This is a genomic window from Clostridium tanneri (genome assembly GCF_033659955.1).
GTDB classification, from domain to species: domain Bacteria; phylum Bacillota; class Clostridia; order Clostridiales; family Clostridiaceae; genus Clostridium_AM; species Clostridium_AM tanneri.
In genome coordinates, this window is sequence record NZ_JARUJP010000004.1 from 57,672 (window position 1) to 173,014 (window position 115,343).

Here is a 115,343-nt window from a genome sequence, read left to right on the forward strand (position 1 = left end):
ATAACAATTTATTTAATAGATCCTAATTTCCTTATATAAATTGCTTTTAAGAAAATCTTAAGAAATCTAGTAACATTATTTTAAGATTTTATAGCTAGAATAAAAATATAAATTAAAAACGAATTAGGGGGATTTTACATTGAAACATTCTAAAAAAATTGCAATATTCTTTTCTTTTATTCCTGGAGCTGGTCACATGTATCTTGGACTTACTAAACATGGTATACAGCTTATGATGTTATTTTTCTTAACTTTTGGTATAAGTGTCTCTACTGAAATAGAACTTATTGCAGCATTTCTGCCTATCATATGGTTCTATAGCGTTTTTGATGTAAGATCAAAAGCTTCCGGTGAAGAGCCGCTAATTGACTCCGATTTAAAAATCTTTTCAAGTATTGGCTACGAAAATAATTTTACTAAAACAAATACGGCCTACAAATACCTAGGATATGGATTCATCTTCTTAGGAATAGCTGCACTAGTTAACAATATAATTTTCCCTATTGTTGGACAATATGTAGATTATCAATTTATAAGATTTACAAGATCAGCCTTTACTTCACTATTCTTTATAGTTATAGGATTTGTTCTTCTAAGGAGTAAAAATAGGGCTATTTTAGAGAAAGGTGATGAGAACTCATGGGGGGAAGACGAGTAGGAACTTTATCTTTAGGGATACTTTTAATAGTAACTGGATTGGTCTACCTCCTAGGTAATTTATATAACCTAGAAGTTAGCCTTCAAATTCTAAAGTGGTGGCCAATTACCTTAATAATGATAGGTTCAGAAATCTTAATCTACAACCAAGCTGCATTAAAAGAAAATAGTAAAGTAGTTTTTGACGGAAAAAGCCTTTTTCTTATCCTTTTAATTTTACTTTTTTCTTTTAGTGCTTGCATTTTTGACAAAATAGGAGGGAACCTTTTATACCATATTTATCCTATGAGCAGTTCTTTAATAATGCAAAGTAGCTCTTTTTAGTAGCTGCTTTGCATTATTACTTTGTTGTCTTTTATAAATTTTCATGCTATTTTAAAGGTCACTGTAAATCGCTGCCTTATCCTTAAAAGAAGGATGCTATATTTATTGCATACCTAGTTAGTCCCGTGATAAAATCTAGTTACTATATAGCTTTTGGAGGAGATAGTGTGAACCTAAAAGAAAAAGTTAAAAGTCTTCCTTCTTCCCCAGGGGTATATCTCATGAAAGATTCTCTTAACAGTGTAATTTATGTGGGTAAATCAAAGAACTTAAAAAATAGAGTTGGCTCTTACTTTCAAAGCTCTAACTCTCGCTCTCCAAAGACTGCTAAATTAGTTAAAAATCTTAAAGACTTTGAGTATATACTTACTGACACAGAGTTTGAAGCCTTTATGCTAGAATGTAAATTGATAAAAGAAATAAAACCTATATATAATCGACTAATGAAAAGTCCTAAAGCTTATTCCTATATAAAAATAAAAGTTAACGACAGGTATCCTGATATCCAAATCTCTAATGAAGCTGATAAGAGTGATGGAAACCTTTATTTTGGTCCATATACAAATAAGAGTACAGTAGAACGGGGACTTCTTGCCATAAAAGAGCACTATAAAATACTATGCAGCAATAACTGGCGAAAAGCCTCATCTTGTTTAAATTATTCTTTAGGCCTGTGCATTGGCATGTGTTTAGATACTGCCCCTAAAAATCAGTATACTGATATTTTGGACAAGATAATAAAGTTACTGAGTGGTACTGATAAGAGTATTATTATGGACATAGAAAGCAAGATGATAAGTGCATCAGAAAAATTTGATTTTGAAAACGCTGCTAAGTATAGAGATTACTCAAGTGCAGTGAGTTATCTAATAAATAAGGCAAAGATTGTTAAATTTACAGAAGGAAATAAAAACATTGCTTTATTGGAGCATTTAAGTGATGATATCCTGAAACTTTTTCTCATTAGAGGAAATAAGGTGCTTTTTACTGAAAAATATGAATTAGAGAATTTTGATTTAACAGAATTAAAAACTATCTTTAAAACTAACATCCTATATTATTTTAATAATGAAACCCTGAAAAATTCAATAGATATAGGAAAAGATGAAATCGATGAAGTTGAAATAATTTATGCCTATTTAAAAAATAAGTCTAACGGCTGCAAGTATACTGTGGTTTCAGATAAATGGCTTACCTGTCCAAATAATACTAGCTTAGATAGGATCATTGACAAGTTACTTCTAAATGCCAAATAGCACCACGGGAATTTTATATATTACTTATCTGAGGTCAGCACTTCTGCTGGCTTCAGATAAGTAAACAGCTTCATTTAGCATCAAAACCTTACTTAATAACTCCATGATGTTTAATAGTATAATTTACCTTAACATTAAACACAGTTTTTTTATAGTTTTCTTTCCACTGGTCTTCCTTCCACTGTGCTCCGTATTTTGCTCTCATCATACTGCCTACACCTATGGGGTCACTACCTACTTCCTGAGTATACTTAAGCACTTTCTCACAAATACCAGTGATTTCATCACCTACAAGCTTCTCTAGTTCACTTTTGTCTTTATTATCCTTTATTCCACCCCATCGATATTCTTGAACATTTCCTCTCATATCAAGAGAGATATCAACCTTGGGAATTCCATTGTCCATTCTTACTTTTATCTTTCTTTTAGTTCTATTTATGGAAAAGGAGCTTGCAGTCTTAGGTCTATTACCTTCTAGAAAAGATCTTGAGGTTTCAAATGAATACACAGACCTTCTCATCTCACCCATCATAGCTAATAATATGGCGGTATCGCGAATATCTATTTCCCCTACAAGTTTATCTCCTGAAAATAATGCGCTTCCCATTACCTTTATTCCTATATTTTCATCACTTTCAAGTTTTATTCTAGGAACAATAGGGTCTATTCCTGGTGCAAAATAGGCTATGCAAAAATTATGGACTCTTGTTTCAGGTATACTAGCCCTTTTAATATTGTTATCTATTAACCTGTTTATATAGAAACCTGGTGCTGGCTTATCTTTCATTTCATTAGCCTTTTTTAAAAGCTCCTTGGTACTTCCATCAACTACTATAACCATAGCTAAAGGTGAACTTTCTGTATCTCTTTCTGATACCTCGATTAAATCTGAAATGCCTATTGAAGCTAACTCTTTAGAAAAAAGAATCTGTTGAAGTTTCCCACCTACTGTAAGATTGTATGAGGTAGCTCTCGACTCTTCTCTGCTTCGCTGTGGTGAATTCACCTCTTCGGTGATAATTTCCGACTTGCTGCTGATTTCTTCTTCATATACTGGTGCTGACCTGGTTATAAGAAGACGTTTTTCCGGTGAAATATCCATTCCCATAGTAAGATCTATCTTCAGGCGTCCTATTGGCTGCTGGTCCCAACAGCCTGTAAATAAATTAGGTAAGAGTAGTAGTATTAATAGTATAATAGTTTTTTTAATCCTTTTCTTTTTCATATGTATCATCACTTTAATCCACTCCGCGCCCTTAATAAACATATAAAATAACTTATTAATGTCAATATAATAACTCCCATCCCAACATAACCAAGAATATTAAGCAGGTTGCGTATTTCTATACTTGTCTTTGGAAGAAGGCTTAAAGGCACAACTAACAGCAAGATACCTATAAAAAGGGCAATTCTACTACTATTTATATCTCTGGTACCTATTGGAATTCTCATCAACTTGCTTAAACCATAGTAAGTACAAAAATAATAGGACAGCATAGTAGTTCCCATGGAAGGCATCCAAAGAGAAACGAATATCAAGTCAAGTCTCTCAAAAACAAATACCCTGTGGGAGCTTGAAAAACTAAAAAGAGGAAAGACCAGTCTTAATAACATCTCTTCACCAAAAAACAGCGTTAATACTAGTACAGTGGCTGTGTAAAATAAGGTTGTAATAAAGTTTCCTAATACTGCATACTTAAGAGCCTTATCTTTATCTTTAATATCAGAATATATAAAAAGTGCAAGCTCCGGACCAAGGTATGACATGGTAGTTGCTAATGTGGTTTTAAGGATGGCAGGGATACCAGCTTCTCCTATGGGCAGTATAAAATCCATTCTATAGTCGTATAGTGAAAATAAATATAGTATTATAGAAGAAAATAATACTATATAAATAACATTTCCAAATCTTGAAATTGCCTTTAATCCATACCAAGCTAAATAAATTTCTGGTATTAGACAGAGCAATACCAAAGCAAAAATCGGTGTTAACTTTAGTATGGTGATTCTAACCATTTCCACGAAAGCGCGGAGGGTAACAATAGTTCCAAAGTAAACGTAAATAATATATATTAAGCTAACAATCAAGGAAAAATACTTACCATATATTACTTTATTAATTTCAATCAATGATTTTCCATCAAATCTTCTTAAAAAAAGCATTATAAGTAGTGTTAGTGTACTAAAAAGCATTCCTGCTAGCAAAACTACAATCCATCCATCATGACCTACATCTTCTGCAAGAGTGGAAGGCAAAGTTAAAATTCCTATACCTATCTGTGAGGACACGATAAATGCTATTAGCTGTTTTGATGTTATGCTGTTCCAATCATTTTCCACCTTTTTTACCTCTTTTCACATCGGAAGGCTTAGCGATATCTGGTCTACTCTTTAAATTTTTCATAGGGATTCTTATAAAGGAATCCTTTAAATCTTTCATTTTAAATGGAGTAATTGGCTGAAAGTACGGCTGACCTAAGGATTCAAGCACCAATAAATGGGCTAAAAATATTGATGAACCAATGATAATACCCATCATTCCAAAAACTCCAGCTAATAACATAAAGGCAAATCTGGTAAGTCTTATCGCTAAAGCCATGTCAGTATTCGGTATTACATAAGAGGCAATGGCAGTAACTGCAACTACAATAAGCAATAGCTGTCCTACTATACCTGCTTCTACTGCAGCCTGACCAATGACAAGCCCTCCTACAACCCCTATAGTGGTTCCTATATAGGTTGGAAGTCTAGTGGCCGCTTCTCTCAAAAGCTCTATTGTAATCTCCATAAATAAAGCTTCCATAATCGGAGTAAAGGGAACTCTTGCTCTTCCTTTAGACAAAGGTACAAGTAAATCTAATGGAATTGCATAATAGTGGAAAGTTACAATAGCTATGTATAAGGCCGGCAAAAAGAGAGCAAGTATCAATGCAAAACCTCTAAGTAATCTTATAAAAAAACCTGCAATCCAACTGGAGTTATAGTCATCCGGCGCTTGAAAAAAAGCTGAGAAGCTAACAGGTACTATGGACACAGTGGGAGTTCCATCTAGCATTATTGCAAGCTTTCCCTCCATAAGAGAAGCAATTACCTTGTCTGTTCTTTCTGTAGATTGGTATTGTGGTAAAGTCGAGTGTGGAAAATCTGTAACAAGCTGTTCTATGTATCCTGTATCAATTAAAGCATCTATATTTATATTTCTTATTCTGTTTAACAGATTATTTAAAACTTCACCATTGGCTATTCCATCAATATATACCACATATACATTTTGTTTTGTAATTTCTCCTACTTCAATCACTTTAAATTTTAACCTTCTGCTTTTAATGTTTCTTCTAAGTAGTGAAATATTTGTTGAAATATCCTCTATAAACCCTTCATGAGGACCTTTAATGCTTTTTTCACCTATAGGTTCGCTAATGTCCCTTTTTACCGGTGTTTTCAACCACACGCCAATTGCCAGGTTCACACTATCTGCTATGAGAATAGTGCCTCCGTGAAATATTTCATCAACTATCTTAGCTACATCATAGTAATAAGTCACCATAGGTATAGGTAATTTATCTACATTGTCTTTATTATTTAAGTCTGCTGAATTTAAAGATAATATAGGGCTTATAAACACTTGAAACATTAGTTCTAGATTTACAAGTCCTTTAAGATATATGACATATCCTTCTTTTCCATCTTTAAAAACTACTCTTTTTTTAATTATATCTGGACTGTCCGTGGTCAATTGATTAATTTGAGTTAGTGCATCGTTATAGGGTGGTAAAGATTTATTGCTAAACTCTGAATTATTGCTCTTTTGCTCTGTATTTTCATTATTGTAACTCATAGTAATATCACCCTTATTAGTATCTGAAAGGTAACGTAATTTATTCACATCAATTTAGGCCACTACTGATAGGCTATATGTAATATTAGGTTCAAAAGAAGCTTTGCTAGTTTCTAATATAAGTATCTACTTTACTAATGTTTATTGATTAGAGTATACTTTTAGTAGGTATGGATAATTTTAATTATTGTTTTTCTTTACCTTTTCTGTGAATGTTTAAAAGTAATTAGCTATACTTATTTTGAGTTTTATCGCTTACATATCAATAATTAAAATCTAAGGGGAGGTGTATTATTTTGTTAGGAACTAAGATTAGAGAAATCAGACTTGAAAAAGGTCTAAAATTAAATGAATTGGCAGAGAAGACTCAGTTAACGTCAAGTTATATTTCGCAAATTGAGCGAAATATTACCGAACCATCTCTTTCATCACTAAAAAAAATTGCAATTTCTTTAGGAGTGCCTATTTATACTTTTTTAAGTACTGAAAAGAAACAGAATGTTTATATCCAATCTACTATGCGAAAAAAGCTTGAGCTTCCAAATTCAAGCATGGTCTATGAGTTTATATCACCTATGGCATCGGATAAAGAGGTAGATATTAAAATGGAAACTATATATTTTCAACTAGAACCTGAGAGTTGGAGCAATGATGAATTTATGCTGCATGCCGCAGATGAATGTATATTCGTTATTGAAGGGAAAATCGAACTGTTCTTAGGAGATGAAAAGTATATTTTAAATAGTGGAGATAGCATTTATATAAAAGAGAACATGCCACATAAATTCTATAATCCAACTTCTGAGAAAGTTACTGGAATTTCTAATATTTGCCCGCCAATATACTAAGTTTCACTATATATTAACAATGATAAATATTTACTTTCTACATAGACTTCACCCTATATTCTTCAATAAAGAATGTAGGGTTTTTAAGTAATACTTATTTTTTTAATTATTACTTAAAATTGGTTGTATTTTCCTGTAACTAGTAGTATTATTAAACTATAGTTAATTTATTAATATATATTTAATAATAGTGGATATTTTATGGGGGTGTTTATTTTGAAAGAAAATACTATCCGTTGTCATAGTGTTGTTGAGCAGGACAGTGAAGTAATTCCATCTGGTTGCAGAGTTCCTTATTATCCTTTAGTTATAAAAAGTGGAAGTGGAGCAATAATGAAGGATGTTGATGGTAATGAATATATTGATATGTTATCTAGTGCAGCAGCACTAAATACCGGACAAGCTCATCCAAAAGTTGTAGATGCTATAATAAAACAGGTAAAAGAATTCATTCACTATACCCCAGCCTATGTTTATCATGAGGCTCTAGTAAAATTAGCTAAGGAACTTACAGAAATTACACCAGGTAACTTTAGCAAAAAGGTTGCCTTCGGCTTAAGTGGCTCTGACTCCAATGATGGGATGATAAAGTTTGCTAGAGCCTATACAGGCAGAAGTAAAATAATTTCCTTTGTTGGTTCCTACCACGGATCCACTTATGGTTCTATTTCCCTTTCTGCTATAAGTTTAAATATGCGTCGTAAAATCGGACCATTATTGCCAGACATTGATCATATAAATTATCCAGATTGTTACCGTTGTAAATTTGATAAAAAGGAAGATTGCTGCAAATTAGAATGTTTAGAAGAGCTAGAGGATAAGTTTAGAAATTACTTGCCTCCAGAAGAAGTGGCAGCAATTGTAATGGAACCTATAGCCGGTGATGGAGGACTAATTGTACCGCCTAAAAAATATGTTCATGCCTTATATAACCTATGTAAGAAAAATGGTATCCTCTTTGTTGTTGATGAAATACAACAAGGCTTTGGAAGAACAGGAAAATGGTTTGCTATAGAAAATTTTGATGTAGAACCAGATATAATAGTAATGGGAAAATCTATAGCATCCGGCATGCCTATGAGTGCCATTGTTGCAAGATCAGAGATCATGGAATCCTTAGATGCCCCTGCACATGTATTTACAACTATGGCTAATCCAGTAAGCTGCAGTGCTGCTCTTGCTACTATAAGTGTAATAAAAGAAGAAGAACTTATGAAGCGTTCTAAAGAATTAGGTGATTATCTTAAAGTACGGTTCAATGAAATGAAAGACAAATATTCAATAATTGGTGACGTTCGTGGTATGGGCTTAAGTATAGGCGTTGACTTAGTTACTGACAGGAATACTAAGGAGCGTGCAAGAGAAGCTGCTGCAAAGATATGCTACCGCTGTTGGGAAAAAGGTGTAATTCTTACCTTCTTTTCTAATAACGTACTTCGTGTTCAACCTCCACTTGTAATAACAAAGGAACAGATTGATAAAGCAGTAGCTATTATAGAAGAGTCAATAAATGAATATCTAAAAGGAGATATTCCTGATGAAGTTTTGCTAGAGGCAAAGGGATGGTAAGGTAATAAGATAGTAAATTTTAAGATAATAATAAATTAAAAGCGGCTGGTTTAACCAATCGCTTTTAATTTATTTCAAATTTCCTCTTAAAATATGCATTTAATAATACTATAATTGAAATAAGCATATATTAAAGATACATAAATGATTATCAGAAGGAGGCTTAATTATGTTAGTTAATTGGTTTTCTAATTTAACTCCAGTAATGCAGGCTTTTTGTGCAACTCTTTTTACCTGGTTTGTAACTGCCTTAGGATCTGCCTTAGTATTTATTTTCAAAACATTAAACAGAAAAATACTAAATGGAATGTTGGGATTTGCTGCTGGAGTTATGATAGCGGCAAGTTTTTGGTCACTATTAGCACCTGCCATAGAAATGGCCGAAGATGCAAATATGGTAGCATGGGTACCGGCTGTAATTGGTTTCTTATCAGGAGGAGCTTTTCTATGGCTGGTAGATAAGGTTTTACCTCACCTTCATATTGGAGCTCCTATAGAAGAAGCTGAAGGTGTAAAGACTAGTTTGCAAAGAAGTGTATTATTAGTTCTAGCAATAACTCTTCATAATATACCAGAAGGTTTAGCAGTAGGAGTAGCCTTTGGAGCTATATCTGCTGATTTGCCATCAGCATCTTTAGCAGGAGCTGTTGCCCTAGCAATAGGAATAGGAATTCAAAACTTTCCAGAAGGTGCTGCAGTTTCAATTCCGCTGAGAAGAGAAGGTTTTTCCAGGACTAAAAGCTTTATATATGGGCAGGCGTCAGGAATTGTAGAGCCAATAGCAGGCGTTATAGGCGCAATAGCTGTAGTAGCTATGAAACCTATGCTCCCCTATGCTCTATCCTTTGCTGCAGGAGCAATGATATATGTAGTAGTAGAGGAATTGATACCAGAGTCTCAGCAAGATACCACTTCAGATGTAGCTACAATTGGTGCTATGATTGGTTTTGCAGTGATGATGATGCTTGATGTAGCTTTAGGCTAGAAATAGCCTTCTTCTGTCTAAGTGTTACTCCGAAAGCAGGATATATAAATTTCGCTCCATTTTCCTTTGCCAATCTTATGATTTGTAAAATATTTTCATTACTATCTTCAATAAAGGGTAGCACAGGCATTAGTAATATCCCTGCAAAAATTCCCTTAGAAGAAAGTTTATTTATTGCTTCAAGTCTCTTAGAGGTTACATCTTTATAAGTTCTAATGCACTTCTAGTGAGCTTATATTTAGATTCAAAGGGGTTATAGGGATCTGACATTGCTCCCGTTCCAATTACCCCTTTTTTACCTTTTGATTTAAGCTCATTATTTAATATTCCAATAGCATCAGCCTTTGCACGAACGGTATCAAAATCTTTAATTTGATAACATTCGCTTCTCGAATCACAATAAATACACCGGTGACAACAATCTTTATATATGTTCATATTATAATTTACTCCAAACCAACTATCATTTTTCTTCCAGGGTGATAATATCTGTTTTGTAGGAATAAAGTCCATTGTTATCAATTCCTTTCACAATCCTTAGGCTCTAGTATTACCTTATATATTCAGTAACTAAATCAGTAAAAAGTATACCCTCTAAATGATCTATTTCATGACAAAAGCATTTTGCTAAATCTCCTGTACCTGTTAAGGTAATTTTCTCGCCATTTTCATTTAGTGCTTCCACTGTTACCTTTGCAGGCCTTTTTAACTTCCCCAAAGTGTTAGGAATACTTAAACATCCTTCTACAACCTCTTGAGTTCCCTCCTTCATAATTATCTTTGGGTTTACTAACTTTATAAGTCCCTGTCCCATGTCTATCACAACTAATCTTTTTAATATACCTACCTGAGGAGCCGCTAAGCCTCCACCATTTTCTGTATTATACATAGTATCAGCCATATCATCTAAAATTTGTCTTATTTTATCATCTACTACTTCAACTGCTCTACTCTTTTTTCTTAATATTTCATCCTCAAAAAGTCTAATTTGTCTTAATGCCATTTAAACTACACCTCTCCTTTGCTGTGCTCTTGATTTTCTTTCACTTTCTTCAAATATAAAAACTTCCTCTATGGTACTATGAAATACTTTGCAAATATCATAAGCCAACCATATAGATGGTTCAAACTTTTCTGTTTCAATAGAGTTGATTGCTTGTCTTGATACTCCTACAAGTTGGCCTAACTGTTCTTGTGTTAACCCCATAGACTCACGTAATTCTTTTAACCTATTCTTCATTATTTACCTCCATGTAATGTTTACCTTACATTATAAATATAGCAATATTTTACTCTTGTGTCAAGTTAACCTTACAATAGATATAAAATAAAGGAGAGATAAGATGTACTTACCTCTCCTACTCAATACTTATTGCATAACTAAAAAAACATTTTTTAAATTACTTTCCAGCAGCATACATTTCTGCTGCAATACAAAGATAGTAGCTAAATCCTATTTGTTGGCTTTCAAGCATATTACGATGAAAATCATCTTCTAAAAAGAATCTTGTCTGCATCGAAAAAGTCTTTGCATCTACTTCTGTACCATTATTATTTAAGAATCTAATATGCTCCTCTAGTATTTTTTGCAGCCTTTCATCACTTGGTTTCCATCCCTCTCTCAAAGCCTCTGCTACCTTTGTCATAAAATTCTGGGCTTCCTTTGCCTTTTCATTCATCTCATCAACTTCAAAGTTATTTTCTTTCATCATATCATAATCATATTTTTCCTTAAGATGCTCACCCTGCTCCTTTAAGGCCTCCTTCCACTCCTCTCTATTAAATCCTTGAAACATTGCTGATTTGTCCATAATTTCTCCTTTCCTTGTTAGAATAATCGAATCATCAAGAGTTTTTAATAAACGCTCCAGTCTCTGCTTGCGCGCAAAAAGCAGTTCCTGTTGTTTTGTTAAACAACTCAATCGACTGGGTTCATCCTCAAGTGCTGTTTTGATATCTTTCAGTGAGAAATCAAGCTCACGATAAAACAATATCTGCTGTAAACGCTCCAATTCATTTATTCCATATAGACGATAGCCAGCTTCACTAATATCACAAGGTTCTAATAGTCCTATCTTATGATAGTGATGAAGAGTTTTTACTGTAACTCCTGTTAGCTTTGCAATGTCCTTAACTGTATATAGCATAATTCCTCACCTCATTTATAATGATAATGGCTCACCTAAGGTAAGAGTCAACTACTTTTAAAATTTTTTATATACTTAAATAAAAAATGCTATCAATTTCCTTGAACTAATAGCATCTTTTTATGTATTCAGTTTTAATTAATTTTATTTCTTACTAATTTTCATTGTCCACTATTAGAAATAAATTTGTCTTCTTTATCTATATTAACCATATTAAATAGCTGAGCTGCCAAAAGCACACCAAAAAAGAATAATACCCCAGATACCGTATACATAGTTACTAGAGAGAGTTTAATCTTTAGCAATCCTGATAAACTCATGGTAACTACCATTGCACCCATAAAAAGAGGATTTAAAACCCCATTTACTCTTCCTACAAATTCTTCCTCTGTAAGTTTAAGAATTAAAGTGTTTGTTCCTATATGAATACAGGGCATGAATAATCCATTAAAAAACTGAAGCCCAAGGGTAATAGCCCAACTTCTAGATATTCCAATGCCTATAACTGATATGCTATTAACAAGCAATCCAAGGGCAAGTAGTTTTTGTGGACTAATCTTTTTTGAAAAACTTAACAGCATGCCGCCGCCTATAAGCATCGCCACACCATTGGTGGCAAGCAACCATTGTAAGTTTTCCTTTGGCAAACCTAATCTCTCCACAATAATAAAAATTCCAAGGGGCTGAATAATCCCTACTGCCAGACCAGCTGCAGCAAAAACCCCACCAAGTATAGTAAGCACTTTTCTCTCCCAAACGTAACGGAAACCATCGCTTAGTTCCCGCCAGAAATTTGACTTTAATTGTTTATCTTTCTCTTTCTCGTCAGCTGGAAGAAATGTCAATACAGCTGCAGACATTAGAAAGGCAACTGCCATTACAGCTATTGCAATATTAATACCAAATCTTTGATATACAAGTGTACCCATCATTGGACCAATAATCATGAAAATTGCCATCAATGTTTGGAACATAGCCATGCCTACTTGTAACTTTTCTACGGGTACATGAATTTTAAATAATTTCATGGAAGAGGGCTGAGAAAATTGTGATAAAATGGCTGATATAAAGGTTACGAAAAATACAGCCTGCCAAGTACCAAAAATTATTGCAAAAAGTACCACTAACACTGAAACAGCACTTAACAAATCACACCATATCATTGTACGTTTAGGTTTCCAACGATCTGCATAAGTTCCACCTATAAAAGAAAAAATAAATATTGGCGCAAATTCTGCAACAGAAATCATCGAAACCGCAAAGGGATTATTCTGTGTTTTCTCCATTACAAATAATAAAATTGCAAAATTACGAACCCATACTCCTATTTGCAGTAAAATACCTGAAATCATAATAACTTGAACAAATCTATTTTGAAAAAGACCTGCATCTGCAGATGACGAACTTTCCATCCCATCACTCCTCAAAACTAATATATAAGTTAAATATTTTCTGTTTGCAGTAGTAATTTTCGACTTTTTTATACCTTACTATTTATACAACCTCAAACTCTCTCCTTGACTGTCAATCCACATCTGTAATAATTCCTTTAAATCCTCTATTTTTTCCTTCTCTGTAGCACCTTCCTTCGCTTTTAGCTTTTCCACCACTTCAAAGGTAAAGGCATTTTCTCCATAAGTGTTCCAATCCTCTTGTAATCTTTTCAACTTAAACATTCTTGCATTTAATCTAAACTTTATTCCCTCAAAAGGCTTATATAAATTTGTACATATATCCACAAGAGAATCTCCTGTAACTGTGTTATGTACTTTAATTATTCCCATTTCTACTTCTTGCTGCTTATATTTATTAATAAGGTCTTTTCTGTCCATTTTTTCCATCATATTCTCCTTATAATTCTTATAGTATTTACTTCCATCCTTTGTTCTCTTTAAATATCCATAATCCACCAAGTATCGTCGTATAGTTGCATCATCTTCGTAAATAGTTTTAATGAGTTTTTTCACTTCTATTTCCGTATATTCTTTATTTGGCTCAAATAAAGCGGCAAACCTTGGCAATAATTCTTTTCTTTTTCCTTCTCTAGCGGGAAAAACACGAAGCTTCGGCGGTGTTAACGTTGATACTTTCCCCTCTGCCAATTCCATAACTGCAAGAAAAGCTCTTGCCTGTCTTGCTCTTTCTCTTAAAGCAAATCTCATGTTTCTCACTGTAGATTCTGTACATCCAAGTTTGGCGGCAATTTCTTTGTCACTATACCTATTTGACACCATTGTCAAAAACTCTTTTTGAATTTCAGTCAACCCAGTATACTTCTTATCTAGTAAGAGCAGCCTTTCAATAGGAGTTCCATGCTTTATGATATGAGCATTGGCATCATTATCACTTTCACTAATTTTCTCACCACATATTAAACAAACGAATTGTGCTTCCCTTATATTCCAAAGATACCCCCTTTTAAAATCATCTATAGTTGCATTACGAATTATATCCTCCATTTTTATCTCCCATCTATTAATTTTATAGATATAATAACATTATCATTTGTTTATGTCAATCCGGTAAGCGCTGAATACATAAACATAATCTTCAAAATACTACGTAAAAACACCACGAATTCAATTTTGAATAACGTGGTGTTTCCGATAAATTACTTTTTAGTTGCTCTATTAAAATTGAATGTTTCAGTCACAAATATAAATAAACATTACACCATTGCCCAACGCTCAGTCGTTCATCTTAAGACCACGTATACATTGAGCTAGCCCTATTATCAAAACAGTTACTTCACCATATCCGCCCATACTGCTTTTTTCACTTATAATGAAAGAGCATCCAATTAAAATTATTGCAATTCCTAACAAAATATGCTTAACTCCATTCAAAAGTTTTCCCTCCAGTAATTATAGAATGATCTTTTGATTACTCTATTGCACTTGCAACACATTCTTCATAACCTCGTACCATTTACTAGTAATTATACCACATTGTTAAATCTAATACATTAAAAGTAATCTAGTGAACAGAAGCATAGTTTATAATTAATTACAACATTATTTCAGTGCATATTAAGAAAATTGTGTACTACATTATGTTTGGAATATATTTTTAATATCTTCTAGGCCCTGGTAAACTTCTTTTCTTGAAAAATTTCCTTTTTCTAATTCTTCATCACTCTTTTCAAGTAACAGGTTATAAAAATTGATTGCAACCTGATAAATTTCCTGTGAATTATTTTTATCTATCGCTTCAAAAAGTATATTCTCTGCCTTATTATATTCTCCGTCAGTGATAAGGCGCTTCAAAATAATATGAAGAATATCACCAGAATTAATACTATTTAGACTTATCTGTATATTACTTTCTTCCTTTTTATTAAGAACCGTTTTTCCTATATTTTTAGCAAGTTCATTAATTAATTTTTCAATATTCATATATTTCACCTTCTTTAAAATCATAATAAATTACTATTTTAACTTAATTAGTGTTAATTATACCATGCTTACACAGTCTTATATGATTATTTTTACAACAAAAGTAAAATCTTTTACCTTCTTAATACTGTATTGTTAAATTTTTAATGATTTTATCGGATTTTTATTATAGTAGATAACTACCCTAGCCTTACGATAGTTATGCAAAATAAGAACATTCCGGCGTAAAGTATTAATCCTCATATGAACTATTGTCACAAAAATTTAAGAGCAAATCCAGAACCAATTAAGGTTTTAGATTTGCTCTTTGGTTTAAAACATTTGATTTTAGTTGCAAAGTTTTTGTTGGAACTTGCAGCTTCATAATATTATAATAAAAATATTTACATAGGAATCTCTAAATTAAAAGTTATAACTTCATCTTTATACTCCGCAGTTAGTTTTCCATGATGAAGCTCTGCTATTGTTTTGCTAATAGCTAATCCTAAACCGGAACTATTTTCATTCTCTGAGCGCGATTTATCTACCATATAAAATCTTTCAAACAAGTTATTTACATCTTCTTCTTCAAGATCAGTACAACTGTTACTTATAGACACAACAACTCTTTTCTCTTCTTTAATAAGCTTCAAATTTACATTAGAAGGCTTTATACTATATTTAATAGCATTTGTAAAAAGATTATCAAAAATCCTAGCAAGCTTGTCTGGATCTCCATTAATTATAATGGATTCACTAATTAGATCTTCCTTGAGTTTAAGATTATTGCTTTCAAATAAGATTATATATTCATCTATAAGCTGTTCAATTAGTTCATTTATGCTAAAGCTGTCCATATTTAGGTTTATACTTCCTGAGGATAATTTTGTATACATAAAAAGGTCATTAGTTAGTTTTTTTAGTACCTCTGCTTTATTTGAAATTATGTCTACATATTTCAGTAATTCATCTTCAGTTTTATAACCTCTTTCCTTTATAATTTCGATGTAGCCTATAATATTTGTAAGAGGAGTTCTCAAATCATGTGCTGCATTAGTTATTAAATCTTGTTTAGATTTTTCTATGTTCTTTTCATTTTTTATTTTTTCTTCTAATTCTTCTGCCATATTATTAATATTAGATGCTATCAGTTGAAGTTCATCATTTCCTTTTTCTATTATTCTATACTTCAAGTTTCCTTCAGATATTTCATTTAAACCACTGCAGATTTTTTTTATATATTTTAATTTTGGTCTAGTTAGAAAAGCTACAATAATTGTAAAAATAGTCATCGCCAGTAAAAATCCTAAATCTCCTTGATGTTTGCGAATAAGATCATATGAATTCATTGGATTTGTACTTCCTTTTACTAGTACATTAAAAATTTCATCATTAACTTTTAGTGCTGAAATTTTTGAGTAATCAACTCCTTTTTCATTGCCATCATATCTTATTTCATCTTGGAGAGCAATTTGTTTATCTATAAATGGTTGTAAATCTATAAATTTTTCACTACTGTTTGTTCCATGATATAAAACAATACCTTTACTATTTACTATATATATTTTAAGATTATTTTTCTTATATGTTTCTTCATAATTTTCTATAAGCTTATTTATTTTATTACTATCAAGTGATATTTTTTTGAAATCTTTAATAAAGTTAATATTTGTATAACTAAGATTGTATGTGTAATTTACAGTATCGTGCATAAGCGATCTTATTATAGTTGTGGAAGTAATCATTGATATAAATGCACATACAAAAAACATAATTACCATTTTAAATCTCAATCCAAATCTAATTTTCAATTTTATAGCCAACCCCCCATACAGTTTTTATATAATTATATTCTTTTCCAATTTTTTCTCTTATTCTTCTTATATGAACTGTAACAGTTCTATCTGAACTCACATAATCTTCTCCCCATACATTTTTATAAATAGAAGCTATACTAAAAACCTGTCCTCTATTTTGGGCAAGCAGTACTAATATTTTAAATTCATAAGGTGTTAACTTGAGATGCTTGTTCTTTAAAAGTACTTCATGGGTCGATATATTTATATGGAGTTCATCAATTTGTATTATTTCCTGTTGAACTGCATTGAAATTATTATTCAGTCGTTTATACCTTCTAAGCTGTGATTTTATCCTTGCTAAAAGTTCCAAGGGATTAAAGGGCTTTCCAACATAATCGTCTGCTCCAATAGTAAGTCCTAATATTTTGTCAGCATCGTCAATTTTAGCAGATAAAATTATTATGGGAACATTAAGCTTTTCTCTTATTTTCATACATGCTTTCATTCCATCCATTTTAGGCATCATAACATCCAATACAATTAAATCAACTTTAATATTTTCTAATATATCTAAAGCTTCTATTCCATTTGCTGCTGTATATACGTTCATATCTTGGTTAGCTAAATATATATTAATCATATCTCTTATATCTTTATCATCATCTACGACTAAAACAGTATCCTTTTCCATTTGTATCCCTCCCTACATAAAATAATTATATATCATATTTTATTAAGCCTTCCATACCACTTGAATTATGAATTTTTCCACTTCTAATACCTTCATTATTACCTCCTCCACTGATAATCATTTAGTCTTAATTCACTTGCTTATCAATTCTTACTCCCCCTTCCATAGATAATTCTAGTACTCTTTGAGTAATTGATTATCACGTTTATTATTGTAGTAAGAAAATATTACAAGTTTGCTCTAAACACTGCTAAGTTTTTATTAAAAATTATTAAGGTTTTGTTAAGGTACTTATATTGATATAAAATGAAGAAGCTAAGGCAGGAAAATAATCAGTTAGAGATAGATATAGAAAATAAAATATTAAGTAAAGAACTAAAATAAATTCTTGAAAAAAACAAAGGTGGATGACTTCAATCATTATTAAAATATAAATTGGTGATTTCCCATTTTCGATGTTTAGCATAACTCAACTCCATCAAAATTAGTTTGAATTAATTTACCAATACCTAACTGTTATGGTTTGACAATAAGTAGACATAATATTTGCTACACGACATAAAAACACTGTAAAATTTAACTTTGAATAATACAGTGTTAACGTAAATTATTTGCTTTTTCAATTGTTATATTTAGCTGAAAAATTACAACCGTTACAAATCCATTCTTAGCCTAACCATATCAACACATTCAATTTCATTTTCAATAATTTTTTCCTTATAATGTATTTTAAAAAAGTCTCTATCTACACCAACCATACGAAATCCACATTTTTGATAAAGTGCTAACTGACTTATACTGGAGTTTCCTGTTCCCACTTCTAAAATTTTTGTATTGTTCTTTCTTGCTATATCTATTGCATTTAATATTAATCTCTTACCAATACCTTTTCCTTGGTACACTTCTTTAACTGCAATATTTACAAGTTCCAAAGTTAAAGGTCTTGTCCTAACCAGCAAAAAAGCTCCAACTATATTGTCGTTAATATATGCAACATAACAATCTCCTCTATATATAATCATTAATTACTTCGATAGATGGATCGGCCAAAAGGAGTAAATCATATGGAATTTCCTTTTTGTTATCCAACTTTCTTATTTCGATTTCATCCATAATTATTCCTCCAAATTTCTTAATACTTTACAGCTGCAATTTAGTTAACATGAAAATTATACCATAAAGCCTATATATTTTTATTGCTAGGGCTTAAAATAAAAGTTTAATTCAAGACAAAAAGAGTGCAAAATGTATTGTTATCAATACCTATTTTGCACTCAATAGTTATTATATTTTCCACCTCTAAAACAAATTGCCTCCTAGTCTCCAAATGCTGACATCATAGCCTTTTTCCGTTATAACCTTCATCCAAGAGTCTAAGGTGACTTTATCTCCATACCATACTTCATGTTTCATATTGTTTTCATCTGTATAAGTAAAAAATAGGCTTTGACTTTCCTTATGCCTCTGTGCTGTAGCCTTATACTGCTTTAGTAAACTTACAGCCTGAGCTTCTGTAACAGAAGTGGTTTTACCGTTAGCTGCCCAGTTAAAGCCTCCTGTAGCAATTGCAAATTCCTTCTTTCCTGGAACTTTACTCATACTCTCTATAGAATTCTCGATAAACTCAGCATTTGCTTTTTCTCCTGGCTCATTAAAACCACCATGTAAGTTGTAGCACATAAGCACATAGGTTGGACCTTCGGTAAAGGTAAGTTTATCAAAAGGTGTGTTAGGTTCTAATACAACCCTTACCTTTAAGCCTCTATTTTGAGCTTTTTCATATAGTTCATTTATAAAGGATATATAGTTATTCCATAGCCCCATGTCTTTTTTTATTTGTTCATAATCAATTTCTATACCGTCAAAACCATGTTTTACTGCTAGATTTATAATTCCCTCAATATGACTGCTTCTGGAATCAGGAGTATCTAATAAAGCTTTTAATAAACTTGTATCCTTTAGTGAGTAGCTGCCGTCAATTTTTACTTTATCATTGACAATTGTAATATACTTATTGTATTTATCATTCTTTGTCTTATTATAATAATTAGTTAAATCTTCCGGCATGGCTAATTTATTATTAGAATCAAAGTTAGCTGCAAAATAAGAAATATTTTTTAACCTCTTATCTAGAGCTTTAATTTCCTTATCGGAGTTTAAATCCCAGTACACCACCCAGGCGGATAGGTTCTTTATATCCTCACCAAAGCTTTTCTTCTCACTTCTCTCTAAATTAGACTCCCTTGAGTTGGCTGTTATATACATAACTGGTGTTAACAATAGAGCCAACACCACTAATCCAATAAAAAACAATCTTTTTCTCATATTTATACTCCTTAGTTATCTTACAAAATATATGAATAAATTTGCAAAAATCTTGTGTTTTTCTATAAATTCTTGATAAACCAATTCACAAGCTTATTAAAGAAATTTTTAATATTATAATTTACAGCTTCCATACCTTTTAGGGATGAATCATATAAAATCTCATCCTTCATGTCAGTAACTTTAAAACCTTTAAATACCCCGTCATAAACATCATCTGCAATGTTTCTTTGGCTGTATCCATAATCTCCCCAGGCGGACTCAAGGAAAACACTTCCTTTTTTTTCGTTGGTTACCTTCAGGTTTTCTAATATGATTTTATTATCTATAGCTAAGGTCAATTTATCTTGTACTAAAGTTATATCAACTTTTCTGTTTCCTAGGTCTTTTATGTCAAATTCCTTATTCTTATCCCCTAAGGATAAAGAGTAAAGCAGCTTTTTATTTCCCTTTAAATTTTCAACTACATTAAGGGTATTGTTAATGAGCTGAACATATATACTGTCACTTCTGTCCTTATTGGCTCTTAAATATACAGCCTGAGAACCTATAACATTACCCTTCAGCATTGTTGATGCCTTGATATCCTTATAACCCTCACTATTTTGCAACTTAATAATTCCCTTTTCCTTCGGCAGGGAGGTTAATATAATTTTATCATCTAAAAACTCTGCTTGTCCTTTTATTTCTTGGAAATCCTTAGCCTTTTCTTCATCACCTACAATAAATTTTACATTTTTTTTAGTATCGTCCCAAATCCTCATTAGTAAATGGTTAGTGCTCCAATAGGCTTGGGGCTGGACTCTGGTTAAATCATAGATGGAACTGTCTGGTAAGTTTAGCGAATAGCCCTCTCTGTTAAAGTTCATATGAAACAACTTTTTAATCCACTGCCCGTTTATATCACTGGTTTTATCATTTGTACCAAACTTTCCTGTATTGGAATGCATAATTGCATATAAACCAGGCACCTCACCGACCTCTCTTTTATATATATTAGCTATGCTCTTATAATCATTGTCCATACGATTTTTCATCTCTTCGTAGTTTTCTAAGGGAATTCCATTTTCATCTCTAATGTAATCCATAAGATAATGATTATAGTCTCTATTGATTTTAGATATTGTCTTTGAGAATTGAACAGAGTCTAAATTTCCTAAGTAATTTGAGTTTTTATCAAAAACATTTATATATTCTAATCTATACCCATTAGTACCTAATTCCCAGTAAGAGCTGTTCTTTAATTTTAATAAATCCTCAGGCATTAAAAACTTAGGATCTTTTTTTTCAAATTTATCTGCATAAGTCATCATTGAAGCTTTATAATTATACTGCTCTAAAATTTTTCCAGAAAATATTGCAGTATCCCTTCTTCCATCCTCAAAAAATAAAAACAAGGATTTTTCTGGCAATGGCTTTCCTTTTTTATAATAATCCAATATATCCTGCTGAGTTATGGTTACATATCCGTTATCCTTTAAGGCTTTTACCTGTTTTTCTAAGGCTTCAGTACTTATCAGCGTATCATCTCCAGTTCTGTCTACACCAAAATAGGATACTGCAATAAAGCCGCTATTTCTGTCTTTGGAAACAGTGTTTGTATTATAAGGCTGATATTCAGAAAAAGTGAGTACAGCCTTTACAATAAGTGCTAGTACTACAATTAAAATTATCCCTTGGAGTATACTTCTTACTAGCTTAATTCTATCTTTCCTTTCAGGAGAAAATTCCTTAGTTTTCATAGGCATTTTCCCCCTTTTTCCCTAATATATTAGATATTCTTCTCTGTTGTTTCTTTCTTTCCGCTTCTATATCACTTGGAGTCATTCTTGTTCCCCAGGTGGATTTCCAAAAGGTTACCCAAGCTATAGGCATTTGCCAAAGTAATATAGCTTCATAATAAATACAAAAGAACATCCCAAAAATCCAAGTGGTACTTCTTCTAAAGAACATCTGTGCAAAACTCATCATTAATGCCATCATCAATAATCCAACAAGGAAGGTGGTAGGAAATATCCTATGAACAATAGGTACATAAAGCAGATTATAGGTTACTATTACCGGTGCAGCAATAGGTACGAATACCCCCATGTAAAAGAATGCAGCCATAAAAGGTTCCTTCTTCCACATAAACTTTCCAGCAATAATTGATTCTCTAAGCCAGGACCTTTTCCACCTCATTTGCTGTTTAAGAAATACCTTATATTTATTAGGTACAATAGTGGCACAAATTGCAGTATCCTGATAGCTTGTTCTATAGCCCTTTAATACAAAATTAGTCATAGCCCTGTCATCACCAAAAGTCGCCTTTTGCCTTAAAAATCTTTGATTTAACCACTCCTCCATATTATCTATAACTATTTGTTTTCTGTAACAGGACAGCGGTCCTGATAGACAGGTAACTGCATCAAAATAGGCTTCTGCTGCCTTCATAATTCTAAAAGCAATATAGTATCTAACAGACTGCATTTTAGTCAAAGCATTAGTATAAGTGTTAGCCACATCCGTTCTGCCAGATACCCCTCCCATTTTAGGATCTTTAAAAGGCTGAACAAGATTTCTTATAGCAAAGGGATCTAAAAAGCTGTCGGAGTCAACAAATACCACCAAATCATGCTTTGCCTCTAAAACTCCTCTGCAAAGGGCATCTCTTTTTCCTAAGTTTTCTTCCTGAACAAAATACTTCACCCTGTTTTGAGTATCAAACCTTTCTGCTTCTTTATTAAGCCTATCTATAGTTTTCTTAATTTGTTCTACAGAATTATCATTAGAGCGATCATCTACAACTATGACCTCCAATTTATCAACAGGATAGTCTTGGTTGATGCAGCTCAAAATTGTATTTTCTATCCATTCCTCCTCATTAAAGCAGGGAATGATAATAGTAACGCCGGGAGTATAATTTACATCCATTGGCAGAGGCTTGTACAAAACACCAAATAGATATCTACTTAATAAAAATACCGCTGCAATAATACTATATAAATACATCCATTTATTAAATTTAAAATATATAATACTTTCTGCACGCATTAGTATGATGAAAGCACTAATAAATAATAATAGTAGACTGGAACCTACCAATATATATCTGTCTTTTTTCCTATTAGAGTACTGGGATAGACTCTCAATAAACTCCATACCACATAGTATCTTTCCCTCTGGAGTAACAGAATTACGAACCTTTTTACTGCTTATGTTAACCTTCATTTCATAGCCCTCTGGCATAGCTCCCGGTAACACCTCAAATTTAAGTTTGACACTATCAGCTTTACTAATTATATTTAGTTGTTCTTCATCCTTTAATTCTAATAAAATTCCTGTAGTAGAAACATCTAAGGATCTAACGGTGAAGCTGCTTCTGACTTTGCCACTTCTACATACTACTTTAACTTCTGTTTGCATTACATATCTTATTCCAGCCTTTTTACTCTTTATAAAGAAGTTAGGATCATCCTCATAATCCTCTAATACTTTTTTTCCTCTTCTGTCAATAGTAGTTCTTATACCTTCCTTATCAGGAACCTCTGATAACAGTCTTCTATCTTTACGAGGCTTTAAAAGAATATCCTGTTCTTCATCCTTCTGTTTTTTTACTATCTTTTGTTTAAGACTCATATCCCAACTCCTACTTACCTTTCTAAATAATCACTGAGCTTTGCAATTTTATATTTTTCTCCATATAAGCCTTTTTCATTATTAGTTAAGAATAAATCTAAAGCTTCTGCAGTATAATAGCTTTGGTCATTCATATGCATTACCACTATATTTCCCTTATTTTTAATTAATCCCTTTTCTATATAGTTAACAATGTCCTGTGCCGAAGTTCTTTCGTAATCATGAGTTGTAATATTTCCACTAACAGAGTATTTATAGCCGCTTTCAAATACTGCTGCTAATCCTTCTTTTGTTGAAAGCAAAGTAGGTGGTCTAAAATATGGTCTTAATGAATCTAAATCTCCTACTACCTTACCCATAACCTCATAGGATTTAACTAAAGACTTCTCAAGCTCCTGCTTATCAGCCTCTAACAGTTCATGGTTATAGTTATGACTTCCAATATCATTGCCATTTAAGGCAATTGTCCTAAGAAGATTTGGATTAGCATTTGATATATTATTGTTAGCATCTGTATACTTTGGTATTACAAAGAAGCTCCCCTTTACCTTATGTTTATTTAGTACATCTAATATTCCATCTATTGCTGGATCTCCCCCCCAGTCATCAAAGGTGAAGAATATAACACTTTCTCCCTTTGTATCAATAGTTCCGCTTTTATCAATGATTATGTTGTCTTCTTTATCAAAATCTATATATTGATTGCCTATATAGTTAGTTTTCATCATAGACAACGCTTCTTCATAGCTTCTTTTCTTTAAAGGCTCAAAGTTTCCTCTAACAGCATATCTGCCAAATTGTGATGAACTCTCTATAGTATTTTGTAAATTACTTAAGGCTACTATGGAATAACCTAATGGTTTTTGAGCTCTCTCATAGGATTTTGATTTTTCATCAAACCTGTTTATATAACCTTTTTCAACATAATTTTCAGTTACTAGCTTTACCACCTCTGCAACTATATCATCAGTTTCAAATAAATTGGAGTCTAACCTAAAGTACACTATTTCCCCCTTTTGAAGGGATGGATAATGCTCTATATTGAAATAATTTTCTACAATATCTTTCGCGCTTATTCCTTTATATTTGTTAACAATAGGTGCCTTTGAGTAAGTAAACAATTCATAATTCTTAAGAGAAGGAATATTAGTTACTGCTGATAAAGCCTCTTGAATTTGAGAATTTATATATCCATAGCCAGCCATGTAAGCCTTTGTAGCTATTCCCTTTTCCTTTAGCAGCTTATCCACTTCATATATTTCTCTACAGATTTCTTCCGTTGACTTACTTAGCAAAGCTACACTAGTTGTTATTCCGCCGTTACCAATTTCATGCCCTTTACTTAGGATTTTGTCTATCCTATCCGGATATTTTAATATTTCATCCTTTGTTACGAAAAAGGTTCCCTTAGCATTAACCTTGTCCAGTGCTAATAATACCTCTTCTAGGCTACCTTCATTACTTAATCCTCTAAAGGTATAAGCTAAAGCCTCTTGGGTGGTATAAAACTTTGAAACAACAGGAGCCTGCTTTTTATTATTTTTTTCTAATAATTCTTTAAAGTTTATGAGGTCTATATTAGTAACTTTTTCATTTTCTTCCTTGCTTTCTAATTCCTTATTCTTATCACCTAATATATTGCTATCCTTTAATAGACCCTTTCCACTTAATGCATTATTTACGTAATAATCACTGCGTAACTTATACTTGTCCTTTTCTAACTTATCCTGTTTTTCAATACCAGGTAGCTCCACTGCTTTAACAACAGTTCTATTTTGTTCACCTATTGCCTTTAGAAGCCACTGTACTGTTTGAGTTATATGAATTTCTTCTTTCTCTTTGTCTTTCCCCTGGTCTATACCAGGCTGTTTATCTACTGCAGGCTTCTCTTCTGCTGTCTTTTTTTCATATTCAGTACTATCTAAAACCCCTTCTAATTTTATTGATATAACTGTTCCTTTATCTAAATTGCTTATATAGCTGTAGGCCTCATCATAACTTTTAAAGCTTTGATAACTTAAATAATGATTGCTGCCAACAACATAGCTGTTTCCTGATGCATATGCCGCTGTTAAAATATTGTCCTGATATACTGTAGAGTTACACTTCAGTAATACAGGGTCTTTTCCTGTTATAGTTTTTAGAATCTTATTAGTTCTAGAGAAATCAGCAACTAATTGAATTGCAGGTAACTTCTCCATATTCTTACTCCAGGAAAGGGTTCCACTTCCTATATCATGCCCATGTTTTTGGATTGTTTTAACCACACTTGGATCTTCAGCAGCTTTAATTCCTGGTATAAAAAAAGTCGCCTTAATCCCCTGTTCATCCAGCATGGCAATTATTTTATTCATAGTATCTCTATCGCTAAGTCCTTCAAAGGATAAGGATACTATGTTAGATGATGAATTGATATTAGTTATAACCTCTGCTTTCTTACCACTATTTAATAAGTTTAATGCTTTTTTTATTTCTTCTGATGCATCATAATTGCTTTTTTTACTTATTACTAGTTTTCCGTTCCTAATATTTCCATCATAATTTCTATATATAAAAATACCTGCAGAACTTATTATTAATAAAGTTACAGCAATAATGACAACCTGTCTTTTCCCCATATTCACCTCATATGTAAAATTGTTTATAAATATTTCGAAAGGGATTCCCTTAATTTCACTGCAAATGTTAATTTAAAGAACAAAAGCTGAGAAAACAGGAGAATCCCTATAAAAAGTATATCATAAAATATTGATGAATAAACAAGAAAATTTGAGCTTTATAGCGAAATTTTTCACACTTTGTCATATAAAATTTCTATCCATGATTAATATAAAAGGACTGTTGCACTAAGTGCAGCAGCCTTTTTTAAAAAACATCCTGTGTACTATTTATTTTGCTTCAAATTCTTTAGCTTACCTAGTATGTCATAGTATTCCTTATCTAGTGCTAGTACGTTATCCTTCTTCGACGGCATAGAGAGTCTTCCTATAACTTCTGAAAGACGATTCTCCAATAGAAAAATCTGTTTTTCTATTTCCTCTTTATCATTGCTTAAATGTATATTTCTACTGTTAGTATATTCTTTGTAGTTTCCCTTAAATGTTTTTATCTTATAGTTTTCTATAGTCATTATACTATCTGCCACAGAATCTACAAACCTTCTATCATGGGATACAAACAATAAGGTCATACTGTATTCTTTCAGTACTTTCTCTACCACTTCAAGAGAGTTTATATCCATATAATTGGTAGGCTCATCTAATATAAGTAGGTTTATGTCCTGTACTAATATCTTTGCAAAGGATACCTTAACCCGTTCTCCTCCACTTAATGCACTTACTTTTTTATAGATATCTTCTCCTTTAATCAACAGCCTTGCCAATAAAACTCTAACGAAAGTTTCGTTATATATACTACTTTCCATTATATTTTCTATTATAGTTAGCTTTTCCTCTAAAATACTCATATCTTGACTAAAGTATCCTATCCTTGCTCCCTGAGCAACCTTTATGCAGTTATCATTATTCATTATCATTTTAATCAAGGTACTTTTTCCACATCCATTAGGACCAATCAATGCTATTTTGGATTCATTATATATGCTAAATTCTGCATTATTAAATATAATTTTTCCATTGAATGCTCTATTTATATTCCTACCCTCTATAATTATTTTACTATGGAGCCTATTTGAATCTGTTATATCTAATTTAATGTCCTCATATTTCTTAGGTTTCTCTTTAACTTCAAGATGCTCTATTCTTTTCTCAATGTTTTTTGCTGCTCTTTCGAGATTTGCCTTTGCCTTTTGATCTCCCATCTTATGAAGTCTAGCTTCGGAATTACCCATTCGTTTAGGAGCTTTTTTCATGCTCTTTACCTTTTGCTTAGTATCTGTAATCACTGCCTGAAGTCGCTTCTTCTCTTTTATATATTCCTCATATTCAAATTCAGCTCTTTCTCTCTCTTTAGTTTTTTGAGTAACATAATTACTATAACTACCATTATATATTTTTATTTTGCCATCTTCTATTTCTAATATTTTGTTGCACAACTTATCTAAAAAGCTTCTGTCGTGAGATATAAGGATAAGAGCACCTTTGTATTCTGCAAATTTTTTTTCCATTAGTTCAATGCCCTCTATATCAACATTACTGGTAGGTTCATCTGCAAATATCAATACACTGTTACATCCTAAACCGTCAGCAAGCTTAAATCTTGTCTTTTCTCCTCCACTCATATTCTCATCCCAGGTATTTGCAACACCAAACTTTGAGGCCATTTCATCTGTAATTATTTTATTGTCTGGTTTTTCTAGTTGCGATATATATGAATATTTTCCGTATAACTTAACCCACCCTTCATCAGACTTAAGTCTTTCACTAAGTATATTAATGAAGGTGGTCTTACCTACCCCATTTGCACCTACAATACCTATTCTATCCTCAGAATAAACTTTTAAGTTATCTACATCTAATACTAGTCTATCACCAAAATATTTTTTAATATTGCTGCATTCCATTAACAACATAAAAAATCCCCTCCTTGTAACCTGGAGAGGATAGCGTCATAACTTATATAATAATCCTAATACTTCTTAAGTAAGTCTCAAACTATAAAAAATAAAACTCTAAATCAATATAGAGTGAGACCCAAATAACTAATTAAGATTAATAACAGATTATTTGAACAAACTATCACCAGTTACAAAAACACTATCCACTCGTAAAGTTAAATAAAACGCATGATAATAAAGCCCTCTTAGGCCATTATTTTAATTTTCATTTTATTAAACAAATAAAAAGTGAATTACATTCTCATTTCTGCCAATACCTTGCCCTTTCTTAAAGTTAAATTTATTAATATCAACATTATTATATAGATAACTGCTATGGATGTCAATCTTTGAACTATTGCAAAGATATAAATAAGCTATATATTTCAACTTTAAACAAGGCATCTGTAAAAACAGATGCCTTATATCAGTTATCTTCTTCTATTCTTGTTTTTAATAAATTTTTTAGTTTCTTTTATGCCTGCCATACCACCAAACATCTCATTTATTTTTTCCTTCTCAATTTGTTTGGAATTAAGCTCGCTATATTTTAACTCTCTTTGAAGCTTTTTATAATTTTCAAATCGTTCTGCGTCAAGCAACCCATTTTCTATGGCTTCTCTTACAGCACATTTAGGTTCATCTTCATGACGACAATCGGAAAATTTACACCTTTGCGCCATCTCGTCTATATCACTGAAGGATTTATTTAAGTCAGCACTTACTATTCCCAATTCCCTCATTCCTGGAGTATCTATAACAACACCGCCTTCATGAATTAAAAATAATTCTCGATGAGTGGTTGTATGTCTTCCTTTATCATCATTTCCTATACTCTTTGTCTCTAGAACTTCATCTTCTAAAAGCTTGTTTACAAGGGTAGACTTTCCTACTCCTGAGGAACCAATAAAGGCTATAGTTTTTCCTTTACCAATATACTTCTTAATAGTCAAATATCCATCTTCAGATACACTACTTGTAACTAATACATCTATACCAATGGCAGCAGACTCAACTTGAAAGACCTTGTCTTCAATATCATTACACAAATCTGATTTAGTGAGCACTATTACAGGTGTTGCACTGCTATCCCAAGCAATTGAAATATATCGCTCTAATCTACGAATATTAAAATCATTATTCAGCGACATACATATGAAGATTATATCAATATTAGCGGCAACTATTTGACTATCAACTCTAGTTCCTGCTACCTTTCTTTCAAAACAACTCCTTCTTGAAAGAATGTGATGAATAATTGCATTTCCATTTTCATTAGTAGTTCTATCTACTAAAACCCAATCCCCAACTGCTGGATAATCAATAGCAGATTTTGATGTGTAATTTAATTTACCAGAAACCTCTGCAAAAATCTCTCCTTCTTCAGTAATAACCTTATAAATATTTCTATGCTGAACAGAAACTCTTCCAATATATAAGTCTTCCTCATACATTGAAGCCTCTTGAATATATCTTTCACTTAAACCTAAATCATATAAATTTATTTTTTTCAATTTTTATTCCTCCCATAGTAAACAGTAAGTCTTTTGACCTTTTGGGAGGCGCTAAATATTATTCTACATGCACCTCCCCGCTTACTACAATGCTCATTTCATAATATTTATTTGTACTTGTCACAAAACATCATTCCTTTCTACATATAATACCTAAATATTATATCATAAATTAAAGGGAGTAGCACAAAAACTCTCCCTTTAATTTTACAATATTATCTTAACCATGGTCATTAAAAACATCTATTTTTTCATTCCTGTATAGATAAGAATTGCATCTCTTAAAAAAGCTGCTGTTCCTGGTTGATCTTTATCATAGTAAGCTGTGAATCTTTCATCATCAACATACATCTGAGCAAGACCAGCGTGTGCTTCCTTACTATAATTACTCCAAGAATAAGTGAGCCACTTCTTATGCAACTCAGCTGCTTCTTGGGCTATATCACTGGCTGGATCACCAGTTTTAAAGGCTTCAGCCAAAGTAGTTATAACTTGTTCAGCTAACTTTGTAACCTCTTCATATTGCTCTTCTGTCATATTCATAAGCTTTGCATTTGATTTTTCAATTGTATCATTGCCATACTTCTTTCGGATTTCCTCTCCATATTTCTTTTCATTATCATCAACCATCTTTTTCTTAAATCCCTCGAACTTTTCTTTATTTGACATTTTAATTCTCCCTTCTGTTAAAGCTATACTTTTATCTACATTAGTTATTAATAGATCCAATTGTTCTCTTTTTTTAAGAAGTTTTTCACGATGTTCTTTAAGTGCCTTTGTTTTCTCAAAGGAAGGTGAAGTCACAATGTCTTTTATATCTTCTAAACTTACACCTAGTTCTCTATAGAACAGTATTTGCTGAAGTCTATCAACTTCCTCTTGCCCATAAATTCGATATCCAGATGAATTAATTCTTGCCGGCTTAAGAATATCTATTTCATCATAATATCTTAATGTTCTAGTGCTAACACCTGCCAGGTTAGCTAGCTTTTGTACTGTATATTCCATGGGCTCACCTCCTTACAACACTAATTTACACCTTTACGCAGCGTTAATGTCAATAACTTTATTAAATATTTTCTAATCAAATTTTAATCTTTTACTAATTTTACTCTAATAATTATCTTCTATTATATAAATATAGACAGAGAAAATAAAAAATAAATTGGAGGAATAAAAAATGACAATTACCCTTGAACAAATTGATTTATTAAGAAAAAGAGCTAATGTAGGTTATAAGGAAGCAAAGGAAGCCCTTGAAAAATGTAACGGAGATATAGTTGAAGCTCTTTCTTATCTTGAAGAGCAGAGCAAGATTAAGCCTGATAAAGAATCCTTTAAGGATTCAACCTTTGTAAAAAAGATGAAAAACCTAATATCAAAAGCTAATAAAATAAAGCTTGTAATATCAAAAAATGAAAAAACCATTTTAAATTTACCATCCACCGTAGCTGCAGTTTTCACTTTAGTTGCAATGCCATTGGCAGCAGCGGCAATAATACTGGCTGTAGTTACAAAATGCAAAATAAGGTTCTCTAGAGAAAATGGCGAAGATTACAGCATCAATAGTAAAATAGATAAGGTTACTAATGTAGTTAATAATGTAGCAGATAAAATAACAGAAGAATTTAAGAATGCTTAAAATGGAGCCTGCTTATGATATTTCATAAAGCAGGCTTAACTTTTTATGTGTTTTGTAATAATATTAAAGTACTAATACTTGAATTAGATTTAATGGTATATCAAATGGAGGGTATAAGATGGCTGGTGAAAAGATTCTTATTATTGAAGACGAAGTGAAAATAGCTAGATTTATTCAATTGGAACTTCAACATGAAGGCTATATAGTTGAACAAGCCAATGATGGTAGAGTGGGCTTAGAAAAAGCTTTAAAAGAAAGCTATAATCTAATAATACTTGATGTGATGCTCCCTTCCCTTAATGGAATGGAAGTGCTTAGAAGATTAAGACAAAACTCAGATACCCCTGTAATTATGCTTACTGCAAAGGATGAAGTTACAGATAAGGTAATGGGTCTGGATATAGGCGCAGAGGATTACATGACAAAGCCCTTTGCGATAGAGGAGCTTCTTGCTAGAATTAGAGTTGTCTTTAAGCATAAAAGCAGTCCTGCCGTTATTTCTAACACTATTACTATAGGCAAATTAAAACTAGATATAGATAAGCATACCGTTACCTACGATGACAATATAATAGATTTAACAAAAAAAGAATTTGATTTGCTTAATTATCTTATGATAAATAAAAATATAGCCCTTTCTAGAGAGAGTATTTTAGAAAAGGTTTGGGGATATGACTACCTTGGTGATACTAATGTAGTAGATGTTTATATCCGTTACTTAAGAAGTAAAATTGATGATAAATTCAACGAAAAATTTATTCACACCATTCGTGGAGTGGGATACGGATTTAAATATGAGTAAAATCAGATATATTTTTAATACATTGTTAAAAGCTATAAAATTTTCTCTCTTTGCAATAAAATTTCTGTGTAAAATAATTAGTAAAATTTTTGAAAGCATTTTGGAAAAACTTAGGTTTTCTATAACTTTTAAAATTACCGTCGCTTATGTACTTACCTTTTTAACTGTTTTTTTCCTGATGAGTGGGACTATATTAATTAGTTTTAAGTATTATATTGATAACGGTATTAATGGTGACTATCTATCTATTCTAGGTACCATTTTAATTGTCTGTAATATCACTGGGTTAGTTATCATTGCTGTAATCGGTGCAAGAGCTAGTAAAAAGTTTTTGTCACCAGTTGATACAATGACTAAAACAGTAAAGGAAATATCCATTAATGCCCTTGATAAAAGGCTTGATGTAAAAGGTTCTAAGAATGAATTAAAGGATTTAGCAAAGACCTTTAATGAGATGCTTGATAGAATTGAAATTTCTGTAGAACAGCAAAATCAGTTTGTTTCCGATGCGTCCCACGAACTTAGAACTCCTATTTCTGTAATCCAAGGGTATGCGAATCTTTTAGACCGCTGGGGAAAGGATGACAAAGAGGTGCTTCAAGAGTCCATTTCTTCTATTAAAAGCGAAGCAGAAAATATGAAAGAGCTAGTAGAAAAGCTTTTATTTCTTGCTCGAAGCGACAAGCATACTCAAAAGATTGAAAAACAACCTTTTATGATGGATGAATTAATTGAAGAAATACTAAGGGAAACGAAACTAATAGATATTAGTCACCATATAGAAAGTGATTATAATGAAAAATTTACCCTTTTTGCTGATAGAAAGCTTGTAAAGGAAGCTTTAAGAATATTTATTGATAACAGTATTAAATATACCCCTGAGGAAGGAACTATAAAAGTAGACTCCTACGTAAAAAGTACTACTGCTGTAGTAACCATTGGAGATACTGGTATTGGTATTTCAGAAAATGATCTTCCTAATATATTTAATAGATTTTATAGAGCAGATAAATCTAGAACAAAATCTAGTGGCGGCACAGGCTTAGGTCTTTCTATTGCTAAATGGATAATAGAAAATCATAATGGTAAAATAGATGTATGGAGTAAAATAGATATTGGAACAGTAATAAGGATAGAACTACCCTTGAGATAAAAACTAATGTTAGATTACTAGCATTAGTTTTTATTTTCTCAAGGTACATAGGTGTTCCTTTTGTTCTACTAATAATAAACCTTACTGTATAATAAACTTATTTTTTTATTTTTTTCATATTTTTATATTCATAAAATTCCCCATGAGTATTATCAATTCCATACTCAGGACAATATAGATAGTCTCCCACTATACTTATAGATTCCGCTGCACAGTCTGCAAGCTTAGTTTTGTTATTTCCGTTAACATCCACTTTGTAAATTGCCTGATCATACCAATCTTTATAATAAATCCAATTTCCTTCTACATTTAAACAGCTGGCATCTCCCCATTGGTGAAGTCCTCCTGGAAAGCCATCAGTAAGTTTTTGATCCTCTGCTCCATCTATCTTAACCTTCCGTATTTCATTAATTCGTCCGTTAGTACCATAATAAATCCAATCTCCAACTACATTGAAGGTTAGTGCATTTTGGGCTAATCTGGTGAATTGTTCACTGCCATCTAAACTAAATTTATATATAATGTCTTTATTACCATATTCGTTAACCAAACAGTATCCGTAATTTGCCACAACGTTAAAATATGCCTGGGAAGAGTTTCTTGGAAATCTATATACTTCTCCTAAACTATCGCCATTAATATTTAATGCATTAACAGAGTAATACCAGTTATTAGCCTCTGAATTACTGCCTTGACCAAGGTAATAAATTTTATCTTTATATACATTCAAAAATCTTAAATAGCTTTGCGCTGAAAACAAAGTAACTCTACTGCTTCCATCAATTTTTATTTTATTGATATATGATTTGTTCTTTTGATATGTTACATAATAAATCCAGTCTCCAACTACATTTATAAACTCAGCGTTATCCTCTGAAAGCTTGATACTTTCTGTTCCATCTGTTTTCATCTTATATAATTTGTTTCCATCATCAAAATTGCTATAATAAGCCCACTTCTCTTGAACAGCGTATCTGCCATAGTTAACGGTGTTTCCAGAAGTGTTTCCTACAGTATTGACTATGTTTTTAGATTGCTTATCAGATACGAGACCTTTTAAAATTTCTTTATCAGTTTCGGTGTAAAGGATTTGATGCCTGTCAGTTCCCCATAATCTTTTTACCTGTAGCGGTGCTGCATGAGTATCACAAACAGTAAAAAAGATTATTGATGCTGTAAATATTGCAAATGATAACCTCTTTTTTAACATTACAGTATCTCCCTAAAAAATTATAATATCTGTTAATATTATTCACCAAATTTACATATTATTAATAAACTTTAGAAACAAATTTTTGTGATAATTCATCATTATCACAGTTTTAAAATACATATTTTTATGACTAAAAATATTGATAATAGCAAACCGTCCCTACCAAATTACCTAGGTTGGATGGTATAATATGCCTATAAGTTTATCATAATAAAATTATAATTATTCACGGAGGTAATCTAATGCAAAAAGCAATAGAAATTCAAAATAACGGGCTAACTTTGAGAGGAATGTTACATATTCCAGAGATTATTAAAGAGAAAATTCCTATAGTTTGCATTTTTCATGGTTTTACTGATAATAAGGTAGGTCCTCATTTCATTTTTGTAAAACTGTCAAGGATGTTAGAGGCTAAAGGCATTGCCAGCATCCGTTTTGATTTTAGTGGAAGTGGAGAAAGTGATGGGGAGTTTGTAAATATGACCATCTCTAAAGAGCTTGATGATGCCAAAGCAATTCTTAATTATGCTAAATCTCTAGATTTTGTAGATACAAATAATATAGGCCTTCTAGGTTTTAGTATGGGTGGGGCTGTTGCAAGCATGCTTGCAGGACAACATAAAAAGGATATTCAAAGTCTTTGTCTATGGGGAGCTGCTGGAAATATAAAAGAACTAATCGCTCTAGGTACAAAAGAGGAAGAACTTGAAGAAGCACGTAAAGCTGGTTTTTGGGACGCTGGAGGCTTATTAGTAGGCGAAGATTTCTTAAAGGATGCTCTAAACCTTGATGTTTTTTCTCAAGCATCTCAGTATGATAGAAACGTTATGTTACTACATGGCTCTAAAGATCAGACTGTCCCTCCAAGTACCGCTGATAAGTATCTTGATATTTATGAAACTAAGGCAGTACTACATATAATTGATGATGCAAATCATAGTTTTAGTAATAAGTCCTGGGAAGATGAGGTTCTAGATTATTCTATTGGTTTCTTGGAAGGAGAGCTAAAGAACAGATAAGTAAATTGTACTAAAACTTAGTATGCTAATATGTACATGTGATGTAAATATACAAAATATTTTACTGTTAAAAGGTAATAGAAATTAGTCAAATAACCTTTTAACAGTAAAGTATTGCAGTATACATTTTATTTATATATACCTACCTTTAAAATATTTATATAATCATTAAACTCTTCCATAATCTTCTCTGCATCATTAAAAACCTCATCTGCAGGTTTATTTCTATATTTTTGAAGATACTTATTAGCAATTCCATCCATGAATATCATTATTAATTCTACTGCTTTTTGGGAATCTATATCCTTTCTAAATTTTGAAGTATCTATGTCTCCCATAATCAAAGGCATATGCTTAGCAAAAAGATTTTTATATTTTTCTGTAAGCTCCTCTGATAACTCCTTTGGCATATTGGAAACTGCTGAGAAAACCAACCTGCTCATGAGAGGTTCCTGATGCATTGTCTTTATTTTTAATACACTAAACCACATAAATCTCTCAAAAATGTCCTTTGGCTCTTCTTTTTTCATTAAATAGTATCTACTAGTCAAATCATTGACACAATAATCAAATACATATAAGAAAAGGCTTTTTTTACTTCCAAAGTAATGAAATAACAACCCTTTTGAAATTTCAGCTTTTTTTACTATAGAATTGGTAGATGCTTTATCATATCCATTTATTGCAAATTCCTCAATTGAGGCATCTAATATCCTTTTCTTTTTTTCTTCAGGTAAACTTTCAAACTTCTCTTTCAATTACATTCTCTCCTAATTTTTATTATTTAATTTTCATCCCTTCTGTAATATTATTATCCGGTTTAACTAATATTCTATCTCCTAGCTTTAATCCTTCTACTACTTCTACAGTTTTCTCACTCTCCAACCCCTTTTTTATCTTTCTTAAGGCAGCCTTCCCATTATCTGCAACAAATACTGAGGCAGTTCCTTTATAGTCAAATACAGCACTATCTGGTATTACTAAAGTTTCCTTTTTACTTTCTGTTATAATTTTAATATCTAAGTCATATCCAGGTTTTATCACTCCTATATCCCCAACAATTTCAATAGTAACAGCTACTCTTTTTTGATTTACTCCTAAGGATGAAGTTATAGTCCTAGCTTCCGGTGCTATCTCTACAACCTTTCCCTTTATAACTGAGTCACCTATTGGCTTTCCACTTATTACAACCTCATTACCTATTTTAACCTTATAAACGTCATCGGACAATATATTAGCTTCAAGTTGTAAAGCTTTAACGTCACCAATAACAAAGGCTGCTGTGCCAGCTGTACTCTGTGAGTTTTCTTCTACAAGTTTCTCAAGAACAACCCCATCAACCGTTGAAATAACTTTCTGCTTTTGTATTTCTCTTGTTACAGCATCCTTTGCTATTACTGCCTGCTGAAGCTGGGAGGAATACTGACTTTTAACATAATCCGGTGTTCCTTCTTTAACCTCCTCTAATGTAAAACTTGCAGACTTTAAAGCTAATTCTGTAGTTTTATACTCATCTTCAGCATTATTCAATTCCTGTTTACTTATACTTCCTGAGTTATAAAGTGCCTTTGCACTATTCAAATTTCTAGCTGCAGCTTCATATTTAACCTTAGCTTCATCTACAACAGTTTGTGAAATCTCAATTTTATTAGCATTATTTAGATTCTCGCTGCCTTGAAGTTGAGCCTTTGCAGCATCAATCTTGGCATTTGCTTCTTTAAGCTTCAGTTCTAAGCCTTCCTCATCAATTGTTAGTAATATATCACCTTTTTTTACTCTATCGCCTATATCTACTTTTATTCCATTTACCTTTCCTGAACCTTCAATATAAATTGTTTGCTTGCTACTACTTTTAGCAGTGGCAGTATCTTCAACATACTGCTTAATTTCTCCTTTTCCTACAACAGCAGTTTCTGCTGCTTGTCCTTTCTGAGCCTTTAGATATACTAATGAACTAACTAAGCATATTCCAATAGGTACAACTATCCAAAATAACCTTTTTCTTTTCATGTATTATTCACCCCTCTGAAAATATAGGATAGACTTATTAAAAGTGTTTTTAACTAGCAAAAATTAATAATGTTCTAGGATATAGCTACTCTCTATTCTTTAAAACCTCTATCATATCTATTGATTTAACTTTTTTCATTAAAACAAAATTGGTAAAGGTAGTAAAAAGAAGAGTAAGAATTACTGTAATAACATAAGTTTTAAGGTTAACTATATAAGGAATACTATAAGAATCTGTACTACTTGCTTCCATGATATATCCACCAAGCCATCTTCCTAGTGGTAATCCTATAACTATTCCAAGTATAGTAATTATATAATTCTCATTAAAAACTAGCTTCTTAATTTCTTTATTCTTAAATCCCAATACCTTTAAGGTAGCCAATTCTCTCTGTCTTTCAAAGATATTTATAGTAGCAATATTATATACAACAGCAATAAGTAAAGATGCTGACAGTATAATTAATACTGCTATAGAGGACTTCATAGCTGCCATGTTTTTCATCAGTGAATTTTCAGAATCAGCCTTTGATTCTACAAAACTTACAGCAGGCATGTCTTTTAGTTTTCCCTTAACTTCTTCTTCAAAAACCTTATTATCTAATCTTAGCACGGCTGAGTTGGCAATTCTTCCTTCTCCTAACAGAACATTTAAATTATCCATAAAACTATAGGTGCTTGAGCCAACATATTGGACTACAGTACCTTTTATTATTACTTCTTTTTTTTCCTTTCCTGGAAAAAAGAATTTTATATATACACTCTCCCCTTGCCTTGCACCAATAATATCCGCCATCCTTTCCGGTATAAGCAATCCTCTCTCCGGTATAGTTACAGGTTTACCGCTTTTATCTTGTACCTTGTATATTTCTGGTTCTTTAATAAGTGCAGTAAATAAAACATTTTTACTTTTCCATCCATTAGATAGTTCTATTCCCGTTTGGAAAATTGGCTCCATATATTTTATATGGGGAATGTTCTTAATTTTATTTAACTCATCAGTATTTATCAGTTTTGAAAAGTTAACCTTGATATCGTAATTTTGTATATTACTGTATTGCTGGTTTATCATAAAGTCTATAGAATCCTTCATTCCTAGAGAGATTAAAAGTATTGCAGAGGAAAATATTATTCCTAAGGAGGTTAGCAATGCTCTTCTTTTATATCTTAATAAATTCCTTAATATTATTTTCCATAGGTAGCCTATATTTTCCCATAATATTTTGATTTTCTCTATAACTATCTTTTTTCCTATTTCCGGCGATTTTTCTCTCATAGCTTCACTAGGCATAATTTTAAAGGCCTTTTTACAGGAATTATATCCTGCTAGTAAACAGAAAAATAAGGTAGCTATAGAAGATGGGATTACAAGCCCTAAATAAATCTTTGCATTTGCTAAGGGTAAATGGAAATATTGATTAATGAGTTTTGTAAAGCCTATTCCCATATAGGTTCCAAGTATAGAACCTATAACACTACCGACAACTGCAATAATGGCAGAATAACAAATATAGTAAAGAAGTACTTGTATATCTGTAAAACCCAGAGCCTTTAGTACTCCTATTTGTACCCTTTGATTTTCTACCATCCTTCCCATCATAATATAAATAATAACCGCTGCAACAATGAAGAATATAATTGGAAAACTGCTTCCCATGGCTTGCAGCTTCTCAATTTCTTCATTTAGCATCATAGTACTCAGATGCTGCTTCCTATCAATAACACTTTTCACGCCAAAGTCTTTCAAACTTTTTTCAATATCCTCTTTTACAGTTTCTATGTCACTATCCTTAGATAATGAAATAGAGAGACTATTTACATAACCTTTATATCCTAAAAGAGCCTCTCCTAAGGATTGTTTGATATATATAATTCCAAACTTTTTGCTATCTGGCATTAATTCACTAGCATCCCTCAAGGTATAAACAAATTCTGGACTTGTCACTGTACCTATAACCTTTATCTTTACCTTGTTTCCATTTATCACTGGGTAAATATAATCTCCAATATTCAAGTTGTGTGCTTTAAAAAACTCTTCTTGTAAAAGACATTGATTACTTTCTTCTTGAGAAAAATATCTTCCGGATTTCAATACTATATCATTTACAATATCCTTCTTCACATCAGGAAGAGTAACAAATCTTAAGGTTGCATTTTCTTCCGAAATATTTATACTGTAATCCTGAATGATTCTACCTGTTACATTCTTTATGTTAGGCAACTTTCTAACCTTTTCTTCAATATTTAAAGGTGCTTTGTATAAATCCACCCAAATATCTGCTAGCCTGTACTCTTTATAGTACCTTTCACTGGAACTAGAAAGATTTCTAAACATTGCATTTATACTGGTATAAAACATAACTCCCAAAACTACAATAATTAGGATGGAGATGAATTGTCCTTTGGACTTTTTAATATCTCTAAGTAAGTTTTTGAATAATATGTTCATTACCATTCAATCCTTTCAGGTGGTTCTGGATTATCATTAACAATTACCTCTTCTACAGTACCACTTCTAACTTTGATAACCTTATCCGCCATAGCTGCAATGGAAGCATTGTGTGTAATAACTATTATTGTCTTATTGGTGGTTTTATTAATATCATAAAGTAGCTTTAAAATTAATTTTCCTGTGCTGTAATCTAAAGCCCCTGTAGGCTCATCACATAAAAGCAATAATGGATTTTTTACAAGAGCTCTCCCTATTGCCACCCTCTGCTGCTCTCCCCCTGAAAGCTGTGCTGGAAAATTTGATGACCTTTCATTTAATCCTATCTTTTCGATAATTTCTCTTGGATTCAAAGGATTATCACTAAGTCCCGTAACTAACTCAATATTCTCCAATGCCGTGAGGTTAGCCATCAAGTTATAAAATTGAAATACAAACCCTATATTTTTTCTTCTATACATAGTCAGTTCATTATCTGAATACTTTGTTATATCTTTTCCCTCTACATAGACCTCACCTGAGGTAGGTCTATCCATTCCGCCAATGATGTTTAACACCGTGCTTTTTCCAGACCCACTTGGCCCAAGTACTACAACAAATTCTCCTCTTAGTATCTCAAAATTTATTCCATCTGACGCCTTTACTACTATTTCCCCCATGGTATATTCTTTTATAACATCCTTAACTACAACTATAGGATCTCCCATTCTATATCACCCCCATATGAATTTTGACCCCATGGTCAATGATTGATAATATTATGCGCTATTTTGACCAGGTAGTCAAGAGTTAAGGAGATAGTTTATTATTTTTCTTTAAAATGCGAGGGACGTTTCACTACTATACTAATGTAACCGCAATAGTTGACTAAAACTTTTGTTGCCAATTGCATACAACCAAGTAGTAAACCATCCCTTAAAACTAATAAGTAATGACCCTCTCCAAAGTATTAATTTACTGATAGCATAAGCTGTGCTAGCTTCATCATTAGACTTAGTTATATCTTCCACGTTACTATATATTCTTCATTGTTCATATGGCTTTTAGTTTCTAATTCTTCAACAATCCAATTTCCACTTAAGCCCAACTCCTTGGCTGTCAACTCAAAATGACACATAGCAATACCCATATCTATCCTTTGTATATCAAAGCCCAAAGCTCTTCCATATCCTTTGGTAGGCGAAAGATAGAAGCGAAATTTATTCCCATCCTTTATTATTCTCCAGGGCTGCTTATTAGAAGCTGATGGAGCAAGACGAAGCATTTCAAGCGGCATAAAATAATCTCCTGCACATTCTTTGCTTAATGGATTATTAAAGCTTTCATTGTAGAAAAGCTCCTTCCAAGACTTTCTATTTTTTGAACCAGAAGCAAATTTAAGCACAGAATCTACAAAACTGCTTTTCTCACTAGCATATCCTATTGGTGTTACTATTGGGAGAAGTTCTTCTTCCGCCAGTGCTATGGCCTTAGCAAACTCACCTTTCTTAAAGGTACCACCTAACCAACAGGTTCCTAGACCTAGAGAAGTAGCATATAGTATGAATTTTTCAAATTCATATCCAAGCTCTTCCATAGCTCTGTCTCCTTTTTCTACTGCTGCTGCCACGAAAAGTGAAGCTCCCTTTATAACTCCATAGGTGCCAAGTTTGATATTAGAGTTAGTAGAAATAGTTTTGCTATTTATTAATTTAAACCTAACCTTTCTGCTAAAAGGACCTCTTAAATTATCAATGAATGTAATCAGCTCCTCTTCCATTTCTTTTGCAATAGACTTGCTTATATATGTTCTAACAGAGGTTCTCTGCCTTATAATATCATAAATTGGCCTGCTAAATATCTGATCTTGTTTTTCTCTCATAATATTTCTCCTTTCATAAATTTGCATTCTACTTTGCATCTTCCCACTCTTTCCATACATCCGGTTGATATCCTACGGTAGCCTCCTTTCCATTCCGAACTATAGGTGTTTTATATAGCTTAGGATTTTTAAATAATAGTTCTTCCTTTACACTGCTGGTTCTGATATTTTCTAAATTTAATATTTTATATTCCTTTGCTTTATTATTTATAAGATTATTTAGACCTACTGAAGATTTTACACTTTCAAATTCTCCCTTGCTTAGGCTTTTTTCATTTAAATCTACAAGTTGATATTTGATTTTTCTTTCTTTGAAATATCTTTCAGCTTTTTTAGTATCAAAACATTTCTTTGCACCAAATATTTGAATATTCATTTATACACACTCCCAACTATATCCTAACTAAGCTAACATCAGTCTTATATTTATACTTATATAATAGATACATATAATCAATAGTTATAGTGAACTCTCCCCCACTTTAGAAGTGGAGACTTCATAAGACTTAAAAATCTATGCAATCCTTATTCTTATAGGCGTATCCACTTCGCCACTACTGTATAGGACTTGTGAGTCCACAACGCTACTTTTCTTTAATATGTTTAATGCTCCATTAACATCAGCATTTAGGTAATATCCATTTTTAGTTTTATACAATCCTCTTTTTATTCTGTTACCACTAAAAATTATATCTGTTGGATTATCTGCATTGTATTTAGGTATAGTATCATTGTCAAAAAAACTTTCCCTTGAAGTATAGCTTTCTTCTTGTTTTACAAAGTTAACTCCATATAGCCTACAAAGGTATTCTAACTTTTCTTTTATATCTCCAACTGGTATATTAACAAAGTTCTGATTATTAATTTTACCTAAATTACTATCCTTTTGAAGTGTTTCATTATATCCAATTACTAGGTTTCCTATATTGTTTCCTAAGCAATAATTAATGATATATCTACAAGTCTTATTAATATAATCATTTACTTTATTATTTCTGTTGTTTCTTAATATAGACTGTTTTTTAGTAGTTCCCTTAGTTCCTTGTAAGTCCTTTATGCTTTGTAATCTACTATTTTCTTTATTAAACCATTGATTAATAGACTTTAACTTTCTTCCATCTATGATAAATGTTTTTCCTTCACTTGTTACACAAGTAGCAAGATTATTAATACCTATATCTATTGCAAGTGCTTTTGTTTTATCTAAATCCCTTTGAGTTTCAACTACTTCATAGGTATATTGAATTTCAAAGAACCTTGCATTATCTTTAGGTATTATTCTAATCTCTTTTATTTTTTTATCTAAAAGTATGGGCGGTATTTTAATTTTAATAGGCTTATGAGTCTTTTTATAATTGTTTGAATAAGGAATAATTAGTTCATTATCCTTTACCCTTACAAAACCTATTACAAGAGTTGCAAAACCATCTTTTTTAAGATATTTAGGTAGTTTAATTGCTCTAAAATCATATGTACCCTTTTTTGCAAGTTTAATTAGTCCAAAAAATGACTTAAATACTCCATCTACTTCTTTTAGAATTTGTTGAGCCATGTTACTGTTTAGTAATTTATAATTTTCATTACTTTTACAAATAGCATAGTTCTTTTCATAATTAAGATATTCCTTTTGTTCAAGGTAATATTGTCTTACATTATACAAACCATAGTTATATAGATTTTTAGCAATATGAGATAACTCTCTAATATTTTCATAGTTTTCTTTAGATAGTTTTTTCAACTGTTGTTTTACACATAGATACATCTTTACTCACCTCGCTTTCTATTTATATTATGCCATATTTTTACTATTAATTGTAGTATTTAGTAAAATATAATATCACGATATACACGCAGGCTTACATCCTCCACCTGTAGAGGATGGGGTGTTACGCCTTATTAGATAAAACTTTTCTCTGCAAAAATAAATACCTAATTTTAACAAAAAGGGGCTGTCGCACTAAAATAATTAATGCGACAGCCCCTTAAAATCAACCCATATGATAAGAACTATGTTATCAAGTTTAAGATTAACTCATTTCCAAGATGCTTAACAAAAATCTAAATACTTTGCTTATATACCTTCATAGTAATTATGCAGTTATTTTACTTTATTAAATTTTTATATCTTATAGCGTAAATACCTGTTGATGTATTTTTATTCTTTAAATTTTCATAAATGTTCCAATACTCCTATAATACATCAATATAATTTCTGCTATCACTCCTACTATTAATACATTTGCTATGATAAAAAATATTATTTTTATTCTATTTGTTGAATACTGGGAATGCTTTTTACTTCTTTTAATATCACTATATAATACATAATCAACTAATAATAACGTTATAAATAATATAAATATGAGCAATATCACCCAACTAGGATTCATAATACATCTCCTTAATAATTTATCATATACCAATCTTTATTGATTTAGATTGGATATCTACTTATACATGTATGTCAAGCTGAAATTTTTGTAGTATTTTGAATTGTATGATTAATCATAACACCTATATGAGTTTTTTTCAATATATTACACTAAATTCCACAAGGGTATTACTTACAGTACAAACAAATCTTAACTATACTACAATATTTATTTGTATGATGTTTCATCATAGCTAATATAGCCCCTCCTAATAAATCTTTCTATTATTTCTTTATAAGTAATAATAGTGTATTTACTTTTGTTTTCCAATTCCATTTTCTAGCCATAAAAAATGACACCTCCAATATATTTTAATATTGAAAGTGTCATATATCTGTTTATTAAAAATTCATAATTACATATTTCTAGAGAATATCCTCAAAGCCTTGATATTACTACCTTTAATTGTTGTAGTAAAGACTTTCTGAGGAATACTCAGGATCACTTGTTATATCTATACCAAGCTTTCCAAAAGTCTGATCATCACTAGTGCTTAAAATAGTAGTTGAATGCGCTTGGCAGCCTCTAAGAAGAGAAAGTTTCTCCAATGCCACCTGTGCCATCGGATTTGTTGCAGCACATATGCTAAGTGCTATTAATACTTCCTCACAGTTTAATGCAGTATTTCTGCTACCTAAAGTTTTTGACTTTAGATTCATAATTGGTTCAAGTATTACAGGAGAAATAAGATGGATTTCATCAGAAATATTTGCAAGATGCTTAACAGCATTTAAAATCGCAGCAGCAGTTGCATCTAATAGATCTGAACTTTTACCTGTTAGTATGGTTCCGTCATTAAGTTCTATTGCAACCGCAGAGCAAATTTCATTTCTATCATTGCATTCCTTTAACTTTGCTTCGCGCACTCTTGCAGGTATAACAACCTTTCTATCTTCTGGCTTTAAGTTTAACTCTTCCATAATAAGTTTTACTCTTTGAAGTGTTTCCTTATTTACATATCCTTTTTTATACTCACAACCTGTTTTAAAATATCTTCTGATTATCTCCTGTCTTGAAGCTTCTTTAACTGCTTCATCATCAGTAATTCCAAAGCCTACTCTGTTAACTCCCATATCTGTCGGTGACTTATACACAGATTCTTCTCCGGTTATTTTTTCTATTATTCTCTTAAGCACAGGAAAAGTTTCAATGTCACGATTATAATTTACGGATATTTTGTTATAAGCATCAAAGTGGAATGAGTCAATCATATTTACATCTTCAAGATCTGCTGTTGCAGCTTCATAAGCAATATTTAATGGGTGTTTTAATGGAACATTCCATACTGGGAAGGTTTCGAATTTTGAATAACCTGCTGCTTTTCCTCTTCTATATTCGTGGTAAAGTTGGCTAAGACAAGTTGCTAGCTTTCCACTTCCTGGACCTGGGGCTGTTACAACAACGATAGGTTTTGTAGTCTCTATATAAGGATTTTTACCATACCCTTCATCACTAACGATTGTATCTACATCAGTAGGGTATCCCTTAGTTGCTCGGTGAGTATATACTTTTATACCTCTGCGCTCAAGCTTATTCATAAAAACAGTTGCTGATGGCTGCTCATCATATCTAGTAATTACAACACTATTTACATCAAGCTCGTAGGCTCTTAAATCGTCAATTAGTCTTAAAACGTCCATGTCATAAGTTATACCGAAGTCTCCTCTAATTTTGTTTCTTTCGATATCTCCTGCATAAACACAGATAATAACTTCAACTTTTTCTTTTAATTTATGTAATAACTTGATTTTTGCATTCTCATCAAATCCCGGTAAAACTCTTTTAGCATGAAGATCAAATAAAAGTTTTCCTCCAAATTCTAAGTACAGCTTATCATAATTATTTACTCTTTCTAAAATATACTTTGACTGCTCTTCTAAATACTTCTTGTGATCAAATCCTATCTTCATCTTTAACTCCTTTTACTATAAAATTTTTATATTTAACATATTATTACAATGATTAATATTTAACACTTATTTACGACTCTTTATTATTGCATAATTTTATGAAAAAGTAAATATTTTTTATAAAATTATTTTAGATCTAAAAAAACCAAGGACGATTCACTATTATTTTAATAATAGTAAATCGTCCTCTAGACATTATTCTGCCTGAGTTAAAAGTCTCTTCATAATATCTCTTAATTTTAGCTCCCCAAGACCCTCATGAGCTATTACCGCAATTAACTTTATATCTCCATACGATTCATCCAGTTTATAAGCTCTAATATCTAAAATAGCCTCTTCTGGTATATATTCTTCAATATCCGTTGCAAGATCTTCTGCTAATGTAAGGTATTCTTCAAATAGATCATCCTCATTACTTTGATCTACATTGTAGTCTTCTTCGTAATCTTCCTCCATCATATCTTTTAAAACATCTACACCAACACTTAGATTAAAAGCCAATATATCTTCTCTTTTTGACCCTTTACTCATATCCTTAATTACTTTAAATTCTGTATTTTCTTCAATAGTTTCTTTAATCTCTTTACTATCTATAACTTGATTTCCAAATGCTATGTACATTTTTAGCCTCCTCTATTTTATTTCTACAGTAACCCTCTTCATTTTTTGATCAGTTAAAGGCTTATCTTTTTCATCTCTTTTTGCATTAACTATTTTATCAACTTCATCCATACCTTCAATTACCTTTCCAAAAGCTGCATAGTCTCCATCCAAATGAGGACTATCCTTAACCATAATAAAGAATTGAGAACCAGCAGAATCTGGATCTTGGCTTCTAGCCATAGAAAGGACTCCCTTGCTATGTTTTAAATCGTTGTTAAAACCATTATTTTTGAACTCTCCCGGAATTGTGTATCCTGGTCCACCAGTACCAGTTCCTGTTGGATCCCCTCCCTGTATCATAAACTCTGGAATTACTCTATGAAATATTAATCCATCGTAAAAACCCTTTTGTACCAAGGCTATAAAGTTATCTACAGTCTTAGGAGCTGTATCCGGGTATAATTCTGCTTTAATTATTGCTCCATTCTCCATTTGAATACTAACAACTGGTTTTTTACCGCTATACTGGCTTTTATAATTACTGTTTTCTTTCTTATCACTTGTACCTGTGTTAGGAGCTTTTGAACACCCAGCTATTGATATAGCAAGTATAATCATGATAAGAGTGGTTAACTTTTTCTTTAGATTTACGAATTTCATACTCTGCATCCTCCTTAAATTACGCATTAATAAATCTATAAGTATGTTACCAAAATATGTTTTCAAGTTCAATATATCTCATAACATATTCTTTCAATCTATAAATTATATTTTGCTACCACTTCTCTATTAGTTTATATATATATGTTAATTTTTATGAAGGTATAAAAACTCATAATAGTCATATATTAAACTTAATTGTCAGTTACTAGTTGATGATTTCAACTTATCTATTATATAATTGAAAGGAAAGGATGTAATATAATGCAATTTTTTATTACTGCCTACGATGCAACAGATAACGGTGCACTAGATAGACGTCTAGCAGCTCGTGATGAACATCTAAAGCTCACTGACAAATTATTTAGGGAAGGTAAACACTTATATGCTGCTGCTATACTAGATGATAATGAAAAAATGATTGGATCAGTAATTATATCTGAGTTTGCCTCAAGAACTGAGCTGGATGAATACTTAAAAATAGAACCCTATGTTAAACAGAATGTTTGGGAGAAAATTGATATTAAGACTTGCAAGGTTGGTCCAATGTTTATGGAACTATATAAAAAAAATTAACAGCACCTTCAACTTTGGGCTAAATTATAATATCCGTTGACCTGTCCCCTTAGCAATTATATAATAACCTCTCTATCTTTAATCTTTGACGGAGAGGCTATTATTGCAATTGGTAAATTTGTAAAAAATCCATCTTCTAAATATTATTTCATTTAATTCTTCTAAAATCACTTTTTACGAAAATATAACAAAATTCTGCACTGTAAAGCACCCTTTAGTATGAATCTTTATAGCCTATGGATTAAATTAGAAGGATGAGATCAAATATTTCAGAATTGTTCTCTAGAGATTTGTCTACTTTCTAATTTCATATAATTTAAATATAGCTTTTGCTATTACTATTACTTTTTGCTTTAATGTCTGAACGTGAAGTCATCTCTTTCACAATATCTAGATAAGATTGAGATACTTCTGGACATACGCCTAATATAGTATCTACAACATAATCAATGTTAGTATCATCTACTTTTTTGGCATTTACTCCCTCATCCATTGTCGTAGTCTCATTTCCTAGGGAACTATATATAGTACTTACAACTGGTGCCTGCATTACATAATCATTTTCCATAGCTTTTTCTGAAAAATATAACACTCCGTCGTCAACTATTAACTGCCCATAAGAGTATTCTTTTTGTTCCTTATCTTCATTAGAACCATACATTGTATGTTCTACATGTTTGATATCTACCTTATTATAATCTTCTTTTCTTGTTAAAACGGATCTTAAGTTTAAATCTAATAATCTTTCCTTCATATGTTCAGAGAAGTCTTCTCCTAATTCAGAAATAAACTGTTTTACAGATATTGTTTTTTTCATTTTATAAATTTTTCTTACCACAACTATTCTCCTTTTAAATTATTTGAAACAAGGTTATATAAAATTATATTTATAATCTTATAATTAGATAAAAAACCACCTTTGTTAAGGTGGCAAAACATTTGATGTCTATAATATCTATATATTAAAATATTAAAGATTACTTTTATAGTTTTACTACATTAGATGCTTGAGGGCCTCTAGGACCTTTCTCTACATCAAATTGAACCTTTTGACCTTCTTCAAGGTTTTTTCTTCCTTCGTTTCCTTGTATAGCTGAGAAATGAACAAAAACATCATCTTCTCCTTCTACTTCAATAAATCCAAATCCTTTTTCTGAATTAAACCATTTTACTGTTCCTGTCTTCATTGTATTTCCTCCTAAAATAAAATATTCACTGATATCTCTTCTTATGTTAACAGTGTTTTCTTCTAATGTTAACTAGTATAACACAATAATGTAAAGTTAACAAAATTTTTTAAAAAATAATTTATTATTGTGCGTCGTAAACTACGTTGTAAATCTATTGTTTGCATTAATGAAAAATTTAATACTATAAAAATACAAAAATTTATTTTTTGCTCATAAAAAGATGGAGATTGTCTCTCAGCTAAGTGGTAAATTCTTTAGTCAGCATATAGTCACATAGGTTCCTGTTATCTTACTATTATATTATCATAATTTATAAAACCAAGTGGATTTAATCTTAATCCTAAAATACCTTTTCTGTGGCCTACTGCAACTTTAGGATGGTATAGAAAAATCCAAGGCATGTCTTTTATTATAATTTGCTGAATCTCTCTGTAAAGTTGAAGTTTTTTATTAGGATTTATTAAGGCTTTAGCTTCCTCAAGTTTTTCTATTACTAAAGGATTATTATATCTAGAGAGATTAGCTACATTTGCTGGATTAAATATCGGTTGAAGGAAATTATCCGGATCTCCTGAATCTGCTATCCATCTTCCTATGCACAAATCGCATTTCTTAATACTTTCCGGATTTAGATATTCTGAAACCGGAACTTTAATAAGCTTACAGGAAATTCCTAGAGCAGCTAAGTCTTCAATAATATAATTAGTTATTTTATTAAAAAGTATATCCTCACTAGTATCTCTATACAAAATGCTAATAGTATTACCTTGGGCATTGTTTTTTCTCAATAATTCCTCTGCAAGACCAGGATTATAAGAAATTTCGGTAAGATATGAGTTATCTATGATTGAAGGTGGAATCGGCCCTTTAGCCTCCTCTCCCATATCTCCAAGGAGCTCAGTTATTATTCTCTTTTTATTTACAGCTAAATTTAAGGCTTTTCTTAGTTCAACATTAGATGCAAATATTGATCTTGAGTCCAAATTAAATCCAGCATAATAGGTTCCCATTACTACCTTTGTATTCATGCATAACATATCTTGATTTTTTATCTTGTCAATATCCTCTTTACTATCTATAAGAGCAAAGTCATAATCTCCATCTATAATGCGCTCTGCAAGTTTTTCCTTACTGAATTTAATAACTATTTTATCTATGTAAGGTGCTCCGTTAAAGTAGTCCTTAAAAGCTGTTAATACACACTCCTCTTCATCTCTCTTTGCTAAAATAAAAGCTCCACAGCCTACTATATTTCCTTTTTTCAATTCCTCTTTGTCCATAACAGCACAAAAACTCTGTCCAAGATTTAGAAGAAATCCACTGTAAGGCTTTGATAACTTTATAGAAATACAGTAATTATTTAAAATTTTTATACCACTTACAGAAGAGCAACTGCCATTTCTAAACTCTCTTGCTCCCTCAATATCCTCCAGTGTCCAACTATTAGGTGAATTAAGTTCAGGGCTCAATAGTCTTTCATAGCAGTACTTAACATCTTCTGCTAATATCTCTTTACCATTATGGAATCTTGCCCCTTTACGTAAATTAAATACCCATGTAAGATTATCGTCCTCCACATACCAGCTCTTAGCAATTCCAGGTGAAATATCACCAGATTCACCTATAAGAAGAATTCCTGAATGTAAATTTGAAAATAAATGTATCAATTCAGAATCATAGGATATAGATGGATCGTATCTATCTGGCTGTGAACCTATACAAGTTCTAAGCACTATATCTTCCTGTATCTGTGCATCCATACTGTTTAATAGATCCTTAGTAGTAACTTTTAAGTCCTCTGATACATTATATAATGATGCCAGTGAAGTTTTAGTGTACTGGGTGCTAAGAGAAGCACTTTCAACTACAAACATCAATTTCTCAGAGGTATTATTCATGTCATCAGTAGAATCTATTACTCCTTCAAGGCTTTTAGTTTGAGTAGCAACTGCTGAAGCAATTTCTTCCATTACATTGTTGCCCTCGTTTACTGCTTCTGTTATTTTTCCAAAAACCTCTAGAGTATTGCCTGCTATATCAGATCCTTTTTTTACTTTTTCTATAGTCTCATCCATTGCTGTTATAGTGCTTTTTATACTGTCATTAATTTCACTAATAGTGTTGGATATATAAGTAACTGATTCCATACTTCTTTGAGCTAATTTTTTAACCTCTGAAGCTACAACAGCAAAGCCTCTCCCAGCTTCTCCAGCTCTTGCGGCCTCAATAGATGCATTTAATGCTAACAAATTTGTATTATTAGCAATGTCTTTTATGACATCTAACATGCTGTGTATATCAGTAGCTTTATTGCTAAGAGTATTTACTACAGTTTTTGAGTAAGTAACCGAGCTCTGTATATCTTCCATCGCACCTATAGATTCATTTACAGCGTCACTTCCTTTTCTTGATACCTCTAGGGTTTGGGAGTAAAGCTGTTTTGAACTATCTATGCTCGCAGAAACTTCCTCTGCTAAAGCAGAATAAGTGTTGATTTGGTCTATAACTTTGTTTATAGAGCCAAACTGGACTTCAATATATTGTGAAATACTATTAATAGTTAATATAAGGTTTTCTACTACAAAACTAGTTTCGTTAATTTTATTACTAATTTTGTCTACGATGCACTCTTCATTACGCACTAGTAGTCCAAGGTTATTATTATATATTTCTTCTTTATCCTTAGTTTCTTCTATTGCTTTTGTTTTTCTAAATGTAAACATAGAACATCCCCCACAGTTAGTCATATAATCTAATAATCTAAATATTATTATGCCATGTAAATTTTGTAAAAAAACCTGTTGTCAAAATAACTTTGTCAACAGGTCAGAATAAATTATAAAAAGACTACAGTGAATTCACAGTATCAAGTGCAACTTCAATCATCTTTGTGAAAGTTGTTTGTCTTTCTTCTGCTGTAGTAATTTCTCCAGTTACTATGTGGTCACTTACTGTAAGTATAGTAAGTGCATCAACTCCATACTTAGCTGCCAAAGTATAAAGTCCAGCAGCTTCCATTTCAACTGCTAAACATCCAAAATTAGCCCACTGTTTCCAGTCCTCAGGATTGTCATGGTAGAAAGTATCCGAGCTAAAAATATTACCTACTTTTGGATCAAAGCCTTTTTCTACTGCTATATCGTAAGCTTTTTTTAATAATTTAAAGCTTGCCGTAGGAGCAAAATCTCTTCCGTTAAATCTTATTTTATTTATATTAGAATCAGTAGATGCTGCTGATCCTATAACTATATCCCTAACCTTAACAGATTCTTGGAAGGAACCACAAGTTCCAACTCTTATAAGGTTTTTAACTCCATAACTTTGAATTAACTCATTAACATAAATAGATATAGATGGTATTCCCATACCAGTTCCTTGAACTGAAACTCTTTTACCTTTATAAGTTCCTGTAAATCCATACATTCCTCTTACTTCGTTATAACATATAACATCTTCAAGAAAGTTTTCTGCTATAAACTTAGCTCTTAGTGGATCTCCTGGCAGTAATATACTCTCTGCTATTTGATTTTCTTTTGCATTAATGTGAACACTCATTTTGTTACCTCCTGTTATTTTAATTAGTTAAGTCTCTGCTTTTCCAAAAAGATAAATCTTCTTTTTGCAGTAAATATACTATAAAAAATATTACTACTGCTAATGAAGCAGTAATAAGGTATAGCACATAAAAGGTTTCTGAATAACTATGTCCTAAGTTTCTGTAAACTTCTATAAATTTCCCCCAGGTAAAGGATAGGAAAAATCCTGCTGCAAACCTTACTGAGGTATATAAGGACATTTTTTGTGATGCATTTGATACTACAGCCCTAGATAGATAAATATTTAATGTTGTAAAACCTATTCCCACAAATAATGTTATAATAAGTAAGCTTATTACAGATATACCGAAAGAAATTTGCATAGCTAATAAAACAGAACCTAGTAAAAATACCACTAACAATATGTTTCTTATATCTATAAAAGAAAGTCTTTTAAGAAGTATTACCGGTACAATTGTCCCTACTGCGATTAAGATTTGCTCTAGAGATATTAAAAATCCAGTTCTATTTACTGCTGCAAATATCTCCATATAATAAGCTAAAAACACTTGAGAAGATGCAAATACCATTTGAGTTCCGAAAATCATAAATAACAAGCTTATATACGCTTTTTTACTCTCTCCTGCCCCAGTTGTCACTAAATCTTCCCTTTCTTCTAAAACTACTTCTTTAATCTTTAGTAAAACAAATATCCACACCATAACTCCTAAAGCTATTGGTATAAGTAAGAATACTTGAGGTGAATTTAGAAAATATCCTGCAAGAATTGCTGCAATCAGCCCTCCTATAGCAGAACCTGTTTCAATAAGACTTGCTCCTATTTTACTATCCTTTTCTTCCTTCATCACAGCTTTATTAATAGATAAAAGAATAGGAAAAAAAGTAGCTTCTCCTATGCCCTCTATAAATCTACCAAAGACAAATAAGCCATAGCTCAATATCTTAATAGCTAAAAGCTCTATACATATCCCAGCTACCCACAAAAACAAACAAAATAGCAAAAGTTTTTTTGCCCCTATTTTTTTTATTACCTTTCCCACTAGAGGAGAAAATAATATCATGGTTAAATATCCTATATTAGGTAGCCAAGCTATTTTAGAAACAGTTACTCCAAAAGTTTCCTGAAGATTAGGAAACATCGGTAGAAACATAACAACACCAAATACTACTAAAAAGGCTACAAAAAATTCTACCACAAAATAATCTTTTTTGCTACTTAATTCCATAAATACCTCCAAAATTTCTATAAAATTCGCATAGTATATACTATTTTTAAAGAGTTCTTAATTTTATATTACTTTACTTATTCCTACACTATCTTTTGTATAAATTGTCGATATAATTCCTTTTCTTCAAAAATATATCGGAATAATTATAGCACAATTTAATTTTCTTTGTGTATGATAGTTATATGCTTATCTTTTTTTAATTTTCTCACATACAAGTACTTATTTTGTTTTAATTTTCACTAGGACTATACATAAAATTAAGATGGTTTACTTTAATTTAGGTAAATCATTAAGTTTTCACAATATTTTACTTACAGTTAACATTTTACAAAAGAAATGGTTATTTTTTAACAAATCATAGATATCAACGCTTTTTCTAATAATAAAATGCTGAAAAAAGAAAAACGATTTTTATATAATTATCAAAAAACTTACTAGAATTTTCTGATAATTCATGTTAACATATTAACATAATAGTTGTTAAATATAATACAAAGCTGTTAATTATTTATTTAATATAAATTTGACTTAATAAATAATGTATTTATTTAGATAAAAGAAAAACTTACTTTCCATTATGTTATTAATTATATAAGGAGTGTGTATGTATGAAGGAGAATAACGTTTTGCTAAAGGAAACAATTTCTGTTGATATTAAACCTGGCGAATTTTTAATGATCATAAATAATAAAAAGAAATTATCTATTAACAGCAAAGTTACTTTCAAAGGTGAAAATATAATAACAATAGCAACAAATCATTCTAAGAAGGTGAATAATACCTTCATGTCTTTAATAAAGGCATATTTGACTTCCTTAAACCCTATACGCTCTATTGGAAAGCAATGCCTTGAGGTTATTTCTCAGCATAGCGGGTTGTCCCTAAATGAATCTGAGGTGAAGCTGAAAGAAATATTAGGCAATTTACTTTGTCCTAATACTGAGATTCTACTAAAAAGCTTGCCATATAAGTTAGAAGCTTATGAAAAGCAAAGACTTATGCTCGCATTAGCCTTTTTAATCAAACCACAACTCATAGTTTTAGATGATAGTATTTTTGATGCAGAACCAAAAGCAAAAAACTATATATTAGAACAAATAGAAGAGCTAAAAAAGGAAAATTGCAGCTTTATATTAATATCAAAGAAACTCCAATCTGTAGTTAGCTGTGTGGAGAACATCGCTATTATGTATAAAGGAACTATTGTTGAATACGGTAAAAAAGACTTAATTTTATCTGACCCTATGCATCCTCATACTAGATGTTTCTTAAATTACAGGAGTTTTCTTAGCCTCTCAGAAAAATCAGCAGAGGTTACTCATTATGTAAAAGGTATCAATAACCTACCTAGAACTGGCTGCTCTTTCTGTCTAAAATGTAAGGAAGCATCCTATGACTGTATATATATCTCCCCTAAAATAAAAACTATAGGTAACGAAAGACAGGTAATTTGTGCTCTCGGAAACTAATAATAAAAAATATGTAGACAAATTTTATCTTGTCTACATATTTTTATTAAAAATTATATTTCTAAGCATTACTTTTATTTTACCTTTGAAATAGAAGAATATACCTTTCCATTTTTAACGCTCACACTCAATTTAACAGGGTAACTATTGGTATTTTTAAACTTTAAATCCTTGTACCCATAGCTAACTGCTGCATCTCTACCTCTGGGAACATAAGAAACTTCTCCACTATGAGAATGTCTTTCTATAATTTCTAAACCTGATTTTTCAGCTGCGTTATACAAGGTGCTACTTAATTGGCATATGCCACCACCTACACCTTCATCTCCCTTTCCATTTACTAAAATTCTGGACTTTTTATATCCATTTTCATAATTTCTCTTCCCTACTGCCTCATTAAATGAAAAGGTTTCTCCCGGCTTAAGTATATACCCATTAATTTTTTGAGCTGCAAGTCTTATGTTACTAACTCTATTACTTTCACTATCTAGTATAGTTGTGTTGAAACTTGCTAAAACTCTACTTTCTTCCGTTATCTTTTTAGGTGATTCTTTTTTTGGCGCTGGTTTTGGTGCTTCCTTTGGTGTTTCCTTCGGTTCTGTTTTAGGTGCTGGAGGCTGCTGTGAAGATGGAGGCTCAGTCTTTGTCTGTGCCTGCTGTTTACTTTCCCTTATTGGTGTATTATTTTTATTTTCTAATTGCCCTTGAGGAGTAACCGACTGATTATTTTTACACCCAGATAAAGATACAAGAAAAAATAAAGTTAAAAGTATTGTATTAAATTTATTATTACGCAAATATTATCACCTCCATAGATAATATTTGCGTATTTGTTTGATATAATACTTAATATTAATGAATAAATACTATTTTACTAATTTTATTATATTACATAATATCAAAATTCTTTTTAATATCTATTATTCTCCATTTACCTTCCTCTTCACTAATTAGTAAAGTTGCATTCCAGGTGTAAACTTCATCTTGCGAAGTTACAGCCTTAAAAACTATATTATATTCCCAGGTTGATTCATTTACTTTTTTTTCTTTTACCTCATAGCTATCAACCCAAGGACTTGAAGTTCCAGTTACCCAGCTTCCTTTGTTTTCTGCTGCAGCCTTAAATTTTTCTTTTAGTGGCTTATTTAATGCAGCATACTGAAATACTCCATTTCTTTTTTTAACTCCCTCAGCCCAAAGAAAAGCAGCAGATTTAGAAGTTTCTGGAGAACAATACTGTGCAAATTCTTCAAATAACTTAACTCTTTCTTCAAGAGAGATCTTTCTAGTATCATATAAATCCACCTTATTTTGATCCTTGTTATAAAATATATTAAAGTAAAAATCTCTCTTTAGTCCATCTTCGGATACATATATTTTATTTCTATCCATAATATATTCTCCATTATTTTCTACTTCTCTATCTTCAACAGTTACGCTAAGAGTATTTTTGGCATAAACAAAACCCACAGTAAATGACAGCATAAAGCAGATAAGTGATAATACTATTTTTTTCATATTAGCACCCCTTTTAAAATATAGGTTATTTTTTATATTTTGCCACATATATGAAAATTTAGTAGTATTAATTTGTATATTTACTGTAAATTTTTAAATTATTTAAATAAAATTTTATTAATATATTTTAATTGCACTATTCCTCTTTTTTAATTTTACGCCTTTCCCATAAACCGCTAAAATTAATACTGCCCCTAGCTTATCTTTTCTAACCTTCCTGTAATATTTCTATACTCCTCGTCGTTTAGTATTTTATTTGTATTTTTATAAATCTCCTCGCCTACAAGGTTTTTCTTGATAACTATTTCCTGCATTATGTTAGATTTACATCTTTCGCAATACCCAACTCCAACAAATCTCCATTTTAAAACTCTTAGTGGATACTCAAAATTCACTTCCCTTTTGCATCTTGGACAGCGAAATTCTGTCTTACCCTCTTCTAACTTAAAATTTTCATCTATTCTAAGAACTACTGCAGGCATTTGATTAATGTCTTCAACTATATAATTCTTAACAGCTCTACTATTAAAGCATCTTCTAAAAACCTCTGCAGTATATACGGAATCATTTAAAGCGTCGTGAAGCTTATTTTCGTCCACCTTTACCCTAAACCTATCTAATGCTCTTCTTAAGCTAATAGAGTTATTCAAAGCCAATACTTTAGTACAGTACTCCTGAATATCTAAATAAGAGCTAATCCATTCTATGCTTCCATATTTATAATAGTTTGCATTTCTTATAAGTTCCACTACGTCATCCTTAGCCCAAGAGCAAAGAATACTATCTTCTCCTATAAAACTACGAAGCTTGTCTATTGCTTCTAAAAAAGGAATTCCTTCCTTCAAATCTTCTTCACCTATACCTGTAATTTCTTTTACTTTGGGATTAATTATAGGAAATATAGTTGGTTTAATATATAATTTTAAGGTTTCTAATGTTCTAAGCTGCCCATCTAATTTTACCGCTCCAATTTCTATAATTTCATTAGGACACTCTTCTGCTTTATCCAAAATCTTACCATACTCAGTGTAAAAATTAGGATAACACTCTTCTATGTCTCTTAAGTTATTGAATTCCATATCAACAATAATATACTGCATCGCCTTTACTCTTCCCCTCTAACTTTTCGCTTAATTTTTCTTTATTACTATATTGTATCAGATTTGTGTTCCTATTTTTAGTATAAAGAAAATAAAATTAAAATTAAATTAGAAAAGTAAATTAAAATGACTTTTTTAAGTACAATTCTTCAAATTTATACTTAAAAAAGTCATCTTAAATACTAAGAATGCCTGAACTTACAATGTTAAGAAGGAATTTCTTCCATATAATAACCTATCTACCTTCCATACAATTTGGTAATTTTGTTTATCTTTTTAGCCAAACTATCATTTAAAACATCTTTCTTTACTCTCCACTGCCAATTTCCTTCCAGAGTTGATGGAGTGTTCATTCTAGCCTCACTACCCAAGCCTAAGTAATCCTGCATCTGTATTATTGCAAGATTGCCAGTGGAACTTAAAGCACCTCTTATAAATCCCCAATGATAGCCTTCCTTTTTGTTCAATTTCAAATATCTTCTAGCAAAATCTACATGACTTTTTTGTGCACTATCAAACCAACCTATAACAGTTTCATTATCATGGGTTCCAGTATAAACTACACAGTTCTTATCATAATTATGAGGAAGATGTTCATTTTTCTCACTATCGTCAAAGGCAAATTCCAGCACCTTCATTCCTGGATATCCTAAAACTATTCTAAAATCTATAACTTCCTTAGTTAAATATCCTAAATCTTCAACTATTATATCCATTTCCCCTAAAACCTGTTTCATTGCATAAAAAAGATTTATTCCCGGTCCCTTCACCCATTTTCCATTTACGGCAGTGTCATCACCATATGGAATCTGCCAAAAGGATTCAAAACCTCTAAAGTGGTCTATTCTAGTTACATCATAGAGTTTAGTATTACCTTTCATCCTTCCTATCCACCACTTATAATTAGTTTCTTCAAGGTATCTCCAATTGTATATAGGGTTTCCCCATAATTGTCCTGTAGCTGAAAAAGCATCTGGCGGGCAACCTGCAACTGCAATTGGCATCTTATCTTCATCTAAAAGAAATACTTCATTATTTGCCCAAGTATCTACACTATCTTCTGCTACATATATTGGAATATCTCCAATTATTTTAACATTCTTTTCATTGGCATAATTTTTTAAAGCCATCCACTGTTTAAAAAACTGGTATTGTAAAAATATCCAGTAATCTATTTCTTCTTTTAATTCTTTCTTATACCGTACCAATGCCTGTTCTTTTCTTAGCTTAATATCTTCATCCCATTGTTGCCATGGCTTTGAATCAAAGTTCTCTTTTACAGCCATGTAAAGAGCATAATCTTCTAACCACTCCTTATTCTCACCTCTAAATTTTGCTATTTGATTTTCATATTTTCCTTTACTATTTTCGAAGGCAAGCCTTAAAATAGGCATCTTATTTTTAAATATTTTCTTATAGTCTACTCTGTCCTCATTATCTCCAAAGTCTATCTTTTCATAGTCCTCTTTTTTAAGTAATTCATCTTCCTTCAATAAATTTAGATCTATAAAATATGGATTGCCTGCAAAGGTTGAGAAGGATTGGTAAGGTGAATGTCCCGCCCCTGTTGGACCTAAAGGCAATACCTGCCAGTATCCTTGTCCTGATTTTACTAGGAAATCTACAAATTTATATGCTTCTTTCCCAAAGGTTCCTATGCCGTATGGACTTGATAAAGATGTAATATGCATTAAAATCCCGCTACTTCTTGTAAGCATCTTCCTTCTTCTCCTTTATTCTTGCTTTACATGAATTGACTTCTGGCTAATGGCTTAGTCCTATATCATCCCCAGTAATTCTAAGCTGAACCTTAATATATCTTCTATCTATCCTAGTGACAACTACACTATAATAATACTCTGTCATTATGTGCTCTATGACCTCACTATATTTTTCTTCGAAAAGATATAGTGGTTCCTTGTTTTTATTTATTAATTCATATCGCCCATTTATCTTTTTTATCAGTAAGTTATCCCATTCCCTTACCTTAAAATTTTTATTAGGTATATTAAACAATAGTCCTCTTAATTTTAAAACTTCTATCAATGAATTGTATACTTCATCATATTTGTTATTTTCTTCTTTAAATTTTTCTCTAGTTTTTATCAGTTCATCGAATTTTAATGATTCCTTTTTTATCTTCAAGGATAAATCTTTTATTTTATTTTCTACTTTGGCTATTCCTTGTTTCTTAAAATTATTATACTTGTTCATAAACTTTGATAGAACTTTTTCTCTTTTTTTCATAGTTTTCTCCTTGTATTAGATAACATAATCATTATAAAATAATGTTATAGGGGTTGTTAAATATGAATAATTTATATGAATTGATATTAAAGTATACAAAAATACTAAAAAAATTTACATTGTCTGCTATAGATTATATTAAAATCTTTTTTAAAAGTAAAAAATACATAGATGATACCTATTGTGAAGTAGAGCAAAATAAATTAAACCAAATTCACCAGCTAGAACTACAGCTTAAAATTATAAGAAGTAAAAATTTAAAGTTAGAAAAGGAGCTTTCCAATATGACACACTCTATAAATAAGAAAAGGAAACTGATTGAAGGTCTTCAGGATTTAATTACAAGAAGGACAGAATAATTCTTAGACTCTGCCCTCTTTTTTTACATTAGTTCTCCTTCTTCCTTCAAACATTTTTTTAAAGCTTACATTGTGAGCCAGCTTTCTATTTTTATCTTTTGTTCTCACTCTTCTTTATGTTCATGTCTATGGTGAACGTCTGGAGTATGTTCATGACAATGAGATATTTCGTTATGTGTATGTACATGAGAATGCCACTTACTACGATTTAATTCCTCCATTGGATGACTATGATTATGATGCTCATCACTATGACAGTGTCTGTGCTCATGAGTTTCAAAGCTGTGAAAATGTTCATGAATGTGACTTTCTTTTAATAACAATATAGTTCCTAATATCATTATTGAAAATCCTATTATAAAATTATACTCTATGTTCTCTTTGAACACTATAAAGGATAAGATAGTGCCTATAAAAGGTGCTGTTGCAAAAAAAGCACTTGTTCTAGCACTACCGAGACCTCTAAGCGCTAATACAAATAACACAATGCTAAAGCCATAACTGAAACAACCGAGGATCATAGCTAGAAATATAGTTTTGAAGCTAGGCATAGGATTTTTCAATAAAAGGGCAAGAAAAAGTGAGAATATACCTGCTGAAAAACCCTTTATAGTAACTATAGAAAAAGGATTCTTTAGAGATATCTTACCTGTAAAATTATTGTCCATTCCCCAACAAAAACAAGCAGCTACTATTCCTAATGAACCTGGGGAAATTCCCCATTGATTACTAAAATCCCACGATAACACTATGCTAGATAGCGTTATTATAAGGATTGCTGTCCATATTCTTTTTCCTATGCTCTCCTTAAATAATGCTGCTGCAATCAGTGTAGTGGCAACCCCCTCAAAGTTTAGTAGAAGGGAAGCAGTAGACGCAGGTGTTGATTGAAGACTGTTCATAAGTATTATGGGAGCAAATACTCCTCCAAAAGACACTGCGCCCAAAAGCCAAGGTATATCTTTTTTTCTTAAAGGTGCCTCCTGTTCACTTCTTTTGTTTAAAACACCTTCAATTTGTTTAAATATAAAAATCCCCAGACCACTACCAATATATAGAAAAGCTGCCATAGGAATTGGCTCTATTTTACCTAAAAGCAGCTTAGAAATTGGCGCGCTAGAACCAAATAACGCTGCTGCTAAAAGTATCTGAATTACTGATTTTTGCCTATCCATTTATATCACCCCATCATAATTCCTTTTTAGTTATATAATACCAAATATACTGAAATCCTTCACTATTTTTATAAGGTTTTACAGAATTTAAAGATATAGAAATTATTTACTACTATAAAAAACTCAGATAAAGGCTAAATATAGTTATTATTTAACCTTTATCTGAGTTTTTAAGTGTCAAGAATTATCTTTCTCTATCTACCTTTTCTAATTAGGTATCCTCTGTAAACTTACTTTAATCCACTTTCTATTATGTCATGTAAAATTTCTGCTAAGTTCTTTTTGTCTTCTTCAGAAAGATTTTCTAAATAAATAGGCTTATGAATCATCATTTTAACGGAATGTCCTCTTACCTGATTTCCTACTTCTAATACTCTATAAGTTCCGTCAATTGTTATTGGAACTATAGGCACCTTTGCTTTAAGTGCTAATTTCATACTACCCTTCTTAAACTCACCCATTTCAGACTTTAAACTTCTTGTTCCCTCTGGAAAAATAATCATGGACCATCCTTTTTTTAAATTTTCTACTCCCTGGTTAATAGCCTTCATTCCTTCTCTAATATTCTGTCTGTCAATATACACAGAATCTATTTGCTTTAGCCAACTTCCAATCAGAGGAATTTTTTCAATCTCTTTTTTTGCAATAAACCCTGACAACTTGTCTATGCCTGCAAGTAAAAGAAAAGCATCAAAAATAGCTTGATGGTTGCTGACAAAAAGACAAGGTCCTTCCGGAATATTTTCTTTTCCTTCTATTAACGTAGTTGTTTTAGATTTTTTCAAAACATGATTTGATATGCTTTGTAACTTTCTATAGGCATATTCCTTTGCTAGTTCCGGTGATTTCTTTCTGATAAAAAATAATTTAGTTCTACCTACTATAGTAGTTAATAGTAGGTAGATTGAAAAATAAGTATACCAAAATAGTTTAATCATTTTCTATTCTCCTTTTTAATATAATTTCTGATAAGCTTTCCTTAGTATTTAATTCAGGCCTTTCTAGAATCTTTTCCAGAAGCATATTTAAAGTAGTTCCTACCTCTTTCCCCTCTTTTATTCCTAAATTCATTAAATCACCACCATTAACCGCCAAATCCTTTATAGTTAAAGGCTGTTTTTCATTAAGTATTATCTCGCACTTTTCCCTAAGATCTAGGATTTTACTGGTATCTTGAGATCTTTTTGCAGAACCTTTTACATCCGCTATTTGAAGCTGAAACAAATCCTCCAAATTTTCCTCTCCAACTCTATTTATAAATCTCTTAATTGCGGGAAGCTTTATCTTATCAAATTTACTCATATGTTCAAATACAAGCAAAGAAACCTTATTGATAGTTTTGTTATCAAACCTCAATCTTTTAAGTACTTTCCTGCTAATTTGAGCACTTACTTCATTGTGACCATAAAAATGTCCCTGCTTATCTTCTCCTATAGTAAAACATTTAGGCTTTCCTATATCATGAAGCAATGCCGCTAGTCTTAGTTCTAACTTATTAGGAACATTATCTAGTACCGCTAAAGTATGATTAAACACATCCTTATCATGGTGTTTATTGTGCTGCTCAAAGTCTATAGTAGGATTTAATTCTGGTATAATGTACTGCAGCAGTCCACTTTCCTTTAAAGCTATTATCCCATCAACTGGTTCATCAGAGACTAAAATTTTAGAAAGTTCCTCTCTAATTCGTTCCTGACTTATATTTTTTATAAGCTCTGCGTTTCTCTTAATGCTAATAAACAAATCTTTAGTATCTAGTTGGAAACCTAGTTGTGAGGAAAATCTAACAGCCCTTAACATTCTCAATGCATCTTCGTTAAATCTGTCTTCAGCCTTTCCAACAGTTTTAATTATTTTGTTATTTAAATCCTCAGTGCCGCCAAAGTAATCAATTAATCCACTATCCTCGTTATAAGCCATTGCATTGACTGTGAAATCTCTTCTTGATAAATCCTCCTTTATGGAGGTAGTATAGCTTACATAATCAGGATGTCTATTATCAGAATAGCCACCCTCAATTCTAAAGGTTGTCACTTCATAACCAATTTTATTTATAACAATTGTTACTGTTCCATGCTTTAATCCTGTTTCTACAACCCTAAAGCCCCTAGCTTTAAATATTTCCATGGTCTTTTCCGGAAGTGAATCTGTAGTTATGTCCCAGTCCTTGGGATGTTTTTTTAGTAAACTATCTCTTACACATCCACCTACAATGTAGCCTTTATAACCTTCCCCTTTTAGTGTGTCTATTATAATTTTTACACCCTGCGGCATCAAAATATTAATCTTCTCCATTTACATTTTACTCTCCTTTTTATACTAGCTTATTCTATAAATATGGGCTAAACATTCTTTTATTTAGAGAAAAAATTTTTTCCTTATTGATATATCTCCATATTATCACCTAACTTAACATAAAAAAACAGACTTTAAGCCTGTTTTTAAAGTTTCCTTTAGTGTATTATTAAACACTATATCTTCCCCTTGTTCCATATAGAATAATTATATCACAGAGTAATGAAAAATATTATACCTATCCTTCCTTATTTGAATAATAGCATTTTATTACAAATTTACCCTTAATATGATATAATAAATACTGTGGAATAATATATTTTTCTTTGCCTTTAAAAGACATACAAAAGAGGTGTGAAAAATGAAAAGTATTTACTATTTGCTGTCCCTGCTTTCAGGCTTAGCTATAGCAACACAGGTAGCAATTAACGGCAAACTTCGTTCTAATCTTGGCGATCCTATGCTGACTTCTTTTATTAGTTTTTCAATAGGTGCCATAGCTCTTGCCATAGGCTTTTTTCTTTCCTTAACCTATGGAATAGGAGCAAAACCAACCTTAGCTAGCATTAAAAGTACAAGTTGGTGGATGTGGACAGGAGGAATATTCGGTGCCTTTTATGTGTTTACTACTATAATAGCTCCTCCAAAAATAGGTTTTGCCAATATGATAAGCTTAGTGATAGGTGGACAGATATTTCTTACTGTAGTTTTTGACCATTTTGGTGCCTTTGGCACTGCGATACACCATATAAGTCCCTTAAGGGCTTTAGGGATTGTCTTATTAGTAGCAGGGGTATACATTATACAAACTCATTAATAAGATTTAATTTAAATCTCCCCCACCAGTTTTATGCCGGTGGGGACTTCTTATTATTACAATCTCCTCTTTTTCACAATGATCAAACACATTTAGACAATAATATTTCAAGTTCTTTTTCCTGGATAACTTCACTATTTAAAAGTTCTTTAGCTACTAATTCAAGTTTTTTTCTATTTACTAGTATATAATTTAAGGTATCCTTATAAATACTATCAAGGATTTCCTTAGTTTCATTTAGTATAATTTCATTTTGTAAAGTTATTTCTCTATCATCAAAGCTAACCAATCCTAGTTTATCGCTCATTCCATACTTTGTTATAAGCGTTAACGCCATCCTTGTTGCTCTCTGTAAATCATTTGAGGCCCCGCCAGTTACACTGTCTTTGCCAAATATTATTTCCTCCGCTGCTCTTCCGCCTAACAATCCACTTATTTTATTTAGAAGTTCTTCCTTTGTTTGAAACATTCTTTCTTCCGGATTTATAATGGTATATCCAGCAGCTCCTTTAGTAGTTGGTATTATGGAAACTTTAGGAACGCTTTCATTATTTAACATTTTAGCTATCAGTGCGTGACCTGCTTCATGATAAGCAGTTATTTTCTTTTCTAGTTGTGTTATATTGGATCTATCCTTTTTCTCATCTCCTGCAATAATCTTATTTATTCCCCTATCTATATGTTTTAAGTTTATCTCATTACAGTTTTCTTTAATAGCATATATGGCAGCTTCATTCATTACTCCAGCTAAATCTGCCCCACTCATGTAAACAGTCTGTTTAGCTACCTGAAATAAATCTACTTCCTTTGATAAAGGCTTGTTTTTACCATGAACTTTTAGTATTTCATACCTTGCATTTAAATCAGGTAGATCTACCATCACATGTCTGTCAAACCTTCCAACCCGCAGCAACGCATCATCTAAAATATCTAGCCTGTTTGTGGCAGCTACTACAATAATATTTTCATCACTCTTAAAACCGTCCATTTCTACAAGAAGCTGATTTAAGGTTTTAAAATCTTCGCTTGTTCCTTCTATCCCTCTTTTACCACCTACAGCGTCTATTTCATCAATAAAAATTATTGCTGGAGCTTTTTCTCTAGCCCCATTAAATAAAGCTCTAATTCTAGATGCCCCTACTCCTACATATTTTTCAACGAAATTTGCACCACTGGTAGAAATAAAGGAAGCTCCTGTTTCTCCCGCTAATGCTTTTGCTAGAAGAGTCTTTCCTGTACCTGGAGGCCCATAAAGGATTATACCCTTAGGAATTTTAACTCCAAATTTTTTAAATTTCTCTGGATCTTTTAGAAATTGGATTATATCCATCATATTTTCCTTGGCTTCTTCATTTCCTGCCACATCACTGAACCTCACATTACTAGAAGGTGATTGATTAAATTCTTCGGGAAGCTTAGCTTTAGTTGATGCAGTATAAGCCTTTTTTTTCTCATTAATTGCAGAAACTTTAATGATAATCAATATAATTAAAGTAAACATTATCAAAGTAACTGCTACTGAAAGTAAACTAGCACTCTTTTCAATTTCTACTTTATGCTGTAATAGATATACCATAAACTGCATATCTCTAGGGTTCTCAAAAGTTATCCTTCTACCTGTTACTTCCTCAGCATCAAGAACAGTATCAGTTCTATTATAGTAAACTTTTTTTATCCTTCCCTTTTCCACCAAACCTTTAAATTTCTCTGTATTCATGTCTGCTTTTCCCAAATTTAATCCTAAACTGCTTTGAAACTGTGTGAAGATATCTTCAGCAGATACACTAGGATTTCTTAAAAATACAAAAGGGGAAATTACTATAGGTAGCAATATAATAGCGTATAAAAAATATGTTCCTAATTTGTTAAATTTCATTTTTTCTCTCCTTTTATAAATATGAAAAATTAATTTTTTATAGTTAAAAGAGAGAAGTATTAGCTTCTCTCTTTTATTGTTCCTATTTAATTAAAAAATCATTACATTTAATGTAAAAGTTTTTCAATTTCTATCCTATTATATTTTTAGCTTCCCTATTTACTTATTCTGAAGCCTCTGTTAGCTCACAAATAATGCTAGATAACTCCTAAGCAACCTTTCCTTATTGTTTTCCTACTGATGCAGTTTCATAGTTCTAAATAATATTTAAAAATTATACAATAAAATATTTTTATAGTAACTAACTGTATGTATAATTTTTTTTTATAATTCAACAAATTTCATAATAAAATTGTTAATATATAAACAATTAAAATTTGTTACTTTGGAGGTTTTTTATGATAATTGACACTCATATTCATGAAAGTAAATATTCCTTAGATAGTGAAATATCTCTGAAAGACATTGTAAAAAGAGCAAAAGAAATTGGACTAGATGGGGTTTGCATAACAGACCATGAAAGTAACGAAATTATGGAAGAAGCTCATGAATACTCAAAATCCACAGGTTTTTTAATTTTAGTTGGAGCGGAAATACTAACTTATCAAGGCGATATATTAGTATTTGGATTAAAAGATTTACCTAAAAAAATGCTTCCTGCTAAAGAACTAATAGAGTTAGTCCACAAAAATAAGGGGGTAGCTATAAGTGCTCATCCTTATCGAAATAACAATAGAGGCATGGGGGATTATATAAAAGTAGCTAAGTCTTTAGGCTTAAATGGCGTAGAATCTTTTAATGGCAGCACTGAGCCCCACCAGAATCTTCATGCATATTCCCTAGCTACAGAGTTAAATATACCTTCCATAGGTTCTAGCGATGCTCACGTTATTGAGAATATAGGTAAGTATGCTACTGTATTTCCTAATGGAATAAGAGATGAAAGAGACCTTATAGATGCTATAAAAGCTGGAAATGTATGTCCTGCTATGTTTAAAAATGGCCACTACAAACATATAGATATGTATAAGGAAGTTGAAAATAATTTAAAGGATAAAATTTACAGGGTTGTTTAGTGAAGATAGGCATACTGTTTCATTTTCTAAAATTAATACTATTATTACTAAAGCATTTCCATAACCGAAAAGTATACTCAATGCTTCTCGGTTATTTAATACTAGTTCGTAGGAAACTATATTATCTAGCTTACTTAAAAGTAAAAAGCCTCTCTATATCTTCAAATGCGCTTTTCCAAGACTTTTTACCAATAGCTTCCTTAAGGGTACTGTTCATAGTTAGTTTATTTTCTATTTGTTTTTTTATAGCTTTACTTAAATTATTCTCAAAAGTCGGTATGTCCTCCTCCAGTGGGCTATCTACATCTTTTAGTCTTGGCAGAGGTATATACTCTATAATGCCACTATTATTTATAGTGCTTCCCATCCATTCCTTAACCCCAGGCAGATCTGTAACTACTATTTTTAAACCGCAGGCCATAGCTTCTATTAATACTAAAGGAAGTCCTTCATAAAGGGATGGCAGTACTAATATATCACATTGCCTAAAAAGTTCTCCTAATTCCTTTTGGGGAAGAGCACCTAATATATGTATGTTAACCTCCTCTGAATTTCTTTTACATTCTTCAGTAATCTCTTTAGCTTCCTGTCCGATTCCGGAACCTGCTAAGTATAGCTCTATGTTGCAGTACTGTTGCTTTAGGAGTTTTATTGCATTAATCAGATGAGGTACACCTTTTGAATAGCTTAGCTTTCCTGCATAAATTATCTTTATCCTATCTTCCTTTTCTTTATCTTCACCTGTATAAAAGATCTCTGGGTTAAAACCTGTGCCAGCAATTCTTATATTCTTTTCCTCTATACCATACTCTTTAATTACAAGCTCCTTTTCATCTCTTTGAGAAACAATTACCCTTTCAATATTTTTACAATGATCTGTTACATATTTAATAATTTCTTTAGAGAACTTATTATCCATAGTCTTAAAAATTTCTAACTGTCTTAAGTCTGTTCCATGACAAAAGGCTATTATCCTAGTATCAGGATATTTCTCCTTAACTAGTGCTGTTAAAATCCATAAATGGTGACAGATTATTATATCTGGTTCAAAATCATAAATAGCCTTGCTTATAGCGTCAGAAAAAGCCTTTTTCCACTTTTTAAGCATATCTATATCTAAATCCCTGTATCTAGTGCTTTTATACGGCATTACATCACTCATCCCTACCACAGGAAAAGGTAATTCCTCTCTTTCAAAAACCACTGGATAAAAATTAACATTATTATTTGTATGAAAGGAATACTCTCCATCTTCTGCTGATATACCGGCAACTATAGCTTGATGATAATTTTTTCTATCCCCTTCCTTCACTAAAGACCGTAAATATATTCCACTTCCCGTTTCCCCAGGCTTCTGTGCTATTATATTTAGTATTTTTTTCATATAACTCCTCCACGCAAAAAACTTTATGTTATTTTATAGTACACTAAAGTGGATATTTTTTCTACAGTAATATTATTAAGCAAAACCTTTCCTATATATTCATTAGTGGACGTAAAAGTATGATGGGACACAAAGAGGGACTTAGAAATTAGACTTAGTATCCTATGTATGTTGGTAGTTATGTAATAAAACCTTTGGGTGCACTAAAAACAGGTGTGTAGGTAGAGGTATACTGCGTAGAAAGCTTCGAATAAGAGCTAGAAGGTCTTATGCTGGCGATTTTGAAAATGTTAACTCAAACTCAGCTTTTGAAGAAAGCATTGAGCTTGAGTTCATTTTCAAAGTTGAGCCAGCATTAGACCTTCTTCTCGAAATAAGGGCTTTCAAGCAGTGTACCTCTACTTTAACACACCGGTGTTCAGTGCACCTAAACTTTTGTTACACAATAATTTCCAAAATAGATGAGACTTCAATTGCAAGCTATTCTTTAAAGTAAGCCTTCACAAAATCCGGTGCATTATCCTCTGTGAAGACTCCAAAATCAATATTTTGTTTACTATGATTATAAAAGCCTATAAGATATTTTGCCCCTCCATCTTTTCTGTGATAATTATAAGTTCTAAGGCAAGTTTCAACCTTATCTTTATCAGTAATCTCCAGCCTCTTTACACCGCTGCTCATTATATCTGTTCTCATTTTTAACTTTCCTTCTAATTGTTTTTCATTTTGAACTTTTTCCACTGCAGCATATCCAATATCCTTTGGAAGAATTCTTGAATTCTCCAAATGCCCTTTTTTCCTTAACCATTCCTCAAATAAAACGTAGGATTTTTTCCAAGATAAATGAGCTTGCTTATCATCTCCACGGTACTTACTATCAGTAAGTCTTGGATATTTCTTCAACTTACCCTCAGCTATCATAAAGGTCATTTCTGACCAAGCTGGCTTATCATCCTTCATTTGTTCGTAGGTTTCATTATTAATATCCTGCCTTAATATTTCTATAGCTTCCTTTATATCCTCTGGTTTTAGTATAACGGTTCCTTTTCCGATGCCGCTGTCTCCAATTGGTCGAAGAGTAATCTTTTCCACATCAGCTGAATCTAAACTAAAGATATCATATTTCATATTTTTAAATTCTTTTGATTCATAAATAGGCTTAAAATATTTAACATAATCATCGTAAGATATGTTATACAATCTTTGAACTTTATTTCCGTTATTTAGCCTGTATTCAAAAACTACAGATCTTGTACTTTGCCTATTTAAATTCTTATTTTTATGCTTGTCTTCTATAAGTTTTTTATGAAAGCTTTCTATATTTTGAAGGTTTTTTTCATCACTATATAGGTCGATACTATACTTATCAGAATAGAAATTATAGTATTCATTAAAATATATACTTTCAACGTTATCTAAAGCTGGTACCCTATTTTCATATCCAGTTATATCAAATCTTATTCCCATAGAAACTATTATCATTACAGCTATATAAATTCCATATCCTTTTATACTTCTGAAAACCCAAAGAGATTTTTTCACTATCATCTCTGCAACAAAATATCCTATAAGAGAACCAATAAAAAATCCAAAGAATATCCATCTGTCACTATTTTGTACTGCTTGGAAATAAGCCCCTCCCACCAGCATAGCACAAAAAGTAACTCCATATTTAAAAACATATTGAAGACTTTTAAAGGCAATTGGGTTAGAGGCTGCTTCTAGTTTTCTTATGTTGTACACAAACTGTGAAATAAAATATAGAATAATGCATAGTAGTATATATAGTGTTACTTCAGTTAGAGTAAGGTTTTTATTATTAAAATCAAAATTTCCAAAGCCATCAAAAATTCTTACTATAGGTGAAAGCTTATTGCTTATTTCATTGACGTTATAAGCAAAACCATATATAAATAGCTTAAGTGTTTCACTAATCAATAAAGTTAAGCCAAAAGGTAAAAACATAAATATATAAGTTAATACTCCTTGCAGTACAGAGCTGCCTGTAATCATTCCCATAAATACAGCTACAAAGAAAGATACTAAAGGAAAAAGAATCATAATTCTCGACCACTGAATTGCATCATAAGCACCATAATACTGTCCTAGACCTAAAACTTTATTTAAAACTATTATTATAAGAGCATTAATTATAACTGGAGCTACTAGCGATACTACAGCAAAAGCAATATGACTTCTGTATAAGGTGTTTCTCTTAATAGGCAAACTGTGAATCATGTCCACAGAAATTTTTACTTGAATATATCTAAAAATAAATATTGCTAGTAGTACTGGTACTATTAAAGCAAAAATTCCCTGCAGTCCTCCGCCTCTAAAATAGAGTAGATCTTTTATCATATTAATGTTAGTAACATTATTAATTCTTTCATTAGTGCACAACATAAATATTTTAAGCGGAAGTAAAAATATAAGCACCATTGTGTATGCAGCACTTATCCACCCAAACCTTCTTATATCATCAAGAATTATACCTTTATTAAAAAATGATATTTTTGATTTCATATCCTACATCCCCCATCTCATAAATGAAAATTTCTTCTAAGGTTAAAGGTAAAATATCTAGGATAACCGGCTCCTCTTTCATAATATCCTTTAAAATCTCTTCTTTCTTACCTCTTACTATAAAGAGCATTATGCTTCCTCTTTTTTCTTTATATAGGACATGGCAATCTTCTAAAATTTCTGAGGTTACTTCCCTTTTAAAAGCAACTTGAATTTTATGCACATCTGATTTTAAATCATCTAAATCCTTTTCTAGTATTAAGGAACCTTTATGTAGTATTCCAATATGATCACATAAATCCTCCAGCTCCCTTAAATTATGAGAAGATATTAAAACTGTCATCTGTCTTTCCGCTACATCTTGTACTATAAGATTTTTTACCTTTTGTCTCATAACAGGATCTAGTCCATCTAAAGGTTCATCAAGAATCAACACCTCTGGCATAGCTGATAACCCAAGCCAGAAGGCAGCTTGTCTCTGCATTCCCTTAGAGAGCCTGTGTAACTTCTTATTTTCATCAATGTTAAAGACCTCTTTTAACTTTTTATATCTTTCTTCATTAAAATTGGGATACACTCTCTTGTAAAATCTAGCCATATCCTTTATGCTGTACTGGGTAAAAAAATACAGAGTATCTGGAATAAATACTAATTTTGATTTAATATCTACATTTTCAAAGACTTCTTCACCAGCTACGAAAACCCCTCCTTCATCCTGTCTATAGATACCAACTAAAGTTTTTATTAAGGTTGTCTTTCCTGCTCCATTAGAACCAACTAGTCCATAGATAGAGCCTTTGTTTACATTGATGCTTACGTTCTTTAATGCTTCTAAGTCTTCAAAAGTTTTGCTTACCTTTTTTACTTCTAGCACCTTACTTTCCCCCTTGTATCATCTCATCTATTTCTGAGACAATTTTTAAAATTTCTTCTTTTTTCATACCTAGATACATAGCCTCCGATAGAATCTTCACTAATTCTTCTTTTAACTTAGATAACTTTTCAATATTCCCGCTCTGCAACACTGCTGCCACAAAATTCCCCTTTCCTGGTACTGAATAAATGTAGCCTTGATGCTCAAGTTCCCTATATGCCTTTTGAATAGTATTAGGATTAACTGTAAGTTCATTTGCAAGACTTCTTACTGAAGGAAGTTTTTCATCCCTTTTTAAAATTTCAGTTATAATCAATTCTTTGAATTTCTCTACTAATTGTTCGTAAATAGGCAATCGACTTCTTAAATCTAATTCAAACATTTTTTCCCTCCCTCACTATTAACTATATTTACCTAACTATGTCATATACCGTATTAACTGTATTATTATTTATAGTACAGTTTTATTATATGCTACTTATTTCCTGTTGTAAATATCTATTATAGGTTTTTATCAATATAAAAGTACCTGTAGTATTGTATTTACAGGTACTTTTCACTTAAATTATAGTTTAAGCTTTTTACTATTTAAAGACTTTTCTAGGGTTAAAGTTCCAAATTCATCGAAAACCAAGATATAACATTCCTTATCTATATTAAATCTTACTCCTACTAGGTTAAACTCTAACTTCTCTTCTACATAGTCCTTAAATCCATAAAAATCATCTGGTAATTCCTTTTTAGCATTAAAGCTATACCCCAAAAAATTACACACTATTACATATTTATAACTTTTAAATGTTAACCTCCTATAGCAGTCTATCTTTGCTATATCCACACCTTCAAAATACATTTCTTTAATTTTCTGGGGTATTAATTTTGTAAAAATAACTTGTTCATTCTTATCACTTATCTGTTCTTCTACGTTGCTATGAACAATTAGGTGGAATTCATAGCTAATCACAAAATTCATCCCCTTATTTTGATTTGTAAATATTGGTACATTTTGAATGGGTATGTAATATTAATACAGTGTAAATGTACCTAGAGAAAATTTGCTATTAAAAAAGTTCCACCTAATTATATAGTATTTTAATTGTTGTTCTTGGTTACAAAAATATTAATAATGAACCCGTACTAACCAAAACTTTATTTTTTTATCGCTCCATCCAAGATCCCAAGGAGCTTTATTTCTATCTGTGTTGTGGCAGGTAACTAAGGAATAGCCTCTAGAGTCAGCTCCTGTTACAACAGAAATATGAGTGATATCTCCTTTTTTTTCATAAGCTACAAAATCACCGGGCAGGAGCTTGTAGGAAGCTTTATATACCTTATCATAATTACCATAGGCAATAATCGATGCTCTTCCACTGTAAATCATATAATTCTTAAAGGCATCAGCATTTAACCATGCACCTGTAGCATCTTTATCATCATAATTCCATGAAGAATTTTTCCTAAACTTGCCTCCCTCAAATAAAATTTGAGATGCAAAGTTTGCACAATCTCCTCCCTGTGGATTATAATCTCTATATTTTTTATTATACTTAAATCCATACTGTTCCTCACTGGCAGCTCCACAATATTGTTCTGCATATTCTATAGCCTTTTTTCTTCTTTCATTTATATTGGAAACATCTCTAAAACTCTGTGATAAAATATATTGTTTTATGGAATCTGCTTTTATGTTCTCTAGGTTTAAAGCATCTGCGAAAGGATCTTTGTACCATTCCTTCGTAATTACCCATACTCCATCTTTTTTAGCAATTTGCATTGAATGGTGAGTTCCAATTCTAGATACGTTAACCACATCTGGTGAGTCTTCATATACATACTTATATTCTGTTGAACATATTAGATAAGCAGAATATCTGTCTCCAGTGCCCTTAAGACTTCTAATTACCACCTTTGGAGTAATGCTCGTAAACTTTACCCCCTGCTTCTCCTCCCAATTATGAATGTAGTCCATTTTCTTTTTTTCGTGTTCATAGGCCCAGGTTCCATACTTAGTATCTTTGTCGTAAATAGACTCTATTAACTCTAAATCTCTGTTTACTATTGCCTTATTTCTATTGCATATTATTTCTTCTATAGCTTGAGCTATTTGCTCCTTGGAGCTTTCTTCCTCAGCTAACACCTTATTAGGGCAAAATATCTGAATTAGCAATAAGGCAAATAATATCGTTAGCTTTACTAAGATTATTTCACTTTTTTTCCTTTGAGAAAGCTTCATAATTCAATACTCCTTTACCTTGCGAAATGTTGTTAATAAAATTTCATACTTTTATTATGCCCCCAATGCTTATAAAATCGAACTATCAGTTTTATCCAAAATTTCAATTTAACTTTAAAAAACCACTCCGACTATGTCACAACTTATATTATATATCTTGGTAAAAAAACTGCTTATTTAAAGCAGCTTATACCTCCTAAGAATACTAAATTACTCTAATGATTTATTAATTTTTTCAACACAAGATTTCACGTTAACATCCTCTAAAGGCACCCCGTTATACCACAGTCTATCAAAGTCTCTTTTTACTCCAAAATATTTAGCTTTTAAGATAATTTCTGGTCTATATTCAAAATGTAGAATATCGAAATGGCCCCATTTTCCTCCCCATATAAAATTATTCCTTTCAAATATTTCTACAACCTCCCTTGGGTAACTATCTAGTCTCTTTTGGCCTTGTTCTTCATTGGCCCACTTCCAATAATCTCTTCTATCTCTAGCTAAATCAATAGCAATTCCAAAGGAATGAGGACTTAGCCTATTTGTTCCTGATATTAATCGATAATTAAAGGTTCCACTACAAGGAACTACTGCAGCCCTAATAGCTGAATTTCTTTCTATCAAAGGTGTAAGATCTTTCATGGCATTTTCTAGTGATTTTGCTGCTTTATTTTTTTCATTAAATTGAAGTATTGTATATCCGAAGTTTACCCTTACTAAATTAGATTGTATTTGCTGCTGAGAACTCCCATAGACTTCATTTAATATTCCGTATGCCCTACAGCGACCTGGATCAAAGTTTTTATCCACTAGCTTCAAATCAGTAGAAAGTGGATAAACCTGCTCCATGGTGTCTTGCAAATCCGGATTCCCTAACTTTTGTTCGTAAGTTTTTATTTTTTTATCATCATAAAGTATCCTTTTTCCTGACTTCATTACTAGATAAACAAGACCATTGTCTTCCTTAACTATATCGGAAACATATCCTGGATAAGCCATCATTAGAGAGAGGATATCCTGTTTCATATTTACTTCATAGCTATTAATGCTTGTGTATGTAGATTTATTATTGATTTGTGAAGCCTCTATTGGATAGCTTGTATTAATACACAAATAAAATAATAATATTATGCAAAGAGCTATTTTTTTCATTTCACTGCCACCACCTTAGTCTTTATAATCTATTAATTTTATTTTATATACTTACCAATACAATTCTATTGTATGTATGCATTAATGATAAAAAATAAAAGCAGCTTACCCTATTGGCAAACTACTTTTTCTTCATGTAACTATATTCAATATTTATAAACAACTTAAAAAATCGATAAAATCTTTATATCACTATTTTTTGATAAATCTATATAATTTGAGTTTACCTCAACTATTGGCTCTGTGATGTTAAAAGGCGGTATATATACAATTTGTCCTATATCCCCTGAACTTAACATAACCTTAAATCCAATATATAATGCTGATATATGGCTTAGAAATTCCTTCATTATAATTAAGTCAAAATACCTTATACCTGATATCTGAAAAAATTGAAATGCTTCAAAAGGAGTACTCCTTTTTTTATAAACTCTATCAGAAGTAATAGCATCATAAACATCTGCTATGGAAATTATTTTTGCGAATCTATTTATCTTGTCGCCCTTGGCACCAAAAGGATATCCAGAACCATCTTCTTTTTCATGGTGCATTAGTACCGCTAGTCTCTCATCCTTCGATATGTTTTTCAAAGGTTTTAGAATCTCATACCCGTATACTGTGTGTTTTTTTATTATTTCAAACTCATCTGGAGTCAATTTTCCTTTCTTATTCAATACTGTACTTTCAATCTTAATTTTTCCTATATCATGAAGAAGTGCTGCTTCTATAACCCTTAATATTTCTGTCTCTGATAAGCCTAGCCATTTACAAATAAGCATTGAATAAAAGGCAACATTTATACTGTGACTATAGGTGTATTCATCAGCATCTTTTATGCTATTTAAGCATTTAATTATATTTATATCTTCCTGTACTTCCGCGTATATTGTTTTGGACACACTATTTATTATGTCTAGGTTAACCTCTTCCCCTTTTAGCATGTTTATTAGCGACTTTTTTAAAGCAGCTATACTTCCCTTGTAATTTACTTCAAGTCTTTCCCTGGAGTCGTATTCATCTAATTTACCAGTGATCTTAGTTTCATATATCCAAAGTCCCTCTATTTTAAATTTTATAAGCTTTTTTATTATATAGTCATTTAAAGTGGTATTTTTTATTATCAATGTAGCTCCATGGTTGGTAATTACATCAAAAGCTATGACATCCCCACTTTTACAGGATGAAGTTGGTATATATATGTAATCCATAACATCCCCCTTATAGTTTTGATATAAAAATATCAAACTAAGTTTAATTCTCTCATTGTGCTTGTTAACTTATTTATCTCTATAGGTTTCTCTATGTAAGTTGCATCCTCTGTTTCTAAAGCCTTAGAAATATATTCAGTTTTTCCAAGGGCTGTAAGCATAATAATTTTAGCTTTCCTAGATTCCTCAATTTTATAATGACTTTCCATTTTTCTTATTGTTTTCAGTACTTCTATACCATCAACCTTTGGCATCATTATATCTAGACAAACTAAATCATAAGTTTCCTGTAATTCTAAGGCTAAAGAAAAGGCTTCCAGGACCTCAATTCCATCAACAGTAGTATCACATTTTCCATACTTGGAAAAAAATTTAAACATAAACTTTCTACTTGCTAAGTCATCTTCTGCTACTAAAATCTTCATCAAAATTCCTCCTGCTGACGCACCGTTAACATTTTTTATTTATTATTAATCAATAAGTTTCCTCTAGCTTCTTTAAAAACTTCTTTCCTTCTTCTAGATCCCTCCGTCTTACTGCAAGTTCAATGGCAAAAGCCAACATTTTTATATTTTTTATACCAGCACAGCTGCTTATATTTTTAATTTGCTTTGCAGCCTTTTCAGCCTTTAAAAAGTTCCCTTCTTCCAAAGCTTCTTTGATTTCCTTAACATAACCTTTAGTAAATTCTAAAAGCTGGTTATTATCACTAATAGGTTTATTATTCTTACATTTGTCTTTCATTGATGAAGCAAACTCATAACTATATGAATTCGCTTTTTCATTTTTATGGTATTTTCCACTTAAAAATTTTACACTATTTTCGAAATTTTTGTCAATCTCTTCATTGTAAAATAGCTTTGACTCATTGTTGTAATTGACATTAACCTTTGGTTGAGCTGCTTTTACAGAAGTTCGTTGAACTTTAACAGTAAAATAAAAAGTACTGCCTTTATCCTTTTGGCTTTCTACTCCTATAATTCCACCCATTATTTTTATAAGACCTTTAGAAATTATTAAACCTAAACCTGTACCACCATATCTTCTAGTTATGGATCCGTCTACCTGGCTAAATTCCTTAAATAGTTTAATCCTATCTTCTTCTGCAATCCCAATGCCTGTATCTGTTATAGCAAATACTATCTCTACAAAGTCTTCTACATTTTCAATGACTTTTACACTAAGGATAACTCGCCCTTCTTCTGTAAACTTTATAGCATTTCCAAGTATATTATTTATTACCTGCTCTAATTTATTAGCATCACCAATTATCTCTTCCGGTACGTTTGCATCCATATTCCACGTTAATATTAAATTCTTATCTTTTACGTTAACCTGGTGCATCTTTATAGAACTTTCAATCAAGTTTCTTAAATTGAATGGAGTTCTATCTACTGTCATTTTGCCAGCCTCAATTTTTGAAAAATCTAAAATATCGTTTATTATAAGTAGCAGAGAATTTGCACTGTGTTTCACAGTCTCTAAGCTATCTCTTTGATCTTCTGTTAAATTTGTTAACAGGGTTAAATCTACTAATCCTATAATGCTATTTAAAGGTGTCCTTATTTCATGACTTACGTTTGCTAAAAATGTACTTTTGGCATTACTAGCTGCCTCCGCTGCTTCCTTTGCTTCTCTTAATTCCTCTGCATTTTTCTTCTGTTCCGTTATATCACTGAAAATACAAGCAAAGCAATCCTCTTCGGGACTGTATATATATACTTGGCACCACTTATTAATATTGCCTCCTATAAAAAACTCTTTAGATTCAAATGGTTGACTTTCAATTACAGCATTAGCTACTATTTGTAAATAAAATTCTTTATAATTTTTTAAATCGAAAAATGTTTGAAAAAAGCTTTTTCCTATTAGTTCTTCTCTCTTTGTATCCACTAGTTTCTCATAGGCATTATTTACTTCCAAATATATAAAATCTATAATGTTTTTATTTCTGTCATATACTACCTTAAAATATCCAAAGGCATTATGCATATTTTTAAATAGGTTCTTATACTTAGCTTCACTTTTTTTCAGTGCCTCTTCAGATTCTCTTATAGCCCTTAAGTCTCTTACAATAGACGCCATTACATACCTTCCTTGAAGATAAAATTTAATTGCCGTTATTTCTACAGGTATATAGGTTCCATCTTTAGCTATAGTTATACGCTGAAAAGTACACTTTCCTTTTTGAAAAAACTCCTCTATTACATGAGGTAATTCTATTGAAGACTCTGGATCTTCAATGTCCCTAGGAGTCATCTTTAGAAATTCTTCTCTGCTATATCCCCAAAGCTTGCAGGCAGTGTCGTTTATTTCAATGTACTGACCTGGTTCCTCAGTTCTTCCTATTTCCTGAACAAAAATTGCAGCATCACTGTTATTAAACAATGTGCGAAACTTTTCTTCACTATCTTTTAAGGCCTTTTCTGTTGCTTTACTCATTTTCACTCACCTTTTACAAAACATATTTTAAATATGAATCATAATCTGTTCATAAATATAAGATAGTGGTACCTGCGTGTCTGCATAACCTCCTTCAAAGACAACCTTAGGCATACCGTAAACAACACAAGATTCCTCTGCCTCTGCAATTACATGACCTTCATAATGCTTCACTAACTTACAACCTTCTAATCCGTCATTTCCCATACCAGTAAGAATTACAGATAATAGCTTATCTTTATAAATAGGAGCCAAGGACTTAAGGGTTACATTTATAGATGGTTTATATAATATATCTTTAACTAACTTATCACTTACATTAAAAATAGCAGTTCCGTCTTGTCTTCTATTTATTGTTGTCTGAAATCCAGAAGGTGCTATATAAATATTTCCTGCCTCTATTATCTCACCATCTTCTATTTCTTTAACATTAAGATTACACAGAGTATTAAACCTCTCAGCTAGAGATTTTGTAAAACCAGGAGGCATGTGCTGCATTACAATAATAGGAACGTTAAAATCCTTTGGGAATCTAGGAAGTATAGCCTGCAAGGCAGAGGGACCTCCCGTAGAACAGCCTATAGCTACTAAATCTACTTTATGCATTGGAAGGGATTTAGTAGTTCTATTTTCCTCTTCTACCTTTTTACCAATACTTTCTTTTGCTATATTACTTTTCTTCTCTGCAATAGTCCTTATTCTATATAAAAAATCCTTTTCTATCTCATTCGTTATATCTTCACCTATTAAATCCTCTTTTAGAAAGAAGTCTGCAGCACCTAATTCTAAGGCTTTAATAGTAGATTCTGTCTCTTTATCTGTATGCTTACTTATCATTACAACAGGTACAGGATAATTCTTCATTATAATCTCTAGTGCAGCTAAGCCATCCATCTCTGGCATTTCTATATCCATGGTCACAAGATCTGGCTTTAGTCGCTGTACCTTTTCTATAGCATCTGCACCATTTCTAGCAATACCTAGGATGAAAAACTGGCAATCTTTCTCAATTAATTTACTTACACATCTTCTCATAAAGGAAGAGTCATCCACCACTAACACTCCAAATTTTTTCATAAGAGTTATCCCTCCTTTCTATAATAAAAAGTAGAATCAGTATAAATAGCTTTAAATCCAGTATTCATACCAGTTATAGTTTCAGCGTGGCCTAATAGTAAGTAACCACCAGGCTTTAATATATTATAAAAGGAATGAATTATCTTCTTAATAGTTTCTTGGTCAAAATATATTAGTACATTTCTACAGAATACAATATCCATCTCTTCCATTTTTTCAACAAGATTTGAATCAAGAAGGTTTATATTTTTAAATTCTACTTTATCTTTAATAATATCTTTTACGGCATATTCTTCCTCTAAATGTAAAAAATATTTATCTAACATTTCTTGAGGCATCTTACGAAAGGAAAAGGATTTTTTGTTATATACCCCTTTTTTTGCTTTGCTAAGCACCTTTTTATCTATATCTGATGCAATAATTTTTACTGTATTAGCTCCAAAGACTTTACTTTCCTCACAGAGCATGGACAAGGTATATGGTTCTTCTCCAGTGGAGCAGGCTGCGCTCCAAATACGAAGTGGGTTACTTAAAGAATATTCTTTAAACCGAGGCAGAATACTATCCTTAAACTCTTTTAAAAGGTTCTCTTCACGGAAAAAGTAAGTTTCATTAATAGTGATCAGTTGTATAAGATTATCCCATTCCCCCTTCTCCATCTTTAGAAATCCGCAATATTCCCAAGGTGATAGAGCTAACTCTACCAACCTGTTTGCTATTTTGGATTGAAGAAGGGAAATATTATTTAAAAAATTGATTCCACAATAATTGTATATTTCTTTAGCTAACTGCTGTAGTCCTATGTCATTACTCATCAGAGTAACCTCCTTGCCTTTTGTAATAAAATAATTGACAGTGGATAGTTAACCTAGTTTCCTTATCCACTGTCAATTTCATAAATTTGCTGCTTCTGTTATAGTACTATTTCAAAGGATACTACCTAAAAATTAAAAAATATTCTGTAATTCTTCTAAGGTTTCACTAATTTCTTTTGCACTTGAAACTAAGTCCAAGGCTACTGTTTCTGTTCTATTTAGCTCTTCATTATGTAAATTTACAATTTTTGAAATCTCACTAGTGTGTTTTACGATATTTTGTACCTCTGATGCCTGTACATTTGTGGCAGCAGCTACTTCATTAGCCTGTTCAGCTATATCCTTCACAGTATTTTTAATCTTATCAGCACCTGTTGCCTGTTCTTTTATAATTTCATTAATTTGTCTCATTTGCTCTCTTGCATTTACCGTTCCCTTGATAACTTCTTCTACACCTATTGCCTGTTCCTTGGCTGCCTTTGCTACCTGTGTTATTTGAGCTGCCAAATTCTCTGTTGCTACAGTTATATTTTGTCCCTGAGCAGCCTGTTCTTTTACTGCTGCTGTAATTTGTCTTACCTGTTCTCTTGCATTTTCTACACCCTTTATAACTTGCTCTACTGCTAAGGCTTGCTCTTTTCCTGCTGTAGCCACTTGTATTGTTTGTTCTGATACATTTTCTACTGCTGCAACTATATTTTGTCCCTGTTTAGCCTGCTCCTTTACAGCTACTGTAATTTGTCTTACCTGTTCCCTTGCATTTACTACCCCTCTTATAACTTCTTCTGCTACCTCTGCCTGTTCCTTTGTTGCCGAAGTTACTTGTGCTGCTTGCTCTGTTACACTTTCTACTGCAGCAACAATATTTTGACTCTGCTGTGCCTGCTCTTTTACAGCTGAAGTGATCTGTCTCACTTGTTCTCTTGCATTAGCTACTCCATTTATAACTTCTTCTACAGTTATTGCTTGCTCCTTTGCAGCGGCAGCCACTTGTATTGTTTGTTCTGATACATTTTCTATAGCTATGACTATATTTTCCCCCTGCTTAGCCTGCTCTTTTACAGCCACTGTAATCTGTCTTACCTGCTCTCTTGCATTTACTATTCCTTTAATAATTTCTTCTACCCCTGCTGCTTGTTCCTTAGTTGCTTGAGTTACCATAATAGACTGATTTGTGACATTTTTCACTGCTTCTAAAACACTTTTGCTATCACTAGTTTGGGCCTCTGTAGCCGTTGTAACTTCTACTATCTCACTATTTACTCTTTCAATACCAGCTACTATTTTATCTATAGCTTTCCCAGCTTCGTCTCCTAAACGGGTGCCGTATTCCACCTTTTCCGTCCCTACTCCTATAGCTTTAATAGCATTTGCAGCTTCTTCTTGAATTCCTTTAATTAAGGAGGCTATTTCCTTAGTAGCTGCTGCTGAACGCTCAGCAAGCTTTCTAACTTCATCTGCAACTACAGCAAAACCCTTTCCATGATCTCCAGCTCTTGCTGCCTCAATAGCTGCATTTAAAGCAAGAAGATTTGTTTGGTCAGCAATATCATCAATTACCTCAATAATGCTGCCTATCTTCTCTGAACTTTTACCTAGTCCATCCATTACTTTTTCAGCTTGATGTATTACCTGAGAAATTTCCTTTATAGCAACTACTGACTCCCCTATAGCATTTTGTCCTTCTCTTGCATCTTCCTGAACTTTATCGCTAAGTTTATTTATATTTTGAGCATTCTTAGCCACCTGTTCTATAGATGCTACCATTACCTCTACTGTATTATGAGCTTCCACAGCAGATTGCTGAAGCATTTCTGAGTTATCAGCTACTCCTTTTATAGATTGGCCCATCTCTTCTATAGATGCTGATATTTGTTCTACTGAACTTGCAGTACTTTCACTGTTACCTGCTACCTGTTCTATAGAGGCTACAATTTCCTGTACCGCTGCGGAGGTTTCTTCTACTGAACCTTTTAAACTGTCCGAATTACCTGCTACTCCCTTAATAGACTTTCCCATCTGCTCTATAGATGCTGATATTTCCTCTACTGAGCTTGCAGTACTTTCACTATTGCCTGCTACTTGCTCTATAGAAGCTGCCATTTCCTGTACTGCTGCAGCAGTCTCTTCTGCTGATCCTTTAAGGCTCTCTGCATTACCTGCTACTCCCTTAATAGACTTTCCCATTTGCTCAATAGACACAGATATCTCTTCTACTGATTTCGCAGTGCTTTCACTGTTACCTGCTACCTGTTCTATAGATGCTACAGTCTCTTGCACTGCTGCGGAAGTTTCCTCTACTGATCCCTTTAAACTCTCTGCATTACCTGCTACTCCTTTTATGGACTTTCCTATCTGCTCTATAGATGCAGATATTTCCTCTACTGATCCTGTAGTACTTTCGCTGTTTCCTGCTACCTGCTCTATAGAAGCAGCCAATTCCTGTATTGCACTAGTAGTTTCTTTTGCTGATTCTTTTAAACTATCTGCATTACCTGCTACACCTTTTATTGACTTTCCCATCTGCTCAATAGACACAGATATTTCTTCTATAGAACCAGCTGTACTTCTACTGTTTTCTGATGCACTTTTCATTCCTACTGTCATTTCTTCAATATATTCCGTTGAGTTTGTAGCTAACTCCTTAAGACGTTCAGAATTCTTTACCACACCAGTAATGGATTGAGAAAGTTCCTTTGTCATTGTGCTAGTAGACTCTGTTGATGCAGCCTGCTCTTTTGTCCCTTTGTTAATTTGCTTTACAACAGAGGATAAATCCTTCAACTGTTCCTGCAATGTTGTTGTATTATTAGCTGCCTTGTTTAGTTTTTTGTTAACTCCATAGCCTTCCATGTACTTAATAGCCATTTTCTTTGTAAATGAGTTCATAATTTTCCTCCTGATCTACTATTTATTAGTTAATTATAAGTTTCTTCTACTAGCTACCATTTTGGCAATTCCCACTACATCCAGGATACAGGCAACACTGCCATCTCCTAATATAGTTGCTCCCGAAAAACCATCGACCTTTCCTATGTAGCCTCCAAAAGACTTTACAACAATTTCTTGATTCCCTATTAGCTCGTCTACAACTATTCCAATTTGTTTTTCTGCTACTCCAATAATTACCACAAAAACATTTTTTCTCTCTGTAGTTCTCGAAATGTTAAAATAATCATGTAGCCAAACCAGTGGAATAATCTTACCTCTTACCATAACAATTGGTTGTCCCTTAACATTTTCTATTTCACTTTTTTCTTTTCTTACAATTTCTATTACATTACTCATTGGAAGTGCATAGATTACATCTCTAAGTTTTATTAAAAGTCCCCTTAATATAGCTAATGTTAAAGGTAACTTAATTTTAAACTTCGTGCCCTGTCCTTCTTCTGTTTCTGTTTCTATGATGCCATTTAACTTATCAATATGATTTCTTACTATATCCATACCAACTCCACGACCGGATACATCACTTACGGTTTTTGATGTAGAGAAACCACTTTTAAATATTAAGTTTATGATATCCTCTCTAGACATAGTTTCTGCTTCTTGTGGAGCTATTAGTTTTTTTTCTATAGCAGACTCTTTTATCTTCTCTAAGTTTATTCCTGCTCCATCATCTTCAACGGTTATAATTACATGATTCTCCTGGTGACATGCTGTAACTTTTAATGTGCCCTTTTCTGCCTTTCCTGCACTTTTACGAAGTTCTGATTTCTCAATTCCATGGTCTACAGAATTACGAATTAGATGAATAAGTGGATCACTTATTTCTTCTATGATAGTCTTGTCCATTTCTGTATCTTCACCTTCTAGAATCAAATTGACCTCTTTTTCTAGTGCAGCTGACAGATCCCTAACTATTCTAGGAAGTCTATTGAACAACTGCTTAACAGGGACCATCCTAGTTTTCATAACTCCCTCTTGCAGCTCACTAACTACTCTGGTTATATGATTAGAAATTCCTAAAAGTTCTTCCACAGAGTTGTCTTGGGAATAACGATTATATAAATCACTTCCAACCTTGGCCATTCTAGTCTGTTCAATTACTAATTCCCCTATTAAATTCATTATCTTTTCCAACCGTTCTACATCTACCCGTAGAGTTTGTAGTACTTTTTTATCACTATTAGGCTTGTCTTTATCTGTAGCAGCACTTTTTTCTTCTATAGTCTCTTCGTCTTTACAATTTTCTATCTGATTACACTGTACTTCGTTAAAGTTATGTATTTCAACTTTATCTACATCCATCAACTGTTCTTCTGCATTCTTTTGAAGTTCTATTTTGTCATAATTACTAATAAGTAAATAACTTACCTTACCTACAGAAGATTCATCAGATAAATTCATTAAATCCGGTATAGTCTTTACTACAGTTCCAAGTTCATTAAAATGGTTCATGATAAGACAGGCTCTAGTTAACTTCATAAAACTTTCTTCTGAAATATGAATTTCACAAAGTAAAGTATTAAGTCCCATTTCCCTTGCTTGAACAACTTGCATTTTCACATCTTCATCCCGGAAAAGTTCCTTTGATAGACTTTCTAAATCAACTTCTCCACTGGGCACATTTTGTTCTAGTATTAGGTTCAGTTCCGAAATTATTTCATTAATTTCTGTAGTTATATTTGTTTTATCTACTACAAATTCATCTATTAATAACTTTAAATGGTCTAAACACTTAAATAAAATATCAATAACAGTTTTATTTAAAAAAAGTATTCCATTCCGGATTTTATCCAATACGTTCTCCATTTCATGGGTCAGTATCTTCATTTTCTCAAATCCCATAGAAGAAGATGATCCCTTCAAGGTATGAGCTACTCGAAATATTTTTTGTATAAGCTCAGGACTTTCGCCACTTTGCTCCAATTCTAAAATACCTTGTTCTAATAACTGCAGCTGTTCTTCCACTTCATCCACAAAGGCTCTAATTATTTCAGAACGTTCAAATACTCCAGACATAGTTTTCAGCTCCTTTATTCATGGTAGAGAATCTTATCAATCTTCAAGATACCAGCAATTCCTTCTTCTATAATCCCAATTCCAAGAAAATAACTGCTGTCTAATTCACCTAACATATCAGGTGCTTGTTGAATTTCTTTAAAACGAAGAACTTGACTTACTTCATCTACTATCATTCCTATTATTTCATCTCTACTTTCAACCACAATAATTCTTGTGGACTTAGTGGCAGAATAATTTTTTATTCCAAATCTCTTATGTATATTCACTACTGGAACAACCTTCCCACGGAGGTTAATAATCCCCTCTAGAAAAGCTCTGCTGTTAGGTACAGCGGTAATCTTTTGCATCTTAATTATTTCAAAAATATCATTAATTTTTAAAGCACACTTATCATCAGCTAACTTAAAGATAACGTATTGACTATCTAGTAAATCATCCATAAAAATTCAACCTCTGTTCATAATAATATTAGAGCTTATTAAGGGTTTGTACTACGTAATCTTCTTTATAAGGCTTTACAATGAATCCTTTCGCTCCTGCCATAACTGCTTCTCTAACAAAGGTTTCTTGTCCCATGGCAGAAATCATAACAACCTTCGCATTAGGATCTATCTTTCTAATTTCCCTTAAGGCATTTACTCCATCCATTTCAGGCATAGTTATATCCATTGTAACTACATCAGGGCAAAGTGATTTAAATTTTGTCACTCCATCTAAACCGTTTACTGCTTCACCTACAACTTCAAAGCCATTACTCTCTAAGATTGTCTTAAGGGATACCCTCATAAAGGCCGCGTCATCTACTATTAAAACCTTTTTCATTACCATCATCTCCCTAATCATTTATTTATATTATATAGATACTCTTTTTTTGTTTCATTCTTTAGTATCCAAAATATTACACTAGTTTAAAAACCATTTCCAAAGTTGAACTAACCTTTTCCTGTAAAGAGAATTTGCATTCATTCATTCTCCATTTCATTACCGTTTCTCTAAATAAACCTAAAATTACAGCCGAAAGCATTTCACCATCTAATTCAATAGAAAACTCTCCGGATTTTTTTCCTTCTTCTACAAGCTCAGCAATAAAATTACTTCTTGAATTAGAAATGGATTTAATTTTTTCGAATGCATCGTTATTTTGTCTGAAAAACTCGTATGAGTTATATATAGCTGTTATGGCAGGATAATTTTCATAGTACTGGGCAAAGGATTGTATAAAAAATCTTATGGCCTCTTTTGACTTTAATTCTTTTATTTTTATAGTTTCTATAATCACATCATCATAATGGCTATAGTATTCTATAACAGCTAAGATAATTTCATCTTTGCTTTTAAAATGCTTATATAAAGCGCCTTCCGTTACACCTTGGTTTTTCGCAAGCTCCTTGGTAGACAGACCCTGCAAACCTAATCTATCAATTATTTCTACAGCACCTAAAATTATTCTTTCTCTTCTTGATATAAACAGATTCTTCATTTCTCCTCCTAGGTAAGTAAGTACTTACTTTCCACTATTAATTCCATTATATAAAAATTAGCATAATTTTGTCAATATGTAGGTTTTTTTAAGCTAAATTGTAGAATTTAGTATAATATTAACTTTTTGCCTTTTAATAGAGTCAAAGTAAAGAGAAAAAAATACTGTCTAGTTCTAGAAATTACCTTCTATCCCTTAGACAGCTACTAAAATATTTTCTATCTTAAATCACTTAAAGTATTTTTATAGATCTGTATTATCTCCCTTACCAATTCATCATTATTAAAGTTTCTTTCACACCAGCTTTTTCCCCAGTCTCCTATTTTTTTACGTGCTTCTGGGTTTAATATTAGGTGTTTTATATCTCTGGCTATTCTAGCAGCATTAGGTTTCTCTAAAGCATCATGATCTCCAAAATACATCTTCCATTGAATATCTCTGGTTCTTTCAGTTATAGGTCCCGCGTAACCTTGATTTCCTACAGCAATTATTGGTTTGCTGCATAACATTCCTTCCAAGGCGACTCTTCCAGTACCTATTATTATCTCACTTTCTTTATAATAAGGTATTACATCTACCTTAGCACCTACTACATGAACGACCTTTTCATTTACCATTTCATTGATAACCTGTGCTTCCTTTTCTATACCCTCCTTTCCTGGACCATCTCCTACTATAACTGCGTGTAGATTATGGAACTGTCCTAGAAGTTGAGAATAGCTAAATAAAAATACACGGGCTGCGTCGGTCTTGTTCCAATCTAATCTACTACAGTAACACAGAATTCCTGCATTTCTTGGAATGCTAAGTTCTCTTCTTATGTCTGCAGACCTAGAAGAATCTTTAAGCATATCTGTACTGACTCCATTTTGAATTACAACAACTTTGCCCTTAATCTTATCTTCAAGTTTTGCCTCCAGCATTTCTTTTACTGGTTCGCTTACTGCAATGACCTTAGATGCCATTATACAGCTAGAGTATAAAACACTATTAGGATAAAATAGCCCATGAACGGTAACGACATAAGGTATCTTATACATTCTATAAAGTTCACTGGCAAGCTGCATACTTGCAAAGAGATGACAGTGAACTAAGTTTATTTTCTCTTCGTCAATAATGTTCTTTACCAGCTTTAGCATACCAAACTTTTTCTTATTAGATATATAATCTGTATCCATAGGAATTTTAATTACTTTTATCCCATAGGAATGTAGTATTGCTTCTGTAGGTCCACCGGAAGTCCCTACTACCACATAAACTCCCCTTTGAATTAACTTTCTTGTAAGATTAACCACATGTGTTTCTGTTCCACCAACATTTAATGCATCTATAAGCATCAATACTCGTATATTACTTTTCTCATTTACTTGTATTTTGTTCTCAATAACCTTTAACTCCTTATAAAAATCGTTATATTGAAGATGATTTTTAACAGAAGGGTCTTTAAGAAGTTTAGATACTTGCTTATTATATTCCTTTTCGTTTTGCATATGGTATGCATCCTTATGTCTTCTATAAGAATATAGAATAGCCTCTACTTTTCTTACTTTGCCCATTTTAATAAGCTCTAGTAACAGCTCTACATGGTCGTCAAGCTCCAGAGTCTTATTTTCAAAATTCACTTTATCCATAAGTTCTTTACGAATCATTAAGGTAGGAAATAGAATAGGGATGAAGCCTCCAATAATGGCCTTTTGAATATCTTCATAAGTAACATAATGATTTTGAATTCTTTCCACAAAAGTACAGTCCTTTGCCAAGGATTGGTCTCTTGTAAAGCAAGAAATAAGACAGGATACCATACCATCCTGTGGATTTTCCAACAAGTATTTTAACTGTAATTCTAAGCGGTTAGGTGCACTTATGTCATCACCGTCATGCCTTATGACAAAATCTCCCTTCGCAAGCTTGTATCCCTCTAAAAAGGCATAAGTAAGTCCTTGATGCTGCTTTAGGTTTACTAAACGAATTCTAACGTCCTTTATTCCAGATATTTTTTCTTCTGTTTTATCCTCCGAACCATCATTTACAATTATCAATTCCCAGTTCCTATAGGTCTGCTCTAGTATACTTCTAATACTCTCTTCCATAAAAGCTTCACAGTTATATACCGGCATAATAATGCTAATTAGTGGTCTCATAAAATCAACCCCTTTGCTCAAAGTACAAAACATCTCTTAAATTTTGTACTTTATACCCATTGTTTAGTAGTCTGTAGATGAATTCGAAATCTGCTGCACCCTGCATTAAATTACTAAAACCAGCAGTTCTATGGATATGCTCATATCTTACCATTAGGGTATTAATATTAATACAACTTAATCCTTCTGAAATATAAGAGTACTCAAGTTTATCATCATATCTTATTCTTGAGCCCCCTGGTTCACAATTTGTGCCGATAGCTCCATACATAAAATTATTCTTTAAAAAGTCTACTTGTTTTTCTATTCTTTTAGGATGACTTATACCTTTATCATTATGAAAGGCAATGTATTCTCCCCTAGATAAATAAGCTCCCATATTGTAAGTCCAAGGCACCCCAACTTCCTTAGGAGGTTTAAAATATAATAATTCCTTAACAGCTTTTTTACCGGAAGAATTTCTATACTTTTTATACCAGTTATTTATTATTTTTTCAGAGTCATCAGTAGAGTTATCATCTACCACAATGATTTCAATGTTAGGATAAGTTTGCTCAGCTATACTATTTAGTGCCTTTAAAATAGTACTCTGACTATTTTTGATAGGTAATACTACTGTGACGAGATTTTCAGTAACTTTCCTTTTTTGTAATACCTTTATATCTTTTTTATGCCTTAAATCACTACTCATAGAACCGGTATGTTTTCTTACATAGTGTAGTTCTTCCTTTATATTTTCAACAACAAAATCATGATTTACAATGTTATTCACAAAAAACATATCATTACCAACAGGAATAGCTTTGAAACATCCAATAATTTCTTCTAGCATAGCAGCTCTAAACATCAAGGTACCATAAGCAACACAGTGCCTGAAATGTTTTTTATAGTTTCTTTCAATACTTTCTGGTTTAAAACTTAACCAACCACTTCCTGCCTTACTTTTGGAAATACTATCTGTAAAAGTCCTAAAGCCTGTGCCTACCATAGCTGTATTAGGATGTTCTTCTAACAATTTAACCTGCTTTTCTATTTTTTCTGGATAGCTGACATCATCTGCATCATGGATTACAATATATTCACCTAGCGAAATTTGAAATCCAATATTGTAAGCCCAGCCGGCACCACAATTTCTTGGTAGTTTTAAATAGATAAAGTTTGAAAGTTTAGTTCCATATTTTCCATACCAAGACTTTACAAGTTCTTCTGTGTTATCCTCTGAATCATCGTCCATTACAATTAGCTCTATATTAGGATAGGTTTGGCTTTTAATGCCATCGAGAGCATCTACAATAAATTTGCCATAGTTATAGGTAGCAATGACGATAGTCACAAGTCCTGGCTTTCTATCGTACAATTTTGTCATCATAAGTCCCCCCTTTTTTCCAGTGTTTCTATTTATAATATATGTAAATTACTACATCCTGTGAGCAATTATAAAGCAATTTATTACCAGCCCTTGTTATAAACATAAGCTATCTCTTGATAAATCATCAATATTATCAAAGAGTCATTACCTCTCACTATATCACTATTCATCCTGGAACCTTATCTTGTTGAACCACATATACTATATTACTAACTAATAAGCGAGGGATGAGAATGTGGTTAAGCAATAAAAACATTTTAATAACTGGTGGCACTGGTACAATTGGAAAGGCACTGCTGAATAGATTACTAAACTATGATGTAAAGCATATTTATATATTCAGCAGAGATGAACAAAAACAAGAAGCAGAACTTTATAATTTAAAATATAATCCTAAGGTTAGCTTCATAATTGGAGATATAAGAAACTACCATAGCATAAATACTGCTTTAAGAGGTATAGATATAGTTTTTCATACTGCAGCTATGAAGATTGTATCCATATGTGAAAATAACCCTAAGGAAGCCTTTATTACAAATATTATCGGCACTGACAACATTATAAGGAGTTCAACATTAAATGGAGTGGAAAAGGTTGTATTTACTAGTAGTGATAAAGCAGCCAATCCTACTACCGTAATGGGTGTTGGGAAGCTCTATAGCGAAAGACTTATGACCCATGGAAACTTTATAAATGAAAACAACACAATTTTTTCCACTGTACGTTTTGGAAATGTTCTAGGTTCAAGAGGTTGTGTTCTAGACTTATTTAAAGAACAAATAAAAAACCAAGATTATGTAACGGTTACTGACCCGGGGATGACACGGTTTATATGCACCATTGATGATGCCGTTGATTTGATGTTAAAAGGTGCCGAAAAAGCTGTTGGTGGAGAAATATTTATAAAAAAGATGCCAAGTATCCGCATAGAAGACTTAGCTGAAGCTTTAATCAATTATTTAGCACCAGCTTTCTTTAAAGACCCCAAAAGTATAAAAGTACAGTTTATTGGAAAACAACCTTCTGAAAAATTATTTGAGGAACTAATCACAACTCATGAGGCAGAAAGATCCTTAGAGTTTGATGATTATTATTGCATACTTCCTACTATTTTAAAAGGTAGCAAGAATATATATCCTATAAAAAACTGCAAAGCAGTATCTGGCGAAATATCATCCCATACTAATAGACTTCTTACAAAGGAGGAAATTATAAATTTTCTTCTAGCTAATAAATTACTATGATGGTCAATAACAGAATTTTTACAGTATAGAGGAGGAAGTGAGATATGAATATATTAGTAACTGGTGGTACAGGCTTTATTGGAAGATGGGTAGTAAAAAGACTTATAGAGGATAATCATAATGTCTGGATACTAGATAATCTTTCAAATAGTTCAATGGATAATATAAAAGAGTTTCAGGTTAACTATCCTAAAATCTTTTTTATAAAGGGCAGTATAACAAATCTCCCCCTTTTAGAAACTCTTTTTACAAATAAATTTGATATTTGCTATCACTTAGCAGCTTCAATCAATGTTCAAGATAGTATTGACAATCCTAAAACTACTTTTGAAAATGATGTGATAGGAACCTTCAATCTTCTGGAGCAGTGTAGGCATAGTAATACAAAATTTGTTTATATGAGCACCTGCATGGTTTATAGTAGAGCTTTAGATGAAGAAGGAATTTCGGAAAATCATAGTACCTGTCCTACATCCCCTTATGCTGCTGCTAAATTGGCAGGTGAACAACTAGCTTTATCTTTTTATTATGCTTACGGTCTTCCTGTGACTATTCTTCGCCCCTTCAACACCTATGGTCCTTACCAAAAGCAGAATAGCGAAGGTGGAGTTATTTCTATTTTTATAAATAAAAAACTTATGAACAAGCCACTAAAAGTCTACGGTAGCGGAAAACAAACTAGAGACTTTTTATATGTTACCGATTGTGCAAACTTTGTAGTTGCTGCAGGATACAGTAGCCGCACAGAGGGAAAAGTGTTGAATGCAGGCAGTGGTAGCGATATATCTATTACCGACTTAGCTAAAATGATTGCCGGTGAAGATGGAAGTATTAAATATATACCTCATATTCACCCTCAAAGTGAGATAAAAAAATTACTATGCAATTCAAAACTAGCTGAAAAAACACTTTGCTGGAAACCAGAGGTTTCTCTGGCTGAAGGTATAACTAAAACAGAAGAATTTTTAAAAAACAAACTATTATTGGAGGGGATATAGATGAAATCTTCCTTTCGTATTGTACTAATGGGTGATTGCAGTAAGCATACTATAGCCTTTAACTCCGAAATGCTTCACAACCTCCTCTCTAATATTAAAAAGTTATCTCCTCAACCAGATTTTATATTTTTTTTAGGAGACATGGTTTATGGTGGTTCCAATGTCAGTGAACAATTAGATAAGTGGAAACAATTTGTAAATAATTATTATCCAATTAATATGTTTTATACTCTTTTAGGAAACCATGAAAACAATGAAACTGCCTTTAGTAACGCTTTTTCCCATCTCCCAAATGAGCAATTAGAAAAATATCAAAGAACTGTATACTATTTTGATCATTTAAATACCCGTTTTATTTTTCTAAACTCCAACCGCTGGGGTAAGGGAGGAGGTTATGCTCTTGATCCAAAACAATTAACTTGGTTAGAAAACACTTTAGAAAGCAGCACTAGAAAATATAATTTTGTTATGTTTCACCTACCAGCTTTCCCTACAGGACATCATTATAGCGAAAGCCTAGATAGTAGTAAATGCGAACGAGATGCGCTCTGGTCAATTATTGATCGGTACAATGTAACAGCAGTTTTTGTAGGCCATGAGCACAACTACTGCAGACGTATTATTGATAAGTCTTTTAATACCAAAGGACTTATTATAAAAAACCCTATTTATCATATTACCACTGGTGGAGCAGGTTCTTCACTAAATGGACATATAAAAGATATAAAAAATGTTGTAGTTGGTCCATTAGCGATTTATCACTATGTTGTTTTAGACATCACGAGCCAAGGAGTTACTCTACATGCCTACGATAATAATACTACTCTTATAGATAGCTGTAGCCTTACATCCTTTAGCAATAAGATTAAAGATAACAATGTTTCTGATATTTTAATTCCTCTTAGTTCAACTTGGAGATACTTAGACAACGGCTCCAACCAAGGAACCCAGTGGAAGGAACTGAATTTTGATGACTCTAAATGGTCTTCTGGTTTGGCAGAATTTGGATATGGTGATGGTGGTGAAGCTACTGTTGTAAGTTACGGACCTAATGTTTACAAAAAATATATTACAACCTATTTTAGAAAGCATTTTACTATAGATGTGCCATCTCAGTATAGTGATTTAACTCTTCGAATTCAGCGAGATGATGGAGCAGTTGTATATTTGAATGGAACAGAAATATATAGAACTAATATGCCTTCTGGTAAAATTCATTATAATACTTTAGCAGTAAAAGCTTTGAGTGGCGCAGATGAAACTTCTTACCAAAAGGTTACAATAAGCACAAGTCTTCTTAGAAAGGGTGATAATGTAATAGCAGTTGAAATCCATCAAGCCAGTGCATCTAGTTCTGATATAAGCTTTAATTTTCAGCTTTTAGGTCACAAGGAAAATATAAAAATGGAGAATTGATTTTTTTTCAATTCTCCTTTGGTTTTTACTATGGAATAATTTTTCGAACTAATTCGAAGGCTTCTGCATAGTTACAGCCTATAACTGTACCCCACCTTCTTGCAGCAGTTTCCAACCCTTCTATGGAGCGGGGATGAGGGAATTGCCTCAATTCAGATTTATAGCATTTTATTGCTTGAAGCTTATCTTTTAAGGTAGTTTCTATATTTACAAAATAGTTAGGAACAAATTTATCTTTGTCTATAAAGCTCCACTCTGTGGCAGAAAAGGTTTCAAAGCAATATAATTCTTTCACTGGGCAGTTAACCATAGGCCTTGATGCCGTTTGAACTGCTTGAAAAGTTCTCTGGTGATCAATATTTAAATCCCCATAATGATGAGTAAATATAATAGATGGCTTTAAGAGAACTATATATTTTTCTATAGCTTTTACTATTTCTAAAAGGGTGTCTTTATCAAAGCTATTATCAACAAACTGACAGAAAAATAGTTCCTTATACCCAATAATTTTAGCTGCAGCTTGGCTTTGCTTAAGCCTATTTTTAATCTCTTCTAATACTACTTCCGTTAAGTTACCATGCCTAGAAGTAGTGCCATCAGATAAAATCAATGAATAGGCTTCATTGCCTTCATCTATAAGACGCTTAATAGTTCCACCACAGCCTAAAATCTCATCATCAGGATGAGCTGCAATGACTAATATCTTTTCCATATAAAGTCCTCCTAATATAAGATATAAGTCTAAGTAATATTAATATCTATAACATTAAGCTATGCAAAGTTAATTTATTAAGTTACATATAACAATAATATATCGCATATTTATATATAGGACTATTCATCATAAAGGAAGGATTTATCATGAAACAATATAAGGCTTTAGTTACTTCTATTGGAGGTGATTTAGGTCAGGCAGTTTGTAAAGCTCTCTGTCGTTCTAACTACAATATAAAGATCTTTGGAACTGACTGTAGAAACTACGAGCCTCATCCTCTATTTTGTAACCTTTTTCAAACCATACCTAAAGCAAAGGATTCAACCTATCCCGAATTTATAAATAGATTTATTACTGAAAATTCAATAGACTTGGTTTATATTTGCAGCGAGCAGGAGCTCTTATATATTTCTGATCATTTCTTGGAGATTGATGAGGAGATTCGCCCTCGTATTGTTATGCCTTCACCTGGGATAATTAATATATGCAGAGATAAATTAAAAACAGTTCAGTTTTTGAAAAATAACCATTTTCCTTATCCTCATTCAATCCTATATAACAGTTCAGTATCTGTTGATATGTTGCTGAAAGATTTCAATTATCCCTTTATAGTAAAGAAGCTTTCTAGTAGTGGCTCAAAGGATTTTTATATGGTTAGAGATATTTTAGACTTTAAATCTATAAAAAATCTAGACAGCAGTTATATGCTTCAAGAGTATATTACTGGACTTGAATATACCAACGGAGTTTATAGAGATCCTTTTAACAATGAAACATACGTAATTACCCTTGAAAGGACTTTGAAGGATGGGGTAAGCAGTGAAGTTAAAGTTGTTTTCGACAAAGATATAGAAGAATTGTGTAAATCAGTAGCAAGAATTCTAAATTTATCCGGTTCTATTAATATTCAGTTGCGAAAACAAAAGGATAGTGCTCCTGTAATCTTCGAAATTAATCCGAGATATTCTAGTACTGCTTTTATAAGGTCAAACTTTGGTTTCAATGATGTAATATATGCCTTTGAAAATGTTATCCTTAAAAAGGCTATTGATAAACCTAATATAAAATCTGGTAAGGCATTCCGTTATTTAGAGGAATACTATAAATTTGATTAAGAGGTGTAAAGTATGGATTATCAAATAAACCGATTTGTTATCGAAATTCCCGACAGTGATGAAAAAACAAGTACAGACCAATTAGATATGGATTTTTTTCTGCAAAAGGATTATAGAAAAGTTATACTAGGTACAGTTCGTTTTCCAGATGGTGAACCAGCACCTTGCTCTGTAGTAAAAATCTTTAAATTAAAACACCCTCACTGTGATGCTGAAATCACATCAGAGCTTGAGCCTATTGGCCATGCAATAACTGATGATAATGGTCAATTTCTTTTAGGACCTTTATATCCCGGTGATAAAATAGTATTAAAAATACTGTATCTAAATGGTCTAGTATATGAGCCTTCCTCTAAATCTGTGAAAAGTACCTGTGAACCAATGGATACTGAGTATGAGGAAGAAGAATAATTCATGGGTGACCTAGGAAAAAGAGATTCAGCTATTATAATTCCATGTAAAAATGAAGGAATCTATCTTAAGCAAACTATAGACTTTATGTTAAAAACTGAAGCTAAAAAGCTATCAGATATTTTTGTTATAGATGACAATTCTAACGATAGCTGTTGTGAATTTTTAAAGAGTGCTTCTAAACGTTATCCTAACGTATCGCTAATTCAAACAAAGGGAATAGGTCCATCACAGGCTAGAAACTTAGGAGCAGCTCTAGCATCTGATGCGAGATTTCTAATCTTTTGTGATGCACATCTCACTATGAGGGAAGGCTGGCTTAATACTATGCTAGAAGCTTTTAATAATAGGGAAGTTAGCGTAATTTGTCCAGGTATTGGACATTTTCACCCTAACAGTGCTGTAGGCTATGGTCAAAACTGGAATGAAAATCTAGAAACCTATTGGCTGGAGAGGCCTAACAGTATAGGAGAAATCCCATTGGCTCCTGGTGCCTGTATGATTATTAAAAGAGATGTATTTCATGCTGTAGGAGGTTTTGATCCCTTATTTACTAGCTGGGGTTATGAGGATGTGGAATTATCACTTAAACTCTGGCTTTTTGGATATAAAATTTTCGTACACCCTGCTGTTAAGGTTGGTCATAAATTTAGAAAAGTTCAGCCTTATAATGTAAATATAGTAGATTTTCATTATAATAAGTTAAGAATAGCCATTATCCATTTTAATAAGGCTAGGGTTAAAAAATTAATAAAATTAATGAATGATTATCCTCATTTTGAAAAAATAATAGAAAAAATAAAGATAAGTAATAGTCATGAACATCGCAAAAACTATTTTAGGCGACGTATATATGATGACAACTGGTTTTTCAATAAATTTAACATACCCTTTTAACATTAATATATAGAGGTGATCTACTTGAAACATTCACTAGAGGATATTAATAATAAAAAAAATTTGAAAGTTTCCGTTGAAGCAGTTATAGAGAAGATGTATAAATTAAATGGTACTGAAAGACAGGAAATTGATTGTAATCAGTTAGTATTAGAGGAAGAAGCCCCTAACTTAATAGAGTTAGATATTATTATAAGCCCACCGCAACACTAGCATTGATCAAATACTTTACTATTGATGATAAATTTAAATTAATTCCTAGCTTAAGATAAGTGGGCGAGGGATTAATTTAAATTTATATAAAGAATTTCCTAAGGAGGGTGTCTATGTTAGAAATGCTTTCCTTTATTCAGCAGCTTATAATTTTATATAGTATTGCTTTAGTTGGTTACGCAGCTAAAAAATTTGGTATTATTGATGACACTGCTGATAAAGCTCTTACCAACATAATTCTCTATATTACTTTGCCGGCATTAATTGTCTTTTCTATGGATTTCCCTTTTTCCTTTTCTTTTTTAAAGAATTTCTACACTTTAATATTCCTATCAATATATATTCTTGTTTTAGCTTGTATATTAGCATTCTTTATGGCAAGACAGAACAACCTTCCAGAAGATAAAGGAGGCGTTTATCAAAGCTTAATAATCTTTGGTAATCAAGGCTTTCTTGGCTATGCTCTTTGTTTTTCTTTATTTTCAAAGGAAGGAGTTATGTATGCTTCCGTATTCAACCTTTTTTTCTTATTCTTGATTTGGACCTACGGAGTATATTTAATCGCAAAAGAACAACTAACTTTTTCTTGGAGGATACTAATACTAAATCCTGGTGTCCTTGCTACTTCTTTTGGCTTATTACTCTTTCTTATGCCTTTTAAGCTTCCTTTGACTATATCAAAATTCCTTGAAAACCTTGGCACACCTACAACTCCTCTTTCCATGCTTCTTATTGGTAGCCTTATTGGTAATTTAAAAAAAGATGTACTTTTGAAACTATGCAAAGACAAGCATCTTTGGCAAGCAGTTTTTGCTAAACTAATAATTGTACCTTTACTTCCTTTTATGCTGATTTTTTTTAATATAAAATTTACTCTGCTAGCCATAGCAGTAATTTTAACTGCTATGCCCTCTGCTCCTACCACTGCCATATTTGCAAAAAAATATGGCAGTGATACCTACTTTGGATCTATAGGCATATGTGTATCCACCTTACTATCCCTGCTATCTCTGCCACTACTATATTGGCTGTTGAATATTTTGGCTAAGTAGACTACATTGTCGGCATTTAATATATTCTAAAAATCATTGTTATGTTTACTTATATCTTAAATAGAGTTATTAGGTGGATTATAAAACTACCTACACAATTTATTATAGCGTAAGTAGTTTTATAATCAGCTTTTATCTAGTTTCTGCGACTAACTTGTCTACAGCTAAGTTTACCTCATTAGAAGCTTTAACCTGTAATTGGGAAAGTTCATTAAGCTTATTTGTTGAACTCTTAATATTCTTTATTTCATCTGAAAGCTGGCCTAAAATTTACCCCCTAACTTTGTAGTTAGGAGGTGTAACTGTTAATTACTATTAATATTAATTTTTTATAAAGTGATTCCTTCAATCAACAATGCCCTTGTTGGCGCAGCTTCTGCACCCTTTATTTTTAAAGGTGGAGCACAAAGTACATAACTTCCTTCACTAATATCTTTCAGCCTAAGTCCCTCTACTATGGTAATTCCCGCTTCCATTAGGATTTTATGTGTCTCATGGTTTGGCTGACTTCTTTCTATTCCTAATCCATCAGTTCCAACGCCCTTTACCTCCTTTTCCTTTAGGTACTCTGCTCCACTCTTCTCTAGATAAACAAAGTCAAAATCAAATTCTTCTGTATTAGAATTTCTTGTCTTTAATATTATAAAGTCTCCCTTTTGTATATCTTTTTTTATCAGATCTTCCCTCATTATTGTATTATGAACATTAGTTAAATCCAAAACCTTACATTTAGTTATAACAGTATTTAAATCAAGAGTTTCAATAGTGCTGCCTTCTTCAATCATATGAAGAGGTGCATCAACATGAGTTCCTGTGTGCATATCCATTGAAATTCTAGATTCATAAGCACTGCTGTTAATAAAGTTCTGAACATTATTTAAAACGGGTCTCTTCTCTTCCTTATTCTTATATACCATCATATCATGGTGTATATTCATTGAAATATCATAAATTTTCATTTATTTCTCCTTTAAACCAATAGACTAAATTTAGAACTCTTATTTTCTTGCACAAAAACTGTTAGACTCTATATTCCACCATTTTCTGTTATCTCTAGATAACAGCAGTTCCGCTTCTCTAGGACCATTGCTGCCTGCCTCATAGTTAGGAAAACTGTTTTCTTCACTTTTCCATGCCTCTAAGATACTGTCAACAAATTTCCATGAGTACTCAACCTCATCCCATCTTGTAAAGAGAGTAGGATCACCTTTCATAACATCATAAAGCAATCTCTCATAAGCTTCTGGTGTATTGCTCTCAAATTCGCAATTTTGACAAAAATCCATCTGAAGGGGAAGAATATTATTCCTTGAACCTGGCTCCTTGCCATTAAACTGAAATACTACCCCTTCCATTGGGTTAACTTTTATAGTAAGCAAATTAGGCTGCAGTTCCTTATTTTCTTTAAAGTATAAAATATTAGGAAGTTCCTTAAATTGTACAGTTATTTCAGTAGATTTCCTATCAAGTCTCTTGCCACTTCTTATATAAAAGGGTACTCCAGCCCATCTAAAGTTCTGTACATGCATCTTTAACGCCGCAAAGGTTTCAACTTTTGACTCCGGTGATACATTAGCTTCGTTTCTATAGGCAGGCACAACTTTACCTTCAATTGAACCTGCTCCATATTGTCCTCTAACTACATTACTTTTAATAAATTCCGGTGTTAACTTTTCAAGAGACTGAAGTACCTTAACTTTCTCGTCTCTAATATGCTCAGTCTTAAGGCTTGGTGGTGGTTCCATGGCTGTTAAGGTAAGAAGTTGAAGCATATGGTTTTGAACCATATCTCTAAGGGCTCCTGCCTTTTCATAGTATCCTCCCCTATTTTCCACACCTACAGTTTCAATAGCAGTAATTTGAATGTTATCTATATATTTATTATTCCATATAGGCTCAAATATTGAGTTTGCAAACCTTATAATCATGATATTCTGTATCATTTCTTTACCAAGGTAATGGTCAATTCTATAAGTGTTATCTTCTGAGAACACTTCGGTAATCTTTTTATTCAAGTATTGAGCAGATTTCAAATCTCTTCCAAAGGGTTTTTCAATAACTACTCTTTTAAAGCCTTCTCTAGTATCAACCATATTGTGATTATTTAACTTATCTACTATTACTTCAAAATATTCTGGTGCTACAGCAAGATAGTACATCCTATTTCCGTTAGTATGATACTCTTTGTCTAAAGCCTTCAAAAATTCATTTAGTTTGCTATAGCCTAAGTTATCATCAAAACTAAACTTACTATAGTATATTTTATTTCTAAGAACATTCCATAGATCATTATCAATTTTAAGTCTAGAAAATTTTTGTATTGATTGATATATACTATCTCTATACTCTTCATGAGATAGGTCTCTTCTTCCAACAGCTACCACCGCAAAGTTTTCTGGCAGCATATTCTCATGAAGTAAGTTATATATAGCAGGTATAAGTTTTCTATGAGCAAGATCCCCTGTACCTCCGAAAATAGTCATAACACAGGATAAGTCTTTAGTTATTTCCACTTAAATCACCATCTTCCAAAATATAATGTCCTGTTTACTTCTTAGCAACTGCATGGCCGCCAAATTCATTCCTTAGTGCAGCTACAACCTTACCAGTAAAAGTATCTTCTTGTTCAGAACGATATCTCATAAATAAAGACTCGGTGATTATTGGTGCAGGAACCTTAAGCTCTAAAGCCTCTTGTACTGTCCATAACCCCTCTCCTGATGAGTACATTATACCCTTAATTCCATCTAAATTAGCATCCTTTCTAAAGGCACTTTCCGCAAGCTCCATGAGCCACCCACGAATAACAGAGCCATTGTTCCAAACCCTAGCTACTTCCTTATAATTTAAATCAAATTGGCTTTTTTCAAGTATTTCAAACCCTTCTCCCATAGCTTGCATCATTCCGTATTCAATACCATTGTGGACCATTTTAACAAAATGTCCAGAACCGTTTTTACCTGTATGCAAATATCCCTTTTCTACACTTATATCCTTAATAAGTGGCTCTATGTGCTTAAAAACATCCTCTTCAGCACCTACCATTGTACAAGCGCCATTTCTAGCTCCTTCTATTCCACCGCTTGTTCCCACATCTACAAAATCTATTTCTTTCTCCTTTAATTCTCTATATCTCCTAAGAGTATCTTTATAATTTGAATTTCCTCCATCAATAATTATGTCCCTCTTATTTAATAATCGTACAAGCTTCTCTACCATATCGTCTACTGTGTTTCCTGCAGGCACCATAAGCCAAATAATTTTTCTTCCAGTTAACTTATTTACTAACTCCTCTATGCTATAGGCTCCTGTAATACCTTCCTTTTCTGCTTCCTTCACCTTTTCCGCCGTTCTATTAAAAGCCACTACCTTATGACCTTTATCTCTCATATTTAGTGCAAGGTTAAAGCCCATTCTTCCCAAACCAATTAAACCTATTTCCATTATTGTAGTCCTCCTTAAAGATTATAAACAATAGCTTATAACATAGTATTATTTATAATTAACTAAATTTATACTTTTATATTTCTCAGTTATAGTAACAGGTATACCAAATTTATATAATAAAAGCAGAAAATTATTATTCTACATTTTTGGCTGTAATTTTATTAACATTATACCATATTTTTAATACCAATCAATAATAATTATTACTTAACACTTCATACTAATATGGTATAATTTTTCTTATATTTTGTGCATAACTCTTTTTTAATCATAAAAAGGGCATAAAAGTAAAAAACTTACTTTTACGCCCTTTTGGATATGCTATATATCTTTAATATGTTATCTTATTTCCTTAAGCTTATTTTTTATTAAAGAAATAATGTATTCCCTGTCCCTTTCATTATGTACATAATCAAGATTGTCTACCTCTACTACAAGTAGTGGTGATATATTATATTCACTAAAATAATCTTCATATTCCTTATTTAATTGCTCCCAGTATTCCCTTTCAACAACCTGTTCATAATCTCTTCCCCTTAACTTTATCTTTCTAATGATATCATCTGTGCTGCTCTTAAGATAAATCATTAGCTTAGGTGGCTCCACATGCTCAAGCATATTAGCTAAAAGGTCCTTATATAGGGCATATTCTTCTGACTCCATTTCCTGATTATCTGCTAAAAGCTTAGCAAATATTACATCCCCATATATACTTCTATCCATTACAGTACCATCAATTTTAGCTGCTTCCTTAAGCATAGCAAACCTTTTATTTAAAAAGAATATCTGTAGTGGAAAAGAATATCGCTTTCTATTATAGTAAAACTTATCTAATAGAGGATTGTCTGTTACAGGCTCTAAAAAAGGAGTATATCTAAATTCCTCTTCTATAATATTCATAAGACTTGTCTTACCTGCTGCTACACAACCATCTATTATAATTGAATTCATTATTTTATCTTCCTTTCTGGCACTTTTTAATAACTTAAAAAACTCTATGTATTCATTCATTAATTTGCCTCCTAGCACATCTACTAAATAGAATCCTATATTAATATAACCAACATATTATATATTAAATAGTTCCAGAAAGACAAGCCTTAAAGGAGACCTTTAAGGCTTATTTATATTTAGGTACACTCAATTTTTATATTATATCTTTTCATAGTCTCTTCGCTTAGAGTTCCAAGCTCTCTAAATTCTATTTCTATCATCAAAATTATATCCTCAGGTAACTCTTCATTATCTACTTTAAAGATAATGGACTCAGTTTTAAAAATTAACATATAATCAACCCTCATTAAATTATTATTTCTTCAAAAAGTTTTATTTAGAAGGTATTATTCCTATATATATTTATTACATTTTTTTTATTTATAGTACTAATCTTTTTTCTGAATTATTTTTTTATATATTCTTATTCTAATGATGGTTAATAGGTGATTACAAAAGTAATCTTTTAAAAACTCCCCTATACCTTTCTCTAAAGTATACAATTTAAAAACCTCTAACCTTTCAAAATAAAAGATTAGAGGTCTTTATTTAAACTTCTATATTGGCAAATAGTTCTGCTCCCTTAGTAACAGTGATTTGGTAGAGTATATAATCGATAATAACAAATAATATACATAGAGATATACTTACAGTGACACCGTATTCTTGAAGTCTTATAGCTAAGAATGCAACTAAAGCTCCTCCAATCATACCTAGTACTAGATTTATAATTACATTAAAGTTCTGTTTTACTGCTTTTACTTCATTATCCCAAGTTAATTTTGGAAAGTTTAAATCAATTAATATTCCTACTAATGATGAAAATATAATACCTGGTAAAGAAGATACTAATACTACAAAAGGCAAGTATAACGGTATTCTAATAAGTAATACTGCTGCTAAAATCATAATTATTACAGATATAGTTCCCATAATTATCCCAGATAATAGTTTTGCAGTAATTTGGGTTTTATAACTAGTGGGAAGATACTTACTAATAAATATATTTTGCCCTTCTCTTGATATGGCCGTAGAGGTTATACCATTAGTAGAAGCGAGAAATATACTAGCAGCTAAAGATATCCCTATAACCATAGATATTATACTTGGATCCTTAATGAACTCTGAAGTATTTCTTAGTTCTACTAACATTTCAGGTTGGGTAAAAGCTGGAATTAGCATAAAAACTGGCCACAAGAAATTCATTAGTATACAATTCATAAAATAAACTGGCGTTCTAAATAGAAGTCTAAGTTCCTTCTTTGTTAAAGCATTAAGAGATGTCTTTTTCACAATTTGCTTTGCTAGCTCTTTAGAGGACAACTCTCTTCTTTTTGAAGAGGTTTCTGAAATTCCAACTACCCCTCTAAAATACAGTTTTTCTCCTAACATTACAAACAATAAAATTACAACTAAAGTAATCCCTGCAAATAGAAACATATTTACGAGTCCCTGTAAACTACTGTTATAAATTAATGCCTTGGTCACTATAGCTGTTCCTGGAAACATCTTGTTTGAAGCTTCAAGTAGAGAATTATTCCCAGCAGTTATCATTTGAAGCATCTTCTCTGGATCCCTTGAAGAAACGCCTATTCTTTGCATACCAATATTTAACCCTATGGCAAAAAACATGGCTATAATCCCGCCTAATATTTTAAGTTTATCTCTGTGTCTGCCTATATTTGTAAAGCTCATAAGTATCATATTTAACACTGAGGAAATAGTTAAAGGCATTATAGGCAGTAGTAAAAATATTATCGCTGAATTAAGATAATATACTATTCCGGCATCACTTTTTATTCCATAAACAATTAATAGAGGAAGCAGCAAAATTAACTCTGTTAAATATTCATAAAATAGTGCTACTGTAAACTTTGCACCTAAAATTTCAGAAGGTTTAAAAGGTAGCGGCAGTAAATTCTCTATATCATTTCCAAAGTAAAGCACATTTAAAGAATAAAAAATACCAAAGAAAAATATAAATATACTTACAAAAGAAACACCTAGCCCAAGTATTAGTCCCTGCTGATTTATCTTTAGCAAAACGTCATAGGCAGATCCGATAAACTGTATAATAAGCAAAATTGTAGGTGCAAAAGCTAATGCCAAAAGCCCCCACATTGCTAGCGTTTTATTTCTCTTCTTTTTATCTTGTCTTAAAGGGCTTCCTCCATTTTTCAAAAGTACCTTTGTCAAGGCTATATACCTACTCATTTTCAGTCATCTCCAAAAATATATTTTCTAAGGATTTATTCTCTTTGAATTGTTCTTTTAATTCTTCAAAAGTACCAGAAAATAATATTTTTCCCTTATTTATAATAGCAATTCTATCGCATATTTTTTCTGCAACCTCAAGAACATGAGTAGAAAAAAACACTGTATTTCCCTTATCTGCATGCTCCCTCATCATCTCCTTCAGCATATATGCTGATTTAGGATCTAAACCTGTCATAGGCTCATCTAGTATCCATACTGATGGGTTATGCACAAGGGCTCCCGTTAAAATAATTTTTTGTCTCATTCCATGAGAATAACTTTGAATTTGATCACCTAAAGCTTTAGTCATCTCAAATCTTTCTGATAACTTTCTTATTCTATCTTCTCTTTCTTCACTTTCTACACCATATATGTCTGACATAAAGTTTAAATATTCAATTCCTTTAAGTCTTAAAAACATATCCGGACTATCTGGCACAAAACCAAATTGTTTTTTTGCCTCTATAGGATTATCCTTTATATTTACTCCATTTATAGTTATATTTCCTGCATCAGAATTTATAATCCCAGTAAGCATCTTAATAGTAGTGGTTTTTCCTGCTCCATTAGGTCCTAAAAAACCAAATATTACTCCATTTGGTATTGAGAGATTTAGGTTATCTACTGCTTTTTGTTTTCCGTTATAACTTTTACTTATATTGACTAATTCTACCATTCTTATTCCCCCAAGTTATATTTATTATAGCTATTATATTTGTTATACATAATATAGGGCAAATATAATAACTCTGCAAGTAATTTTCATAATAAAAAATTTAGGATTAAAATTTAACCCTAAATTTTTTATTATATTCTAGTAAATATTAAACCATGTATCTATAAATCTTTTAATCCTTTTAATACTGCCAGCTTTGACATGCTGTATATAGAATTATTTTCTTTTCTTATTACTATTTCTTCATTAATACTCTTTCCATCCTCGCTTATATTAAATAAGGAAATGACATTTTTCTTGAAGGAGTATTCTACTAAATTATTTAAAATATCTTTGGCACTTTCCCTTTCCTTCAATATCTTATACAGGTAGTTTGCAGTTTGTTGTGCTTTCTCTACGTTTCTGTCCTTTAAAAAGTTCTTCTCAATAGCCCTTTCTAGAGCAAGAATTGCCATTTTTCCAATTCTGTTTTGTAAAATAGCACTTCCATTTATACAATTATTGTAAATAAATTCTACAGATTTATTTAATTGATTGAAGTATATATCAATATCTTCTTCACCAATACCAAAGGCTAAAAGTGCCATAGCAGTGGTCTCAACCTTATCTTCAATATTGCTGTCTTCATAATCTACAAAAGCACCATCTGCAAGTTGATTTTTAGCAATTAACCTGAGAAGTTCTTCTCTTGGATAAACTTTATCTAAATATTGATTGTGATCTATGTCTTCTTCCTCATCTCCACTATAGGATTTGTATAAAAAGCCTAATTGTTCATTTTCTTTAAAGTCTTCCATATCTATTTCATCAGCTAATGTACCTTCTTGTACCTTTATAGGAATTATATCCCTAAGTTCAATACCTAGCACAGGTTCATATCTAAGTTCCATAAATATGAAGGTGGTTTCAGGACTTATGATTCCATTATTTTTAGATAGCTCTACTACCTTTCTTCTCATAGCTTCCCTTGTTTCGCCACGCTCGGATATCATATTTAATTCTATAGACTTTATTCTCTTTCTTGCCCAAACTTTTTTAAGAAGATTAGCATTTTCTTCTGTATTGAAGTTATCTAGGTTTATTGTCTTAATGTATTCCTTCCCATCTACCATTCCTTTTATAGTTATTTCTCCACTTACTTCTCCCACTACATCCGCAAATATTGAAAATGGTTCTCTATCATACATATAATCTATAGTTCTTGGATAAGTGCTTGCAACCTTCAATGTTCCCCAATCAATCTTAATATCGTCTACTTCTGGATTTTGTATTCTAGTAAACTGCCTTAAAACAACATCTTCAATTCTCTTTCCTTTATTTATAAACTCTGCCTTTCCGTAACTTTCATGAGCAAGCTTATTTAGGAAATAATTATTAGTAGCAGAATCAATACCAAAGGAGAATATTCTATTATCACCGATATTCTCTCTTACATAAGATAATATTTCCTCTTCCTCTTCTACCTGATCATCAGTAAAAATTAGTATGGTGTTATGACCAACTTCATTTTCAAGACTGTATTTAATAGCTCCAAATATATCTGCATCTTCCTCTGTCTCTAAATCATCTATCCACTTTGATGCTTTTCTCAAGTTATCTGCATTAAATTCTGCCATGCCTTCATCAACGAAATACTTTAATGTATCCCCTACAGCAATTATGTCAAAAGTATCACCTTCCGATAAGTTTCTTATACACAATTGCAGTGCATTCTTTGCCTGCTTTAACTTATTGCCTTTCATGGTTTCGGAAATATCTATTAGAAAAACATAGCTTTCTTTTACTTCTTCCTCAAAGAAATCTAGTCTTGGCACCATTCTTAAATAGACTATACCTTTTTCCTGCTCTCCTTCTTTATATTCATAAATCATTCCATCAGCCTCTAGTGGATTTTGCTCCTTCATGAGAAGTATAAAATCCCTATCCATAGTGTTATAGTCATCCTGAAGATTAATCCTAGCTACTGTATCTCCTTCTCTTTCTACATCTATTTTATGATAGGTGGATTTAAATTCTAGCCTACAGAGAGATTCTACAAGTATGTTTGTTTTAAATTCAAAATCACTTTCATTTTCTTCTTTGATAAACTTCCTTTTTATACTATTCTTTATACTATTAATTGGTGATTCTTCATCTATTCTCTTTGGCTCAAAAACTGCTGGAATCTTAAGTTTAAAGGTATTATCCTTATACTCCAGTTCATCAATATAGGATAACCTTATTTTAACAATTTCTCCGGATATAATTTTTCCTATACTTATTTTAAATACATTAGGTTTGAATTCCTCTAGTAAGAAGGACTCTTTTTCCCTATTCTTTATATTTTCGTAAATTTTTATTGCTTTTTCTCTTTCTTCAACTATTGCTCTTAAAGTTCTTCCTCCTATTTCCGCTTCGAAACCAGAGATTATAGCAGTCCTAGGAATCGGAAACATGTAAACTCCCTCGATGTCATCCTTTCCTTTGTTTTCATAATCATGGCTTATAGTTATTTCTGCATAACTACCGCATACATTACCGCTTATGCTAATCCTTTTTAAAACCATTCCTTTGGCATCACCTTTAATTTCTTTTATACCATACACCATATCATACCCACCTTTTATTTCCATTTACTTAATTATACCAAATATTCCTTATTAATAGTGTTAACATAAATTCAATATTTATTTTTTACAATTATCTTTTTCACTATTATAAAGATAAAATTTTTTATTTAACTTATAAAAAAACCTCCATGTAGAACATAGAGGTTTTTTTACCTTAAACTATTTTGTTGCTTTTTTAAATCTATCATTTACTGTATTCCAGTTTACAATATTCCACCAAGCATCAACAAATGCAGCTCTTTTATTTTGATATTTTAGATAATAAGCGTGCTCCCATAGATCTAAGATAAGCAAAGGTTTTACACCCCATTGAGTTAAGTTTTGATGCTTTTCTGCCTGTAAAATTTCTAACTTATTAAACATGCAATTCCAGCAAAGTATAGTCCATCCGGAGCCTTCCACTGCTACCGCTGCAGCTGAGAATTGCTTCTTAAAGGCTTCATAGCTTCCAAAGTCCTTAGTAATTTGATCTCCAATTTCTCCAGAAGCATCTCCTCCTGCATTTGGGCCCATGTTCTCCCAAAACAGTGTATGTAAAATATGTCCTGAACCATGGAAAGCTAATTCTCTTTCCCAATGTTTTATTAGTGCAAAATCACCATTTTTTCTTGCTTCCTCTAATTTTGACTCTGCATTATTTAATCCATCTACATAAGATTTATGGTGGGCATCATGATGCAACCTTACTGTTTGCTCATCATAGTGTGGTTCTAAAGCATTGTAATCGTAAGGAAGTGTTGGTAAAGTGTGTGTCATATTCATTCACCTCGTGTTTATTATTGTTTTTAACATTAATATTATGGTAATAAAATTTTTCTTTTATTCATCAAGCGGTATAGTAAAAATGATATTTTTCCGAAACACTATTTTTAATACAAATCTCTATTTAAAGTTTTTTAGTTATAGAACCGGAAATTATGTTATAATTAGGTAAATAATAAATATAATATTACTATGGGGGAGATTCTAATATGAATAAAGAATTATGGACAAAGTGTGTACAGTTCCACGGACATGAATGTCCTGGACTTGCCATAGGCTATAAAGTCAGTGAAGCGGCAAAAGAAAAGTTAGGACTTAGCTTTTCAAAAGACGAAGAAATAGTCTGCATAGCTGAAAATGATGCCTGTTGTGTAGATGCAGTTCAGGTTTTAACTGGCTGTTCTGTAGGTAAAGGAAATTTATTATTTAAGGACTCAGGAAAAATGGCCTTTACATTCTTTAGTAGAACAGATAAAGAAGGCGTTAGAATTGTGGTTAAATCCCGTAAGAAAAGCGAGAATAGACAGAGGGAAATGGAATACATATTAAACGCTTCCTACGATGAACTTTTTGAATTTAAAAAACCTAGTTTTCAACTTCCAGAAAGAGCTAGAATTTTTACAAGTGTAGTATGTGAAGAATGTGGAGAAGCCTCTGCTGAACACAAGATAAGGTTTATGAATGGTAAAAAAGTATGTGGTGATTGCTTTAAAGATTATTCAAGAAGTCTTTAGCAGTTATACGTAGTGTATTTTCTGTTTTTTTAAAGTATAACTTAACCCCATACTTTAAAAGGTATGGGGTTAAGTGCCTTAGCCTGTAAAAGAGAAGTAACATCTCATATTGCATTTTCATGCATTATGGACAGTCCCTTATTATATAATATATGTTATTTTTTCTTCTTTATTCTTATTATATAGTGCTAAATGAATCCAATAACTTCTTACCCTATTGATGAAGATTTTAGTCCCTTAGAGTTGCTCTTATTCTATCCACCTTTAAAATCATAGAGAAAACATCTTTTATATCCTTTACAACTATATGTGAATTTATAAGAGCTTCCGTAGAGCAGCCTTCCTCTCCTATTATTGCTATTGATAACTCTGCTGCTTTAAACATTTCTATATCATTTAACCCATTTCCCACGGCCACAGTATTTTCTGCTCCAAGTTTTTCTACAAATTCTCTTTTATAAACAGTAGCATTACCCTTTGGAAAGGTTTGCACCTTAACCGATAGTTCTGAACACTGACTCCTTACATTACCATAGGTATCCGCTGTTATTATGTATACATTCAATCTCTTTGCTAGTTCAATGAGTGCTTCCTTAACATCCTCAGGTAAATTGCCATCTACAGCCAAGGTTCCATTATAATCAAAAACTATGTTTTCCATTACTAAATTTTTTCTTCCTGGTATATCAATTTGAATCATAGCTTAATTCCTTTCTATATTGTAGAATTTTTGTATTTTTTCTTAATATTTATCCAAAAAGTCCTCCAATATACTCCCTTGTACTTTCTTTAGCAGGATTATTAAAAACTTTATCCGTCTCTCCATACTCCACTAGTTCTCCATTAAGCATAAAAGAAGTATAGTGTGATATTCTTTTAGCCTGTGCTAAATTATGGGTTACAATTATAATAGTATAATTTTTACATAAATTCTTTAATGTTTCCTCTATTTTCATAGTATTCTTCAAATCTAGTGCAGAACAAGGCTCGTCCATTAAAATTACTTCTGGTTCAATAGTAAGAGTTCTCCCTATACAAAGTCTTTGCTGCTGCCCTCCTGAAAGCTTTAATGCAGACATATTTAAATTTTCCTTTACCTCATCATAAAGACCTACTAACTTCAGCTTCTCTTCTAATATATTATTTAATTTTTTTCTATCTGTTATACCATAATATTTAAGGGCATAAACCATGTTCTTATATATTGAAAAAGGAAAAGGAGTAGGGTTTTGAAAAACACAACCTATAGACTTTCTTAAAAGTCCCCTATCTATATCTTTAATGTTTTCCCCTTTTAAAAAAACCTGTCCCTCTACTTTGCAGCTTTTTTCTTCTTCTAGTATACGATTTATAGTTTTTAACAGGGTAGATTTTCCACATCCGGAGGGCCCTATTATTGAAGTTATTTTATTTTTTCTAACGGGAAGGCTTATATTTTTGAGAATTTGTTTGCCTTCTAAGTATACATTTATGTTTTTAATCTCTAGTATATTATTCATAATCTATACCTTCCTCCTTTTTGTAAGAATAGCTGCTGCAAAATTTATAACTATAAGTAATATTACAAGCACCAGTGATGTTCCATAGGCTTTTTCCATAGAAATACCTTGACTTACTAATATATATAGGTGATAGGGCAGTGCCATTACTGGTGAAAGCAGTGAATCAGGATTAGGTGCAGATACTACTGCAGATGTAAGCATAACTGGAGCTGCTGCTCCCATGGCAAAGCCTCCGGACATTATGGTCCCGGATATTATATCTGAAGCACAACTTGGAAGAATTATACGAAAAAAGGTATAAGACTTACTTACTCCTAAACTATAGGAACAAACAATCAAACTTTTATCAACTTCCATAATAGATTTCTCCGTTACCACCTCTACATAAGGAAATATCATTATTCCAAGAGTAATTCCCCCTGCTATAAGACTAATTCCAAGATCACAAAAATAAACTAAAAAAGAGTAACCAAAAAGACCTAGCACAATAGATGGAATTCCAGAAATAGAACTTATCACAAGGTGCATTAGCTCTTTAATCACGCTATGGGTACAGTAAAGGCTTAAGTACACAGCAGTTGCTACCCCTAAAATAGATGCACTTATACAAGCTATTGCGGTTAACGCTAAGCTTCCTATTATAGCTGGCAATATTCCTCCTTCTATTCCAAGAGGTGTACCTTTAGGAGCTTGCAATATGAAATTCAAGTTTATAACTGATAAGCCTTTTATAAGGATATAGGCAAAAATAGATATAATAACCCCGATTACAATAAGACTACTTAAAAAATACCATAGTGCTAATAACACATTTTTTAAAACCTTAATCATAAATCTTCCTTCTTTTCATAGTTTCTAAACAATTATTCTCTTGCTTATGCTGTAAAATATAGTGTTTATAATCAAAAGTAATACCATAAGTACAAATCCTGAGGCGAATAAGGCATGATAATGAATACTTCCAATTTGAGCAGAGCCCATTTCTAGTGCTATAAGAGCTGGAATAGTTTCTCCCTTACCAAAAAGCTTAGGCATAATAGGGCTATTACCGATAACCATCATCACCGCCATAGTTTCCCCCATAGCTCTACCCGTAGAAAGTATAACAGAGACTAATATACTTCTTCCGCAAGAGGGGATTATTAGATTATTTATCATATACCACTTAGATATTCCAAGTGACTTAGAATATATACTGTATTTTCCGTAAACCTTGCTCATAGTTTCATCACAGGTAGAAACTATATAAGGTAGTATCATAACTGCAAGTACTATTCCACCAGCAAATATAGATTCACCGGTAGAAAAATTTAGATGGCCTTCAAAAAACTTTACAACTACTGAAAGTCCGATAAAGCCATATATTACAGACGGAATACCTGCCAGCATATTTACGAAAGCCTTTAATATTTTATGAATACTTTCTGGTACAATGATTGATATAAAAATAGCAAAGGCTACTCCCATTGGTACTGCAAATATTACTGCTAAAAGAGATACGTATATAGTAGCTGCTAAAAATGGAATTACAGATACCTGTGGCTTTAGTTCTAAGGGCTGCCACTCTACTCCTGATATTAATGACCAAAAAGGTACTTTATGGACTAATCCTAAGCTTTCCTTTAATATAAATATTAATATTAAACATAAAATACTAAAGGATATGAAGGCTAATGTTTTTATAAAAATAGAAAAGAGTATTTCTAGCTTTTTATACATTTAATCACCTTATCAATTTTAAAAATTTGAATACTTACAAAAGAACTCGTTAGACTATAGGTCTAGCGAGTTTTAATAATTTATATACTTACTAAAATTATTTTTCAGATTTCACAGGAACAAACCCCAGTTCTTTCACTACCTTTAGCCCTTCTTCAGAAGTAATATAGTTTATAAAGGACTTTTCTTCTGCAGTTAAATCACCATTTTTAATCACTAAAAGAGGTCTTGCTATCTTATATTTACCCTCTATGATGTTTTCAGCAGTAGGAGTTACTCCATCTACATCCATTGCAACAATCTTCCCTGCATTTTTTTCAACTATACCTACTGACGCATATCCTATAGCATCTTTATTTTCCATAATTTTTTGCCCTAAGGCTCCCATAGAAGGTGCTTGCACGGCTTCTTTACTTACCTTCTTATCTCCCATTATGCTCTTTTCAAATACTTCTCCAGCACCGCCGCCAGCATCTCTTACCACAATTACTATTTTATTTTTAGGTAAAGCTGGATCAACATCACTCCAAAGCTTTGCTTCTCCAGAAAATATCTTTTGAATCTCCTCTTTAGTTAGTCCTTTTTTCTTCGATAGAATAGAATTTTGAGGGTTAACAGATATAGTTAACGCATCCATACCTATTTTAAACTCTTTATACTTGTCCATCTTTTCTTTTTCATCCTTTGAAACTTCTCTGGAAACCAATCCAAAATTACTTGTCTTTTCCAAAGCAGCCTTTACTCCTGTTCCCGAACCTGCAGAAGAAACAGCTATTTGTATAGGTTTCTCTGGCATACTTCCCTCTACTTTATTCCAAGTTTTATTTTTTTCCGTAAAGGTATCCGCTATTTTAGATATAATCGGAGCCATAGTTGAAGAACCGCTGAACATTATTTTGCTTTCCGATGACGCTTTTTCATTTGATGAAGTGCTAACTGATTTTTGATTTCCACAACCGGTTAGTACAATACCTACAGTTAAGGCCAAACTTAAGATAAGACCTAATCTTTTTTTCATATACTGAATCTCCTTCCATAAATGTTTATTACTGTAACAAAACACATTTTAGCTCCATTTTATCATACAGCCTACATTTATGTTTGGAATATTCCTTTTCTATATAATTAGCAACTTATCTATCATGTTTACTTATAATATTAATTCATAAAGAATTTAATG

General features: G+C 31.9%; 103 protein-coding genes and 1 pseudogene. 24 read left to right on the forward strand and 80 right to left on the reverse strand.

The window, feature by feature from the left end; translation table 11 throughout:
- Nucleotides 1-139 precede the first annotated feature (139 nt).
- The 3 genes from P8V03_RS04765 to P8V03_RS04770 all read left to right on the forward strand — a co-directional run bounded on the left by P8V03_RS04765 (nt 140) and on the right by P8V03_RS04770 (nt 2,237).
- Nucleotides 140-658, forward strand: coding sequence for a hypothetical protein (locus P8V03_RS04765; RefSeq protein WP_261673193.1), 519 nt, complete (start codon nt 140-142; stop codon nt 656-658).
- On the forward strand, nt 640-981 hold the full coding sequence (locus P8V03_RS19180; RefSeq protein ID WP_261673194.1) for a LiaF transmembrane domain-containing protein: 342 nt from the start codon (nt 640-642) through the stop codon (nt 979-981). The genes P8V03_RS04765 and P8V03_RS19180 overlap by 19 nt, the downstream gene beginning before the upstream one ends.
- A gap of 167 nt (nt 982-1,148) precedes the next feature.
- Nucleotides 1,149-2,237 carry a GIY-YIG nuclease family protein gene (locus tag P8V03_RS04770; protein ID WP_318796974.1) on the forward strand — a complete coding sequence of 363 codons (1,089 nt, stop codon included), beginning with the start codon at nt 1,149-1,151 and terminating at the stop codon, nt 2,235-2,237.
- Between the two features lie 88 nt (nt 2,238-2,325).
- Here the strand turns inward: P8V03_RS04770 and P8V03_RS04775 are convergent, their stop codons facing one another.
- Genes P8V03_RS04775 through P8V03_RS04785 form a run of 3 tightly spaced genes read right to left on the reverse strand, consistent with a single transcriptional unit; the run spans nt 2,326 to nt 6,075 of the window.
- Nucleotides 2,326-3,471 (reverse strand): Ger(x)C family spore germination protein, encoded by a 1,146-nt coding sequence (locus tag P8V03_RS04775; RefSeq protein ID WP_318797104.1) that lies wholly within the window; start codon nt 3,469-3,471, stop codon nt 2,326-2,328.
- Nucleotides 3,471-4,577: a GerAB/ArcD/ProY family transporter gene (locus P8V03_RS04780; protein ID WP_261673196.1), complete on the reverse strand. Its 1,107-nt coding sequence runs from the start codon at nt 4,575-4,577 to the stop codon at nt 3,471-3,473. The genes P8V03_RS04775 and P8V03_RS04780 overlap by 1 nt, the downstream gene beginning before the upstream one ends.
- Nucleotides 4,567-6,075 (reverse strand): spore germination protein, encoded by a 1,509-nt coding sequence (locus P8V03_RS04785; RefSeq protein WP_318796975.1) that lies wholly within the window; start codon nt 6,073-6,075, stop codon nt 4,567-4,569. Before P8V03_RS04785 ends, P8V03_RS04780 begins: the two co-directional genes overlap by 11 nt.
- A gap of 296 nt (nt 6,076-6,371) precedes the next feature.
- Here P8V03_RS04785 and P8V03_RS04790 point away from each other — a divergent pair, with 296 nt between their 5' ends.
- The 3 genes from P8V03_RS04790 (at nt 6,372) to P8V03_RS04800 (ending at nt 9,477) form a co-directional block, all read left to right on the forward strand.
- Entirely contained in the window at nt 6,372-6,923 is a 552-nt protein-coding gene (locus P8V03_RS04790; RefSeq protein WP_261673198.1) for a helix-turn-helix domain-containing protein, read from the forward strand.
- A 216-nt stretch (nt 6,924-7,139) separates the two neighbouring features.
- Complete coding sequence (locus tag P8V03_RS04795; protein ID WP_261673199.1) at nt 7,140-8,492, forward strand: aspartate aminotransferase family protein; 1,353 nt, start codon at nt 7,140-7,142, stop codon at nt 8,490-8,492.
- Nucleotides 8,493-8,661: 169 nt separating this feature from the next.
- Nucleotides 8,662-9,477 (forward strand): ZIP family metal transporter, encoded by an 816-nt coding sequence (locus tag P8V03_RS04800; protein ID WP_318796977.1) that lies wholly within the window; start codon nt 8,662-8,664, stop codon nt 9,475-9,477.
- A gap of 7 nt (nt 9,478-9,484) precedes the next feature.
- Here P8V03_RS04800 and P8V03_RS04805 read toward each other — a convergent pair.
- The 18 genes and pseudogenes from P8V03_RS04805 to P8V03_RS04890 all read right to left on the reverse strand — a co-directional run.
- Nucleotides 9,485-9,990, reverse strand: a pseudogene (locus P8V03_RS04805) (SPL family radical SAM protein); the annotation flags it as partial.
- Nucleotides 9,991-10,027: 37 nt separating this feature from the next.
- Nucleotides 10,028-10,480 (reverse strand): peptide deformylase, encoded by a 453-nt coding sequence (gene def / locus P8V03_RS04810; protein ID WP_318796979.1) that lies wholly within the window; start codon nt 10,478-10,480, stop codon nt 10,028-10,030.
- Nucleotides 10,481-10,717: a helix-turn-helix transcriptional regulator gene (locus P8V03_RS04815; RefSeq protein ID WP_261673202.1), complete on the reverse strand. Its 237-nt coding sequence runs from the start codon at nt 10,715-10,717 to the stop codon at nt 10,481-10,483. It lies immediately after the preceding gene.
- Nucleotides 10,718-10,877: 160 nt separating this feature from the next.
- Nucleotides 10,878-11,624 carry a MerR family transcriptional regulator gene (locus P8V03_RS04820; protein WP_318796980.1) on the reverse strand — a complete coding sequence of 249 codons (747 nt, stop codon included), beginning with the start codon at nt 11,622-11,624 and terminating at the stop codon, nt 10,878-10,880.
- Between the two features lie 161 nt (nt 11,625-11,785).
- Entirely contained in the window at nt 11,786-13,036 is a 1,251-nt protein-coding gene (locus P8V03_RS04825; RefSeq protein ID WP_318796981.1) for an MFS transporter, read from the reverse strand.
- A 78-nt stretch (nt 13,037-13,114) separates the two neighbouring features.
- Nucleotides 13,115-14,083 (reverse strand): DUF2087 domain-containing protein, encoded by a 969-nt coding sequence (locus tag P8V03_RS04830; RefSeq protein ID WP_318796982.1) that lies wholly within the window; start codon nt 14,081-14,083, stop codon nt 13,115-13,117.
- Nucleotides 14,084-14,311: 228 nt separating this feature from the next.
- Nucleotides 14,312-14,470 carry a hypothetical protein gene (locus P8V03_RS04835; RefSeq protein WP_261673206.1) on the reverse strand — a complete coding sequence of 53 codons (159 nt, stop codon included), beginning with the start codon at nt 14,468-14,470 and terminating at the stop codon, nt 14,312-14,314.
- Nucleotides 14,471-14,674: 204 nt separating this feature from the next.
- Complete coding sequence (locus P8V03_RS04840; protein ID WP_261673461.1) at nt 14,675-15,019, reverse strand: DUF6483 family protein; 345 nt, start codon at nt 15,017-15,019, stop codon at nt 14,675-14,677.
- A 383-nt stretch (nt 15,020-15,402) separates the two neighbouring features.
- A complete protein-coding gene (locus tag P8V03_RS04845; RefSeq protein ID WP_318796983.1) occupies nt 15,403-16,809 on the reverse strand; it encodes a sensor histidine kinase in 1,407 nt (468 codons plus the stop codon).
- Nucleotides 16,799-17,488 carry a response regulator transcription factor gene (locus P8V03_RS04850; protein ID WP_318796984.1) on the reverse strand — a complete coding sequence of 230 codons (690 nt, stop codon included), beginning with the start codon at nt 17,486-17,488 and terminating at the stop codon, nt 16,799-16,801. The genes P8V03_RS04845 and P8V03_RS04850 overlap by 11 nt, the downstream gene beginning before the upstream one ends.
- Before the next feature lie 653 nt (nt 17,489-18,141).
- Nucleotides 18,142-18,510: a GNAT family N-acetyltransferase gene (locus P8V03_RS04855; RefSeq protein ID WP_318796985.1), complete on the reverse strand. Its 369-nt coding sequence runs from the start codon at nt 18,508-18,510 to the stop codon at nt 18,142-18,144.
- A 277-nt stretch (nt 18,511-18,787) separates the two neighbouring features.
- Nucleotides 18,788-19,813: a glycosyl hydrolase family 18 protein gene (locus tag P8V03_RS04860; protein WP_318796986.1), complete on the reverse strand. Its 1,026-nt coding sequence runs from the start codon at nt 19,811-19,813 to the stop codon at nt 18,788-18,790.
- Between the two features lie 62 nt (nt 19,814-19,875).
- Nucleotides 19,876-21,555 carry a polysaccharide deacetylase family protein gene (locus tag P8V03_RS04865; protein ID WP_318796987.1) on the reverse strand — a complete coding sequence of 560 codons (1,680 nt, stop codon included), beginning with the start codon at nt 21,553-21,555 and terminating at the stop codon, nt 19,876-19,878.
- Nucleotides 21,545-23,431 carry a glycosyltransferase family 2 protein gene (locus P8V03_RS04870; protein ID WP_261673468.1) on the reverse strand — a complete coding sequence of 629 codons (1,887 nt, stop codon included), beginning with the start codon at nt 23,429-23,431 and terminating at the stop codon, nt 21,545-21,547. The genes P8V03_RS04865 and P8V03_RS04870 overlap by 11 nt, the downstream gene beginning before the upstream one ends.
- A 14-nt stretch (nt 23,432-23,445) precedes the next feature.
- On the reverse strand, nt 23,446-26,049 hold the full coding sequence (locus tag P8V03_RS04875; protein ID WP_318796988.1) for a polysaccharide deacetylase family protein: 2,604 nt from the start codon (nt 26,047-26,049) through the stop codon (nt 23,446-23,448).
- A 266-nt stretch (nt 26,050-26,315) separates the two neighbouring features.
- Nucleotides 26,316-27,962: a ribosomal protection-like ABC-F family protein gene (abc-f, locus tag P8V03_RS04880; protein WP_318796989.1), complete on the reverse strand. Its 1,647-nt coding sequence runs from the start codon at nt 27,960-27,962 to the stop codon at nt 26,316-26,318.
- Between the two features lie 455 nt (nt 27,963-28,417).
- Complete coding sequence (gene rsgA, locus P8V03_RS04885; protein WP_318796990.1) at nt 28,418-29,500, reverse strand: ribosome small subunit-dependent GTPase A; 1,083 nt, start codon at nt 29,498-29,500, stop codon at nt 28,418-28,420.
- A 243-nt stretch (nt 29,501-29,743) separates the two neighbouring features.
- The gene (locus P8V03_RS04890) at nt 29,744-30,508 is read right to left on the reverse strand and encodes a MerR family transcriptional regulator (RefSeq protein ID WP_261673472.1); all 765 of its coding nucleotides are present in this window, start codon (nt 30,506-30,508) and stop codon (nt 29,744-29,746) included.
- 172 nt (nt 30,509-30,680) lie between these two features.
- Between P8V03_RS04890 and P8V03_RS04895 the strand changes: the two genes are divergently transcribed.
- From P8V03_RS04895 to P8V03_RS04905, 3 genes are all read left to right on the forward strand, one after another.
- Nucleotides 30,681-31,142 carry a DUF4342 domain-containing protein gene (locus P8V03_RS04895; RefSeq protein WP_318796991.1) on the forward strand — a complete coding sequence of 154 codons (462 nt, stop codon included), beginning with the start codon at nt 30,681-30,683 and terminating at the stop codon, nt 31,140-31,142.
- A 118-nt stretch (nt 31,143-31,260) separates the two neighbouring features.
- Nucleotides 31,261-31,944, forward strand: coding sequence for a response regulator transcription factor (locus P8V03_RS04900; protein ID WP_318796992.1), 684 nt, complete (start codon nt 31,261-31,263; stop codon nt 31,942-31,944).
- Entirely contained in the window at nt 31,937-33,097 is a 1,161-nt protein-coding gene (locus tag P8V03_RS04905; RefSeq protein WP_318796993.1) for a sensor histidine kinase, read from the forward strand. The genes P8V03_RS04900 and P8V03_RS04905 overlap by 8 nt, the downstream gene beginning before the upstream one ends.
- Before the next feature lie 97 nt (nt 33,098-33,194).
- Here the strand turns inward: P8V03_RS04905 and P8V03_RS04910 are convergent, their stop codons facing one another.
- Complete coding sequence (locus P8V03_RS04910) at nt 33,195-34,307, reverse strand: DUF5050 domain-containing protein (protein WP_318796994.1); 1,113 nt, start codon at nt 34,305-34,307, stop codon at nt 33,195-33,197.
- Between the two features lie 245 nt (nt 34,308-34,552).
- On the opposite strand from P8V03_RS04910, the gene P8V03_RS04915 reads away from it, so the two are divergent.
- Nucleotides 34,553-35,329, forward strand: coding sequence for an alpha/beta hydrolase (locus P8V03_RS04915; RefSeq protein ID WP_261673477.1), 777 nt, complete (start codon nt 34,553-34,555; stop codon nt 35,327-35,329).
- Nucleotides 35,330-35,457: 128 nt separating this feature from the next.
- Here the strand turns inward: P8V03_RS04915 and P8V03_RS04920 are convergent, their stop codons facing one another.
- From P8V03_RS04920 to P8V03_RS04965, 10 genes are all read right to left on the reverse strand, one after another.
- Nucleotides 35,458-36,087, reverse strand: coding sequence for a TetR/AcrR family transcriptional regulator (locus tag P8V03_RS04920; RefSeq protein ID WP_261673478.1), 630 nt, complete (start codon nt 36,085-36,087; stop codon nt 35,458-35,460).
- Between the two features lie 22 nt (nt 36,088-36,109).
- Nucleotides 36,110-37,339 (reverse strand): efflux RND transporter periplasmic adaptor subunit, encoded by a 1,230-nt coding sequence (locus tag P8V03_RS04925; protein ID WP_318796995.1) that lies wholly within the window; start codon nt 37,337-37,339, stop codon nt 36,110-36,112.
- A gap of 85 nt (nt 37,340-37,424) precedes the next feature.
- Nucleotides 37,425-39,788: an ABC transporter permease gene (locus P8V03_RS04930; protein ID WP_318796996.1), complete on the reverse strand. Its 2,364-nt coding sequence runs from the start codon at nt 39,786-39,788 to the stop codon at nt 37,425-37,427.
- The gene (locus P8V03_RS04935; protein ID WP_318796997.1) at nt 39,788-40,495 is read right to left on the reverse strand and encodes an ABC transporter ATP-binding protein; all 708 of its coding nucleotides are present in this window, start codon (nt 40,493-40,495) and stop codon (nt 39,788-39,790) included. The genes P8V03_RS04930 and P8V03_RS04935 overlap by 1 nt, the downstream gene beginning before the upstream one ends.
- 290 nt (nt 40,496-40,785) lie before the next feature.
- The gene (locus P8V03_RS04940; RefSeq protein WP_318796998.1) at nt 40,786-41,649 is read right to left on the reverse strand and encodes a nitroreductase family protein; all 864 of its coding nucleotides are present in this window, start codon (nt 41,647-41,649) and stop codon (nt 40,786-40,788) included.
- Between the two features lie 28 nt (nt 41,650-41,677).
- Nucleotides 41,678-42,025 carry an arsenate reductase family protein gene (locus P8V03_RS04945; protein ID WP_318796999.1) on the reverse strand — a complete coding sequence of 116 codons (348 nt, stop codon included), beginning with the start codon at nt 42,023-42,025 and terminating at the stop codon, nt 41,678-41,680.
- A 138-nt stretch (nt 42,026-42,163) separates the two neighbouring features.
- Complete coding sequence (locus tag P8V03_RS04950; RefSeq protein ID WP_318797000.1) at nt 42,164-43,411, reverse strand: RNA-guided endonuclease InsQ/TnpB family protein; 1,248 nt, start codon at nt 43,409-43,411, stop codon at nt 42,164-42,166.
- 1,071 nt (nt 43,412-44,482) lie between these two features.
- Entirely contained in the window at nt 44,483-45,991 is a 1,509-nt protein-coding gene (locus P8V03_RS04955; protein WP_261673485.1) for a DUF1846 domain-containing protein, read from the reverse strand.
- Nucleotides 45,992-46,186: 195 nt separating this feature from the next.
- On the reverse strand, nt 46,187-46,612 hold the full coding sequence (locus P8V03_RS04960) for a hypothetical protein (protein WP_318797001.1): 426 nt from the start codon (nt 46,610-46,612) through the stop codon (nt 46,187-46,189).
- Nucleotides 46,613-46,624: 12 nt separating this feature from the next.
- Nucleotides 46,625-47,086, reverse strand: a complete 462-nt coding sequence (locus tag P8V03_RS04965; protein WP_318797105.1) for a peptidylprolyl isomerase — start codon at nt 47,084-47,086, stop codon at nt 46,625-46,627.
- A 432-nt stretch (nt 47,087-47,518) separates the two neighbouring features.
- On the opposite strand from P8V03_RS04965, the gene P8V03_RS04970 reads away from it, so the two are divergent.
- Nucleotides 47,519-47,830, forward strand: coding sequence for a YciI family protein (locus P8V03_RS04970; protein ID WP_261672182.1), 312 nt, complete (start codon nt 47,519-47,521; stop codon nt 47,828-47,830).
- 316 nt (nt 47,831-48,146) lie between these two features.
- On the opposite strand, the gene P8V03_RS04975 is transcribed toward P8V03_RS04970, so the two are convergent.
- From P8V03_RS04975 to P8V03_RS04995, 5 genes are all read right to left on the reverse strand, one after another.
- Nucleotides 48,147-48,647, reverse strand: coding sequence for a hypothetical protein (locus tag P8V03_RS04975; RefSeq protein WP_261672187.1), 501 nt, complete (start codon nt 48,645-48,647; stop codon nt 48,147-48,149).
- A gap of 166 nt (nt 48,648-48,813) precedes the next feature.
- Complete coding sequence (locus P8V03_RS04980) at nt 48,814-49,017, reverse strand: cold-shock protein (RefSeq protein WP_261672181.1); 204 nt, start codon at nt 49,015-49,017, stop codon at nt 48,814-48,816.
- Nucleotides 49,018-49,304: 287 nt separating this feature from the next.
- Nucleotides 49,305-51,743: an ABC transporter substrate-binding protein gene (locus tag P8V03_RS04985; RefSeq protein WP_318797002.1), complete on the reverse strand. Its 2,439-nt coding sequence runs from the start codon at nt 51,741-51,743 to the stop codon at nt 49,305-49,307.
- 124 nt (nt 51,744-51,867) lie between these two features.
- Nucleotides 51,868-52,575 carry a purine-nucleoside phosphorylase gene (gene deoD, locus P8V03_RS04990; RefSeq protein WP_261672179.1) on the reverse strand — a complete coding sequence of 236 codons (708 nt, stop codon included), beginning with the start codon at nt 52,573-52,575 and terminating at the stop codon, nt 51,868-51,870.
- Nucleotides 52,576-52,594: 19 nt separating this feature from the next.
- Nucleotides 52,595-53,803 carry an MFS transporter gene (locus P8V03_RS04995; protein ID WP_318797003.1) on the reverse strand — a complete coding sequence of 403 codons (1,209 nt, stop codon included), beginning with the start codon at nt 53,801-53,803 and terminating at the stop codon, nt 52,595-52,597.
- A gap of 611 nt (nt 53,804-54,414) precedes the next feature.
- Here P8V03_RS04995 and P8V03_RS05000 point away from each other — a divergent pair.
- A complete protein-coding gene (locus P8V03_RS05000) occupies nt 54,415-55,275 on the forward strand; it encodes an ABC transporter ATP-binding protein (RefSeq protein ID WP_318797004.1) in 861 nt (286 codons plus the stop codon).
- 74 nt (nt 55,276-55,349) lie between these two features.
- Here P8V03_RS05000 and P8V03_RS05005 read toward each other — a convergent pair whose 3' ends face one another.
- The 5 genes from P8V03_RS05005 to P8V03_RS05025 form a co-directional block, all read right to left on the reverse strand.
- A complete protein-coding gene (locus P8V03_RS05005; RefSeq protein ID WP_318797005.1) occupies nt 55,350-56,072 on the reverse strand; it encodes a VanW family protein in 723 nt (240 codons plus the stop codon).
- Nucleotides 56,073-56,163: 91 nt separating this feature from the next.
- On the reverse strand, nt 56,164-56,793 hold the full coding sequence (locus P8V03_RS05010) for a hypothetical protein (protein WP_318797006.1): 630 nt from the start codon (nt 56,791-56,793) through the stop codon (nt 56,164-56,166).
- Between the two features lie 194 nt (nt 56,794-56,987).
- Nucleotides 56,988-57,893: a 3'-5' exonuclease gene (locus P8V03_RS05015; RefSeq protein WP_318797007.1), complete on the reverse strand. Its 906-nt coding sequence runs from the start codon at nt 57,891-57,893 to the stop codon at nt 56,988-56,990.
- A 239-nt stretch (nt 57,894-58,132) separates the two neighbouring features.
- Nucleotides 58,133-59,611: a 4-alpha-glucanotransferase gene (malQ, locus tag P8V03_RS05020; RefSeq protein ID WP_318797008.1), complete on the reverse strand. Its 1,479-nt coding sequence runs from the start codon at nt 59,609-59,611 to the stop codon at nt 58,133-58,135.
- A gap of 46 nt (nt 59,612-59,657) precedes the next feature.
- Nucleotides 59,658-60,140, reverse strand: coding sequence for a hypothetical protein (locus P8V03_RS05025; RefSeq protein WP_318797009.1), 483 nt, complete (start codon nt 60,138-60,140; stop codon nt 59,658-59,660).
- Nucleotides 60,141-60,202: 62 nt separating this feature from the next.
- Between P8V03_RS05025 and P8V03_RS05030 the strand changes: the two genes are divergently transcribed.
- On the forward strand, nt 60,203-60,499 hold the full coding sequence (locus P8V03_RS05030; RefSeq protein ID WP_318797010.1) for a hypothetical protein: 297 nt from the start codon (nt 60,203-60,205) through the stop codon (nt 60,497-60,499).
- Nucleotides 60,500-60,603: 104 nt separating this feature from the next.
- Here P8V03_RS05030 and P8V03_RS05035 read toward each other — a convergent pair whose 3' ends face one another.
- The 3 genes from P8V03_RS05035 to P8V03_RS05045 form a co-directional block, all read right to left on the reverse strand.
- Nucleotides 60,604-61,674, reverse strand: a complete 1,071-nt coding sequence (locus tag P8V03_RS05035; protein ID WP_318797011.1) for a DMT family transporter — start codon at nt 61,672-61,674, stop codon at nt 60,604-60,606.
- A 230-nt stretch (nt 61,675-61,904) separates the two neighbouring features.
- Nucleotides 61,905-62,612 carry a lysophospholipid acyltransferase family protein gene (locus tag P8V03_RS05040; protein ID WP_261672166.1) on the reverse strand — a complete coding sequence of 236 codons (708 nt, stop codon included), beginning with the start codon at nt 62,610-62,612 and terminating at the stop codon, nt 61,905-61,907.
- On the reverse strand, nt 62,605-63,969 hold the full coding sequence (locus P8V03_RS05045) for a CCA tRNA nucleotidyltransferase (RefSeq protein WP_318797012.1): 1,365 nt from the start codon (nt 63,967-63,969) through the stop codon (nt 62,605-62,607). Before P8V03_RS05045 ends, P8V03_RS05040 begins: the two co-directional genes overlap by 8 nt.
- Nucleotides 63,970-64,330: 361 nt before the next feature.
- Here P8V03_RS05045 and P8V03_RS05050 point away from each other — a divergent pair, with 361 nt between their 5' ends.
- Nucleotides 64,331-64,786, forward strand: coding sequence for a DMT family transporter (locus tag P8V03_RS05050; RefSeq protein ID WP_318797013.1), 456 nt, complete (start codon nt 64,331-64,333; stop codon nt 64,784-64,786).
- Nucleotides 64,787-64,868: 82 nt separating this feature from the next.
- On the opposite strand, the gene P8V03_RS05055 is transcribed toward P8V03_RS05050, so the two are convergent.
- Nucleotides 64,869-66,662 (reverse strand): ATP-dependent metallopeptidase FtsH/Yme1/Tma family protein, encoded by a 1,794-nt coding sequence (locus P8V03_RS05055; protein ID WP_318797014.1) that lies wholly within the window; start codon nt 66,660-66,662, stop codon nt 64,869-64,871.
- Between the two features lie 398 nt (nt 66,663-67,060).
- On the opposite strand from P8V03_RS05055, the gene P8V03_RS05060 reads away from it, so the two are divergent.
- A complete protein-coding gene (locus tag P8V03_RS05060) occupies nt 67,061-67,738 on the forward strand; it encodes a PHP domain-containing protein (protein WP_261672150.1) in 678 nt (225 codons plus the stop codon).
- Between the two features lie 130 nt (nt 67,739-67,868).
- Here the strand turns inward: P8V03_RS05060 and P8V03_RS05065 are convergent, their stop codons facing one another.
- From P8V03_RS05065 to P8V03_RS05150, 19 genes are all read right to left on the reverse strand, one after another.
- On the reverse strand, nt 67,869-69,122 hold the full coding sequence (locus P8V03_RS05065; protein ID WP_318797015.1) for a glycosyltransferase family 4 protein: 1,254 nt from the start codon (nt 69,120-69,122) through the stop codon (nt 67,869-67,871).
- Between the two features lie 480 nt (nt 69,123-69,602).
- On the reverse strand, nt 69,603-71,645 hold the full coding sequence (locus tag P8V03_RS05070) for a DUF6449 domain-containing protein (RefSeq protein ID WP_318797016.1): 2,043 nt from the start codon (nt 71,643-71,645) through the stop codon (nt 69,603-69,605).
- Nucleotides 71,620-72,519 carry an ABC transporter ATP-binding protein gene (locus tag P8V03_RS05075; RefSeq protein ID WP_318797017.1) on the reverse strand — a complete coding sequence of 300 codons (900 nt, stop codon included), beginning with the start codon at nt 72,517-72,519 and terminating at the stop codon, nt 71,620-71,622. The genes P8V03_RS05070 and P8V03_RS05075 overlap by 26 nt, the downstream gene beginning before the upstream one ends.
- A 1-nt stretch (nt 72,520) precedes the next feature.
- Complete coding sequence (locus tag P8V03_RS05080; protein ID WP_318797018.1) at nt 72,521-72,901, reverse strand: GntR family transcriptional regulator; 381 nt, start codon at nt 72,899-72,901, stop codon at nt 72,521-72,523.
- 183 nt (nt 72,902-73,084) lie between these two features.
- Complete coding sequence (locus tag P8V03_RS05085) at nt 73,085-73,483, reverse strand: hypothetical protein (RefSeq protein ID WP_318797019.1); 399 nt, start codon at nt 73,481-73,483, stop codon at nt 73,085-73,087.
- A gap of 156 nt (nt 73,484-73,639) precedes the next feature.
- On the reverse strand, nt 73,640-74,752 hold the full coding sequence (locus P8V03_RS05090; RefSeq protein ID WP_318797020.1) for an amidase domain-containing protein: 1,113 nt from the start codon (nt 74,750-74,752) through the stop codon (nt 73,640-73,642).
- Between the two features lie 210 nt (nt 74,753-74,962).
- Entirely contained in the window at nt 74,963-75,904 is a 942-nt protein-coding gene (locus P8V03_RS05095; protein ID WP_318797021.1) for a M15 family metallopeptidase, read from the reverse strand.
- Between the two features lie 164 nt (nt 75,905-76,068).
- Entirely contained in the window at nt 76,069-77,112 is a 1,044-nt protein-coding gene (locus P8V03_RS05100) for an HD-GYP domain-containing protein (RefSeq protein WP_318797022.1), read from the reverse strand.
- Between the two features lie 32 nt (nt 77,113-77,144).
- Nucleotides 77,145-77,537, reverse strand: a complete 393-nt coding sequence (locus P8V03_RS05105) for a response regulator (RefSeq protein WP_261672140.1) — start codon at nt 77,535-77,537, stop codon at nt 77,145-77,147.
- Between the two features lie 49 nt (nt 77,538-77,586).
- Nucleotides 77,587-79,554, reverse strand: a complete 1,968-nt coding sequence (locus tag P8V03_RS05110) for an ATP-binding protein (RefSeq protein ID WP_318797023.1) — start codon at nt 79,552-79,554, stop codon at nt 77,587-77,589.
- 27 nt (nt 79,555-79,581) lie between these two features.
- Nucleotides 79,582-80,631: a protein-glutamate methylesterase/protein-glutamine glutaminase gene (locus P8V03_RS05115; RefSeq protein ID WP_318797024.1), complete on the reverse strand. Its 1,050-nt coding sequence runs from the start codon at nt 80,629-80,631 to the stop codon at nt 79,582-79,584.
- Nucleotides 80,632-80,636: 5 nt separating this feature from the next.
- The gene (locus P8V03_RS05120) at nt 80,637-81,446 is read right to left on the reverse strand and encodes a CheR family methyltransferase (RefSeq protein ID WP_318797025.1); all 810 of its coding nucleotides are present in this window, start codon (nt 81,444-81,446) and stop codon (nt 80,637-80,639) included.
- A 132-nt stretch (nt 81,447-81,578) separates the two neighbouring features.
- The gene (locus P8V03_RS19185; protein ID WP_428978964.1) at nt 81,579-84,335 is read right to left on the reverse strand and encodes a methyl-accepting chemotaxis protein; all 2,757 of its coding nucleotides are present in this window, start codon (nt 84,333-84,335) and stop codon (nt 81,579-81,581) included.
- Between the two features lie 33 nt (nt 84,336-84,368).
- Complete coding sequence (locus tag P8V03_RS19190) at nt 84,369-86,411, reverse strand: chemotaxis protein CheW (protein WP_428978965.1); 2,043 nt, start codon at nt 86,409-86,411, stop codon at nt 84,369-84,371.
- A gap of 14 nt (nt 86,412-86,425) precedes the next feature.
- Nucleotides 86,426-86,854 (reverse strand): chemotaxis protein CheW, encoded by a 429-nt coding sequence (locus P8V03_RS05130; RefSeq protein ID WP_318797026.1) that lies wholly within the window; start codon nt 86,852-86,854, stop codon nt 86,426-86,428.
- 28 nt (nt 86,855-86,882) lie between these two features.
- Entirely contained in the window at nt 86,883-87,236 is a 354-nt protein-coding gene (locus tag P8V03_RS05135; RefSeq protein ID WP_318797027.1) for a response regulator, read from the reverse strand.
- A 76-nt stretch (nt 87,237-87,312) separates the two neighbouring features.
- On the reverse strand, nt 87,313-87,894 hold the full coding sequence (locus P8V03_RS05140) for a TetR/AcrR family transcriptional regulator (protein ID WP_261672133.1): 582 nt from the start codon (nt 87,892-87,894) through the stop codon (nt 87,313-87,315).
- A 218-nt stretch (nt 87,895-88,112) separates the two neighbouring features.
- The gene (locus P8V03_RS05145; RefSeq protein ID WP_318797028.1) at nt 88,113-90,035 is read right to left on the reverse strand and encodes a glycosyltransferase; all 1,923 of its coding nucleotides are present in this window, start codon (nt 90,033-90,035) and stop codon (nt 88,113-88,115) included.
- 4 nt (nt 90,036-90,039) lie between these two features.
- Nucleotides 90,040-91,401: a glycosyltransferase family 2 protein gene (locus P8V03_RS05150; RefSeq protein ID WP_318797029.1), complete on the reverse strand. Its 1,362-nt coding sequence runs from the start codon at nt 91,399-91,401 to the stop codon at nt 90,040-90,042.
- A 236-nt stretch (nt 91,402-91,637) separates the two neighbouring features.
- Between P8V03_RS05150 and P8V03_RS05155 the strand changes: the two genes are divergently transcribed.
- From P8V03_RS05155 to P8V03_RS05165, 3 genes are read left to right on the forward strand one after another with little or no spacing between them, the layout of a single operon-like run.
- On the forward strand, nt 91,638-92,648 hold the full coding sequence (locus P8V03_RS05155) for an SDR family NAD(P)-dependent oxidoreductase (protein WP_318797030.1): 1,011 nt from the start codon (nt 91,638-91,640) through the stop codon (nt 92,646-92,648).
- 44 nt (nt 92,649-92,692) lie between these two features.
- Entirely contained in the window at nt 92,693-93,646 is a 954-nt protein-coding gene (locus P8V03_RS05160) for a dTDP-glucose 4,6-dehydratase (RefSeq protein WP_318797031.1), read from the forward strand.
- On the forward strand, nt 93,647-95,062 hold the full coding sequence (locus P8V03_RS05165) for a metallophosphoesterase family protein (RefSeq protein WP_318797032.1): 1,416 nt from the start codon (nt 93,647-93,649) through the stop codon (nt 95,060-95,062). It begins immediately after the preceding gene.
- A 28-nt stretch (nt 95,063-95,090) separates the two neighbouring features.
- Here the strand turns inward: P8V03_RS05165 and P8V03_RS05170 are convergent, their stop codons facing one another.
- Nucleotides 95,091-95,774: a PIG-L deacetylase family protein gene (locus tag P8V03_RS05170; protein ID WP_318797033.1), complete on the reverse strand. Its 684-nt coding sequence runs from the start codon at nt 95,772-95,774 to the stop codon at nt 95,091-95,093.
- Between the two features lie 149 nt (nt 95,775-95,923).
- Between P8V03_RS05170 and P8V03_RS05175 the strand changes: the two genes are divergently transcribed.
- The 5 genes from P8V03_RS05175 to P8V03_RS05195 all read left to right on the forward strand — a co-directional run bounded on the left by P8V03_RS05175 (nt 95,924) and on the right by P8V03_RS05195 (nt 99,465).
- The gene (locus tag P8V03_RS05175; protein ID WP_318797034.1) at nt 95,924-96,892 is read left to right on the forward strand and encodes an ATP-grasp domain-containing protein; all 969 of its coding nucleotides are present in this window, start codon (nt 95,924-95,926) and stop codon (nt 96,890-96,892) included.
- A 12-nt stretch (nt 96,893-96,904) separates the two neighbouring features.
- The gene (locus P8V03_RS05180; RefSeq protein ID WP_261672125.1) at nt 96,905-97,303 is read left to right on the forward strand and encodes a hypothetical protein; all 399 of its coding nucleotides are present in this window, start codon (nt 96,905-96,907) and stop codon (nt 97,301-97,303) included.
- Between the two features lie 3 nt (nt 97,304-97,306).
- Nucleotides 97,307-98,200: a glycosyltransferase family 2 protein gene (locus P8V03_RS05185; protein ID WP_318797035.1), complete on the forward strand. Its 894-nt coding sequence runs from the start codon at nt 97,307-97,309 to the stop codon at nt 98,198-98,200.
- A gap of 24 nt (nt 98,201-98,224) precedes the next feature.
- Nucleotides 98,225-98,413 (forward strand): hypothetical protein, encoded by a 189-nt coding sequence (locus P8V03_RS05190; RefSeq protein ID WP_318797036.1) that lies wholly within the window; start codon nt 98,225-98,227, stop codon nt 98,411-98,413.
- Between the two features lie 113 nt (nt 98,414-98,526).
- The gene (locus P8V03_RS05195) at nt 98,527-99,465 is read left to right on the forward strand and encodes an AEC family transporter (RefSeq protein WP_318797037.1); all 939 of its coding nucleotides are present in this window, start codon (nt 98,527-98,529) and stop codon (nt 99,463-99,465) included.
- Nucleotides 99,466-99,794: 329 nt separating this feature from the next.
- Here P8V03_RS05195 and P8V03_RS05200 read toward each other — a convergent pair whose 3' ends face one another.
- The 9 genes from P8V03_RS05200 to P8V03_RS05240 all read right to left on the reverse strand — a co-directional run bounded on the left by P8V03_RS05200 (nt 99,795) and on the right by P8V03_RS05240 (nt 110,202).
- Nucleotides 99,795-100,424: a cyclase family protein gene (locus tag P8V03_RS05200; RefSeq protein ID WP_318797038.1), complete on the reverse strand. Its 630-nt coding sequence runs from the start codon at nt 100,422-100,424 to the stop codon at nt 99,795-99,797.
- 39 nt (nt 100,425-100,463) lie between these two features.
- The gene (gene zwf, locus P8V03_RS05205; protein WP_318797039.1) at nt 100,464-101,978 is read right to left on the reverse strand and encodes a glucose-6-phosphate dehydrogenase; all 1,515 of its coding nucleotides are present in this window, start codon (nt 101,976-101,978) and stop codon (nt 100,464-100,466) included.
- Between the two features lie 34 nt (nt 101,979-102,012).
- Entirely contained in the window at nt 102,013-102,909 is an 897-nt protein-coding gene (gene gnd, locus P8V03_RS05210; RefSeq protein WP_318797040.1) for a phosphogluconate dehydrogenase (NAD(+)-dependent, decarboxylating), read from the reverse strand.
- A gap of 342 nt (nt 102,910-103,251) precedes the next feature.
- On the reverse strand, nt 103,252-103,923 hold the full coding sequence (locus P8V03_RS05215; protein WP_318797041.1) for a deoxynucleoside kinase: 672 nt from the start codon (nt 103,921-103,923) through the stop codon (nt 103,252-103,254).
- Between the two features lie 119 nt (nt 103,924-104,042).
- A complete protein-coding gene (locus tag P8V03_RS05220) occupies nt 104,043-104,198 on the reverse strand; it encodes a hypothetical protein (RefSeq protein ID WP_261672117.1) in 156 nt (51 codons plus the stop codon).
- Between the two features lie 256 nt (nt 104,199-104,454).
- The gene (locus P8V03_RS05225) at nt 104,455-106,119 is read right to left on the reverse strand and encodes a putative ABC transporter permease subunit (RefSeq protein WP_318797042.1); all 1,665 of its coding nucleotides are present in this window, start codon (nt 106,117-106,119) and stop codon (nt 104,455-104,457) included.
- The gene (locus P8V03_RS05230; RefSeq protein ID WP_318797043.1) at nt 106,112-106,837 is read right to left on the reverse strand and encodes an ABC transporter ATP-binding protein; all 726 of its coding nucleotides are present in this window, start codon (nt 106,835-106,837) and stop codon (nt 106,112-106,114) included. The genes P8V03_RS05225 and P8V03_RS05230 overlap by 8 nt, the downstream gene beginning before the upstream one ends.
- A gap of 161 nt (nt 106,838-106,998) precedes the next feature.
- Entirely contained in the window at nt 106,999-109,425 is a 2,427-nt protein-coding gene (locus P8V03_RS05235; protein ID WP_318797044.1) for a VIT and vWA domain-containing protein, read from the reverse strand.
- Between the two features lie 180 nt (nt 109,426-109,605).
- Entirely contained in the window at nt 109,606-110,202 is a 597-nt protein-coding gene (locus P8V03_RS05240) for a superoxide dismutase (protein ID WP_318797045.1), read from the reverse strand.
- Nucleotides 110,203-110,417: 215 nt separating this feature from the next.
- Between P8V03_RS05240 and P8V03_RS05245 the strand changes: the two genes are divergently transcribed.
- Entirely contained in the window at nt 110,418-110,942 is a 525-nt protein-coding gene (locus P8V03_RS05245) for an FmdE family protein (RefSeq protein ID WP_318797046.1), read from the forward strand.
- Between the two features lie 229 nt (nt 110,943-111,171).
- On the opposite strand, the gene P8V03_RS05250 is transcribed toward P8V03_RS05245, so the two are convergent.
- From P8V03_RS05250 to P8V03_RS05270, 5 genes are all read right to left on the reverse strand, one after another.
- Nucleotides 111,172-111,642, reverse strand: a complete 471-nt coding sequence (locus P8V03_RS05250; protein ID WP_318797047.1) for an HAD family hydrolase — start codon at nt 111,640-111,642, stop codon at nt 111,172-111,174.
- A gap of 49 nt (nt 111,643-111,691) precedes the next feature.
- Entirely contained in the window at nt 111,692-112,441 is a 750-nt protein-coding gene (locus P8V03_RS05255; RefSeq protein ID WP_318797048.1) for a phosphate ABC transporter ATP-binding protein, read from the reverse strand.
- Between the two features lie 3 nt (nt 112,442-112,444).
- Nucleotides 112,445-113,275, reverse strand: coding sequence for a phosphate ABC transporter permease PstA (pstA, locus tag P8V03_RS05260; protein WP_318797049.1), 831 nt, complete (start codon nt 113,273-113,275; stop codon nt 112,445-112,447).
- A 24-nt stretch (nt 113,276-113,299) separates the two neighbouring features.
- Entirely contained in the window at nt 113,300-114,163 is an 864-nt protein-coding gene (gene pstC, locus P8V03_RS05265) for a phosphate ABC transporter permease subunit PstC (protein ID WP_318797050.1), read from the reverse strand.
- Between the two features lie 97 nt (nt 114,164-114,260).
- Entirely contained in the window at nt 114,261-115,181 is a 921-nt protein-coding gene (locus tag P8V03_RS05270) for a phosphate ABC transporter substrate-binding protein (protein WP_318797052.1), read from the reverse strand.
- Nucleotides 115,182-115,343 lie beyond the last annotated feature (162 nt).

Excerpts from the sequence above, each read along its gene's own strand:
- P8V03_RS05220 (WP_261672117.1), bottom strand. The coding sequence starts at position 104,198 with ATGTTAATTTTTAAAACTGAGTCCATTATCTTTAAAGTAGATAATGAA.
- P8V03_RS05245 (WP_318797046.1), top strand. The coding sequence starts at position 110,418 with ATGAATAAAGAATTATGGACAAAGTGTGTACAGTTCCACGGACATGAA.
- P8V03_RS04940 (WP_318796998.1), bottom strand. The coding sequence starts at position 41,649 with ATGAGAGAAAAACAAGATCAGATATTTAGCAGGCCAATTTATGATATT.
- P8V03_RS05230 (WP_318797043.1), bottom strand. The coding sequence starts at position 106,837 with ATGGTAGAATTAGTCAATATAAGTAAAAGTTATAACGGAAAACAAAAA.
- P8V03_RS05170 (WP_318797033.1), bottom strand. The coding sequence starts at position 95,774 with ATGGAAAAGATATTAGTCATTGCAGCTCATCCTGATGATGAGATTTTA.
- P8V03_RS05255 (WP_318797048.1), bottom strand. The coding sequence starts at position 112,441 with ATGAATAATATACTAGAGATTAAAAACATAAATGTATACTTAGAAGGC.
- P8V03_RS05090 (WP_318797020.1), bottom strand. The coding sequence starts at position 74,752 with ATGAAGCTTTCTCAAAGGAAAAAAAGTGAAATAATCTTAGTAAAGCTA.
- P8V03_RS04935 (WP_318796997.1), bottom strand. The coding sequence starts at position 40,495 with ATGGGAGATCCTATAGTTGTAGTTAAGGATGTTATAAAAGAATATACC.
- P8V03_RS19185 (WP_428978964.1), bottom strand. The coding sequence starts at position 84,335 with ATGAACTCATTTACAAAGAAAATGGCTATTAAGTACATGGAAGGCTAT.
- P8V03_RS04905 (WP_318796993.1), top strand. The coding sequence starts at position 31,937 with ATGAGTAAAATCAGATATATTTTTAATACATTGTTAAAAGCTATAAAA.
- P8V03_RS04910 (WP_318796994.1), bottom strand. The coding sequence starts at position 34,307 with ATGTTAAAAAAGAGGTTATCATTTGCAATATTTACAGCATCAATAATC.
- P8V03_RS05140 (WP_261672133.1), bottom strand. The coding sequence starts at position 87,894 with ATGAAGAATCTGTTTATATCAAGAAGAGAAAGAATAATTTTAGGTGCT.
- P8V03_RS05060 (WP_261672150.1), top strand. The coding sequence starts at position 67,061 with ATGATAATTGACACTCATATTCATGAAAGTAAATATTCCTTAGATAGT.
- P8V03_RS05235 (WP_318797044.1), bottom strand. The coding sequence starts at position 109,425 with ATGGTGTATGGTATAAAAGAAATTAAAGGTGATGCCAAAGGAATGGTT.
- P8V03_RS04960 (WP_318797001.1), bottom strand. The coding sequence starts at position 46,612 with ATGTACATAGCATTTGGAAATCAAGTTATAGATAGTAAAGAGATTAAA.
- P8V03_RS05105 (WP_261672140.1), bottom strand. The coding sequence starts at position 77,537 with ATGAAGATTTTAGTAGCAGAAGATGACTTAGCAAGTAGAAAGTTTATG.
- P8V03_RS05160 (WP_318797031.1), top strand. The coding sequence starts at position 92,693 with ATGAATATATTAGTAACTGGTGGTACAGGCTTTATTGGAAGATGGGTA.
- P8V03_RS05055 (WP_318797014.1), bottom strand. The coding sequence starts at position 66,662 with ATGAAATTTAACAAATTAGGAACATATTTTTTATACGCTATTATATTG.
- P8V03_RS04825 (WP_318796981.1), bottom strand. The coding sequence starts at position 13,036 with ATGGAAAGTTCGTCATCTGCAGATGCAGGTCTTTTTCAAAATAGATTT.
- P8V03_RS05185 (WP_318797035.1), top strand. The coding sequence starts at position 97,307 with ATGGGTGACCTAGGAAAAAGAGATTCAGCTATTATAATTCCATGTAAA.
- P8V03_RS05110 (WP_318797023.1), bottom strand. The coding sequence starts at position 79,554 with ATGAGTAAAGCAACAGAAAAGGCCTTAAAAGATAGTGAAGAAAAGTTT.
- P8V03_RS04965 (WP_318797105.1), bottom strand. The coding sequence starts at position 47,086 with ATGGAGAATGGAGCAATAATTAAAGCAGAATTATACCCGGATACAGCT.
- P8V03_RS05240 (WP_318797045.1), bottom strand. The coding sequence starts at position 110,202 with ATGACACACACTTTACCAACACTTCCTTACGATTACAATGCTTTAGAA.
- P8V03_RS05010 (WP_318797006.1), bottom strand. The coding sequence starts at position 56,793 with ATGAAAAAAATAGTATTATCACTTATCTGCTTTATGCTGTCATTTACT.
- P8V03_RS04785 (WP_318796975.1), bottom strand. The coding sequence starts at position 6,075 with ATGAGTTACAATAATGAAAATACAGAGCAAAAGAGCAATAATTCAGAG.
- P8V03_RS04925 (WP_318796995.1), bottom strand. The coding sequence starts at position 37,339 with ATGAAAAGAAAAAGGTTATTTTGGATAGTTGTACCTATTGGAATATGC.
- P8V03_RS05135 (WP_318797027.1), bottom strand. The coding sequence starts at position 87,236 with ATGAAAAAGGTTTTAATAGTAGATGACGCGGCCTTTATGAGGGTATCC.
- P8V03_RS05155 (WP_318797030.1), top strand. The coding sequence starts at position 91,638 with ATGTGGTTAAGCAATAAAAACATTTTAATAACTGGTGGCACTGGTACA.
- P8V03_RS04850 (WP_318796984.1), bottom strand. The coding sequence starts at position 17,488 with ATGGAAAAGGATACTGTTTTAGTCGTAGATGATGATAAAGATATAAGA.
- abc-f (WP_318796989.1), bottom strand. The coding sequence starts at position 27,962 with ATGTTGTTAATGGAATGCAGCAATATTAAAAAATATTTTGGTGATAGA.
- P8V03_RS05030 (WP_318797010.1), top strand. The coding sequence starts at position 60,203 with ATGAATAATTTATATGAATTGATATTAAAGTATACAAAAATACTAAAA.
- def (WP_318796979.1), bottom strand. The coding sequence starts at position 10,480 with ATGGCATTAAGACAAATTAGACTTTTTGAGGATGAAATATTAAGAAAA.
- P8V03_RS04800 (WP_318796977.1), top strand. The coding sequence starts at position 8,662 with ATGTTAGTTAATTGGTTTTCTAATTTAACTCCAGTAATGCAGGCTTTT.
- malQ (WP_318797008.1), bottom strand. The coding sequence starts at position 59,611 with ATGCTTACAAGAAGTAGCGGGATTTTAATGCATATTACATCTTTATCA.
- P8V03_RS04995 (WP_318797003.1), bottom strand. The coding sequence starts at position 53,803 with ATGGAATTAAGTAGCAAAAAAGATTATTTTGTGGTAGAATTTTTTGTA.
- pstC (WP_318797050.1), bottom strand. The coding sequence starts at position 114,163 with ATGTATAAAAAGCTAGAAATACTCTTTTCTATTTTTATAAAAACATTA.
- P8V03_RS05215 (WP_318797041.1), bottom strand. The coding sequence starts at position 103,923 with ATGAATGAATACATAGAGTTTTTTAAGTTATTAAAAAGTGCCAGAAAG.
- P8V03_RS04855 (WP_318796985.1), bottom strand. The coding sequence starts at position 18,510 with ATGATTATATATAGAGGAGATTGTTATGTTGCATATATTAACGACAAT.
- P8V03_RS05095 (WP_318797021.1), bottom strand. The coding sequence starts at position 75,904 with ATGAAAAAAATAGCTCTTTGCATAATATTATTATTTTATTTGTGTATT.
- P8V03_RS04820 (WP_318796980.1), bottom strand. The coding sequence starts at position 11,624 with ATGCTATATACAGTTAAGGACATTGCAAAGCTAACAGGAGTTACAGTA.
- P8V03_RS04890 (WP_261673472.1), bottom strand. The coding sequence starts at position 30,508 with ATGGAATATACAGTACAAAAGCTAGCTAACCTGGCAGGTGTTAGCACT.
- P8V03_RS04870 (WP_261673468.1), bottom strand. The coding sequence starts at position 23,431 with ATGAGTCTTAAACAAAAGATAGTAAAAAAACAGAAGGATGAAGAACAG.
- pstA (WP_318797049.1), bottom strand. The coding sequence starts at position 113,275 with ATGATTAAGGTTTTAAAAAATGTGTTATTAGCACTATGGTATTTTTTA.
- P8V03_RS04895 (WP_318796991.1), top strand. The coding sequence starts at position 30,681 with ATGACAATTACCCTTGAACAAATTGATTTATTAAGAAAAAGAGCTAAT.
- P8V03_RS05115 (WP_318797024.1), bottom strand. The coding sequence starts at position 80,631 with ATGAAAAAATTTGGAGTGTTAGTGGTGGATGACTCTTCCTTTATGAGA.
- P8V03_RS05050 (WP_318797013.1), top strand. The coding sequence starts at position 64,331 with ATGAAAAGTATTTACTATTTGCTGTCCCTGCTTTCAGGCTTAGCTATA.
- P8V03_RS05130 (WP_318797026.1), bottom strand. The coding sequence starts at position 86,854 with ATGGATGATTTACTAGATAGTCAATACGTTATCTTTAAGTTAGCTGAT.
- P8V03_RS05120 (WP_318797025.1), bottom strand. The coding sequence starts at position 81,446 with ATGAGTAATGACATAGGACTACAGCAGTTAGCTAAAGAAATATACAAT.
- P8V03_RS19180 (WP_261673194.1), top strand. The coding sequence starts at position 640 with ATGGGGGGAAGACGAGTAGGAACTTTATCTTTAGGGATACTTTTAATA.
- P8V03_RS04945 (WP_318796999.1), bottom strand. The coding sequence starts at position 42,025 with ATGAATATTCAAATATTTGGTGCAAAGAAATGTTTTGATACTAAAAAA.
- P8V03_RS04775 (WP_318797104.1), bottom strand. The coding sequence starts at position 3,471 with ATGATACATATGAAAAAGAAAAGGATTAAAAAAACTATTATACTATTA.
- P8V03_RS05195 (WP_318797037.1), top strand. The coding sequence starts at position 98,527 with ATGTTAGAAATGCTTTCCTTTATTCAGCAGCTTATAATTTTATATAGT.
- P8V03_RS04875 (WP_318796988.1), bottom strand. The coding sequence starts at position 26,049 with ATGGGGAAAAGACAGGTTGTCATTATTGCTGTAACTTTATTAATAATA.
- P8V03_RS05145 (WP_318797028.1), bottom strand. The coding sequence starts at position 90,035 with ATGAGACCACTAATTAGCATTATTATGCCGGTATATAACTGTGAAGCT.
- P8V03_RS05035 (WP_318797011.1), bottom strand. The coding sequence starts at position 61,674 with ATGGATAGGCAAAAATCAGTAATTCAGATACTTTTAGCAGCAGCGTTA.
- P8V03_RS04840 (WP_261673461.1), bottom strand. The coding sequence starts at position 15,019 with ATGAATATTGAAAAATTAATTAATGAACTTGCTAAAAATATAGGAAAA.
- P8V03_RS05270 (WP_318797052.1), bottom strand. The coding sequence starts at position 115,181 with ATGAAAAAAAGATTAGGTCTTATCTTAAGTTTGGCCTTAACTGTAGGT.
- P8V03_RS04950 (WP_318797000.1), bottom strand. The coding sequence starts at position 43,411 with ATGTATCTATGTGTAAAACAACAGTTGAAAAAACTATCTAAAGAAAAC.
- P8V03_RS05250 (WP_318797047.1), bottom strand. The coding sequence starts at position 111,642 with ATGATTCAAATTGATATACCAGGAAGAAAAAATTTAGTAATGGAAAAC.
- P8V03_RS05225 (WP_318797042.1), bottom strand. The coding sequence starts at position 106,119 with ATGAGTAGGTATATAGCCTTGACAAAGGTACTTTTGAAAAATGGAGGA.
- P8V03_RS04860 (WP_318796986.1), bottom strand. The coding sequence starts at position 19,813 with ATGAGAAAAAGATTGTTTTTTATTGGATTAGTGGTGTTGGCTCTATTG.
- deoD (WP_261672179.1), bottom strand. The coding sequence starts at position 52,575 with ATGAGTGTTCACATTAATGCAAAAGAAAATCAAATAGCAGAGAGTATA.
- P8V03_RS04970 (WP_261672182.1), top strand. The coding sequence starts at position 47,519 with ATGCAATTTTTTATTACTGCCTACGATGCAACAGATAACGGTGCACTA.
- P8V03_RS05025 (WP_318797009.1), bottom strand. The coding sequence starts at position 60,140 with ATGAAAAAAAGAGAAAAAGTTCTATCAAAGTTTATGAACAAGTATAAT.
- P8V03_RS05200 (WP_318797038.1), bottom strand. The coding sequence starts at position 100,424 with ATGAAAATTTATGATATTTCAATGAATATACACCATGATATGATGGTA.
- P8V03_RS19190 (WP_428978965.1), bottom strand. The coding sequence starts at position 86,411 with ATGTCTGGAGTATTTGAACGTTCTGAAATAATTAGAGCCTTTGTGGAT.
- P8V03_RS04865 (WP_318796987.1), bottom strand. The coding sequence starts at position 21,555 with ATGAAAACTAAGGAATTTTCTCCTGAAAGGAAAGATAGAATTAAGCTA.
- P8V03_RS04830 (WP_318796982.1), bottom strand. The coding sequence starts at position 14,083 with ATGGAGGATATAATTCGTAATGCAACTATAGATGATTTTAAAAGGGGG.
- P8V03_RS05070 (WP_318797016.1), bottom strand. The coding sequence starts at position 71,645 with ATGAAATCAAAAATATCATTTTTTAATAAAGGTATAATTCTTGATGAT.
- gnd (WP_318797040.1), bottom strand. The coding sequence starts at position 102,909 with ATGGAAATAGGTTTAATTGGTTTGGGAAGAATGGGCTTTAACCTTGCA.
- P8V03_RS05015 (WP_318797007.1), bottom strand. The coding sequence starts at position 57,893 with ATGCAGTATATTATTGTTGATATGGAATTCAATAACTTAAGAGACATA.
- P8V03_RS04980 (WP_261672181.1), bottom strand. The coding sequence starts at position 49,017 with ATGAAGACAGGAACAGTAAAATGGTTTAATTCAGAAAAAGGATTTGGA.
- P8V03_RS04985 (WP_318797002.1), bottom strand. The coding sequence starts at position 51,743 with ATGTTTACATTTAGAAAAACAAAAGCAATAGAAGAAACTAAGGATAAA.
- P8V03_RS04915 (WP_261673477.1), top strand. The coding sequence starts at position 34,553 with ATGCAAAAAGCAATAGAAATTCAAAATAACGGGCTAACTTTGAGAGGA.
- P8V03_RS05150 (WP_318797029.1), bottom strand. The coding sequence starts at position 91,401 with ATGACAAAATTGTACGATAGAAAGCCAGGACTTGTGACTATCGTCATT.
- P8V03_RS04955 (WP_261673485.1), bottom strand. The coding sequence starts at position 45,991 with ATGAAGATAGGATTTGATCACAAGAAGTATTTAGAAGAGCAGTCAAAG.
- P8V03_RS04930 (WP_318796996.1), bottom strand. The coding sequence starts at position 39,788 with ATGAACATATTATTCAAAAACTTACTTAGAGATATTAAAAAGTCCAAA.
- P8V03_RS05040 (WP_261672166.1), bottom strand. The coding sequence starts at position 62,612 with ATGATTAAACTATTTTGGTATACTTATTTTTCAATCTACCTACTATTA.
- P8V03_RS05180 (WP_261672125.1), top strand. The coding sequence starts at position 96,905 with ATGGATTATCAAATAAACCGATTTGTTATCGAAATTCCCGACAGTGAT.
- P8V03_RS05165 (WP_318797032.1), top strand. The coding sequence starts at position 93,647 with ATGAAATCTTCCTTTCGTATTGTACTAATGGGTGATTGCAGTAAGCAT.
- P8V03_RS05080 (WP_318797018.1), bottom strand. The coding sequence starts at position 72,901 with ATGTTTGAATTAGATTTAAGAAGTCGATTGCCTATTTACGAACAATTA.
- P8V03_RS04900 (WP_318796992.1), top strand. The coding sequence starts at position 31,261 with ATGGCTGGTGAAAAGATTCTTATTATTGAAGACGAAGTGAAAATAGCT.
- P8V03_RS04815 (WP_261673202.1), bottom strand. The coding sequence starts at position 10,717 with ATGAAGAATAGGTTAAAAGAATTACGTGAGTCTATGGGGTTAACACAA.
- P8V03_RS05000 (WP_318797004.1), top strand. The coding sequence starts at position 54,415 with ATGAAGGAGAATAACGTTTTGCTAAAGGAAACAATTTCTGTTGATATT.
- P8V03_RS05175 (WP_318797034.1), top strand. The coding sequence starts at position 95,924 with ATGAAACAATATAAGGCTTTAGTTACTTCTATTGGAGGTGATTTAGGT.
- P8V03_RS04975 (WP_261672187.1), bottom strand. The coding sequence starts at position 48,647 with ATGAAAAAAACAATATCTGTAAAACAGTTTATTTCTGAATTAGGAGAA.
- P8V03_RS05045 (WP_318797012.1), bottom strand. The coding sequence starts at position 63,969 with ATGGAGAAGATTAATATTTTGATGCCGCAGGGTGTAAAAATTATAATA.
- P8V03_RS05065 (WP_318797015.1), bottom strand. The coding sequence starts at position 69,122 with ATGAAAAAAATACTAAATATAATAGCACAGAAGCCTGGGGAAACGGGA.
- P8V03_RS05100 (WP_318797022.1), bottom strand. The coding sequence starts at position 77,112 with ATGGATTACATATATATACCAACTTCATCCTGTAAAAGTGGGGATGTC.